Genomic DNA, 115343 nt, shown 5'->3' with positions numbered 1-115343 from the left:
TTAAAATCGTTGTAAATTAAGCCGAATCTGGCTGTAAAACCTTCGGCCCACTCAAAATTATCCATCAATGTCCAGGCCATGTAACCGGTAACATTTACGCCGTCGTTTTTTAGCTTCAAAAGCGCACTGAGATAAAGCTTAAAATATTCAATCCGTTCAGGGTCTTCTACTCTGCCATTAGCTAGCTTGTCGTGATAAGCTGCACCATTTTCAGTAATGATGATATTTTTAACATTTGGATAGGCCGCAAACTGCTTTACGATATTGTAAAAACTATCGGCATTAATTTCCCAGCCCATGGCAGTATGCGGCTTTTTCCGGCTTTTGGCTTTTACTTCCCAAGCCTGGATTACAGGAATAAAAGCATTATATTTTACCACCAGCGGAAAATAATTTTGAAGGCCGATAAAGTCGAAATCAAACTTCATCCGCTCCTGTAGCCGCCATGTACCATATTCGATCTGAAATTTTTCGAGCAAATCCCAGTCAGCGGTTGGAAAACCCATTCCTTGTGCAGGCTCTATAAATAAACGGTTCATTAAACAATCTACGCGTTTTGCGGCAAGGATGTCGTTATCACTTTGTGTATTCGGGATAATTTCTGAGCAGGAATAAGTGGTACCAATATTGGCATTGCTAATTTCTGCACGTAAAATCTTGCCCCCTTCGGCCTGTGCCAGAGCAGTATGCAATACAGCAGGAAAGAAATTGCTTAGGCCCGTTTTACCGGGTGCATGGATGCCGAGCATATAACCTAAAGAGGTATAACCAAAAGGTTCGTTCAATACAATCCAGTTTTTTACCTTGTCGCCATATTCTAAAGCACAGATGCTTACAAAAGCATTAAAAGCGGCATTGATACTGAAGCTGGTCCAACCGCCTTCATCTTCTAAAGCCTGGGGCAAATCCCAGTGATAAAGTGTAATGTAAGGGATAATTCCGTTTGATAGACACTCATCGATTAAATTGTGATAAAACCTGATGCCTTCCTGATTGATTTCTCCCCTGCCTCCGGGCAAAATCCGCGACCATGCAATAGAAAACCTGAAGACTTTAAAACCTAAAAGTTTAACCAGGGCAACATCTTCGGTATAACGGTGGTAAAAATCGCAGGCCGGATCTAATTTGTGGTTCTTTTTTATTTTTCCATTTTTTGCGGTAAAGGTATCCCAAATGGAAGGACCTTTGCCATATTGGGTTGCAGTACCCTCTATCTGGGCGGCAGCAGTAGCTACTCCCCACAAAAAATCCTGACCAAAATTGCTCGCATTGACCATTGTTTACCAATTAATTGCCATAAGTTGCAAGTTTAATATTAACAAATCGTTAAGCAATAACTTTTTAACAGAAAGCGCGCTAAACAGTAATGAAATGACTGTTTTTCGATATTACTATGGCTTAACAACTGTGGTATCCTGCGCAAGCATTGGTACTTTATAATTTCCGGTATCTAGGCTCACTTTCGGTAAAAGTTTTTTTATACTGGCCAAATCTGCTTTATTTACACCAGTTTGGTAGATGTACAAAAATTTTAAATTTTGAAGTTTTTTTAACTGATTAATCCCTTTAGCGGTAATTTTTGTTCCTACTAAACTCAGCGATTGTAACTGATCTAAATCTTTTAACGCTATTAAACCGGCGTCAGTTATTTTGGTATTGTTCAGGTTTAACCTGCTTAAGTTTTTACAATTTTTAATGGCGGTTAATGTTTGATCGTTTACCTTAGCATTTTCTAACTTAAGCCAAAGCAATTGTTTATCGATTGATTTAAGGAGATCCAAAACGTCTTTTCCCATTGATTGCGCATTGACAAAGTTTGCAGAAAGATAATTTGTATTTTGTGCAACCGGAACGATTGTAATACCTGCATCTGCCAATTTTTTCAGCACTTTATCATCAGCAGCAGAAACCTCATCTTTGGGGATATCACTATCTTTTATTTCAGCTCCTGCATTTTCTCCTTTTTGCAAACTGGCCAGTACCGGTTCCATTTCATCATTTTGCGGCAGATCTTTAAATTTCTTTTTAAAATCAGCACCATTATTGATCCACCATTTTAACAACGCAATTTCATTGGTAGTAAGCTGTGGTTTTTCTTTTGGCGCCATGTGGTCTTCATCGCTTAAAGGAAGGAGAATCCGCTTGATCAGTTCACTTTCCTCCGCTTTTCCTTTAACAACTGTATGCCCGTCTTCGCCGCCTTTTAAAATATACTCCTCCTGATCTAACCGTAACCTGCCTTTTTGCTTTTCGCTACCATGGCAGCTGTAACAACGGCTTTTTAATAATGGTTGAATAGCATTTTGATAAATAATAGCTTCTTGCACATTGGGAATTGGCGGGATGGCGGCTCCTCCTTTTGTACTTCCTGATGTAAGCGGAGCAGTTAAATAATCGGCTCCATGGGTTAAAGAACCACCGAGATGGCCAGTAATGGAAATCACCAACACAAGAATTGCTGCAACTGCCCCCAATATACCGTTGGATTTAACCTTTTTATAAATGGCCCATAAAATGATTGATAAAATAGCCACACTAATGCCCATCCATTGGTGATAACTCACCAGGTTACCCTCATAATCACCGCCATTGGCCAAAAGATATCCTGTTATACAGGAAACAACAGCACTTAAAGATCCTAAAAGCAGCATCAACGGGATGGCAAACTTTAAACCGGTAAATTTTGGCTTAAAAGATAAAAGAATACAAATGCAGGCCAATAATAAAATCCCAATCGGCAGGTGGACAAAAACCGGGTGAAAACGGCCAAAAAAATCTAACATTTTACTGATACCTTTTTCTTAACAAGTTCATCATATAAACATTTATTGCCCACTGATCAGCAACAGGTTGGCGGGTGTAAGGCAAAGTTGGCATATAATCAGCCGGACCAAATTCGGTAAGGATGGTCATCCTTTCTCCGTTTTTCTTTTTACGTTCAATTACCTTGTCCCACCAGGCCAGGTGAGCTTCTACTACTTTTGTCCACTCTGGTGCACGAGGATCGTTAACCTGCGGTCCTTCGGGATGCCCTACCCGCGAGTGGATATGATCTGTTTTTTCCAGAATAAAATCGATGGTCTGTTTCTGATCAGACAATAAACTTTCGTGCACATTACACCAATGCGAAATATCCAGCGTAAACCTGAGCTCAGGGCTTTTTTCTGCAAAATTCCTGGCAACCGGTGCCGCGAACATCATCCGGCTGCGATGGGTTTCATGGTAAATCGGTATCCCGGATGATGTTCTTTTAGCTGTTACGTAATCGATAATCTGTTTGTTTTCCTCATAAGTGAAATAATCTTTTCCCGAATGGCAATTGATGTAAACCGGTTTTTGATAACTATTAGCGCAAATGGCATCCAGGCTCTTTTTGAAGGAAGCCAGGTGTTCTGTTATATTTGATTGCGATCCTGCACATAAAAAACCAATCTCCAGTTTATACTTTTTTACAGCATCGAACAGCTCTTTTACCGCTTTATCCTCACCTGGCCACCACACTTCTATCCCTTCGTAACCTTCTTTTTTAGCCGCAGCACAAAATTCGTCCCGTGTACCTTCGAAACCCCAATCGGTTTGCATAAATAACAGTTCGTATCCTGCCTTAGCTTTCATATTTTTAAACGGGTTAGCACTGATATTCTGTATTGGAGCCAGCATGGAAGCCGCCGTAACAACCGCTGTATTTTGTAAAAATTTTCTTCTTGTTTGGTTCATTGGTTCATTTAGCATTTGTTTATTGGTCAATAGTTGATTGGTTCATAGTCCATAGCCAATTGTTAACTATTTCATTGTCAATTGGTTATTGAATATTGATTATTGGTTGATAGTCTGATCGACTTCGGACTTCGGACTTCGCACTAATTAAGCTACAATCTCGGTTATCACTTTCCCTGCTACATCGGTTAACCTGAACGGACGGCCCTGGAAAGGATAGGTAAATTGCTCGTGATCAAAACCAAGCTGGTTTAATATCGTAGCCTGAATATCGAAGGCATCAACTTTTCCGCTAATGGCACTATAGCCTATTTCGTCGGTTTCGCCATGTGTAAAGCCTTTTTTAACACCGCCTCCGGCCATCCAAATGGTAAATGCCTCAGTATGATGATCTCTTCCTTTAAATGGGTTTTGTATCCCGTTCCGGTTTTCCATCATCGGTGTACGGCCAAATTCGCCGCCCCAAACTACGAGGGTTTCTTCTAATAAACCGCGTTGTTTTAAATCAAGCAATAGCGCTGTGATTGGCCTGTCGATGCTTCTGCATTTATTTTTCAAACCTATATTAAGCGAATTGTGCGGGTTATCGCCATGCGCATCCCAGCCCCAATCGAATAACTGAATGTACCGCACGCCTTTTTCTACCAGTTTCCGTGCAAGCAACACATTGTTGGCAAAACAGGCCTTACCGGGCTGTGTGCCATACATTTCGTGGATGTAGGCGGGTTCATCATTAATATTCATTACTTCAGGTGCCGATATCTGCATGCGGTAAGCCATTTCATACTGGGCTATCCGCGACAAAATTTCCGGATCGTTATATTCCTGATATTGCTGCTCGTTGGCTTTGTTAATGGCTTCTATGGAGGCTTTTCTCAAATCACGGTTCATTCCATCAGGATCTTTAATAAACAACACCGGATCGCCTTCGCTCCTGCATTGTACGCCCTGGTAAACCGATGGCAAGAAACCACTTCCCCAAACACTTTTACCGGCATCAGGGAAACTGCCTCCGCTGGTTAACACCACATAACCCGGCAGGTTCTGGTTTTCTGAACCCAAACCATAAGTTACCCAGCTGCCCATACTCGGCCGGCCTAACCGGGGCGAACCCGTGTGTACCAGAAGCTGCGCCGGTGCGTGATTAAACTGATCGGTTTTTACGGCCTTTAAAAAGGTTACATCATCTACCATGGTAGAAAAATGAGGTAAATTATCACTCACCAAAGCACCAGACTGACCGTGTTTGGCAAAAACTGCCTGCGGACCGAGCATTTTAGGCACCCCGGTAATAAAAGCAAACTTTTTACCGGCCAGTAAAGAAGGTGGACAATCCTGTCCATCCATTTTCATTAGTTCGGGTTTAAAATCGAATAGTTCCAGTTGTGAGGGCGCACCAGCCATGTGCAAATAAATTACACTTTTAGCCTTACCAACAAGTGGAGGCGATTTTGGCAATAAAGGATGTGCAGGATCATAGGCGATCCTGGTTTGTTTAGCTGAAAAAAGATTGCCACAGCTCCCCAATAACGATCCCATTGCCAAAGCACCAAGCCCCATGGCACTTTCTTTTAAAAACTGCCGTCTGGAGTGGAGCCTTGCGTTTGCCTCATGCGCTTCTTTAATTAACCGATGTGCATTTAATTCGTCTCTCGTCATAACCTGATCAGATTAATTTTTAGTAACTACTTCATCCAGATTGAGCATGGCATTGGCCACTAACACCATTGCAGCATCTTCCGGTTTATATTTTTTTTGTTTATCGCCCATAAATGCCGAAACACTTGCCGAATTCTTTTTAAACTCCTCAAAAGCCTTGGCGTAAAGGTCTTCAAATACCTTTAATCTGTTTTGAGGAATGCTTTTATATAAAATCATTTCGTAGCCCTTTGCAATTTTGGTTTTACTGGTATTTCCGCCTGTTTTTTCCATACGGAGGGCAAGTTTTCTCGCCAGATCGATATAAACACTATCATTTAGGGTAACCAATGCCTGCAACGGCGTGTTGGTACGAATACGCCGCGGACTGCAAACTACTCTTGAAGCGCCATCAAAAGCGATGGCAGATGGATAAGGGGCTGTGCGTTTCCAATAGGTATAAATTCCCCTGCGATATTGTTCTTCGCCCCCACTGGTTATCCATTTGGCACCGTTATAAGGCGAAAACCAAATCCCTTCAGGCTGCCATGGCATTACCGGCGGACCATACATTTTATTGCTCAACACCCCACAAACGGCTAAACTCTGGTCTCTGATCTGCTCTGCACTTAACCTCACCCTCGAGCCGCGTGCATAAAACTTATTAAAGAGGTCTTTTTCTTTTAATTCATTCGATACTTTACTGTCCTGCCGGTAAGTAGCCATCATAACAAGCTCTTTCAGCATTTTTTTAACACTCCAGTTGTATTTATACATAAACTGGTAAGCCATAAAATCTAAAAGTTCCTGGTGGGATGGCGCCATCCCCTGCGTGCCCATATCTTCGAGGGTCTCAACCAAACCGGCACCGTAAAGCTGCTCCCATAAACGGTTTACCATGGTACGGGATACGAGCGGATTTCTTTTATCGGTAAGCCACATCGCTAAACCCATCCGGTTATCTGGTGCATTTTTAGGCATGGCAAAAGCCAGCGAATTCGGTACCCCTGCTTTTACTTCTTTACCTTTTGACGTCCAGGCACCACGCTCAAATACATAATTTTTACGCTGCATACTTAATGGATTTTCGACCATAATTGGTGTAGTAGGCACCTGCGCATCCATTAAAGTATTAAATGTTTTTTTATAGGTTAAGTACTCTGGCCTGCCTTTTCCGGGAAACTGTCTGGTAAAATAAAACCAATCGAAGTACACCATAAATTCGTCAGGATTTTTTACTGAAGCATTGGTGTATTTCAGGTACACATCTTTTACCCCGGTTTGCTTTGGGAAATCGATTTCCACATTCTGATAGCCACTGGTTTGCGCCAGCTTCCACGATTTTAAAACCGGCCCGTTTGGCGAACCTGAATGTAAACTCATGGTGCCGTTTGCTTTGCTGCAGTTATAACGCATGATCAGCTGATCAACATTTGCGAGGTTAACCATTTTTAATCTCGCTGACGAACTGTTTTTAAAGTACAAGGCAATATTATTATTGCCAATAACCGAATTTACCAATTGATCGGCTGTGGTAGAATTGATGGCAGGCTGACCGGTTTTTAAAAACAATTCAACTTCTGATGCCCTTTCTTTGCCTGCAACATTTTTAACCCAGCTGGTTAACAGGTTAAGCTGATTTTTAAGACTATCGTTGAAATTTTTAAACAGCGGATATTCTTCTGAAACATCTTCATCCCTGGTGTTATTAAAATACGACATGAATTTATAGTATTCGTCGTGTTTAAAGGGATCGTAAGGGTGACTATGGCATTGTACGCATGAAAATGTAGTGCTCATCAAACCTTCCCATGTGGCATTTACACGGTCTAAAACGGCTGCTGTTCTAAATTCTTCGTTATTGGTCCCGCCTTCATCATTGGTAGGGGTATTTCTGCTAAAGGCTGTTGCAATATATTGAGCATCGGTTGGTTTTGGAAACAAATCGCCGGCAATCTGATCAGTAATAAACTGATTGTAAGGCATATCTTTGTTAAAGGCCTTAATTACCCAATCGCGGTAACTCCAGATATTCCGGTTCGGATCGCTCTCATAACCCTTGGTATCAGCATAACGGGCAATATCAAGCCACATAGATGCCCAGCGTTCGCCAAATTTCGGCGAAGCCAATAAACTATCAACCAGTACATTGTAAGCCTGCTGTTCGTTAGTACTGTTGAGGTAAAATTTCGCCAGCTGATCTGAAGGATAGGTACCAATCAGATCCAGGCTTACCCTTCTTAATAAGGTAGCTTTATCAGCCGTTTTAGAAGGTTCGAGTTTATTTTCTTCCAGTTTGGCAAAAATAAACTTATCCAGATCGTTACGGATCCAGTCGTTACTTACATCGGGCACCTCAGTTGGCTTTACACTTACATAGGCCCAGTGGTTACCCCATTTTGCCCCTTGTTTTATCCAGCCACTCAGTATATCAATTTCATCAGTATTTAAGGCAGGGTGCTTATATGGCATCCTTTCTTCAGGATCGTTGGATTTTAAGCGTTTGATAAATTCGCTATCTTCCGGATTTCCGGGGATAATTGCAGGTTTACCACTTTTGGTTTTGGCCAAAGCTTCTTCTCTAAACAACACACTAAAACCACCCTGTTGCTTAACCCCGCCATGGCACGAAATACATTTTTTATTCAGAATAGGTTTTACCTGCGCGTTAAAATCAATCTGTTTTTCTGAAGAAAAAAGTGAAAAGGCAATTAAAGTGATCACAACCAGTGCGAAGCCGGCCGTAAATAACATTTTCTTTTTCAATACCATTGGTTAGAATAAACTTAAATTAATTTTTAGCAGTTTTGTATTTATACACAAAGTTAAACCAAGCTAAACATCTGTCAAAACCATAACGGGAGCAGCTCTTAGCCTAAATTGCTAATTTACAGTTACTGTAAAACCAAAGGTGAATAAAAATATAATAGCCAAAAATGTATTAATTTGTGCAAAAGATGGATTATTTTACTTTTTCTTTAGAAATTAAATATGGAAAAACGTCCGATTAGAGAAAAAAATGATTTCGATTTCCAAAAATCCATTATCATTCCAAAGAATGTACTTTTAAAACAATGCATTGCCAACGGAATAATCAACAATTTATTTGTTACCGATATTGGCTATTACCGTAAGGCACTGAATCACTACGCCCGAAGAAACCATGGAGCTGATCAGCACATTTTAATTTATTGTACCGAAGGCAAGGGAAATGTTGAATTTCAGGGCACGTCTTATCATGTAGAAGCCGGTAACTTCATCATCATCCCTAAAAAAACACCACATATTTATCAGGCTGATCCGATTTTACCATGGACTATTTATTGGTTCCACTTTTCAGGGACCGGTGCCGACAATATTGTGGAGTCATTACAGCAATACAAAGCCTATGCAGGTTTTAACGAAGAACGGAAGATCCTGTTTGATACCATTTATAACCGGCTGGAGAGAGGCTTTAGCAAAGAAAACATCATTTATGCCAATTTATGTTTCCACCACTACATTGCAGAAATTATTTTTACCGATAAACAGACTGACAAAATTATTGAGCCTGATAAAGTAGAAGAAGTTATTGATTTTATGCGGAACAATATTGAAAAAATGCTGAGTTTAAAAGAACTGGCTTTGGCGGTTTACCTATCACCATCTTATTTATCAGCGATCTTTAAAAAGAAAACAGGAACCTCTCCTATCGATTACTTTAACCAGCTCAAAATTCAGAAAACCACCCAATATTTACTGTTCACCAATTTGCGGATCAATGAAATCGCCCAAAAAATCGGCATTAACGATCCTTATTATTTCAGCAGACTTTTTTCGAGCATTATAGGCATTTCGCCAAAACAGTACCGGGATAACAGGTTTAATTAACGTGCAGGCTGTGCAATTTTTAAATTAATTTAGCCTGGCTTTCTTCATTTCTTAGTGCATAAACCCTCATGCAAATAAAGGTAATGAGAAATGTAGGACCATATGTGATTAAGAATTCATCAATTGAAAGGTACATTAATTTTTCCCGAAACCATAGATAAACCAAAAAGATCGCAATTGAAGTCATCATTGCATTGGTTATAATATTAGGTTTATTATAAGTTACTGGTGCGGTGCCGCCAATTTTCCTCATATTAAATAAAAGTGTGCAGAAAGTTAATACAATAAATACAGCAGCATCTTTTATATCCAGGTTAACATTGAAACTGTAATTTGAAGATATAAGTGGCAACAGCCTAAGATAGCCCATCATGATTGCGAAAGTAATCGGTGTGCAAAGCAACAGAGTGGTTAATGTTACTTTTAAAGTATAAGTGAGCGATTGTTTCATATACATTTAATTTAGATTGAGTTTAGCGTTTTTTTAAACCAAGATAAAAATTCTATGGATTTTCTAATTCTATTTTCCTGTGCAGTTTGGAGTTACATCCGATTAATATAAATATCTTTCTACAGTGCTGCTGATACCTCACTAATCCAAAGTCAGCCCAATTTCTTTCAGTAAAATGGCAGCATTAAAAGTTTTGCAGGGTCCTTGTTTAAGCAGATAATCAAATTTCATTTCGCCTTCTGTAATCTGGATATCGAAATGGAAATTACGAACCGTTTCCGGGTGGTCAATAATCAGATCGGCCAGTTGCAGATCATGAGTGGCAAAAAGCGCAGGTGTTTTTTCGGCAATCAGTTTTTCTACAAAAACTTTCGACCCCAGGTATTTATCCCTGCTATTGGTACCACGGAGCATTTCATCAATCAGTACAAGGGTATCTTTGTCTTTTACCACATGATCTAAAATCATTTTCAAACGGTTTAATTCTGCCTTAAATGTAGAAGTGCTTTCGTTTAGCGAATCTTTAATCCGCATGTAAGTATTAATCGAGAAAACAGATAATTCCATACTTTTGGCACAAACCGGTGCACCTGCATAAGCCAATATCATATTAATGCCCAAAGTGCGGAGAAAAGTGCTTTTACCCGCCATGTTAGATCCCGTTACAATATCAACGGTTGGTTTTGCTTTCAGATGAAAATCATTGTTTATCCTTAATTTTTCATTAATAAGCGGATGCCCGATATTGATAGCCGAAAGGGCAAAGTCATCAGTAAGTACCGGAAAAATCCAGTCAGGATGATTATGAGCTGTGGTGGCCAGCGAAATCAGTTCTTCAAAATCTCCCAGGTGATGGAGGGCTGTAACTACATCATTTGAAGACGATTTATACCATTTATCAAGATTAACACAACACCTTAAATCCCATAATAAAATTGCATTCAATATTCCACCAACGATAATATTAAGCCTTGCATCAAAATTTTCGATAATTTTAGACAGGCTTTTAATTTCTTTACTCACCGGAATTTTCGAGTCTAATAAATTCAAGGTGTAAGGGCTCTTCCAGTTTTGATTTTCTGTCCATAAAATAGCGCTTGCATATCCGTTTAACAGGTTAGAACTTCCACCGAAACTATAAAAAACCTTATTGATCTTTGCTCCCAATAATACGTTCCATCCAATGTGGATAATGCAAAGCAGGATTAAAACTTTCCAGAAAACACTGCTTACAAATAATCCCGCCAAAACCAGCGCGATAGACAGGTAAGGGACTAATTTAACGTAAATCCGTAAAAATTTTCCGGCTACAAATTCCAGTTGCGCTCCCAACTGATACTTCAACTGCATTTTAATCTGCTCTATCTTATCCGGATCGTAGCCATGCAGATTAGCCCTGAAACTATAGGTCTCATCTATCTTTTCAATTATTTCTTTTACCGCTTCCTGTCTCTGCAGCATCTTATCGCGTGTAGATTTTTCTCCTAAATTTTTGGCCAAAATATTATTTCCGCTTTTGGTGCTGCAACGGTTAACCAGCGCGAATAATGAGGCATGTCCAAAAATATCAAGATCAGCAGCATAAGGATGCAATTCCGATTCAAAAGCAGTACCCTGGTCGTATCCGTTCACGTTTCCGTTTAAAACATTCCACTCGTTCTGATAAACCCACAAAAGCTGTTTTTTATAATCGATTTCGCGATCGAGCTTACTTTGCCGGCGCACAATAAAGGCAAATGCAATTACAGGCAGCATTAAACCGATCTGAATTAAAGTTCGCAGATTATCATCTGCCGAGCTAACCAGTGCAATAAATAGTAAAATTTCGGCCAGGAATAAACCAATGCGCACAAAAGAAAGCTGATCAATCAGTTTTTTGCTCTGACTGATGGCTGTTGTTACTTCTTTAATTTTCTGATCGTAAGCGGCAATTATTTCTTGTTTTTGTTTTAGCATGATTTATATTCAATATACATTTCCGGAGCTATCAGATGGATAGATTGTATTTTTTGTTACAATTTTCTCTAAGTTTGGAACTCCAAATTCTAAAGATAGGCAAAATATTAAATGAAGATTACCCTGATCGCCATTGGCAAAACTGAAGATAAATATCTAATTGAGGGAATTGATAAATACATCAACCGCCTGAAACATTATATTAACTTTAGTTTTTTAGCCATACCTGATGTAAAAAACGTTAAAAACCTGAGTGAGGCGCAGCAAAAAGCAAAAGAAGCGGAGTTACTGCACAAACAAATTAATAATGGCGATGTTGTGATTTTATTAGATGAAAAAGGAAAAAAATATTCGTCGGTAGAATTTTCCAACTATTTAAATAAACAGATGGTTGGTAGCGTACAGCACCTTATTTTTATTATCGGCGGGCCCTATGGTTTTGACGAAAGTATTTACAAAAGGGCAAATGGTTTAATTTCTCTATCGGATATGACTTTTTCGCACCAAATGATCAGGTTATTTTTTGTTGAGCAGCTTTACCGCGGATTTAGCATTTTAAAAGGAGAACCTTATCATCACGCTTAGGGATGGAAGATGTCAAATGGAAGATGGAGAGTGGGGCTGAAATATGGAAAAACTAGATTAAAATCATCATTAAATAAAAGAAATTATGCTATTAGATAAATATAAACGGGAATACAGGTACAAAAGTGATCAGAACCGCAACAATAAATACTTATGGATCAGCATCATTGCTTCATTGGTAATTGTAGCCTTGCTTTGGTATTTCTTCGATTAAACCCATAAAAAAACACCAGACAGATCTGCCTGGTGTTTTTATTGCAAAGTAAATAAAGCTTAAACGCCTTTTTTACTTGTCATGCTTGCTTTCTTTGCAGGAGCCGAAGTTTTAGTAGTTGCTTTAGCACTTGCTGATGCTTTTGCGCCACCAGCTTTAGTTTTCTTATCTGCTGCTGCTTTTTCTTCTGATAATTTAACTTCTGCTGCTGTTCCTGGAGTTTCCGGAGTTTCTTCAGTAAATAAAGGAAGATCTTTCAACAGGTTATACCAGGTAATGATTTTCTTCATATCCGAAGCATAAACCTTATCCTGATCGTGGCCCGGAGCTACTTCTAAGAAGTAAGCACGTAAATCGCCTTTTAAATCCGGAGTGGATCCCTTTTCAGAAATTTTAGCAAAAATATCTGCCAGTTTAATTTCTTCCTCTTCACCATATACAGTAATGTCTTCTAACGAAGCCAGTTTAGTATTGGTAATGTTGGCTACAATTTTAGTTTTTTGGGCATCTAAACCCTCTAAAATATAACCCACTTTATTTTGTCCAACCAGTTTAAACAAACCTGGTCTGCCGGATACGGCAACAATTCCTCTTAAATTCATATTTTTTTGAGATATGAGATTCGAGATATGAGATATGAGAAATCACTCAAATCAAATAACTAAAGCTCTTTGTTCAATTATTAATGAGATAGGAGCATCAATCAGAGAAAATCAAGTCTCAAATCTAATGTCTCAAATCTCGCATCTATTTTTTAGTCTTCTAAAACCTCTATGTTCAAAATTTTATCGCCCTGGCGGATATCGTCAACAAGATCTACATTCTCAACAACTTTACCAAAACAAGTATGGTTACGGTCTAAATGCGCAGTATTGGCTCTGCTGTGGCAGATAAAAAATTGTGACCCACCGGTGTTACGGCCGGCATGTGCCATTGATAATACGCCTCGGTCATGATATTGGTTTTCTCCGTCAAGTTCGCAATCGATTTTGTAACCCGGTCCACCAGTACCTGCCAAATGTGCTTTAGCCGGATCTTTTGAATTCGGGCATCCACCCTGAACCATAAAATTAGGGATTACACGGTGAAAAGTTACACCATCATAAAAGCCTTCTTTAGCTAATTTTTTAAAGTTTGCAACGGCTTTCGGCGCATCGTTTTCGTAGAATTCTACGGTCATTTCGCCTTTTTCTGTTTTTATTATTGCTTTACTCATATTAATATCGGTACTAATTTTAAATTTTATTTGCCTAAAAAAATTGCTCATTTTTTTTGGTAGAGGGCAAAAATAACAAAATTGTATAACTTATAACATCATTAAATTTTTCTATCCAGTTTAAATGCGGTATTTTAGTGTTTTAAGCATACCGATTTGATAAAGAAATATTATATCCTCCTCTTTTGCCTGCTTTGTTCTTTAGGACTCAGGGCTTCATCGCTCTTAATTTATATGGATGAAGACCAAAAAAACCACCTGAAAGCATACGGAATTGCCTACTGGACCATCAGCAAGCAGCTGGAGGTTGACTGGCTGTTGAATTACCGTGGCGGAAGCTTTTTAATCAAATACAACAAAGCGGTAGAAGATGAATTGAAAATCCGCGGGGTATCTTACGAAGTAATTGCTGATGGTAAAGTAGTGAGTTTACTGAACGAAATCAGCGATCCCTCCGTAAATATGGAAATGGTGAAACTGGAGAAAACACCCAAAATCGCGGTATATTCTCCTAAAAGTAAATTACCGTGGGATGATGCGGTTACTTTGGTGCTTACTTATGCCGAAATTCCTTACGATGTGATTTATGATGACGACATACTTCAGGATAAACTAAGCAAATACGACTGGCTGCATTTGCACCATGAGGATTTTACCGGGCAATACGGGCGTTTCTGGGCCAATTTCAGGTATGCCACCTGGTACCAGGAAGATGTTAAAAACCAGGAAGCTTTAGCAAAACGCATGGGCTATAAAAAAGTATCAGAAATGAAACTGGCGGTGGCCAAACACATTAAAGAGTATTGTGCAGGCGGAGGTTTTCTCTTTGCCATGTGCTCTGGTACGGATAGTTTTGATATTGCGCTGGCTGCTGATGGGGTAGATATCTGTTCACAAATGTTCGACGGCGATCCTGCAGACCCAAATGCGCAGGCTAAACTGGATTTTAACAAAACATTGGCCTTCCAGAATTTTAAGCTGGACAATAATCCGATGAATTATGAATTTTCGGATATTGATGCTACGCAGACGCGTACGCTAAACCAAAGCAACGATTACTTTACCTTATTCGATTTTTCTGCCAAATGGGACCTGGTGCCCACCATGCTTACCCAGGATCATGATAAGGTGATTAAAGGTTTTATGGGCCAAACAACCTCTTTTAGAAAAAGCCTGGTTAAAACCAGTGTAACTGTTCTGGGCGAAAATAAAGGTGCTGCCGAGGTAAGGTATTTGCATGGCGAGATAGGAAAAGGTCAGTTTACTTTTTATGGTGGCCACGATCCGGAAGATTACCAGCACGCGGTTGGCGATCCACCAACAGATTTAAGTTTGCATCCTAATTCGCCGGGTTACCGTTTAATTTTAAATAATGTACTTTTCCCTGCAGCCAAAAAGAAACCGCAAAAAACTTAACTTTTAATATTATCACCATTTTGGCATTATTCCTTTCAGGATTAAAAAAATCTTAATTTTTGCTGATATTCCTGTTAACTATACAGTAAAAATGCTGCATTGGTATCACTATTCATCAATATCACTCCACCAAAAATTCTTAAAAAAGACACTGTAAACCAGCATATTAGATACTTAAATGTAACAGACTTGATACTTTGGCACAGCTTTTGGAATTGAGGCTTGTAATTAACAACAGGTGAGAGCCTGAAATTTTAAAACAAGATTCTTCTAAAAGAAAAATATTATGAAAAAGTTATTATTAAGCGCTTCGGTTATTTTATTGGCAACAGGTGCATTTGCACAAACAAAAATGACTGGTGAAACTGCTCGTTTTGGAATTAAAGCCGGTGTTAACTTATCAAAGTTCCATGCCGGTGGCGATGATGCAGCAGCAAATGCTTTTAACGACAATGCAAAAAACAATGTAGGTTTTAATGTTACAGCATTTGGTGATTTTGGTGTAGGAAATAACTTCTTTATCCAACCAGGTGTTTCGTTACAGAACAAGGGTAACAAATTTGAATCGACAGGTACTTCAACTATTGGAAACAATACCGTTACCACAACTTCATCTGTTAAAACAAATTTAATGGCTATTGAAGTTCCAATTAATGCGGTATTCAGAATCCCTACAGGTGATGCAGGTGCAGTTCAGATCAGTGCCGGTCCTTACATTGGTTTTAACATCTCGGGTAAAGACAAAGGACAAACAACAATCACTACGGTTAACAACAGCAATAATACAAGTGCTACTGTTACCAACTCGAATGACAGGGATTTATCTTTTGGTAGTGCAAGCGACAAAAACTATGGTAGCACAGAATTTGGTGCAAACTTTGGTTTAGCTTACCGTACAAACTCTGGCTTTTTAGTAGGTGCTAACTACGGTTTAGGTTTAACTGATTTAACACCAAAAGACAGACAGGCTAACGCCAACAAATTAACTAACCGTGTGTTAGGTTTCTCAGTTGGTTATTCGTTCTAAGAAAAGCCTTAAAAGTAAAAAACCGTCCCGATGTAAAATCGGGGCGGTTTTTTTATGCCTTAAATTTATTAGTCGTAAAAATTCCAGGTTACGCCAAACTTTAACAATGCATCCTGCATCGGGTACCGGTTTACAGTGTAGTATCCCCGCTGAAATAAACCCTGGTTTACGAAATCGTATTTCACAAATATGTTTGCCCGTTTTAAATTGGCTTTAAAGAAAACATCTACAATTGGTTTTGAGGCAAATGTTATCGGATTGGTTTCATCTATATAAAACTGCGCAGTAGCAGGCGAATACAGGTAATTTGCATATTCAGAATTGTACCTTACATCAAAACCGATGTTTGCTTTTAGTACCTTAAAAAAGGTATTATCGAAATAAATACTGTTATAAGTATAAAAATCAGGAGTTCTTAAGATGGCATTGTTATCGGTTTTCTGGTAGGCGATGTAATTTTCCATTGCAAACCTTCCAAACCTCCATTTTTTAGATACATCTATCCTGATCAGGCTGATATCGGCAGTGGCCTGTTTAGGTAAAATAGCCGTGGTACCATTAGAATGATCGGCTCCGAAATACAGGTAATTACTGGTTAAAATATACCGGGCCCCTGCATTCAGGCCATATTTATCATTGATATAATTGAATGATAAGTTGGCAATTTTAGTGTTTTTAAAATCGTTATTGGTCCACTGGTAGTGGTTGCCATGGTAATAATTAAATATGGTTGCCGGCGATTGGTTCTGTGCGTAAGCACCCAGCTCTATCCGTCCGATTGATTTGCTCAGCAAAATTTTACTTTTAGCTTCGTAGAGGTAATCGCCCGCGTTTTCGCCCTGCAAAATCTGCTCAACATTTAAGTTAAAATCAATATTGGAAGAGAAACGATATCCTGCAGCACCCAAAATGGTTATATTCTGATAAGCAAAACGGCTTCGCTCGTAATTTGTTCCATCCTGTTTAATGCCCAAAAATTCGTGTTTGTAATAATCGTGCCTTACCCCGGCATCAACCTTTAATTCATTTTTAATCAGTGAAGAATTTTTTGGCCTTAAGAAAAAGCTATAAATAAATTCATTTTTAATGTGCTGCACATGGGTAGAATCGTTTGTAAAGGTTGTACTGTTTATCCCTGGAGGCAATACATTGTTCGGATCGGTACCATTTTTATAAAAATCGTAACTGTCGTTATTGTACTCAAAAGTATAGGTAACCTTATTAGTCGGCAAAACAGCATTATTTGCATTTGCCGAAGTATCAATCCGGCCAACGTAATAAGTCTGCTTTAAAAACACGGTATTTTTCTTATACATGTTTCTTGAATCCGTCAGGTTTACAGCCTCACCATCCCTGCTGATGGCGTTATATCCCGGATCGAAGATATTCTGTGCCACAACCGATCCATTCTCGTAACCCCGCATGGTGTTAAAAATTGCAGAGGCCCACATGTTATAACGCTTGCTTGGCGATTGGTACCAGGAGAAAACGGCAACATTTAAATTATCACCGCGTTGCCTTACATAGAAACCCTTGGAATCTCCCCGGTTAAAATTTACGCCAACATTCCAGTTTTTCTTGATGTTCTGGCTGTGTATAGCCCTGAAAAGCTGTTCCTTTTGTCCGGCACTAACAAAGTATAAACTGGTAAAGGGGGTTCTGGCCTGATAGTAAATGATATCTTCAGGCGTTAAGGCGTAATAATCGAGCGAGTGGAAACCTACATCGAAACCGATTCTTTTACTTGGCTCGTACAATAAAGGCCTTGCAGATAAGCCCATGTTTCCGGTGCTGATGGTAGGGTGCATGGGTTGCAAAAGCGGACTATAATTCTGAATGTTAACCGTAGAGGTATCTAAAGGCAACAGTACAATGCTATCTTTACTGAGGCCAAGTTTGGTATAACGGATATACCTTGCAGTAAAAACCACCGAATCTTTTCCGCCATCCAGTTTCTTCCGAACAGAATCGAGCTCTTTGTTGGTACCCACATTTGTTTTTAAATCTTGTGCAAAGGCTTTATTGATGCCGGCAAGCATGAAGACTAAAAAACAGATTTGAACGATTTTACGCATGTTACAATTCAGAAATTAAGCGGGTTAAAATTTCTGTCATCTTCGGTTCGGCCTTTGCCGCAGCGGCTAAAATTTCATCTAAGTTAAAAGGCTGCAGATCTTCAGGGAAACCTTCATCAGTAAGTACAGAAATGGCGAAAACCGGTAAACCGGCATGATTGGCCACAATTACTTCCGGTACGGTACTCATACCCACAGCGTCGGCACCAATTAAACGTAAATATTTATATTCTGCCTTGGTTTCTAAATTCGGACCAGAAACGGCAACATATACGCCTTTATGGCATTTTATATCTACATTTTTTGCAATTTCTAAAGCTTTGGCAATAATATCGCGTTTATAAGGCTGGCTCATATCTGGAAAACGCGGACCTAATTCACTTTCAATGATGCCACGTAAGGGATTATCGGGCTGTAAGTTAATGTGATCTTCAATAATCATTAAATCGCCTTTTTTAAATTCAGGGTTTAATGAGCCTGCTGCATTGGAAACGATCAGGTTTTCGATACCCAAACCTTTCATTACCCTTACCGGAAAGGTAATCTGCTGCATGCTGTATCCTTCGTAATAGTGCAAACGACCCTGCATGGCAATAATTTTCTTACCATTCAGTGTACCAAAAATAAGTTTGCCGCTATGAAATTCTAATGTGGAAATGGGAAAGTTTGGGATATTAGAATACATCAACTGATGTTCTACTTCGATTTCTTTTACCAGGCCACCTAAGCCAGTACCTAAAATAATGCCAATTTCTGGTTTAAAATTTTCGGTTTTGCGTTTTATATATTCAACGGTTTCTTCTATTGCTCTTAACATAATTTAAAATGAGTTCGTCAAAGGTAATCTTATCTTCTTCAAATAATTCAACCTCTATGGGTAAATAATATACAGGTAAATCTAACAGTAAATCTTCAAATCCGGTAGCTCTTAAACGCTTGCTATCCTTTTCTGTTGTGATGATGATTTTTTCTTTTTTAATCCCGGCCAGAAAAGTGTTTTTAAACTTTCTGATATCAGCTTCCTTAAAAGCATAATGATCAGGAAATTCTTCGTGTTTAATGGTTTTGGAATATTTTCCAAGTTCTTCTATTAAAGGTTCCGGATTGGCAATACCGGTTAAAAGGTAAATTTCAAAATCTTTTACCGATTCGAGTTCGCGGGTTTCTTTTCCATATAAATGAACCAGCTTACCATACTTTAAATACGAATGTAATACAGGCTGACTGGTATTGGGCTGAAGCTCATTTATTGAGGCTTGTTGTGCTACGTGTAATAGAGGAACCGGCGATTTGGTAACCAATAATACATCTGCCCGTTTACGCGAAGAAAAAACATCCCTCAAATTACCCGCCGGCAGTAAAAACTGTAAAGTCCCTAATTTTCTGAATTCGAACAGCAGGATATTAAAACCTGCCTGTACCGCACGGTGCTGAAAGGCATCATCGAGGATAATGAGATCATGGTTTTCTTTTAGCTGGTTGATACCTTTTACACGGTCTTCGCACACGGCAACAGTTACGCTGCTAAATTTCTGATGGTACTGTAAAGGTTCATCACCAATGGTTTCGGCGGTTGCAGTGGCATCGGCAAGGATAAATCCCTTCGTTTTGCGGCCATAACCCCTGCTTAAAATCGCGATTTTATGATCGGCAAGCAACCTCACCAGATATTCAACGGTGGGTGTTTTTCCAGATCCGCCAACAGCCAGATTCCCCACGCAGATTACGGGCAGATCAAACTTTACAGAACGCAGCATCCCCCAATCGTATAATTTTTTACGGAGGGTAATCGCCAATCCATATAGCAGTGAAAAAGGGAGCAGTAAAAGACGCAGGTAGTTTAGTAACATATCGTGGTTTCAAAAATACTGATTATTTAAAAAAGAAAGGCATTTGTACCGGCATGCCATTAAAGCAACCCCTGAGCGGAGGAAATGGTTTGGAAAGATGTATAATGGAAGATGGATGATGGAAGATGGGAGATGGAATGATCAATAATCAATTTCAAATGATCAGTAACTAAGTGCACTAATGAACAATGAACCCATAACCTGTTTTCAGTTGGCGATTACCAATCAACAAATGACTAATGAACAATTTAGCCACAGATGCACTGATTTACACTAAATATTTTTTTGCATCATGCTGACCAATGAACTAATGACTAATGAACAATTGAACTAATAAATCAACTATAATTTAAGTTTTTTTATTATCATTGTTATTTATCAAAACATAATTTAATGTCTCCTAGTAAAAGATTAGTTGTTGGCCAGGGCCAGATCAGTGGATATATTTCTATTTTCTTAGCCGTACTGGCACTTTTAGGGATCCTATGTTTTCATTATCCTGAAAAGCTAACCACCCCCGAATTCCGCGAAATATACACCAAAGAAAGCATGGAAGCTTTAATGCTGGGTGGCGTTATTGCCTGTTTCTTTTTTTCTTTGTTGAGTTTAATCCTCAGCAAAAAAATTAAATGGGCCTGGCCGGGTTTTGCATTGGGCGCCTTAGCGGTAATATTAGGCGCATTAAGTGTAGAAGGCAGGGATGTAGCCAAATCGAGCTGGCATTTCGGTTTAGACTGGATGATCTTAGACCTGCTTTTGATGGTCGCTATTTTTGTTCCTTTGGAGTTATTCTTTCCAAAAAATAACGAGCAAACCAAATTTCACGAAGAGTGGCGCACTGATTTAACCTATTTTGTAATCAGCCACCTGTTTATTCAGTTTTTTGGCATTATTACACAAAAACCGGCCGTATTATTTTTTGGCTGGATGGGATTAGATAAAGTACATGCATGGGTACAGGGTTTGCCTTTTATAGTGGCTTTGTTCCTGGCATTCTTTAGTACAGATCTGTTTCAGTATTGGGCACATCGTTTTTTCCATACTCGTGTAGCTTTATGGCGTTTCCATTCGATACACCACTCTACGCAGAATATGGATTGGCTGGCCGGAAGCCGCACCCATTTTATCGATATCTTTTTTACCCGGGCCATGACTTTTATTCCGCTTTACGTTTTAGGTTTCTCATCGACGGTTTTTAACGTGTACATTATTTTCATTGCGATACACGCCGTATTGATCCATGCCAACACCCGCATTAATTTCGGGCCGCTTAAATACATTTTTACTACCCCACAATACCACCACTGGCACCATTGCGAAGACCCGAAATATTACGGACATAATTTTGCCTCTATATTTCCATTTATCGACATGATGTTCGGCACCTATTACTTACCGGGCAAGGAATGGCCGGCCGGAACGGGCGTACACGAGGCAGCCTACCCGAAAGGTTTTGTTAAACAATCTATTTATCCTTTTACCAAAAGTCCGTTTGATACCGATTTAAATATGGAAGAACGGAGCGACAGGTAGTGCTAACGCTCGTTTCTAACGAGCGTTGAATAAATCATCGTTTTAAACGATGTAATCATAAAGCGATTATACATCCTAATCATTAGGAAAGCAATGCCTGCAGTAAAGATCAATGTTAGCCGGGCTTTTTAAGCTAACGCTCGTTTCTAACGAGTGTTGAATAAATCATCGTTTTAAACGATGTAATCATAAAGCGATTATACATCCTAATCATTAGAAAAGCAATGCCTGCAGTAAAGATCAATGTTAGCCGGGCTTGCCGCTAAATCTTTTGTTTTTGAAGGAAAACAAAAGTATATCGCTGCAATCCCGTTTAATTAATACCGGCAGTGCTGCTGTTAAAGGTTTTTAAACCCGGTGAGGCTGTTAATTTTTAAGCTAGCGCTCGTTTCTAACGAGTGTTCAATAACTCATCGTTTTAAACGATGTAATCATAAAGCGATTTCTGCACTCGTTTGGAAACGGGCGCAAACGCGTTAAAGACTTGCAACCGGAACAAACAGAAATTTAAAGTGTTATATTAGCGTTCCATCTCATCTTATGCAGTCCGAAACAGAAATTTTAATTATTGGAGGCGGATTGGCAGGCTTAACTGCTGCACTCCACCTGAATAAGCTCGGGCTAAACGTGATACTGATTGAGCAAGATCCCTATCCCCATCATAAAGTTTGCGGCGAATACATTTCGAACGAAGTACTGCCCTATTTTAAATGGCTCGGCCTCAATATTGAAAGCCTTATGCCTGCTTTAATCAGCGAGCTGCTTTTTACTTCCCTTTCTGGCAAAAGCATACAAACGAAATTACCACTTGGCGGTTTCGGACTTAGCAGGTACACGATAGACCACTACCTCTATACCGAACTTATCAGTAGAAATGTAAAGGTAATCCACGATCGCGTTGTGCAGGTGAATTTCGCTAACGATCAATTTATAGTAGAAACAGCAACCAATAGTTTTACTGCAGCCTATGTTATCGGCGCTTATGGAAAAAGATCAGCAATCGATGTTAAACTAAACCGGAAATTCATCAGCAAGCAATCGCCATATCTGGCTGTAAAGGCACACTATCAGGCAGATTTCCCTAACGATGTGGTTAGCCTGCATAATTTCGAAGGCGGCTATTGCGGGGTTTCCAAAGTAGAAAATAACCGGTTAAACATTTGTTACCTCGCCAATTACGAAAGTTTTAAAAAGCACAAAAACATTCTGGCCTATCAGGAAAATATCCTTTACAAAAACAGTTACCTGAAAGCGATTTTTGAAAAAGCAGAAAATTTATTCGACACGCCTTTAACCATCAGTCAGGTTTCCTTTGAAGCCAAAGAACCGGTATATAACCACATTTTAATGACTGGAGATACCGCCGGACTTATCCATCCACTTTGTGGAAATGGCATGGCGATGGCTATTCACAGTGCCAAAATCGTTTCAACACTATTACATCAAAAAATAAATGGTAAAATCAGCTCCCGCGCCACGCTGGAAAATTATTATACCATGCAATGGAACAGGGAATTTAAAAACCGCTTAAAAATGGGCAGGATTTTATCTTCTTTGCTTAAAAATAATAACCTTGAGCGTTTTACGATGAATACTTTAGGTAAAATGCCCTTTTTGCTCAACCAAATTATTAAACAAACCCACGGAAAACCGATTACCATTACAACATAAATGCCTGTAGATACCACATATAGAAGCAATGCACCCGAAATTATGGACGATTTTGCCATGGAAGGCGAAATATTACGCGATGCACTGGATAAAATAGCCAGCATTAACCAACTCCTGGGCGGCAATAAAGTTACATTAGACGGAGTTAAAAAATTAACCGGCAGCAAACCAAAGGATGAACTGATACGTATTACTGATATTGGCTGCGGAAACGGCGATATGCTGCGCACTTTAGCCGGTTATGCCAAAAGGAAAGGTTTAAATTTTATCTTAAAAGGAATTGATGCCAACAGGTTTACCATCGATCATGCGAAAAGTTTATCCGGAAACTATCCCAATATCACTTACGATTGCAGCGATATTTTTGAAGACCTGGGCAAAGATGAACCCTGCGACATTATGCTTTGCACCTTAACCCTGCATCATTTTAAGGATGAAGAAATTATTGCGCTGCTGGAAAATTTTAAAAGATCGGCCAGATTGGGCATTGTGATTAACGATTTGCAGCGAAGTGCACTGGCTTACCGGCTTTTTAAAGCCTTATGTTATGTGTTCCGTTTAAACGATATGTCGCGCGAGGATGGATTGGTATCAATCCTCCGCGGGTTTAAAAGAGCCGACCTGGTTAAATATGCGAAACAATTACACCTTAAATCGGGTTCGATAAAATGGAAATGGGCTTTCCGCTACCAATGGATAATTAAAACAATATGAGCGTAACCGTAAAAGCAGTAAGCAAAGCCTTGCCCGAATTCTGGCGATCAACAGATGAGATTTTGCCATTCCTCGATGTTTGGTTAAAAGACCAGGACGAACGCTTCGTAAGAAAAGTAAAAAAGATTTTCGAAGGTGCAGCGGTTGATAAACGCTATTCGTTTATGTCGCCCGAAGAAGTTTTTAGTGATTTAAGCTTTGAAGAGCGGAATAAGATTTATGTACGCGAAGGCATCAAACTAGGCGCTAAATGTTTGGGCTCGGCACTCGAAAAAGCAGGCTGGCAGGCGCAGGATCTGGATTACATCATTACGGTGAGCTGTACCGGTATTATGATCCCCTCTCTGGATGCCTACCTGATCAATTTATTAAAACTCCGTCAGGATGTGGTGCGTTTGCCCGTAACCGAAATGGGCTGTGCCGCGGGTGTATCAGGTATGATCTACGCCAAAAACTTTCTGAAAGCAAACCCAGGCAAACGGGCAGCAGTTGTGGCTGTAGAATCGCCAACCGCAACCTTTCAGCTTAACGATTTCTCGATGGCCAATATTGTGAGTGCGGCCATATTTGGCGATGGCGCTGCCTGTGTACTCTTAAGTTCGGACGAAGAAGACAGCGGACCAGAGATCTTAGCCGAAGAAATGTACCATTTTTACGATGCAGAAGAAATGATGGGTTTTCAGCTTACCAACACCGGCTTGCAAATGGTATTGGATATTGCGGTGCCCGAAACCATTGCAGCGCATTTCCCTGATATTATCCATCCCTTTCTGGCCAAAAATAACCTCGAAATTAAAGACATCGACCATTTGATTTTTCACCCGGGAGGGAAAAAAATTATTCAGATTGTAGAAGAATTATTCAGCGAACTCGGTAAAAACATAAACGAAACAAAAGAAGTTTTACGGCTTTACGGAAATATGAGCAGCGCAACAGTTCTTTATGTTTTAGAACGCATGATGGATAAAAATCCCGCACCCGGAGAAAAAGGTTTGATGCTTAGTTTTGGCCCGGGTTTTTCTGCACAAAGAATATTATTGCAATGGTAAGTTCATTCCATCATTCACTCATTCCATCCCTCAATCATTCACACATTCAATCCTTCTTTCATTCCATCATTCAATAATCCATGACAAAACACGAAATATTAGCTAAACTCCCCTATGGCAAATCCTTTCTATTTGTTGATGAGTTATTGCACGTTGACGAAAACGGCGCGAAGGGAGCATTTACTTATGCCGAAAACCTCTTCTTTTATGAAGGCCATTTTAAAAACCATCCGGTTACTCCGGCGGTTATCCTCACCGAAACCATGGCACAGATCGGTTTGGTATGTCTGGGAATTTATTTGTTAAAAGATAACCACACTGAACATCAGCTATCAATTGCGATGACTTCGAACGCCATCGACTTTTTAAAACCGGTTTATCCTGGCGAAAAAGTGGTGGTTACGAGTGAGAAAGTTTATTTCAGGTTTAACAAACTGAATTGCAAAGTAAAAATGGAAAATGAGGGTGGTGAGTTGGTTTGCAAAGGAAATATTTCGGGCATGTTAATTACAAAAAGCAATGGATAACAGGGTTGTAATTACCGGTTTGGGCGTATGCGCGCCGAATGGAACCACGATTCCGGAATTTTCGGATGCGATTAAAAACGGACGTTCGGGCATTCGCCATCAGCCTGACCTGGAAGCGTTAAATTTCTCCTGTCAGATTGCCGGCAAACCCGAATTGAGCGAAGAAAGGATCAGTCAGTATTTTACCCCGCTCGAGCTCCGCAATTTAAACAGCAGCGGTATTGTTTACGGTGTAATTGCAGGATTGGATGCCTGGAAAGATGCAGGTTTACCAATAGAGAATAACGATGAACCCGATTGGAACAGCGGAACTGTTTTCGGAACGGGAACTTCAGGTATCGATAAATTCAGATGGGCCATTAATAAAATTGATGAGCTCGAAATCAAAAAACTGGGAAGCACGGTAGTGATACAGACCATGGCCAGCGGAGTGAGTGCATTTATCAGCGGCAAACTCGGATTGGGCAACCAGGTGAGCACCAATTCATCGGCCTGTGCAACCGGAGCCGAAAGCATTTTACTGGCTTACGAAAGGATTAAATCCGGTCAGGCTACAAGAATGCTGGCGGGGAGCACCAGCGATAGCGGCCCGTACATTTGGGGCGGTTTTGATGCCATGAAGGTTTGCACCTTTAAACACAATCACGAACCGGAAAGCGGCAGCAGGCCAATGAGTACAACCGCAAGTGGTTTTGTGCCGGGAAGCGGTGCAGGTGCACTGGTGTTAGAATCGCTTGAAAGTGCCCTTGCCAGAAATGCCAGAATTTATGGCGAAGTACTGGGTGGGCATGTCAACTCTGGCGGTCAGCGGGGTTCAGGTACGATGACTGCACCTAATCCTGATGCCGTTCAGCGATGTATTAAAGCGGCACTGCAAAGCGCAGGCATACAAGCGGCAGAAATTGATGTGATTAACGGTCACCTTACCGCTACCACCAAAGATGCCCTCGAAATCCAAAACTGGAAAGCAGCATTGCAACTACCTGCAGGTCGTTTTCCCTACATTAACTCATTAAAAGGCATGATCGGGCATTGTATTGCCGCTTCGGGCAGTATAGAATGTGTGGCTTCCATACTCGAATTGGCCGAAGATTTCATTTTCCCGAACATCAACTGTGAAGATTTAAGTGCAGAAATTAAGGAATTAATCCCTGAAAAAAGCATTCCCCAAACCTTAATCCTCGAGCCGGTTAATATCTTAGCTAAAGCCAGTTTCGGGTTTGGCGACATTAACGCCTGCGTAATTTTTAAAAAATACATCTCATGAATAAAGAACAAATTATCGAAGCTTTAAAAACCATCGTTCAGCCTTATAGCGAAGAAACCTCGGCTTTGGCCCATATTGATGAAAATACCGATTTTATCAACGATTTAAAGATCAACTCAGCCAACCTGGTTGATATTATTCTTGATATTGAAGAGAAATTTAATATCGAAATAGACAACGATTCGATGGCAAAAATGCTCAATGTAAAAGCTACAACAGCTATTATAGCATCAAAACTGGAAGCGCGTGACGGGCAATGATATTGTTGATTTAGACCTTGCCAAAACACAGAGCAACTGGCGGCGTAAAAATTACCTCAATAAGATTTTTACTGCTGAAGAACAGCTATTGATTGCATCTGCAGAAAATCCTGATGCGATGGTCTGGCTGTTGTGGAGCATGAAAGAATCGGCCTATAAAATCCATAACCGTAAAACCGGCCTCCGGAATTTTGCTCCTAAAGGTTTAAAGTGTATGATTCATTCGAATACTTATGGCGAAGTAAATATTGATGGCGATACCTATTTCACCAAAAGTAATATCCAGACACCGTTTGTGCATACCATTGCCTCAGCTGTTTACAAGCACCTGGAGGAGATTAAAATCTCGATTTATGGAGCTCCGGATCATCTTTTCGATTATAAAAGTACTAACCCGGCCTGTGTGAGCCATCATGGCAGGTACCTGGCTTTGGTGTATTAATTCCAGAGTTGGCAACTTTATTAGCAGTGTAACCAGAAAGTTGTCAACACTCAGAAACCACCTGTATTGGTGCTGGCCTAACATATAACAAGTATGTTTTTTTAAATTCCACAACAAAAAAAGATGCACTAAAAACTATTTGTAAGTATAAAAAGCCGTTTAATACCACCTTTTTAGAATACTCCCTGGCGGCAAGTCGCCCCACAAAAAACATTCAGATAAAAATTCCTTAAAAAAATAATACTAATTTATAATTTATTAAAAAATCTCTTAAATTAGCTATCGGAATATAATTAATATTACATTTCAGCTCATCCCGATTATTAAATCTAAAGCAATCCCTGGCTTTAGGCAAATCATCCCACAGTAACCGTATTAAAGATGAAACATTTAATAATAAACATATGAGTACATCTAATCAAATTTCACTGGAAATACCCGCAGCGGTAATTGCAAAAGCCCTGAAAGCCTTGCAGGAAAGCAAAGCTGCCCTGGCCCCTTATTTACGTGCCCTTAGCGATGACGAAAAAAAATCGTTGTTTAAAATGGGCGATAAAACCATAGCAACTGTAAAAAAGGTGAAGTCGTATATCGAAACAAATCCGGAATTTGTTCCTGCTTACATGGATAAGGCTGAGTTTTTAAAAGATGAGCAACTTGCCGCACAACTTAGTCCTTTAAGCAGTTTGGCAGAACAACTTGCTTCCGATCTTGATGACACCGTGGTGCTCGCCGGAAGCGATGCAATATCATCGGCATTGCTTTATTATGGACAGGTTAAAGAAGCTTACGCTAAAGGAGTACCTGCTTCTAAGCCAATTTATGAAGATTTAAGCCAAAGATTTGCAAGAAAAGGGTCTAAATCAATTTAAGATTGAACTAAAAGGCACTTAGAACATATTTTACCTTCTAAGTGCCTTTGCATGATAGAGATTAGTATTAAAAAACAAAGAAAACACCATCCGCTTCTTCCTATCGATACCTCCGTCATCATCATTTGAGTATCTTATACCCGTAATTGACACTATTTACCTCAACCGCGAGACTATTAGTCTCAAATTTGAGTCTTTTATACTCACCATCCACACTATTTACCTCAACCACGAGACTATTAGTCTCAAATTTGAGTCTTTTATACTCACCGCCCACACTATTTACCTCAATCACGAGACTATTAGTCTCAAATTTGAGTCTTTTATACTCACCACCCACACTATTTACCTCAACCGCGATACAAATTATCTTTTCATATCCCCTGATCAGGAATTATTCTACTATTTTTTGATTATCATCATCGCTACCGCAGTGAAGAAATTTCAAACCACGCCGTTATTTCTTTACTTCTAGCTTCTGAAGATTAAAATCTTTTGCGATGCTGCGGCCTAAAGATTCAGCTATTTCACCAAAGAGAAGAACAGTTAAAACAATACTCCAGATGATAGATAATGTCTTTTTTTCCATTGTAGTAATTTTTAAAAAATGGTTGATAAGATCAGTTAATTTACTTTTTTAAAGTAAGTAAATATAAGGAATAACAGATTCATACCACCATTCAGATTAGCCGGATTTTAACCACAACTCCTTTAAAATTATCTGTTCAATAATTCCCTTTCCACAAACAAACGTTTGCCCTGTTTTCTTACAGAATTATAGAATTGCCTAGCTCAAAAAGCCTTATCTTTGCTCAAATCATAAAAAATAAAATATGCTTAAAGGATTTTTTAACGTACCCACTCCGGTAAACGAACCTATATTAAATTATGGCCCGGGCAGTAAAGAACGTGCACTTTTAAAAGAAGCACTTGCCGAAGCCCGCGCACAGCAACAGGATATTCCGATGTATATCGGCGGAAAACAGGTTCATACTGCCAAAAAAGGTAAAGTTGTTCCTCCACACGATCACCAACATATTTTAGCCCAGTTCAGCATTGGCGATAAAACACATATTTCACAAGCGATTGATGCAGCTTTGGCGGCAAAACAAGACTGGGAAAACCTGGCCTGGGAACACCGTGCGGCCATTTTCTTAAAAGCTGCCGATCTGATTGCCGGTAAATACCGCTATAAATTAAACGCTGCGACCATGTTGGGTCAAAGTAAAAATGCTTACCAGGCCGAAATTGATGCTGCCTGCGAGCTGATCGATTTCTTACGTTTTAATGTAAGCTACATGGTTGATATTTACAAACAACAACCTCCTGTTTCTCCCCGCGGAAGCTGGAACCGTGTAGAGCAACGCCCTTTAGAAGGTTTTGTTTTCGCCCTTACCCCTTTCAACTTTACTGCAATTGCAGCTAATTTACCGGCATCTGCAGCCATGATGGGTAATGTTGTGGTTTGGAAACCAGCCGATACACAGGTTTATGCTGCCAACCTTTTAATGGAAATTTTCCGCGAAGCAGGTGTACCTGATGGTGTAATCAATCTGGTATATGCCGATGGTCCTGAAACCGGCGAGGTTATTTTTAACCACCCTGATTTTGCAGGTATCCACTTTACAGGATCAACCAAAGTATTCCAGGAAATCTGGAAAACAATCGGAACAAACATCCACAAATACAAATCATATCCACGTATTGTGGGCGAAACCGGAGGAAAAGATTTTATCCTTGTTCACCCCTCAGCACAAACAAAAGCAGCCAGTACCGCTATCGTACGTGGTGCTTTCGAATACCAGGGACAAAAATGTTCTGCGGCCAGCCGTGTGTACATTGCAGAAAGCCTTTGGCCTGAAATTAAAGAGCAAATGTTAGCCGATCTTGCCACTTTTAAAATGGGCGGAACGGAAGATTTCAGCAATTTTATCAACGCCGTTATCGACGAGCGTTCTTTTGATAAACTGGCTAAATACATTGATCAGGCTAAACAGGATCAGGGTGTAGAAATTATTGCCGGTGGTAACTACGATAAATCTAAAGGTTATTTCATAGAACCAACCATTTTAGTGGTTGATGATCCGAAATATACCACCATGAGCGAAGAATTGTTCGGTCCGGTTTTAACCGTGTATGTTTATGCCGATCAGGATTTCGATCAGGTGCTGGAACTAATTGATACTACTTCGCCTTATGCTTTAACCGGTGCTTTAATTGCTCAGGACAGGTATGCGATTGAAAAAGCGAGTCATGCCCTACGTAATTCGGCTGGTAACTTTTACATCAACGATAAATGTACCGGTGCCGTTGTAGGCCAGCAACCATTTGGTGGTGCAAGAGGTTCGGGTACTAATGATAAAGCCGGATCGATGATCAATTTATTGCGCTGGGTTTCTCCACGTACCATTAAAGAGGTTTTCGAATCGCCGACTGATTACCGTTACCCTTTCTTAGCAGAAGATTAATATTTACACATCAGGCCAGGCAATTATTGTCTGGCCTTTTTTATGCCTGACCGAATACCCTTTCTAACCATGAACCACAAATTTTTACTTTCCTTATTAGCTTTTTTAGCAAGCTTTAATTTTTACGCATCCGCACAAAAGAAACCCAACGTTATTATCATCTATGCTGATGATTTAGGTTATGGCGACCTGAGCTGTTATGGCGCAACAAAAATAAAAACCCCTAATATTGATGCGCTGGCCAAAAACGGATTAAGGTTTACCAATGGCCATGCCACGGCTGCTACCTGTACCCCTTCGCGTTATTCGTTAATGACCGGACGATATGCCTGGCGCAAAAAAGGAACCGGCGTTTTACCTGGCGATGCGGCATTGATTGTCCCAACCGATAACACTTCGCTCCCATCCATTTTCCAGCAGGCGGGCTATAAAACCGGTCTCGTGGGTAAGTGGCATTTAGGTTTAGGTACTGCCGTAGAAAAAGACTGGAATAAAGAAGTAAAACCTGGCCCCAAAGAAGTAGGATTCGATTATTCGTTCATTTTTCCGGCCACTGCCGATCGTGTGCCGACTGTTTTTATGGAAAATCAACTGGTGGTGGGTTTAGATGCGAAAGATCCGATTACGGTTGACTACAAAAACCCGATTGGCACCGATCCAACAGGAAAAGATCATCCGGAATTGTTAAAAATGCCTGCGGAAGTAAATCACGGACATAACATGACGATTGTAAACGGCATTGGCCGGATTGGTTACATGCAAGGTGGAAAACTGGCCCGCTGGACCGATGAGGAACTCCCTTTTACTTTTTTAACCAAAGCCAAAAATTTTATTGAAGACCATAAGGAACAGCCATTTTTTCTGTACTATGCCTTAACCGAACCACATGTACCACGTTTACCAGCTACCATGTTTAAAGGCAAAAGTGAACTCGGCTACCGCGGTGATGTAATTTTACAACTCGATTGGGCGGTTGGCGAAATCACCAAACAACTGAAATACTTAGGCCTGGACAAAAACACCATGATTATTTTCAGTAGCGACAATGGTCCGGTAATTATGGATGGATATGAAGATCAGGGTGCTGAAAAATTAAACGGACATAGCCCCGCTGGGCCGTTACGCGGCGGGAAATACAGCATTTTAGAAGGCGGCACCCGCGAACCTTTTATCATTTCGTGGCCGGCAAAAATAAAACCCGGCGTTTCTGATGCCCTGGTATCGCAGATTGATTTTCTGGCATCCTTTGCCGGTTTTTTCAACTTAGAAAGTAAAAATGCGATTGATAGCAAAAACCAATGGAATGCTTTTATTGGAAAAGACCCGAAAGGACGTGATTTTTTTATCGAACAGAGCGGCCAGCTGGCAATAGTTAAAGATCACTGGAAATACATCAGGCCATCAAAAGGAGAAGCATATTATAAACTTACCCATACGGATAGCGGCAACCTGCCAGCTGCCCAATTGTATAATTTAAGCGATGATGTTGGCGAAAAGAATAACCTTGCATCAAAATATCCCGAAAAAATAAAAGAACTGGAAGCTTTGCTGAGCGCAGAAGAAGCAAGGACGAGGTAAGAGAACAATACTTAACAACAATTTCATCAAAGAGTCGTCATTGCGAGAAGGCTTTTTCAGCCGACGAAGCAATCTTTCATACCCGCGAGTCTGGGAACAAAGATTGCTTCGTCGTTCCTCCTCGCAATGACGACTTTTCGCCCTACCCAACCACCAACATCCTCTTATACTCTTTCGGCGTAACCCTTTTGCCTGTTTAAAAAATTATTAAAGTGAAAAAGGTTTTTAAAACCACAAGCATAAGCCGGCTGGTGTAAATCCGAAATAACACTTTCTCCATGATGAAGAGAATATAATGGACTACGATTGGTCATCCGGGATAAAAACCCGCAGATTGCTGCCAAATAAACCAAAACCAATCTGCAACTGTGCTGTTCTATATAAATAGTTAATACCTGAAATTATGGAAAGTACAAAAGATAACAACGAGAATTTAGGCGATAAAAATGCAGATAATTCGGCAGATAAAACCAACATGCCCGATCAGCTGGTTCCGCGCCACCGCAGCAACGATAGCGAAAAGAAAAACACCGTAGAAAGCGATGCCGGTAACCTGGGCAGGAATTTTGGAAGAGGCGATTTTGGCTCTGAAGAAGCCAGGGAAGATGCCGAAAAAGGCAATAAAGGCCATGCAGGCAATATGCCGAACAGCACCGAAAAATAAAAGCCCCCGATGTAAAATCGGGAGCTTCTCCTAACAACTAAAAAATAACACCTGTAGGGTGTTTTATCCTACTTTAAATGCAGGGGCAACATCATCAAGGCAAGTACAGGTTACTTTTAAATCTTTGATGATTCCTGTTTTTAAGCTATAAACCCAGGCATGCACGGCTAATTCCTGTCCGTTGGCCCATGCACTTTGTACAATCGAAGTATTGGTTACATTCGCAGCGCCCTCAATCGCATTTAATTCTACCAGGCGGTCAAAACGTTGATCCGGATCTTTAATGGTAGCCATCTCACGTTCGTGCGTACGGTACACATCCCGGATATTTCTCAACCAGTTGTCGATAATGCCAACCTGTTTATTGCCCAAAGCAGCTTTAACACCACCGCAACCATAATGGCCGCAAACAATAACATGTTTTACTTTTAACACATTAATCGAATAATCGAGTACCGAAAGCAAGTTCATATCCGTATGCACCACCACATTGGCAATGTTTCTGTGTACGAAAATATCGCCTGGCCTGGTATTCGTAATCTGGTTGGCCGGCACTCGGCTGTCAGAACAGCCAATCCATAATACCGGCGGACTCTGCCCTTCTGAAAGTTTATCAAAAAAGGCAGGATCACTGTCTATCGTATCTTTAACCCAGTCTTTATTACCCTGTAATAAGCTCTCGTAGGTTATATCTTTCGTATCTATTGTTTTTGCGCACATAATTATATTTTATTAATGTCTTCTTCTACTTTTATATTCAATTTCGGTACAGAATAATGTTTCTGTATGTTTTCTAAAGTTACGATAATGCCCTTTGTATAAGCATTATGTTTGTAATTGTAAATGGTTTCCAATACATCCGGATCAATGTACCTGGCATTCGAACCATCAATGATTACATTGGTTTCTTTGGGGATATTTGTTAAAACTACCTGTATCGCTGCTTTATTTAAAAAGGAAACCTCTTCTGCCAGTTTAATCCTGATGTTCTTTTTATCCCCTTCGTTCGAGATCCTGTAAAAGAAGGGGTTGCGCATATTCGTCCTCAACAAATAGAAAACCGAAACCAGCATACCAACGGCCACACCTTTTAACAAATCGGTAAACAAAACCGCCACAACGGTAATTACAAACGGAACAAACTGGTCCCAGCCTTTGTGGTACATGTGTTTAAACAAACCAATGCGGGTTAATTTATAACCGGTTACCAATAAAATAGCGGCTAAACAGGATAGCGGAATCATATTGATCAAACCCGGAATAAACAACAGCGATAACAACAGCCAGGTACCGTGAAAAATGGCCGACATTTTGGTTCTCCCACCCGCATTTACATTGGCCGAACTCCGCACAATTACCGATGTCATAGGCAAACCACCAACCATTCCGCTGGTAATGTTACCTATACCCTGTGCAATTAATTCCCTGTTTGTTGGGGTTACCCGCTTAATCGGATCTATTTTATCCACCGCCTCAATACTCAGCAAGGTTTCTAAACTGGCCACAATAGCAATGGTTAAAGCTACAATGTAAACATTTTTATTGGCCAGTTGTGAAAAATCAGGCAGGGTAAATAAGCCCAGAAATTCGCCAAAACCGCTTACCACCGGAATTTTAACCATCTGGTCAGCACGTAGCGGATGATCGGTACCGGCAAACAACAGCGTTCCTAAAACACCCAAAGTTACCACCAGCAAAGGTGCAGGTACCACGGCCAGTTTCGGAAATTTAGGCCAGATAATCAAAATGGCAATCGATAATAAGCTGATAACCACCGCTGCCAAACTAAAATGGCTTAGCGCTGCTGTAATCGCAGAAAAAGTATTTTCGTGATCTTGTTGAAAGAATCCTTCATCACCTGTAAAATCGGTATCAACGCCCAGCGCATGCGGCAACTGTTTTAAAATCAAAATCAGTCCGATGGCTGCAAGCATCCCTTCAATTACGCTCGATGGAAAGTAATTACCAATCGTTCCGGCTTTAACCAGGCCTAAAATCAACTGGAAAACCCCGGCCAGTACCACAGCAAGTAAAAAGGTTTGATAGTTGCCCAAAGAGGTAATGGCACCCAGCACAATAACGGTTAAACCTGCCGCGGGGCCACTTACACTCAGCTGTGAGCCACTAAAAGAAGCAACCACTATTCCGCCTATAATGCCGGTTATTAAACCCGCAAACAATGGTGCACCCGAGGCCAGTGCAATACCCAAACACAATGGCAATGCCACTAAAAACACTACAATACTTGCAGGTAAATCTTTCTTTAAATTCTTTTTAAGAATATATTTCTTCACATCCGAACCTGAAAAGGCCGGGTTAAACTTTTGCATAACGATATAATTATCTGGTAAATTTTAACGAATAAATCGCGGGGGAAATATTAATGGCATACTGAGCATAGCAGAACAAAACCACGTAAAATTTATTAACATGGCAATACTCCATTAAAAAATCAGGTACAAATAATTTACCCCAATAACAAGAACTAGATAAAGTTAGGCGGCGGTGTGGGCACCGTAGGATGATATGGATCTACATATCTTTTGAAGTGTTCGATAAAACTGCTCTTCAAAATGAAGTGACTAGAAGAGAACTCGTAGGAAAAGATAGGATGATTGAGTTCTACAAGTTTAAAATCAGTAAACTTTGCGGTGTCTTTGGCGGTATCCTTCCCGCCGTCATGCTCTAACTCAATCTGCATGATTACGGCGTTCATGATTTCCTTGTCGATACTTGTACAAAAAACCGGTGCACCAGAAATACCCATCTTCGCCATGAAGATGAACATGAATGCGGTGACGATTATATACTTGTATTTCCTTAAAAACATTTGCTGATTCTAATGTCGTTTTAATACTAACGTTTACAAAAATAAACGGATAATTGGTTTTTCAATGCTTTAGGCTGTAAAAAAAATGTAATTTAAGTAAAATGCAGGCAGGCATGATGCAAAAAAAGGTTATTGGTTTGTTTTCGCCTCATTCAAACCTCAAAGGTTTTTAAAACTTTAAAATGTTCTTTAGTTATTCTTAGATGGCTAAGGTGGTTATTTTTTTTGGAAATGAAGGGTTCGGTTTCTATGGCGGCTTCAGTCCCGCTATCGCTTTACTCCGTTGCACTTCGTGTTCGCTCCTATCGGGTTTATTAACAAGGGCAGTGGCGCCATCGCATTATTCAAACCCCGCATCCTAAACAGCACTTGCGCTCGTTTCTAACGAGTGCTCGAATAGCTAAGCGATTTTATCGTTTTAAACGATAAACCATTCAACGCCCGTTAAAAACTGTTTGTTTCCAATACAAAATCATTCACTCCTGACTATTTTCTTATCCCCTTAGCCTTGCATTACCGCCAGTAATTTTTAATTTTAAAATCTCATAGCTTCAGCAATGGATAAAAAAATAGCATTACTTAAAGATAAAATCAACCAGGCCAATCTTGGCGGCGGTCAGGCCCGTATTGATAGTCAGCATAAAAAAGGTAAACTTACTGCCCGCGAGCGCATCCATTTTTTAATGGACGAAGGCAGTTTCGAAGAAATCGGCATGTTGGTTACCCACCGCAGCACCGATTTCGGCATGGAACGTGAAAAATACCTAGGTGATGGTGTGGTAACCGGTTACGGAACCATTAACGGGCGCTTAACCTATGTTTTCTCTCAGGATTTTACCGTATTTGGTGGCTCCTTATCCGAAACCCATGCCGAAAAAATCTGCAAGTTAATGGATATGGCCATGAAAAATGGTGCACCGCTAATCGGCTTAAACGATAGTGGTGGTGCACGTATTCAGGAAGGTGTGGTTTCTTTAGGTGGTTACGCCGATATTTTCTATAAAAACGTACAGGCATCAGGTGTTATTCCGCAGCTATCGGCCATTATGGGTCCATGTGCCGGTGGAGCGGTATATTCTCCCGCCATTACCGATTTTATCCTGATGGTAGAAAATACCTCTTACATGTTTGTTACCGGTCCTAATGTGGTAAAAACGGTAACACACGAAGAAGTAACTTCAGAAGAATTGGGCGGTGCCAGCACTCATGCTACAAAATCGGGTGTCACCCATTTTGCCTGTGCCAACGAAATCGATGCCATTAACCATGTAAAAAAATTACTGAGCTATATGCCTCAGAACTGTGAGGAAATTGCCGGTCATTTACCTTACGAAGCTGCCGACGAAAACCGTCCGGAGCTGAATACTTTTATGCCCGAAAACGCTTCACAACCTTACGATATCCGCGAAGTAATTAGCACAGTGACAGATACCGATAGCTTTTTAGAAGTACATGCTGCTTTTGCAGAAAATATTGTGGTAGGCTTTGCCCGTTTAGCAGGCAGAAGCATTGGCATTGTAGCCAATCAGCCCGCTTATCTGGCAGGTGTTTTAGATAGCAATTCTTCGAATAAAGCCGCTCGTTTTGTCCGCTTTTGCGATTGTTTTAACATTCCTTTACTCGTATTTGAAGATGTTCCCGGCTTTTTGCCCGGTACTGATCAGGAGTGGAACGGCATTATTACCAACGGGGCAAAATTATTATATGCCTTTAGCGAAGCTACGGTGCCACGCATTACCGTGATTACCCGAAAAGCCTATGGTGGCGCCTACGATGTAATGAACAGTAAACACATTGGTGCAGATATGAACTATGCCTGGCCAAGTGCCGAAATTGCGGTAATGGGTGCCAAGGGTGCGGCAGAAATCATTTTTAAAAGAGAAATTACCTCAGCAGAAAACCCCGAAGAAAAATGGCTGGAGAAAGAAAAACTCTATTCTGATATCTTTGCTAATCCTTACCGTGCAGCAGAACGCGGCTTTGTTGATGAAGTAATCGAACCTGCCCAAACCCGTATAAAGTTGATAAAAGCTTTCAGGATGTTAGAAAATAAGGTAGTAAATAACCCCCGAAAGAAACATGGAAATATACCTTTGTAATGATGGAAAATGGATGAGGTAAGATGGATAATGGACTAATTTCCCTTCACCCATTTTACATATTTACATTATACTTCATGGAAGATGGATGAGATAAGATGGATAATGGACTAATTCCCATCACCCATTTTACATATTTACATTATACGTCATGGAAGATGGATGAGGTAAGATGGATAATGGACTAATTTTCCATCACCCATTTTACATATTTATGTTACACTTAACGGAAGATGGATAAAGTAAGATGGTAAATGGACTAATTCCACCCTCATCCATTTTACATTATACATCTTACATATTAACACCATCATCCGTTTTACATACTTACATCTTATATTTCTAATTACATTTTACATCATCCTACATGTTAAAAAAAGCAGACATCTTGCTCATGGCTTTTTGCACAGGCCTCATTGTTGCAAATATTTACTACTGCCAGCCATTGGTAATCTTAATTGCTAAAGATTTTAATCTTACAGAAACCGATGCAGGAAAAATTACCTACCTCACGCAAATTGGTTACGCTTTAGGACTTTTTCTTTTAGTGCCGCTCGGTGATATGTTTGAGCGTAAAAAGCAAATCCTCATTATAACCGGTCTGGCTATTTTTGCCTTGCTGGTGGCAGCTCTCTCACATACCTTTTTCATATTGGAAGTAGCTTCCATCCTGATCGGAACCTGTTCCATCGTACCTCAATTAATTTTGCCTTTGGCAGCCAATTTAAGCACCGATGAAAACCGTGGGGCAAATATTGGTATGATTATGAGCGGTTTACTGGTTGGTATTTTAGCCTCGCGTGCAGTAAGCGGAAGCATTGGCTTCTGGCTGGGCTGGAGAGCGGTTTATTATATTGCTGCCGCAATTTGCGGATTACTAATTTTCCTGATGGCTAAACGTTTTCCGCAAAGTTACCCTGCATTTAAGGGCACCTACAAAGAACTGATGCGCTCGATGTTCAGCTACATCAAAACCCAGCCTGCATTAAGGGAAACATCAATCATTAACTTTTTGGCCTTTGCCATTATCAGTGCATTCTGGACCACCATGGTGCTATTTCTCGCCAATCCGCCATTTAATTTTCAAACTTTACAAATCGGATTATTTGGCATAGCAGGCGCTGCAGGTGCACTTGCCGCACCACTGGTTGGGAAACTAAGCGATGGCAACAATCCACGGAAAAACCTGATGATCGGCTTTATCCTGCAGATCGTTAGTATCGCTTTATTCTATTTTACAGGCGATCATCTATTCCTGTTTGTAATCGGCATTGTATTAATCGATATCGGTCAGCAGGCCATCCATGTAACCAACCAAACCCGCATTTATACGTTAATACCCGAAGCAAGAAACCGGCTGAATACTATTTTTATGTCGGTAAGCTTTATCGGTGCCAGTTGTGGCTCTGCACTGGGTTTGTGGCTTTGGGGTCAGGGTGGCTGGGCATTGTTTTGCTACGGCATGACGGCGATCATCGTTCTCAATATTTTAATTTATCAGTTTTACGGAAGAAAAAAACAAATAACTAACCAATAAAATTTTATGAAATCTAAAAACGTAATCAAAACATTTTCAATACTGTTTATTTGCCTGGCCATTTGGGGTAAGGCCAAGGCGCAGGACAGTACGAAGGTAGAACAGCCAACCGAAGTAAAATCGCTGAATAAAATACGACTTAACCTCCTGTCGCTTCATTACGAAAGGGAACAAAAAATCGGAAAATTAACTACTGTGTATGTGGGTGCAGGTGTAGCCGGAACCTTTTTAATTGAATACAATTACAATTACATTAACGGAGGTGACACCAAAACCTATTTTGATCTTTCGCCAAATGTTTATGCCGGCATCAGGAAATATTACAATTTCGAAAACAGGGTAAAAAAAGGAAAAAAAACCATTAATAATTCTTCTAATTATTTTGGTCTTGATGTGGCCAGCTATTTTTCACCTTTGATAAAAGGAGGTAATATGGATCAATACAATCTGGTAAATTTTGAAATCGGAATTACCCCGCAATGGGGCATCCAGCGTAGTATCGGTAAAAAAACAAATTTCGAACTTTCATTAGGCCCAACCATGCGCATCAATAAATATGAAACCTATTATGGTGTTGACGGAAGAATAGGTTTTAGCTTTTTGCTTTAATTATGGTTCAGATTGAACAAATATTTCCTTCATTAACCTGGCGGATCAGGCACGAAACGATGTACCCTGACGAGCCTTTCGACATTGTAAAACTGAAAGATGATTTTGATGGTATCCATTTTGGATTATACCTCGAGCATAGGTTAACCGGTGTAGTTTCGCTCTTTCATGAGGGTGATGTGTACCAGTTCAGGAAACTGGCTATTCTGCCTTCAGCGCAAAAACTCGGCTTAGGTTCGCAGCTGATGGATTATATCCTTGATTTTTGTAAAATTCAAAAAGCGACAAAACTATGGTGCAATGCCCGTATAAATGCTAAAGAATTTTATTATAAATTTGGCTTCCACGAAACCGATAAAACCTTTTTCAAAGATGGGCACGATTTTGTGGTTATGGAAAAAGAATTATCAAGTTAAGTTAAAAATGAGTATGATGTCTCAAATCTGAATACTCAAATCACATATCTATTAAAATGGCTAAGAAAAAAGACGACGAAAAAAAGAAACACACAGCTGTAGTAACCAAAAAATCGTTACAGTTTCTTGAAGAATACATTAACAACCCTGCTCCTACAGGTTATGAGTGGGAAGGACAAAAACTTTGGTTAAACTATTTGAAACCTTATATCGATGAACATTTTATCGATAATTATGGTACGGCTGTTGGTGTAATTAACCCAAAAGCTGCTTTTAAAGTGGTTATTGAAGCCCATGCTGATGAAATTTCGTGGTATGTAAACTACATCACCAGCGACGGGTTGATTTATGTGATCCGTAACGGTGGCTCAGATCATCAGATTGCCCCTTCAAAACGGGTTAACATCCACACCGAAAAAGGATTGGTTAAAGCGGTATTCGGCTGGCCGGCTATCCATACCCGTCATGGCGAAAAAGAACAGGCACCAGAGTTAAAAAACATCTTTTTAGATTGTGGCTGCACTTCAAAAGAAGAGGTAGAAAAGCTGGGTATCCATGTAGGCTGTGTAATTACCTACGAAGACGAATTTATGGTTTTAAACGACCGTTATTATGTTGGTCGTGCATTGGATAACCGCGTAGGTGGTTTTATGATTGCCGAGGTTGCCCGTTTATTAAAAGAAAACAAGAAAAAACTTCCGTTCGGATTGTATATTGTGAACTCGGTACAGGAAGAAATCGGGTTACGCGGTGCAGAAATGATTGCCCAACGCATTAAACCCAATGTGGCTATCATTACCGATGTAACGCACGATACCACTACCCCGATGATCAATAAAAATGTTCAGGGCGATTTAGCTTCAGGTAAAGGACCAGTGGTTTCTTACGCACCGGCTGTGCAAACCAACCTGAATAAATTACTGATCAAAACAGCTGAGAAAAACAACATTCCGTTCCAGCGCCAGGCCTCATCACGTTCTACCGGAACGGATACCGATGCTTTTGCCTACTCAAACGGCGGCGTACCTTCAGCATTAATTTCTTTACCATTGCGCTACATGCATACTACGGTAGAAATGGTACACAAAGAAGATGTTGATAATGTAATCAGCCTGATTTATGAAAGCTTGCTGAACATTACCGACGGGCAGGATTTCAGGGAATTTAAATAATGGAAAAAGTTAATTATCAAAAAATTATCATCAGAACTTTACTCAAGTTTCTGTTGATGGTTTTTATTATTTTCACGATAAACTCCTGGCCCAGTATTAAGCAAAGTTTTAGTGGCAACACACCTCCATTAAATTACTGGCTCGATCATAGTTTCAAGATTAGTAATATTATTCTGATTTTAGGTTTTACCGCCTATTTCTATTATAAAGATTTAACCGATCAGAAAGAACTGATCGAAAAAGCGAATAAACAGGATTAAATAAAAGACCGTCTTCTCGACTGGAGCGCAGCGCAATAGAGAGATCTATCTAGACAGATTTCTCGACTACGTTGTGCTTCGCTCGAAAGGACGAAATCACGAGAACGGCCAATGCGCCAGCAAACCTGACTTCTTTTTTTAAAATAAAATTCGTCATCTCGACTGGAACGCAGTGGAATGGAGAGATCTATCTCGAGATACGCTCAAAATGACGATTCTTCGCGGCCTTTCAATTCGCTAAAATCTTCTGTCATTCATTTTTACACAATAGATTGGAAGCCATAATAACTGTTGATGAAGAAAGCTATCTAAGCAGATTTCTCGACTACGCTGCGCTTCGCTCGAAATGACGAAATTACGAGCACGGCCAATGCGCCAGTAAACTTGACTTCTTTTAAAAAACAAAATTCGTCATCTCGACTGGAACGCAGTGGAATGGAGAGATCTATCTCGAGATAGATTTAGCTTTGCCGAGCACTTCCGTGGTTCTCGACTGCGCTTCGCTCGAAATTACGAAATAACAAGAACGGCCAATGCGCCAGTAAACTTGACTTTTTTTAAAAATAAAATTCGTCATCTTCACTGGAACGCAGTGGAATGGTAAAAACCTGTTTTCTTTTTTTAAGATCCTATTAACAATTACCCGACAATCATTTCAGAACATTTCACACTTTATTTGTTTAATCAATTATGAAGAAGATTGTGCTCATTCGCCACGGACAAAGTGTTTGGAACCTCGAAAACCGTTTTACGGGCTGGACTGATGTAGATTTATCAGAAAACGGATATTTAGAAGCCAAAAAAGCCGGCGAAATTTTAAAAAAGCACGATTACAATTTTGATATTGCTTTTACTTCTTTACTAAAAAGAGCCATTAAAACCCTCCATATTATTTTAGAAGATCTTGATCATCTTTGGATACCCGAACATAAAAGCTGGCATTTAAACGAACGTTTTTACGGCGCCTTGCAAGGCTTAAATAAAGCGGAAACGGCCGAAAAATATGGTACAGACCAGGTTTATAGATGGAGAAGGGATCCTGATGAAGAACCGCCGCAGATTAGCAAAGAGGACGAACGTTATCCGGGCAACGATCTTCGCTATCAACTTTTAAAACCCGAAGAGCTCCCTTTAACCGAAAATTTAAGCGATACCATTGCAAGGGTTTTGCCTTACTGGAACGAAAGTATAGTGCCGGCAATAAGCAGGAATGAAAAAGTAATTATTTCTGCCCATGGCAATAGTTTAAGGGCGTTGATTAAATACATCGATAACTTATCAAACGAAGAAGTAACTGCACTCGAAATCCCAACGGGTGTTCCCCTGGTTTACGAACTGGATGATGACCTAAAAAAAATAAGGCATTATTATCTCGAATAAGCCTAATTAGCACTGCGTTTATCAGGATTAAACCACTAAAACTTTAGGGATTACGTTTATGTTATTTATACCCGAAATTATATCTACATTGTTTTTATAATTTAACAACGTCAGATATCCTTATTATGAGATCAAACAAAAGAAGCGTCGATCTCTCAATTATCTGTAATGATCATTGGGATGTAGTATTCGACCATGTTGGTATGGGTTTTTGGGAATTAAGTGTAGCCACAGGCATACTTCGCTCAACCCAATCGTTTAAAAAAAACTTTGGTTACCCGCCAGATGGGGTTTTAAGTTATGAAACCGTTTTAGGTTTAATCCTTGCTGAAGATCTGGACCATGTTCAGGATGAAATTGAGCATACGGTGACCAGAGAAAAAAACAGTTATGATGTGCTATACCGGATTCGCCGCCCGGATGGAGAAATCCGATGGATTAAAGCCGACGGAATATTATCTCAACAGGACGGCGAATCGCTAAAATTAATCGGAACAACTTTAGATGTTACGGATTTAAAAAAAACACTGCTATAATTACAAATCATTCAGCTCTATCCATACAGGTCCGTGGTCGCTTGTTTTTTCCCATCCCCTAACCTGCTTGTCTACTCCTGCCGATTTCAAGCGATCGCTTACCTGAGGACTGAGCAAAAAGTGATCAATCCGTAAACCTGCGTTTCTGCCATAGGCATTGCGGAAATAATCCCAAAAAGTGTATATAGTTTCTTCAGGATATAGCTTTCTAATGGCATCTGTCCATCCCTGTGCAAGTAAATTTTTAAAAGCCTCCCGTGTTTCCGGGCGGAACAAGGCGTCTTCAACCCATCTTTCAGGTTTATAGGCATCCAACTCTGTCGGAATCACATTATAATCGCCTGCTAAAACCACAGGTAAATTTTGTGCCAGCAAATCTGCTGTATGGGCTGCAAAACGCTCAAACCACTGTAATTTATAATCGAACTTGGGCCCTGGTGCAGGATTTCCATTCGGGAGGTACAAACAGCCAATTACCACTCCGTTTACCAACGCCTGAATGTACCTGCTTTGGAGGTCTTCCGGATCGCCTTCTAAACCACGCTTTAATTCTTTTATTTCTAAGTTTCGGGCAAGGATAGCCACTCCGTTCCAGCTTTTCTGACCATGCCAGATGGCATTATAGCCTGCATCTTTAATGGCCTGCTCAGGGAATTTTTCCTGCGGAGCCTTTAATTCCTGTAAACACACTACATCCGGTTGGGTTTCTGCCAGCCAGCGTAATAAAACAGGTAAGCGTCCATTCACGCCGTTTACATTATAAGTAGCTATTTTCATTTTATAAATCTCCGCAATAAAAGCCGAAAAAGGAAGATTGTTGCGTTTTTGATTTTAAAACCATTCAATCCGGCCCATAATGAGCCATATTTTGAACAAATTATTAAGATAATTCAAAATTTGGAATTATCTTGCGGCTCATTAAGCGTAACCGTTCAAACATCCATGTTCAAAGCAGTTTTAAACATCCCTTCTGCCGAACCAAAAGACATTCGCTGGTTTTATGATCAGTATGCCCCCATGCTGCTTGGCTATATCAATGGCATTGTGCAAGATCATCAAAAATCAGAAGATCACCTGGTTTCCATCCTTACTTCCTTTGTTAAGGATGTTGTTTTACAGGAAAAAAGCCGGTTAAATATCTGGCTGGAATTGCGCCAGTATGCACAAAGCAAATTAACTTTGTTTACGGCAAACGATCATCAGTTAAAAGCTAACCAGTTTGTAAACCAGGGGAAGTTAGATTTGTTAGATGATTTACAGCAGCAAATATTTTGTTCGGTATATTATCATGGAAAATCAATTTCCGATCTGGCAGCAAAAATGAACAGTGATGAAAACGAAATCCGCAATCAGTTAAAATTATCAATCGATAAAATGAGGAGGGCAAGTGGAAATTAATAAAATCATCGAAAGCGGTTTAATGGAAACCTATGTAATGGGGATTGCAACCAAAGAAGAGGTACAGAAAGTTTTATCGCTTAAGGAAGAGTATCCTGCATTTAAAGATGCCTTAAAGCAGCTCGAATATGACATGGAAGTGCTTGCGCAAAGCATGAGCATTGAGCCACCTGCCGGCACATTGGCTAAAATTGAGCACGAGATTAATGAAATCCAACGCCGCAACCAGGCCATACAAACAGCCCCTGAGCCTGAATACAAGCATGATAAAAACAATCAGGAAAGCAAGCAGGAAAAATATATAGAGGTAGAATCAGAATCTAACCAAATGCGCGTAAATAAAGCCTGGAAGTGGGTATTTATTGCCGTTTTTGTGCTGGGTAAGGTATTTTTAGCCAGTGCCATTTATTTTTACCTGGAGAACCGGCAGGCACAGGAACAGCTTAAAGAATTAAAAATAGAGCTAAAACAAAAGATGAGGTAAATTTGTGCTGATGATGCCAATAAACTTACCTTTTTAAAACCAATACTAAACTGAAATGTTTAGTTGTTAAGATTCATTCATGTTTGAGCGCATGTTTGAGTTTAGATATAGGGATAGGCTATTAGTCTGTCCCTTTTTTATAATTACCCCACATTTTTGCGTGCTAATAAATGGTTCACCTTTTCAATAAGGTGTGCAATATCAAAAGGTTTTTCGATTACATCATCCGGAATGCAGCCTAAATTGTTGAGGTCGATATTAAGGGCAGACAGTAAGAGCACTGGTATATGTGCTGTTTTTGGATTTTCTTTTAGCCTGTTACAGAGTTCGCGGCCATCGGCATCTCCCATGCGGATATCCATCAAAATGATATCCGGAGAAAAAGCCAGTATGGACTGTTCCAAATTATCGGTTTTTACAACACCCTGTACTAAGTCCTGCTCAAAAATTAAATTAACAATATCATGGATGCTTTCATCATCATCTACGATAAATATTTTCTTAACCTGTATGCTCATTAGAGAGCAAAGCTAAGTTAAGTTACTTAATCAGCGTACCGTATTTATACTTGATTTTATTCCTGATCTGTGTGACCGGTTTTTAGGCGGCTAAACCATCTTTATAGTTTTTAAGCATCTTTTTAAGCAGCCCCCTTGCAACATGTATTTTAGTTTTAACCGTGCCCAGAGGAATATCGAGTTCGGCAGCAATTTCGTGGTATTTGTACCCTTCAAAATAACGGCAGAAACAAAAGCGGCAATCTTCAGGTAAAAGGTTTAAAGAACGCTGAATATCTTCCATCATAAATTTGGCCGATCCGCCGTTGGCTGAGGCACTTGGCACCAGTTGAACAGAGGTGAGGTCATCTTCCTGCTGGATCATTTCATTCTTGCGCTTTACTTTGTAATAATGGTTAAGGAAAGTGTTTTTTAAGATTGTAAAAAGCCAGGCCCTAACGTTACTGCCCATTTCAAATTTAGCCGAAAACCTGAACGCTTTCATAAACGTATCCTGCACCAAATCTGCAGCATCATCTTCATCACGGGTATAGGCTAAAGCGCGGTCGAAAAGCGGCTGTTTATATTGGTAAATGTCGCAATTGAAATTTAATGTTTCCATATTCAGTTAGGGTTGATCTATGTATTCAACAACATACCATCATCCAATGTTATTTGTAGAAATACCCGATTTTTTACGGTTTATTTAAAACCATACAAAAAGGCCCTGAAAACAGCAAAAAATATCAGGAAACGTAACCATTCCGCATGGCAAAACGAACCAGCGAAGCGGAGTTTTTTGTACCGGTTTTATTGATTAAGGCTTCCCTTTGGCTCTCTACGGTACGCCTGCTCAGGTATAATTTATCGGCAATTTCCTGATTGGTTAAGCCATCGGCTATGAGGGTTAGTACATTGATTTCGCGTTCAGAAAAGTTAATTTCAGTGCTTGTTTTTTGCGATAACATATTCAATTCGGTATTAAAACGTTCTAATATCGCAATGCATAAATTGGAAGAAAGATAGCGTTTTCCTTTCATTACATGTTGCAGGCAAAACAACAATTCGTCTTCTTCAATGTCTTTTGAGAGGTAAGCAAAAGCCCCTGAAATAAAGGCGTTTGAAGCATATTTTTCGTCATCTAAAATAGAGAGCACTACAACTTTTGTATCGTACCCACCTGTTTTAATTTTGCTGATCAAACCAATCCCGTCAAGATTTGGCATTACAATATCTGATAAAACAATATCAGCATTTATTCCTTTTTCGAGAAGTTCTAAAACACCTAAACCATCAGATACTTCTGCTACAACTTTAATTCCTTCGTGTTTTTCTATCAGTACTTTTAGTGAGGTCCGGATGATATTGTGATCGTCCGCAAGAATAATGTTAATCATAATCCAAATATAACTTACGGTATTTTAAAATTAAAAACGGCTACTTAGGCAGCTCGATATAGAAGGTAGTTCCGACACCGGTTTTACTCTTAAACCAGATTTTTCCTTGATGTAAATCAACAATTGCTTTGATAATGCCCATTCCGAAACCGCCAGATTCTTCGCCCTTTAAACCAGGTCTTAAGGTTTCCGGCAGGTGGTCAAAAAGTCCGGGTTGTAACTCTTCCGGGATTCCGATTCCATTGTCGGTTACGGTAATCAGCACGGTGTTTTCCAATTCTTCGGCATGCAGGCCAATGTAACCATTATCATCGGTAAACTTAAGTGCATTGGAAATTAAGTTATTAATCACCTGAAGAAACTTCATGCTATCTAAATGCAGGTAAATCTGTTCTGCTGAACTGGTAAACTTAATGTTTTTCACTTTACCTAATTTAGACCGTTTGTAAAAACGGACTACATCTCTAAGTTCCCATACCAGATCGGCCCTTTCTTTACCAATTTCTATCACCGATGATTTTAAGAACTCACGGTTAATCATGCTTCTTACGAGGAGTAAATTACGCTCGCACATGTCTTTTATAAAAGAGAGCGAATTCATCATCTGCTCATCGCCTGTTTGTGCAATGCTGCGTTCCATTGATGAGGCTGTTAATTTCATCATGCCCAGGGGCTCTTTTAAATCGTGAGCCAGTACTTCCAGCGTGATATTTTTACGGGCATTAATCTGTTCGATATGGATTTTGTTATGCCGTGCTACCGTGGTATCTTCTACTGTACCAACTAAACGCCTGTCAGTTTTATCCTGAACGCCAAAAACAATAATCCGCACATATTTCTCCCTGCCTGCAAATAACAAACGGAATTCGTATTTTTTTTCCTTCCCATCTTCCAGGCACTCCTCGTAACAAGATATTACATGTGCTAAATCCTCAGGATGTACCTTTTCTAAAAGTATTTGTGAATGATCAAAAATTTGATCGGGTTCTAATTCCCAAATGTCGGCAAAGGACTTGTTCAGGTATAAAAACTTTTGCTGCAGGGGTTCAAAAATAAAATATCCATCCGCAGACAAATCGCCTAGTGTACAAAAAAGCTCATTATTTAATTCGACCATGATTTTATCTTTGATAATTTTCGATAGGAAGGGCTACCTAAACCCTATGATGCAATCAAATCACAAACATCAAATACTTAAAAAAGTTTTTGCTTTAAAAAATCTGGTAGAATTACTGCGAAATCTACCCTTTTTGACCAGATTTAATAAATTTATGGAGATATTAACATTTTCCACATGATGTGTAAAATTATTTTGCAAAATAAAACCAACTATTGCCTAAATTGTTAAATATAAAGGAAAGACAAAAAGTCCTGTGAGCGGGAGATCCGCGGAGGGCAGGCACACCATAAAAAAGATGCAAATCTTTTATCAATAGCCATCATTAAGGTGGCTATTTTATTTTGCGGCCAGCCTATTTCAAAATCACTTTCTTTCCTGTTTTAGCCGAAACTTTTGCAGCCTCTAAAATTTTCACTACAATTAAATTATTGTTTAAAGAGGACAGGTCGTTCTCAGGATTGATTTCGCCTTTTAAAATGGCAGATAAATAGTTTAAATGGTTTGCATAGGCAGGCTCCAAAGTTTTAGCAGGATAAACCTTGTAACCTTCTTTACCATTGAGTTTCGATCGTAATTCTTTTTCATTAACTGCCTGGATATAGCCGGTTGCACCAAACACTTCCATATCTTTTATACTGAAAGGCCAGTTCCATGAGGCTTCTACAATTCCTGTAGCGTTAGGGTATTCCAATAAAATGGTTGCATCGTCATCTACATTTGGATAAACGTCTTTTTTAATCTGATGGGTGATGGCCATTACAGAAATGGGTGCCTTGCCATCCATTAACCAGGTCATTAAATTGGCACCGTAACAGCCAAAATCGACCAGTGCACCGGCCCCATTCTTATCGGGATCCGTAAGCCAGCTTAAAAATTCTTTACTCACACTAATTTCCTTTGGTCCCTGGTGCCCATCATGTACAATTATTTTTCTTAACGCACCTATGCTATTACTTTCCTTTACATTTTTATAAATTTCCTGATTACTCGGATACCAGGTGGTTTCGTAATTGGTTAGTATATGTACATTATATTGTTTAGCCAGGGCTGCCATTCGTTCTGCCTGCTTAACCGATATGGCCAAAGGTTTTTCTACCATAACTGATATACCCAGTGGAGCCGCAGCCTCTACCACCGCTAAATGATCGCTAATGGCATTGTAAGCGAGCACCACATCCGGTTTCTTTTTCTTTAATAAATCACTCAGGTTATGATAAAATATGCTATCGGGTATTTTATAACGCGTTTTGAACCGGGTAACCAGTTCAGGATTACTTTCTGCAATGCCAATAATGTTAACTTCGGCTTTTTGGTAGCTGTTCATGATCAGATACACATGATCGTGGTTTAAACCGGCAATGGCCACATTTAATTTTTGCTGCGCATAAACGGTAGCAAAAGAGATTAAAAAGCAAATAATAAAGCTGCCGGCACTTAAAAAATATTTAACCTTGTTATTAATGGCCATAATGCTATTTTTAAATTGATGTATGCCAAATTAGAAATTTATAAAAGGCCTGCCGCCAACACTTAAAAATATTACAAAGTGAAGGATCAGAACATATTGAACAATTTTGCATTAAATCTTATCTTCATCATAAAAAATATGGCACAGAATAAAACCACTGAAAACGATTTAAGCGTAACCGATTTTCTGAATACCATAACCGACGGGAACAAACGGAAAGATTGTTTTATTCTGTTGGATATTATTGCTGAAACCACAGGATTTAAAGCGAAAATGTGGGGACATGCCATTGTTGGTTTTGGCAGCTATCATTATAAATACGAAAGCGGCAGAGAAGGCGATGCACCTTTGGCCGGTTTTTCGCCACGTAAAGATGCCATCTCGCTATATTTATCTCCTGAATTTAAAAACCGTGAAGAACTGTTATCAAGATTCGGAAAACATAAAAGCGCCAAAGCCTGTGTTTATATAAAAAAATTGAGCGATATAGATGTGGAGGTATTAAAGGAAATGGTGAGTAACTCTGTAGCACAGATTAAGGAAATGTATCCTTAAGGATGGAAGATGTAAAATGGATGATGGAATAGGCTCAACCGCCGTCATTTCGAGCAGAGTGCAGCGAAGTCGAGAAATCTAGCGAAACAAATCTACTTACTGGTCTTAGTGTCGCGCTAAGACCCGCAATTATTTTTTTTTACAATTATTTAATGGCCACGGATGCACAGATTAGCACGGAATAGTCCTTTAAGTTATTAAATTCTAAACCTTTGCTTCCTTTGAGCCTACACCCGCACTTCTTTGCGGTTCGATTACCATGTAAATAAGAAGTTACGCTACAATAAGTTAAATTTTGCAATATTTGATCAGTCCTTATTTCGAACAAAAAACTGGAAATGATAAAAAAATTACACCTCTATTTATTAATAGCGGGCGCTTGTGCATCGCTTAATGCGACAGCCCAGGATGCCATCAGCTATCAAACCCCACCGAAAGAAATCGCCGATCTGTTACTTGCCAAGCCAACACCTGGTGTAAGTATTGATGGTAAAGCTGAATGGATCTTATTCAGCGAACGTAACTCCTATCCTTCAGTAGAAGAGTTAGCTATGCCCGAATACCGGATTGCAGGCTTAAGGTTAAACCCGAATAATTATTCGCCCAGCAGGCAAACCTATATCAATAATTTCAGTCTTAAAAATATTAAATCCAACCAGAGTTTTCAGGTTGCTGGTTTGCCAACTCCATTATTTGCAGGCAACATCAGCTGGAACCCTTCTGAAAACAAAATCGCCTTTACCCATACCACACCAAAAGGAGTAGATCTTTACATCATCGATCTGGCAACCAAAAAAGCAACTAAAGCCAATAAAGCGTTTTTAAACGTAGTTTTGGGCAGCGGCCTTACCTGGTTAAACGACAATACCATTATTTACCGTACCGTAACCAAACTGGCAAGCGCAGCGCCTACAAAACCATTGATGCCTAAGGGTCCAACCATCCAGCAAAATTTAGGTAAAGCTGCACCAAGTGTTACCTATCAGGATTTAATTAAATCGCCTTTTGATGAACAGTTATTCGAGTTTTTTGCGACCTCACAATTGGTTAAAAATACCGCTGGTGTAGAAACCCCAATCGGTAAACCGGCCATTTATGGTTCAACGAGTTTATCGCCCGATAAAAATTATATGATGGTAGAAACCATCCGTAAGCCTTTTTCTTACCTCATGTCGGCTTATGGTTTTCCGTCAACAGTAAGCATTACCGATTTAACGGGCAAAACCATTAAAGTTATTGCCGAACTGCCCTCATCAGAAGGTACACCATCAGGTTATGACAATACTCAAAATGTAGCTCGTGGTTTCGATTGGCGCGACGACGAACCGGCCACACTGGTTTGGAGCAAACCGTTAGATAGCGGCTTGATTAAAAAAGATGTTCCATTTCACGATGCTGTTTATGCCCTGAGCGCACCTTTCACCGGAACAGAGAAAGAATTATTTAAAACACAAACACGTTACCGTGGCGTACAATGGGGCGATGCCAGCCTGGCATTAATTTCAGAAGGTTTACGTAGTAAACAAACCAGTAAAGTAAGCCGTTACAACCCAACCACAGGTGCTGTAGAAGAATTATATAGCCGCAACCAAACCGATGCTTATGGCAACCCGGGCTCACCGGTTACCGTTAAAAATAAATACGGTCGTCAGGTAATTAAAACGGTTGATAACGGCACGAAGCTGTTAATGAATAACTTTGTAGGTTCATCAGAAAAAGGAGATTTACCTTTTCTTGCTAAATTCGATTTAACCACCAAAAAGAATGAAATTATCTGGCGCAGTGCAGAGGGTACTTTCGAATATGTAAGTGATGTGATCAACCCTGATAAACTGGTTTTAATTACCCGTAAAGAAAGCCAGAAACTGGCTCCGAATTATTTTATCAAAAATTTGATGCTGCGTATTGCCGATCAGCCGATTACCAGCTTCACCAATCCATACCCATCTTTAGAAGGCATTACCAAAGAAAAAATTTCTTATAAGCGTGCTGATGGAGTAGATTTAACTGGTGACCTGTATTTACCAAAAGGATACAATAAAGAAAAAGACGGACCGCTGCCAGCTTTAATATGGGCATACCCGCGCGAATTTAATTCTGCTGCAGATGCTGCACAGATCCGCGGATCGAAAGATAAGTTTACCACCATTAGCTGGGCCTCTCCTATTTTTTGGGTAACCCGTGGTTATGCCGTTTTAGACAATGCCGAAATGCCAATTGTAGCTAAAGATGGTAAAAAACCAAACGATACTTTTGTAGATCAATTACAGTTAAATGCCGAAGCAGCAATTAATAAACTATCTGATTTAGGCGTTGGCGATAAAAAACGTATGGCAGTTGGCGGCCACAGTTACGGTGCATTTATGACAGCGAATTTATTGGCGCATACCAATCTTTTTGCTGCGGGTATTGCGCGTAGCGGTGCTTACAACCGTACCTTAACGCCTTTTGGTTTCCAGAATGAAGAACGTACTTACTGGCAGGTGCCTCAATTGTATTACGAAATGAGCCCGTTTAGCTATGCAGATAAAATTAAAACACCAATATTATTGATCCACGGCGATTCTGATGATAACCCCGGCACTTTCCCTATCAATAGCGAACGCTTGTTCAATGCTATAAAAGGAGCAGGCGGAACCACCCGTTTTGTATTTTTACCTTACGAAGCACACAGCTACCGTGGTAAAGAAAACCTGTTGCACATGCTTTGGGAGCAAGACCAGTGGTTAGAAAAATATGTAAAAAACAAAAAATAATTTCTCTCTACCTTTATCGATTAAAGTGCTTCTATATGGAGCACTTTTTTTGTTAACAACCTTTCTATTGGATTACGCTAGTCATTTCAAACTGACACATCATCCATTCTTTGCCTTTATCCCCTATTTAGCCTGATTACCTTATCCGCTCCTTTCTCCTCTCCCCTGTACTCCATGCTATTCACTTTTTACCCTATGCACATTTCCGCATTTAAACCTTACATTTATTCCATTAAACTGAACATTACCTTTACTTATTTGTTAAGCCAATATGGACTACATAGACTATTATAAAATCCTCGATTTAAAGAAAGATGCAACAACTGAGGATATTAAAAAAGCTTATAGAAAACTAGCCAGAAAACACCATCCTGATCTCAACCCGGATAATGAGGAAGCCAACAAGAAATTTCAGCAGATTAATGAAGCTAACGAGGTTTTAAGTGATCCGGAGAAAAGGAAGAAGTACGATAAATATGGTAAAGACTGGCAGCACGCCGATCAGTTAGATGCCCAGCAACAGCAGCAAAGGCAATACCAATCGCAAGGTGGAGGTTATGGTGGTGGCAGCAGTTATTCAGGAGGTTTTGGAGGAGATGATTTTTCTGATTTCTTTTCCTCCATGTTTGGAGGTGGTGGTGGCAGAAGCAGCCGTAATTCACCTTTCAAAGGTCAGGATTATAATGCCGATTTGCAGCTCAACCTGCTCGATGCCTATACCACACATAAACAAACTTTAACCGTAAATGGCAAACAGGTACGTATCACTATCCCGGCAGGGGTAGAAAACGGCCAAAAAATTAAACTTCCGGGCTATGGTGCACCGGGCGTTAACAATGGTCCTCCGGGCGATCTTTTTATCAAATTCAACATCACCGACGATCCTAAATTCAGGCGGAAAGGAAACGACATCTACATTCAGGAAGAAATAGATGTGTACACTGCGGTTTTAGGTGGAGAAAAAATTGTAGAAACACTTAACGGCAAGGTAAAACTAAAAGTACCTGAAGGTACACAACCAGATGCCACCCTGCGCTTAAAAGGCAAAGGTTTTCCTGTGTATAAAAAAGAAAACCAGTTCGGCGATCTTTACATCAAATGGCAGGTAAAACTACCCACCAACTTAAACCCTGAGCAAAAGGAACTATTCGAAAAACTTTCCAAATTCTAACCATTATGGAAACCAATTTAATATCAGTAGAAGATATCTGTGCTTATCATCATGTGGAAATTAATTTTATCCAGTCTCTCGAAGATTTTGGACTAATTCGTACAACGATTAAAAAGCAGTCGGTTTTTTTACCTGTTGATGAGTTGTCTAAACTGGAGCAGTATCTCCGCCTGGCGCAAGACCTCGAAATCAATTTAGAGGGGATTCATGCTGTTTCCCATTTGCTAAATCAATTGCAGCATATGCAGGAAAAAATAACCACACTTCAGAACGAATTAAATTATTATAAGCAACTCAATCAGCACTAATAAACAACCGTTTGTGCAATATTTTGCATCAAAAGTGGTAATAAAAACACTACCTTTTTAAGATATCTTTCTTAAATTGGCAGTCTAATTTTAAAAAATGAGCGATCTTTCTTCAAAATTCATCGAAAAAATAAAATCATCCTATGCCCCAACGGGCTCGTACATTTATTTAGGCGCCGGAATTTTAGACGGACAGATTTACAGCGAAGCCGAAGTTAATTTATCACTAAAAATGATGAACAGGCACGGCCTGATTGCCGGAGCAACCGGAACAGGTAAAACGCGCACGCTACAATTACTGGCAGAACAACTTTCGGATGCAGGAGTTCCTGTTTTTATGTTAGATGTTAAAGGCGATCTGTCTGGTTTAAACCAGCCCGGTGCGGTTAACCCTAAAATAGAGGAACGGGCTCAACAGCTTAATAAGCCCTTTACTCCAACCGGTTTTCCAATCGAGGTTTATTCACTTTCCGGTAAAATGGGTGCCCAGATGCGCGCAACAGTTCTCGAGTTTGGTCCTACTCTTTTATCGAAAATTTTAGATTTAAACGATACACAGGCAGGTGTAATGGCGGTAATATTTAAATATGCCGACGATAACAAAATGCCCATCATTGATTTAAATGATTTAAAAAAACTGATTTCCTATTTATCAGAGGGTGCAGGTGCTGCCGAAATTAAAAGCAGTTATGGCAGTATTTCAACAGCTACATCGGGTACCATGTTAAGAAAAATCGTTGCAATAGAACAGCAGGGATTAGGCGGTATGTTTGGCGAAAAATCATTCGATATTGAAGATCTTTTCGAACGGGTTGATGGTAAAGGAACCATTAGTTTATTAAACATTGCCGATGTTCAGAACCAGCCCGTATTATATTCTACATTTTTACTCAGCTTACTGGCCGAGTTATTTAATACCATGCCGGAGGTTGGCGACTTAGATAAGCCAAAACTGGTATTTTTCTTTGATGAAGCACATTTATTATTTAAAAACTCATCAAAAGCATTTTTAGAACAGATAGAAACCATTATCAGGTTAATCCGCTCAAAAGGTATTGGCGTATTCTTTTGTACACAGGCTCCCAGCGATGTCCCTGAAAGTGTTTTAGGTCAGTTGGGTAACCGCGTACAGCATGCATTAAGGGCATTTACCCCAAATGATGTAGATGCGCTGAAAAAGACGGTTAATACTTATCCAAAATCAGATTTTTACGAGATTGATAAAATATTAACCTCATTAGGAACCGGACAGGCTTTGGTTACCGTACTGAATGAGAAGGGTATTCCAACGGAAGTATCGGCAACCCTGCTAACCCCGCCAAGGGCTGTTATGGGACCACTTACTGCTGCAGATTTCGAGCAGCTGGTTCACGCCAGTCCGATGTACACGAAATATAAAGATGCCATTGATCCGGAAAGCGCGTACGAAATTTTAACCAAACGCATTAACGATCAAACTGCGGCAGCCGAACAACAAAAACAAGAAGCAGAAGCCCAAAAGCAGTCCGAACAGGAAAGCAAACCAAAGCCGGGTGAAAAAAGTCTGGTTGAACAGGTTATGGGTGCAACCATCACCCGCCAGATCGGTAAAGAAATTGTCCGTGGTATTTTCGGTATGTTAACCGGAAAAAAAACACGGTCGAAAACCGGCGGAGGATTGTTTGGCTTCTAAAAAAGATTAATTAACCCAATAAAAAACGCAAATTATTAATTTCGCAATATAAACCCGGCATGATTAAATAGATATTTTAATCATATCAGGTCGTCCCACAAATAAATAACAATAAATGAAACCCACCCTATTAATATTGGCTGCAGGTATGGCAAGCCGTTACGGAAGTATGAAACAGATTGATGGTTTTGGCCCTAATGGCGAAACCATTATCGATTATTCGATATATGATGCCATAAATGCAGGCTTTGGTAAAGTTGTATTTATCATTAAAGAAGAGTTTGTAGATAACTTTAAAGCTATTTTTGAGCCTAAACTTGCAGGCAGAATTGAAACTGACTACGTTTTTCAGAATTTCGATTTAAAACAGTTCGGTATCGAAGAAGAAATTTACAGAGAAAAGCCCTGGGGTACTGCCCATGCAATCCTTTCGGGCAGGAATGTAATTAAAGAACCATTCTGCGTAATTAACGCAGATGATTATTATGGTTACGATGCCTTTAAAAAAATGGTTGATTTCTTAACCACAGAAGTAAGCGACAGTAATTATTCAATCATTGGTTACGAAATCGGCAAAACATTATCTGAGTTTGGTGCTGTTTCGCGTGGTGTTTGTAAAGTAGATGCATCAGGTAACCTGGAAGAAATTGTAGAACGCACTAAGGTTTATCCAAAAGATGGCAGTATTTTTTACGAAGAAAATGGTGAAGAATTTCCTTTAGCTTACGAAACACCGGTTTCGATGAATTTCTGGGGCTTTACACCAGCAGTTTTCAAAATTACAGAAGAAATGTTCAGGGATTTTGCAGAAGCAAATAAAGACAAGCCAAAAGCTGAATTTTTTATTCCGCTAATCGGCGAAAACCTGGTAAAAAGAAATATTGCAACCTTTAAAGTAGTACCAACGCCTAACAAATGGTTCGGTGTAACTTATAAGGAAGATAAACCATATGTTCAGGATAGTATTGACCAATTAGTGAAGAACGGAACATATCCGGAAAAACTATGGAACTAAATTTAGATTCCGAAGTTTTAAAAGCCTACGGATATACTAAAGAAAATACAAAAATTACACAAATAGGTACGGGTTTAATTAACCGTACTTATTTGCTTTCGCCCCAAAGCGAAGAACGGAAATACATCCTTCAAAACATCAATACTTCCGTTTTTCAATCACCACAGGCCATTGCCAATAACCTTCGTGCAATTGCAGATTACCTCACCGTTAATTATCCCGAATACCTTTTTATAAAACCTGTTTCTACGATTAACAGCGAAGAAATGGCACATATCTGCAACGAATACTGGCGGATGCTTCCTTTTGTGCCCAATACCATCTCTTTGGATGTGCTTGCTGATCCTAAACAAGCCTATGAAGCTGCCAGGCAATTTGGTAAGCTGAGCAGACTGCTGAATCAATTTGATGCGAAAACACTTCAGCCAACCATCCCGGGTTTTCATGATTTAGATTTAAGGTATGAGCAATTTATGGAAGCCTTAAACCAGGCATCAGAACCTGAAAAAGAGCAGGCGAGTACACAAATCAGAGATGCATTAAGCCATAAGTACATTTTAGATTATTTTAACTCATATGCACATCGCACCGATTTCCCTGACCGTGTAATGCACCATGATACGAAAATCAGCAATGTGTTATTGGATAGCAAAACGTACGAAGGCATCTGCATAATTGATCTGGATACGATTATGCCCGGCAAATTTATTTCCGATCTGGGCGATATGATGCGTACCTACCTCTGTGCTTTCTCCGAAAATGAAACCGATCTGAATAAGATCAAAATTCGTTTGCCTTATTTCGAAGCAATGATAAAAGGTTATTTATCTGAAATGAAAAGTATTTTAACGGAAACAGAAAAGGAGCTTATCTTATTTTCGGGCAAATACATGATTTACATGCAGGCCTTACGCTTTTTAACTGATTTTTTAAGCGGAAACAAGTATTACCCGACAAGTTATCCTGCACAAAACTTAGATCGTGTTAAAAACCAGTTTAAATTGCTTTACGAATTAGCTGTAAACGAAAAAGAATTACAGGATATTATTGAAGAGCATTTGGTTTAGATTTTAAGCCTGACTGTAGCGTCCCGCTACGAAGTACAATATTAAAAATAAACCTACTGCATTATTGACCATATAAACATCTAAGGATCATATAAGTGCTTTTTCAAACCTGCGAGTTTTATAGCATAAGCCCCACACTTAAACCCGACAGCAGCAAAAATCCTTTTTGTTTGCAGCGACCCTGAATATCATGTCATGCTGAGGTACGAAGCAACCGTAAACGATGAAAAAGATGCTTCGTACTCAGCAATGACAGAAGTTAAAAAAGATTGTAGCGAATGGCGGGGCTGCTGTTTCCGAAAAGCACAGAACCCTTCATTTCCTGATTATTTCACCATTTAAGACATTTAAGAAACATATAAGTACTCTTTACAAAATGCGGGGGTTTTTATACCATAACCCCCACTCAATAAACCGACAGCAGCAAAAATCCTTTTTGTTTGCAGCCCCCCTGAATATCCTGTCATGCTGAGGCACGAAGCAACCCTAAGCGATGAAAAAGATGCTTCGTAGCTCAGCATGACAGAAGTTAAAAAAGATTGTAGCGAATGGCGGGGCTGCAGTTTCCGAAAAGTACGGAACCCTTCATTTCCTTATTATTTCACCATTTAAGACATTTAAGAAACATATAAGTACTTTGTACAACATGCGGGATTTTTATACCACAAGCCCTGCACTCTAAACCCGACAGCAGCGATTCCGATCCTTCATCGGAAGTAGCGAATGGCGGGGCTGCTGTTTCCTAAAAGTACGGAACCCTTCATTTCCAAAATCTTTTGAACCATATAAGACATAGGAGAACATATAAGCCCTTTTTGAGCCCCGCGAGGTTTAGCCCACAAAAAAAGCGCTCCTGAAATTAATCAGGAACGCTTTCTATTTTATCCTCCCAAGACTCTCGACTCAGGACTGAAGACTCAAGACCTATTTATCTTCTTTCACTTCTTCAAAATCAACATCGGTAACGTTATCGCCACCACCCTGAGGCTGACCATCAGCTTGTGGTTGTTCGCCACCTTGAGGCTGACCGCCATCTTTATACATTTCCTCAGATGCTGCGTTCCATGCATTTTGCAATTCAGCTTGTGCTGCATCGATATCTGCAAAGTTACGAGAACCGTGAGCTGCTTTTAATTTCTCTAAACCAGCTTCGATTGGTGCTTTTTTATCAGCAGATAATTTATCACCAAACTCTTTCAACTGTTTTTCAGTAGAGAAGATCAATGCATCAGCACCGTTGATTTTATCAGCTTCTTCTTTTTGCTTAGCATCATCTGCAGCATTAGCTTCAGCTTCTTCTTTCATTTTTTTGATCTCAGCATCAGTTAAACCTGAAGATGCTTCGATACGGATTTTTTGCTCTTTACCGGTAGCTTTATCTTTTGCACTTACGTGTAAGATACCGTTGGCATCAATATCAAATGATACTTCTACCTGAGGCACACCACGAGGTGCTGGTGGAATACCATCTAAAATGAAACGGCCAATTGTACGGTTCTGACCGGCCATAGGGCGCTCACCTTGTAAAATGTGGATCTCTACCGAAGGCTGGTTATCAGCTGCAGTTGAGAAAGTCTCCGATTTTTTGGTTGGGATAGTAGTGTTAGACTCGATTAATTTAGTCATTACACCACCCATAGTTTCGATACCTAATGATAGAGGAGTAACGTCTAATAACAATACATCTTTTACATCACCGGTTAACACACCACCTTGAATAGCAGCACCAATAGCCACAACCTCATCAGGGTTAACACCTTTACTTGGCTCTTTACCAAAGAAAGCTTTAACCGCCTCCTGAATAGCAGGGATACGGGTTGAACCACCTACCAAAATAATTTCGTCGATATCGCTTGTGCTTAAACCAGCATTTTTCAAAGCAGATTTACAAGGATCGATAGTACGTTTAATTAAGCTATCAGCCAATTGCTCAAATTTAGCACGAGATAATGTGCGTACCAAGTGTTTAGGGCCGCTGGCATCAGCAGTAATATATGGTAAGTTAATTTCAGTAGAAGTTGTGCTAGATAACTCAATTTTAGCTTTCTCAGCAGCTTCTTTTAAACGTTGTAACGCCATTGGATCTTTTGCAAGGTCCATGTTGTTTTCCGCTTTGAATTCTGAAGTTAACCAATCGATAATAATGTGGTCAAAGTCATCACCACCTAAGTGTGTATCACCGTCAGTAGATTTTACTTCGAAAACTCCATCACCTAACTCTAACACAGATACGTCGTGTGTACCACCACCACAGTCAAACACAACAATTTTCATGTCTTTGTGTGCTTTATCTAAACCATAAGCCAAAGCAGCTGCAGTAGGTTCGTTAATGATACGTTTTACAGATAAACCTGCAATTTCACCAGCTTCTTTAGTAGCCTGACGTTGTGCATCGTTAAAGTAAGCAGGTACAGTAATAACCGCTTCTGTAACTTCCTGACCCAGGAAATCTTCAGCAGTTTTTTTCATTTTTTGTAAAATCATCGCAGAAATCTCTTGTGGAGTATATTTTCTGTCGTCGATTTCTACACGAGGTGTATTGTTATCACCTTTAACTACTTTATAAGGTACACGTCCAGCTTCTTTCGCACTTTCGTCGTAGCTGCTACCCATAAAGCGTTTAATCGAATATATCGTTTTAGTTGGGTTGGTTATAGCCTGACGTTTAGCAGGCTCGCCAACCTTGCGCTCACCGTTTTCTGCAAAAGCAACAATAGACGGTGTAGTACGTTTACCCTCACTGTTTGCGATAACTACAGGCTCATTGCCCTCCATTACGCTCACGCAAGAGTTTGTTGTTCCTAAGTCTATTCCAATAATTTTTCCCATTGTATTTTTAATTTCTCTTTTTAAAGTATTATAATTTCTACTCCTGTTAAACAATGCTTGTGCCAATTGGTTTTTGGCAGAAAATATGGGTAAAAGACTGTTAAAATGTAAAAAAAGAGACTGGTATCTACTGACAGCATGACAGAGAATGATGGGAAATGGAAGATGTAGGATGGAAGATGTGGAATGGAAGATGGATAAGGGGCAAGACCAAAGGTGAAAGCTTAATCAAGACTGAAGTTTCAAGAGTGACTACTTAAAAGTGATTGAAAATGAAAGTTCGAATCTTGTCGGGAGCAGCAGCCCCGCTATCCGCTTTACTTCGTTGCACTCGTGTTCGCTCCTATCGGGTTTATGTACAAGGGCAGGTGCAAAAAATAACCACAAAGTTTACTATATTTAAATTACAATCCATCTGTGCAATCATTTAAATCAGTGTAATCCCTATTATATGCAATTAGCAGCTCAAATCGCAATCGGCTTAGTAGCCTTCATTCACCTCTATATCCTTTGGCTGGAAATGTTCGCATGGACCACCAGGGCACCAAAAGTTTTTAAAACCATCCCGAAAGATTTATTTGTGCCAACTAAAACTCTGGCAGCAAACCAGGGCTTATATAATGGATTTTTAGCAGCGGGTTTAATCTGGTCGTTATGTATAAGCGATCATCAATGGAAATTTTATGTAGCGATATTCTTTTTAACCTGTGTAATTATCGCCGGAATTTATGGCGCCGCAACGGCCAGTAAGAAAATTCTTTATGTACAATCAATACCGGCATTGGTAGCCTTGATTTTATTGCACTTATAAACAACGCTATTGGTTGGTATCATACCGGCTAAGTCAATCCCCTTCTATTGGTCGGTGCCGCACCGACCAAGATGCTTCCCAACATTAGTTATTTATGCTAAAAATATCCGCTCTTCTCATCTTATTTACACTCTTCGGGTTTAAACCCATTGAGAACAACAAAATAAATACCGATAAAATTAATGAAGCCCTAACTTTCTGCAAGAAAAACAACATGGACACTTCCATCGCCATTATGGTTGATATGAGTATCCACTCGGGCAAAAACAGGATTTTTGTTTACGATTTTAAACAAAAAAAGATCACCATCGAAGGTTTATGTGCCCATGGCGTTGGCGGTGGAAGTACTCCAACCAAGCCGGTTTTCAGCAATAAAGAAGGAAGTTATTGCACTTCATTGGGTAAATACAAAGTTAAAGGCCGCGCATACAGCAATTGGGGCATTCATGTCCACTATAAAATGTATGGTTTAGAGGAAACAAACAGTAATGCTTTTAAACGGATTGTGGTTTTACATTCTTACACGCCAGTTCCGGCCCAGGAAATTTATCCGCAAACTTTATTCGGACAAAGTGCCGGCTGCCCTGTTTTATCAGATGCTACCATGAGGAAAATAGATGCGCTGCTAAAAACGAAGAAAAAACCGGTATTGCTTTGGATTTATGTTTAATTAATGGAAAGGAAAGTAAAAAAAAGTAATCGTCATTTTGACTAAAGCGCATTCCCGAAAATTCGGTAGAGAAATCTATGGATTAACAAACTCAAAGATTTCTCCACTGCGGTCGAAATGACGACCTTTCGCGGGCATCTAATCAAGACAACTCCAGCAATCTTTCCAAATGATGGTAACCAATTCCGAAATATTCCTTGCTAGCTTTTATTTTCTGCAGTATCTCCTCTTTCCGCTCTGCGCCATGCCCTTTGCTCTTTATCCCTACTACAAGCACATTCTTAGGCGTATGCGCATCAGAAATAAATTCAAATACTTTTGTTTTATAGCCGAAATATTCTAAAATTAAAGCACGGATACCATCGGTAACCATTTCGGCCTGGCGTTCTAAAAAGATGCCATATTTGGTTAAAAACGAAACATCATTTTTTACTTTGTTTTGCTCAATTTCCCTGCGGATTTGCTTGTGACAACAAGGTGCAACCACAATCAGTTCGGCATTGGCTTTAATTCCTTTAAAAATGGCATCATCAGTTGCCGTATCGCAGGCGTGAAGGGCAATTAGCAGGTTTACATCATCAGCATTATAATCTTCAATCGTACCCTGTACAAAATTGAGTTGGGCAAAAGAAGATTTTTCTGCAACCTGGTTACAAAGATCAACCATATCCTGGCGATATTCGACTCCCACCACTTCGCTTTCCAGCTTTAAAACCGAATGCAGGTAATCGTACAGTGCAAAAGTTAAATAACCTTTCCCCGAACCCATATCTGCAACCTTTTTTATCGTTCCTGCCGGTAATTCTTTAATTAAGGAACTTAAAATTTCAATGTAATGGTTAATCTGGCGGAATTTATCCTGCGCATTTTTAAAAACCTTTCCATCCGCATCGGTAATTTTTAATTCGGTTAAGTACGATTTCGAATCAGGCTTAATTAATCTGGTTTTTTCTTTATCGTGGCCGGCAGACGGGACTTCTTTAGCCGATGCTGTGGTTTCCCTCAAAACCACTTTACCATTATTCAGTTCTTCTAAAATCAGGTCTTTTTCTGTGGTAAACAGAGTGCCGATTTTAAATCCTTTTTCCAGGTAATCAGCAATCAAATCTACAGCTTCATTAATGGCATAGTTTTTTACCACATCGCGGGTTTTATAGCGATAGGTAAAAGCCAGCTTATCATCCCGTTTAATCACCACTTTACGGATAAGTATTTGCTTTAATGCTTCCTCTGCACCTTTATAATTACCTAAAGAAATTTTCACGAAAGTTGCGGCATCCACACATTCTTTTAAAGCTTTAGTAAACTGTTTAATATATTCTGACACGCCCATTGATAATTTTGAACTGCAAAGATAATCAAGTTTATCCGGAGCTGAACATGTGTGGAATAATGTAACAATAGAGCGACCATACAGCGAATGATGGAAGATGTAAAAGGGAAAATGGAATGAATTTCTGCTAGAAAACCATTATCAAAGCATTAAATAAATGAATGACGTAATACGATTTAGAAATGCGTAGTGATATTATTATCTATATTGATTACAAAATAGACAAACGTTTTTTTTTCAAAAAATTAAACTTTAGATTAGGGTATTTAAACAGCTAACCAAAACACATGAGTGACTTTCAGATAAAAAAATCGCCTACCGTATATGATGCCATTATTGTTGGTTCAGGTGCAGGTGGCGGAATGGCAGCCTACGTTCTGGCACATGCAGGACAAAAGGTTTTATTGCTCGAGGCTGGTCAAAATTTCGATCCGCGATTAGATTCACATCAATTAAAATGGCCCTGGGAATCGCCCCGCCGTGGCGCAGGTACCGTTCGTCCGTTTGGAGATTTTGATGCTTCTTACGGTGGCTGGGAATTAGAAGGCGAGCCTTATACCCAGAAAAATAAAAGTGAATTCGAATGGTTCCGTTCGCGCATGCTTGGTGGCCGTACCAATCACTGGGGCAGGATTTCTTTGCGTATGGGTCCGGATGATTTTAAACCCAAAGATGGTTTAACCGATGCCTGGCCTATTACTTACGCGGATGTAAAACCCTTTTACGATAAAGTAGACCGCATGATCGGCATTTATGGAACGGCTGAAGGGATTGAAAGCGAGCCGGATGGCATTTTCATGAAACCCCCAAAACCAAGGTTAAACGAACTTTTCATTAAAAAAGGTGCAGAAAAAGCGGGTGTAAAAGTAATTACCGGCCGTGGATCTGTTCTTACCGAAGCTTTGCCAAATAATAACGACCGTGCACCTTGTTTCTATTGCGGCCAGTGCGGAAGAAGTTGTAAAGTGTATGGCGATTTTTCAGCTTCCTCATGCCTGGTAAACCCGGCAGTAAAAACCGGAAACCTTACTGTAATTACCGATGCCATGGTGCGTGAAGTAATTACCGATAAAGATGGCTCAGCAAAAGGCGTTTCTTATGTAAACCGTAAAGATCTTCAAGAATACCAGGTAAATGGTAAACTGGTTATTTTAGGTGCCAGTGCCTGCGAATCTGCCCGTATATTACTCAATTCAAAATCTGCATCGCATCCAAACGGCCTGGCCAATAGCAGCGGTGTGGTTGGAAAATATTTACACGACTCTACCGGGGCAAGTGTTTCCGGCTTTCTTCCACAATTAATGGATAGAAAACGCTATAATGAAGATGGCGTTGGTAGTGTGCACATTTATTCACCCTGGTGGTTAGATAACCGTAAACTCAACTTTCCACGTGGTTACCACATCGAATATTGGGGCGGAATGGGCATGCCGGCTTATGGTTTTGGTGGTGGAGTCGCTGAAATGAACGGGATGGTACCTGGCCGGGATGGCAAAATGAAAGAAGCGGGAGGTTACGGAAAATCGTTAAAAGATGATTACCGCCGTTTCTACGGAACCGGAGTTGGAATGGCTGGCCGTGGTACGGCAATTGCCAGAGAAAGTAATTATTGCGAAATTGACCCCAACACAGTAGATAAATATGGTATTCCGGTTTTAAGATTTAATTATAAGTGGGATAAGGATGAAATTCTACAGGCGAAACACATGCAGGAAACCTTTCTTTCAATTATGAAGGAAATGGGCGCCGTGGTTACTTCAGAAATTCAGGGTGCAGATACCAATTACGGTTTACTAAACCCGGGCAAAATCATTCACGAGGTAGGAACCATCCGCATGGGCGACGATCCTAAAAAATCGGCACTGAATAAATATTGCCAGGCACATGACTGTAAAAACCTTTTCGTAGTTGATGCAGGTCCATTTGTTCAACAGGGAGATAAAAATGCCACCTGGACAATTTTAGCCCTTTCGATGCGTACTGCCGAATATATTTTAGCTCAAAAGAAAAAACAAAACATTTAAGAATTACCAACTATGAACAGACGTGATTCCATAAAAGCATTAGGTTTAACAGCCATTAGTACAACTGTACTTTTGGATGCCTGTAAACAACCTGAAAAAAAAACAGAAGCCGCTGCACCTGAAGAAACCGCGAAAGAGGCTGGTAGGGAACAATGGGAAATAGACCGCGACAAAAGCCTGAAATCGGAAACTTTTTTCACCAAACATGAAATGGCCACCATAACGGTTTTGGCCGATATCATTATCCCTAAAGATGAGGTTTCGGGCAGTGCATCTGATGCTAAAGTACCCGAGTTTATCGAGTTTATTGTGAAAGATATTCCCGAACATAAAGTACCCATGCGTGGCGGCCTGAAATGGCTGGATGTGTATAGCTTTAATAAATTCCAGAAACCATTTGTTGAAGCTTCTGCCGACCAGCAGATTTCGATCGTAAATGAAATTGCCTATCCTAAAAAAGCCCGGCCGGAAATGCAGGCAGGAGTAACTTTTTTCAATAGAATGAGAAATTTAACGGCATCGGGTTTTTACACCACAGAAATCGGAGTTAAAGACATTGGTTATGTGGGTAATGCCCCAAACCAATGGGCAGGTGTTCCTGCTGATGTACTGAAACAATACGGCATGGAAAATGTGAAGATATAGTTATAAAGGTCAAGTTTTTTAAACTTGACCTTTTTTATTTATTGATGTAGTTCGTGGGGACACAAACCACGGCGCATGGAAAATGTGAAGGTATAATGCAAAAAATCGTCATTGCGAGGCACGAAGCAATCCTACAACTATCGCTACCTTTTAGCGCATTAAGATTGCTTCGTGCCTCGCAATAACGAAAACTTATATAAACTATTCCACTATCAAAATCAAACCTTTTCCTTTTTCTACAGGAACAGATTTTCCCTCAGGATAATTTCCTGCAGTCTGGAATTTCTCAATTGCCGGAGCAGTAATTTTAACTTTCGATGCATCTAAGCCCAATTTAGCCCAATCAAAGGTTAAATTAACCTTAGTATCCCCTTCTGCCCAACTCGCCAAAGCAATCATTGTTTTTCCCTGTTTTTTGTAAACTGTAGCCAACACTTTCGGATTATCCGTTTTAACCGGACAGTTTTCGCTCCAGTAACCCATCATTTCTGAACCTTTAATGCCGAAATTATCCCAGGCTTTCCACAGTGGTTTCGGGTCGCTCTTATCCGACCAGCCTAAACGACTCGTCATGCCATAAATCATGCCACGCCAGGGGTTTCCGTCATCCTGCAACATCTCGCCCATTAATCCGAAAGGAATACCACTTACTTCTGTTAAAAAGAAATCAGGATTATTTTTTTGGTAATCGAAATACTCACCAAACCATAAACGGTTTAAATAAGGAAAATGCTCCAGGTATAAAATGGCGCTGTTGTTAAAACCATCACTCTTATTGTATTGGTTTGCAGAGTGCAGATCGATAATGCCCGGATGGTTATTCTGTGTCAATACACGTTTAATACGTTTCATGGTTACGCGATCGAAGGCTACGTCATCTAGATACACCCCATCTATCCCAACGTTATTTACCAACCAGTTCATGCCTTCTACATAATAATTATGCCAGCGGTTCATTCCGCTGTTAATCACAGCTGCATCTTTAATTTCGGGCACAAACCAGGCAGCAATATAATTGGAATCTAAATGTTCCTGTAACCAGCTAAAACCACCGCCTTTACCAGGAGAATATACCTCGGTACCCAAACTCCGTAAGGCAGGCCACTCATATGCATGGTTAGATAACTCACGAACGGTATTGTAAATTTTTACTTTTAAACCTTTCGAATGGGCATTATCGATATAGTTCTTCATCTTTTTCCATTCAATGAAAGGATAATTGATCCATGGATTGATTGGTGTGGCATGGTGAATGTTTACTACTGTTGCACCGGTAGATTTAATCGAATCCAAATCGCCATATTTATGATAAAAGCGGTTATCCCATTGAAAATCGGTATTGATTAAATGGAAAGGCGTAATCAATAAATTGAAATTATAATAAAGCACATCGCCCTTTTTCATGCTTCTGGCACCTGTAAAATTATCGGCCAGCATCGAACTGCCTTTTACATTGATCTGGATACCACCTTTATCAACATTACCCCAAGATTTTGGCAATAATAATGGTTTCTGAAGATAAAAATTGGTATTCAATGGGCGAACATAGTTCTCATCTCTCAAATTGTAATACAGACCCGCATTCACGTTTCCGATCCATACCGCATCCTGATTTTTATTGGCTACATCCCACTTCCATTTTACGGTATCAGGTCTAACGCCACCTTTTTCGCCCAATCCCATTAAATATTTAGTAGAGCCTTTATCAAAAGGAATATGAAAATCAACATTACTGAATTCCACATCTTTTAACGCTGTAACCTTAACTACATAATGCACGTAACCATCAAACTCTAAAGCACCTTCCAGATCCATTTTCAGGTTTTCAGAAGTATTTGTCGCCGACCATTTTACCGTTCCGGCTTCTTTACTGGTAATCTGGAAATTGTTGGGAACAAATTTTTCCTGTGTTTTTGGGGTATTGTAAAAATGAAAGTGGATCGGTTCTGCCAGAATATTATTTGGTTTTTCACTGTAACCGGTCATCTCTGCATTAAAGAACGTTTGGATTTGTTTAGGGAAACCATCAGTATTAATCTCGAACTTTCTACCCAAAAGGGAGATTACATTTCCTTCAACCGTTAGTGGTGTATAAGGAGCTACCACAGTATTTGCCTGTGCCAAAGTAGAATTTAACCAGGTTAAACGGGTCTGCTTGTTTGGTGTTCCAACCCCTGCATCGGCTAAAACTTCGTTGGTAACGGTAATCTTCGCATCAATCACTTTAGCTTTTTCGTTTGCTTTAACCGTAAATTTACCTGCGTAGATACCTGCAGATGTAGCCTTAGGAACATTTACAGTAATCCACAATGGTTGTATTTTACCTGCTGTTACATTTACGGTCTCCACCAATGGTTTATTATCGTAACTCGTTCCATTGGTGTTTAAGCAATTGATGTATTTTGAAGATATTACTTTTCCTGTTGTCGTTTTCAAATCACCGAAGCTCACTTCAACATTCTTTAAATCCTTTAATGCATACACGCCTAGTTGAAAGGCATAATTTTCGCCTTTGCTTGCTGTTCCGTTAAATGAATTGCTTGCGCCTTTCTGTACCCAACGATAAGGCAGATCGTTTTGCATTTTGACCGGAAACATTCTATCCTCAGGAAATACGATAAATGCTTCTGAAGAATATTTTGCCTTAATTAAAGCGGTTTCTTTAGCTGTGGCGATGATTTCCATCGGATAAAAGGAATTGAAAGCATCGATAGACTGAATCTCTACCACTGAAGCGTTAACCTTAACCTGCTTTACAGTAGCTAACCAGGCCTGATCTGCTTGTTTAGGTTTGATATACACACCTTTTGGATAATTGCTCCTGCCTTCGTTTTTGTAAGCCAGATAGTACACGTAATACTTGCCTGGGCCAGCGGTTTCGAAATAAACATCTGCACTTTCTCTGGTTAGTTTATCTGTACCAACAACCGAAATGGTTTTACCGCTAGCATCCTGAACAATGATTCCCTTTAATTCAGGATGTTCATCTCTTCTGCGCCAATCGATTTTTGCATGGGCAATTTTGCCGCTACCTGCAAACTGGAGCACAACCCTGTGGTTACCCAACGAATCAGGATTCCAGGCGTTGTTGCCATTGGTATATTTTAGTATTTGTGCATGAAGGGATAGTTGCCCCAACAGACAGAGCAATAGAAAAAGCCTAAATTTCATTATCAATTTGTTTTAGGCTAATTTATGTATAGCAGATTGAATTAAAGCTATGTAATGAAAAAATGAGACAAACGTTTGCCTTGGTTTGGTTTTAATAGTTCATTAGTCAATAGTTTATTGTTTTAAGGTATTGTCATTCTGAGCGCAGCGAAGAATCCCTGACCTATTGATGCAGAAATTTGAGTGCCCACAAATTGTTGTAGCTACGGTTTACTTATGGATTCAGTGTTCTATTGCTTAGAGATTCTTCACTGCGTTCAGAATGACAGAAAACAAAAAAGTCCTGCTCTTTCGAACAGGACTTTTCGTATGCTTAAGGTGAATAAAATTATTCTCCTTTTGGTTCTTCAGTAGCAGGAGCTTCTTCAGCAGGAGCAACTTCTTCGGCAACTTCAGCTTTTGCTTCAGCAACTTTAGGTGCAGCAGCAGCTTTACTTCTACCACGACGAGTTGTTTTCTTCTCTTCTTTAACTTCTACATCTTTACCGTAAACTGTATTGTAATCTACCAATTCAATTAAAGCCATCTCAGCGTTATCACCCTGACGATTGTTTAATTTAATGATACGAGTGTAACCACCTGGACGGTTTGCAACTTTCTCAGCAATTTCGCGGAATAAGATTGTTACTACTTCTTTATCTTGTAAGTAAGCAAATACGGTACGACGTGAGTGAGTAGTATCATTTTTTGATTTAGTAATAATAGGCTCAACATAAGTACGTAAAGCTTTAGCTTTAGCTAAAGTTGTTGTAATTCTTTTGTGCAAAATAAGTGATGAAGCCATGTTAGCTAACATCGCCTTTCTGTGGCTTGCGGTTCTACCTAAGTGGTTTACTTTTTTACCGTGTCTCATTGTTTTTTAATTGAGTGCATACCGTCTCTTTGCAATTAAGCTGAGGGAATTATGCACTGTGAAAAATTATTTATTTTAGTTGAGGTTTTAGAAAGGAAGACTCACGACTCCGAACTAATGACTCATGACTAATCTTACTCTTCGTCTAATTTAAATTTAGACAGGTTCATACCAAATGATAAACCTTTTGATTTTACTAATTCCTGGATCTCTGTTAAAGATTTTTTACCGAAGTTTCTGAATTTTAACATATCAGCAACATCGTAAGAAACTAAATCAGCCAAAGTACGGATATCAGCAGCTTTTAAGCAGTTTAATGCCCTAACTGAAAGGTCCATATCCACTAATTCAGTTTTAAGGATTTTACGCATGTGTAAAATTTCCTCATCAACTTCTTTAGTTTCTTCTTTAGCCTGAGATTCTAATACTAAATTCTCATCCGAGAATAACATAAAGTGTTGGATAAGGATCTTAGCCGCTTCTTTTAATGCTTCTTCAGGATGAATTGAACCGTCAGTAGAGATATCTAAAACCAATTTTTCATAATCCGTTTTTTGCTCAACACGAAAGTTTTCGATCGTGTATTTTACATTTTTCATTGGAGTATAAATCGAATCGATTGCGATTACACCTACAACAGCATCAGCAACTTTATTTTCTTCAGCAGGTACATAACCACGTCCTTTATTGATGGTTAATTCCACTTCCAAAGTAACAGATTTATCCATGTTGCAAATTACATGCTCAGGGTTTAAAACTGTAAAGTTGTTAGAGAATTTAGTGATATCACCAGCTTTAAACTGGTCCTGACCATTAACGATGATGAAAACTTTTTCAGAATCACCTGAATCACCAGTTTTCTTAAAACGAACTTGTTTTAAGTTTAAGATGATGTCGGTTAAATCTTCTACAACACCTTTCATGGTAGAAAACTCGTGAGAAACGCCTGAAAAACGAATAGTAGTAATAGCATAACCTTCTAATGAAGAAAGTAATATTCTTCTTAAGGCATTACCAATTGTTACACCGAAACCGGGCTCTAAAGGACGAAATTCAAATGTGCCATCGAAATCAGTTGATTTCTGCATGATCACTTTGTCTGGTTTCTGAAATGCTAAAATTGCCATTTATATTTTTTTAAATTCGTTATTGAATATATAGTAACAAGAAAAAAGTTAATTACCCTTTTGAGGTAATTAACTGTCTTATTTATTACTTTGAGTATAACTCGATGATTAAGTTTTCCTTGATGTTTTCAGGAATCTCATCACGTTGAGGGTAAGTTAAGAATTTACCGGTTAATTCACCAGCATTCCACTCTAACCATGCGAACTTGTTAATTGTTCTGCCTGCAACTGAGTTACTAATTGATTCTAAAGATTTAGATTTTTCACGAACAGCAACCACATCACCAGCTTTTAACTGATATGAAGGGATATTTACAACTTCACCATTCACGGTTACGTGTTTATGGCTAACTAACTGGCGTGCACCAGAACGGGTTGTTGCAATACCTAAACGGTAAACTGTATTATCTAAACGTGCTTCTAATAATTGAAGTAAGTTATCACCGGTGATACCTGCACGTGAAGATGCTTTTTTAAACAAATTACTGAACTGTTTTTCTAACACACCATAAGTGTATTTTACTTTTTGTTTTTCCATTAACTGGATAGCATATTCAGATTGTTTTCCTCTTCTTTTTGATGAGCCATGTTGCCCAGGAGGATAATTTTTTCTGTCTAACACCTTATCAGGACCGAAGATTGGTTCTCTGAACTTACGGGCGATTTTTGATTTTGGGCCTGTATATCTTGCCATTTTTTTCTGTTTTTAAAGTATCATCCAGCCTGTAACTGGAGATTCTTAGCTTTAAAATTAATTAAACTCTTCTCTTTTTAGGAGGACGACATCCGTTGTGAGGAAGTGGAGTAATATCTTTGATAGATGTTACTTCGATACCTGCTACTTGCAAAGTTCTGATTGCAGATTCACGACCTGAACCCGGACCTTTTACAAATACTTCAACTTTACGTAAACCTAAATCAAACGCAACTTTACCGCAATCTGAAGCTGCCTGACCGGCTGCATACGGAGTGTTCTTTTTAGAACCTTTAAAGCCCATTTTACCAGCAGATGACCATGAAATAGTCTGTCCGTTGTTGTTTGTTAAGGTAACGATGATGTTGTTGAAGGTAGCATTGATATGCGCCTGACCAACAGGCTCAATTACAACGATACGTTTTTTTGTTACTTTTTTACTCTTAGCCATTTTATCTTTTAGATTTTAGATATGAGACTTGAGATATGAGAATTTCTCTACCCCGATACTCAGTATCCTACTTTTTATCTTTTGTTCCAGATCTGAGCAGATTTTAAAGACATGGTTCTCATATCTAAAATCTCACCTCTCCTATCTATCTATTACTTAGTAGCTTTTTTCTTGTTAGCAACTGTTTTTCTCTTACCCTTACGAGTACGTGAGTTGTTTTTAGTACGCTGACCACGAGAAGGTAAACCTTTTCTGTGACGTAAACCGCGGTAACAACCGATATCCATTAAACGTTTGATGTTTAACTGAACTTCAGAGCGTAAAGCACCTTCTACTTTAATCTCATCGTTGATCATTGTACGGATTGCTGATAACTCATCATCAGACCAGTCTTGTACTTTTTTGTTCAAATCGATACCTGCAGTAGTTAAAATACGTTGTGCAGTTGTTCTGCCAATTCCGTAGATGTAGGTTAAACCGATCTCTCCTCTTTTGTTTCTTGGTAAATCAATACCTGAAATCCTTGCCATATTTATTTATGTTTTTACGTAATTCCGAACGGCGGGCCACCGTTGTGCGGTTGATTACAATATTCTTAATTACCCCTGACGTTGCTTGTATTTAGGATTTTTCTTGTTGATTACGTAAAGTTTACCTTTACGGCGAATAATCTTACAATCAGCGCTACGTTTTTTAATTGATGATCTAACTTTCATTTTATTTGTATCTATAAGTAATGCGTCCTTTTGTTAAATCATAAGGAGACATTTCCAATTTAACTTTATCCCCAGGAAGAATTTTGATGTAGTGCATCCTCATCTTACCTGAAATGTGCGCAATAATCTCATGCCCGTTCTCGAGTTCTACTCTGAACATCGCATTAGATAATGCTTCTCTTATTACTCCGTCTTGTTCAATTGAGGCTTGTTTAGCCATATTTTATTGATTGTTACTTAATTAGCTGCTTCTAAACAGGGTTGCAAAATTAAATAAAAAATTTTAATTATTTATTTTTTTTGTTGTAAAACTTCTTCTATTATAGAAAACGTTGATAAAACCTCTCCTTTGCCCTTTTTTACGGCTACTGTGTGTTCAAAATGTGCCGATGGCTTATTGTCTTTACTCGTTACTGTCCACCCATCCTTATGGAATTTAACACCGGCAACGCCTGCATTAATCATGGGTTCTATTGCAATTACCATTCCTTCTTCAAGTTTTGGTCCTGCACCACGCTTTCCATAATTCGGAACTTCTGGTTTCTCATGAAGCTTTACGCCAACACCATGTCCTACAAGTTCTCTTACTACGCCAAATCCATTAGTTTCTGCATGGTTTTGAACAGCGAAGCCAACATCACCGATACGCATACCGGCAACTGCTTTCTCTATTCCCAATTCCAGGCAACGTTTGGTAACCTCAACCAGTTTCTGTTTTTCGGCATCAATTTCCCCGATCGAGAAAGTATAAGCCGAATCGCCAAAATAGTTGTTCTTGATTACGCCACAATCAACTGAAATCAGATCCCCTTCTTGAATCACATACTCACCTGGAAAACCATGAACAACCTGTTCATTTGGTGAAATACATAAAGAATAAGGGAAACCGTTATAGTTTAGAAATGCAGGGATTGCTCCGTTGTCACTTATAAACTCGTATGCCAGTTTATCTAATTGGATAGTAGTCATGCCTGCCTTTATCACTTTAGCCACTTCAGCCAAAGTTTTCGAAACAAGCATGGAACTTTCTCTTATCAACTCGATCTCCTCAAGAGATTTGTAATAGATTTTAGACATTCAGTTAAAGTTTTGAATGAATGAATTTTGAGTGAGTAAAATGCATAAATCAGCTTTTTACTTATTCAATCATTCAAAATTCAATAATTCCATTTCTTACAACGCTGCGTTGCTACTTGCAGCAGGAACACCTGTTCTGCCTGTAACCCTACCCGTTTTCATTAAACCATCGTAGTGGCGCATCAATAAATAGCTTTCGATCTGTTGTAAAGTATCCAATACAACACCAACCAAAATCAATAAAGAAGTACCACCAAAGAAGTGTGCAAACTCTTGTTTAATACCAAACTTAACCGCTAACGAAGGAAGGATAGCAATGATCGCTAAGAATACTGCGCCCGGGAAAGTGATTTTAGAAATTACATCATCAATAAAAGTTGATGTTGCAAAACCTGGTTTAACACCTGGAATGAAACCACCGTTTTTCTTCATATCATCGCTCATTTGAGTTGGATTAACTGTAATGGCAGTATAGAAGAAAGTAAATGCAATAATTAAAATAGCGAACGTTAAGCTATAAGCCAACGAAGTTGTGTTACTGAACTGGATTAACCATGAACCCTGTAAAGAAGGAACAAACTGCATTAAAGCACCTGGAATGAACATTAACGCCTGAGCAAAAATAATCGGCATAACACCTGCAGCATTCACTTTTAAAGGAATGTACTGACGAACACCACCAAACTGGCGGTTACCAACAATTTTCTTAGCGTATTGTACAGGCACTTTACGTACACCCTGAACAATTAAAATGGTAAACATTACCACAGCAAATAATGCAACGATCTCTAAAACCAAAGCAACCGGGCCTCCACCTTCACTGGCAGAACCTACACGGGCACTAAACTCCTGAGAAATTGCAACTGGTAAACGGGCAATAATACCAACCATAATGATTAGTGATGTACCGTTACCAATACCTTTATCCGTAATTTTTTCACCTAACCACATTACAAATAATGTACCTGCCGTTAATACAAACGTAGATAATACTAAAAATAAAGTGTTTGGCAATAAAATAGCTTCTGCAGGAACCTGCGTTTTAACGTAACCAACAGATTGAACGATTGTGATCGCTACCGTTAGGTAACGGGTAATCTGGTTCATTTTCTTTCTACCACTTTCGCCCTCTTTCTGCATTTTTTGGAAAGAAGGAACAGCAATACCCAATAGTTGCACCACGATAGACGCAGAGATATAAGGCATTACCCCCAATGCTAAGATAGACACACGAGAGAAAGATCCTCCGGCAAACATATCCAGTAAGCCTAAAAGTCCCGATTTTTCATTATTGCCTAAAGCAGTTGGATCTACACCTGGTAAAACCACGTGAGATACGAAACGGTATACCAAAAGAATTAAGAGCGTAAACAATATACGCTCTTTTAATTCCTGAATTTTCCAGATATTACTTAAAGTAGTAAATAGCTTCTTCATTTAATAATTACAATTTTACAATAGAACCACCTGCAGCTTCAATAGCTTTTTGTGCGGTTGCAGAGAACGCATGTGCTGTAATTTCTAGCTTTGCTTTAACTTCGCCACGACCTAAAATTTTAACCAAGTCGTTTTTAGAAGCTAAACCATGTGCTTGTAAAGCAGCAAAATCGATAGTTGTTAAGTTGTGTTTTTCAGCTAAAGCTTGTAAAACATCTAAGTTTACACCAATGTACTCAGTACGGTTGATTGGTTTGAAACCAACTTTAGGCACACGACGTTGTAAAGGCATTTGACCACCTTCGAAACCGATTTTGGTTTTGTGACCTGAACGAGAACCCGCACCTTTGTGACCACGGGTTGAAGTACCGCCACGACCAGAACCTGTACCACGACCAATTCTTTTGCTGTTTTTTGTAGAACCTACTGCAGGTTTTAAATTACTTAAATTCATTTTTTTGAATTTGTGTTGCCCTTCGCTTTCACTAAACAGGTACAACGATAAATAAATAATGACTGAATTTTGAATGATTGAATGTTTTGCAATATGCACATTCTTTCACTCAAAATTCATTCATTTGATAATTCTCTTAAATTGCTTCGATTGCTACCAAGTGGTTCACTTTGCGAACCATACCTATAATTTGTGGTGTAGCTTCAACCTCAACACTTTGGTTCATTTTTGATAAACCCAAAGCCTGAACGGTTCTTTTTTGGCGCTCGCTTCTGTCGATAACGCTTTTTACTTGTGTTATTTTGATCTTAGCCATGATTTTATCCGTTAAATACTTTGTTTAAATCAATACCACGGGTTTGAGCTACTGTATAAGCATCGCGCATTTTAGTTAACGCATCAACAGTTGCTTTTACCACGTTGTGTGGGTTAGATGATCCTTTAGATTTTGCCAGTACGTTATGTACACCAGCACTCTCTAATACGGCACGCATCGCACCACCTGCAATTACTCCGGTACCTACTGCAGCTGGTTTGATCAATACAAAACCACCTGAGAATTTACCGATTTGCTCGTGAGGAACGGTACCGTTTAAAATTGGAACCTTTACCAAGTTCTTTTTAGCATCATCCACACCTTTTGCAATTGCTTCAGTTACCTCTTTCGCTTTACCTAAACCGAAACCAACAACACCGTTTTCATCACCTACAACAACAATTGCTGAGAAGCTGAAAGTACGGCCACCTTTGGTTACTTTGGCAACACGTTGTATACTAACCAAACGATCCTTTAATTCGATATCGGTGGTTTTTACTCTTTTTATATTAATAGTTGACATCTTACTTTTTCTTCAGATTAAAATACTAAACCAGCTTCGCGGGCACCCTCTGCCAACGATTTTACACGACCGTGGTATAAATAGCCGTTTCTATCGAAAACAACTTCTTTAACACCTGCAGCGATTGCTTTTTCGGCAACTAATTTGCCTACAGCTACTGATTGGTCGCTCTTGTTTCCAGTACCAGAAAAATCTTTCGATAATGATGATGCTGATGCTATTGTTGTACCGGTTACATCGTTAATTACCTGCGCATAAATCCCTTTATTGCTTCTATATACAGATAACCTTGGACGTTCTTCCGAACCGGTAAGTCTTTTTCTGATCCCTTTTTTAATACGATCTCTTCTTGATAATTTTTTACCTGCCATGATTACTATTTTTTAGATGCTGATTTACCTGCTTTTCTTCTTAACACTTCACCTACAAACTTGATACCTTTACCCTTATATGGCTCTGGTGCACGTAACGAACGGATTTTCGCTGCTACCTGACCGATCAATTGTTTGTCAATACTTTCTAAAATAATTTTAGGCGTCTGACCTTTTTCTGAAGATGTAGTTACTTTAATCTCTTCTGGTAACTGGAATACATAATGGTGAGAATAACCTAGAACCAGATCTAATGTATTACCTGTGTTTGTAGCACGGTAACCAACACCTACTAATTCCTGGGTTAATTTATAACCTTCTGTAACACCAACAACCATGTTGTTAAGCAATGAGCGATATAAACCGTGTAATGCTTTGTGTTTCTTTTGTTCTGAAGGACGTTGAACTGTTAAAATTCCGTCTTCCTGACTTACAGTGATATCTGTATCAACTGCTTGTGTTAATTCACCTTTAGGACCTTTTACAGTTACTACGTTATCATTTGATACGGTAATTGTAACACCTGCAGGGATTGTAATTGGGGCTTTTCCTATTCTTGACATTGTGCTGTTCTCCTAAATATTAATAAACGTGACACAATACCTCACCACCAATGTTTAATTTGGCTGCTTCTTTATCGGTCATTACACCTTTAGAAGTAGATAAGATTGCGATACCTAAACCGTTTAATACTCTTGGCATATTTTCAACACCAGCATAGTTTCTCAAACCTGGTTTACTTACTCGCACTAAAGTACGAATAGCAGGAACTTTAGTAATCGGATTGTATTTCAAAGCGATTTTAATGATGCCTTGAACTGTAGTATCTTCAAACTTGTAGTTCGCGATGTAACCTTTGTCGAAAAGAACTTTAGTAATTTCTTTTTTAAGGTTTGATGCAGGAATTTCTACAACACGGTGGTTGGCCTTAATGGCATTCCTTACTCTTGTTAAATAATCTGCTATTGGATCTGTATTCATTTTTTATTGTTTTTGATAGTGGTTTCCTTCTGCTACCCAGCTGTGGGACCTGCTACCGGTTAAAATTCTTTTAAAAGCAAAAAGACTAAAGCACAAAGACTAAAGCGACATGCATCGCTTTAGACTTTGAGCTTTCAGCTTTAAGCTATATTACCAAGATGCTTTTTTAACACCTGGTATTTTACCGTCTAATGCCATCTGGCGGAACGTTACCCTTGAAATACCAAAGGTACGCATATATCCACGAGGACGACCAGTTAATTTACAACGGTTGTGTAAACGTACCGGAGATGAGTTTTTAGGTAATTTATCTAAACCCTCGAAATCTCCTGCAGCTTTTAATACTGCACGTTTTTCAGCGTATCTAGCTACCAATTTTTGGCGCTTAACTTCGCGTGCTTTTACACCTTCTTTTGCCATTATTCTGCTGTTTTTTGATTTTTAAATGGTAATCCGAATTGTTTCAATAACTCAAGAGCCTCAACGTCAGATTTTGCCGAAGTTACGAAAGTTATATCCATCCCTAAAATTTTATTGATTTTATCTATATTAATCTCAGGAAAGATGATTTGTTCAGTAACGCCTAATGTATAGTTACCTTTTCCATCAAAACCTTTATCGTTAATACCTTTGAAATCGCGGATACGTGGCAAAGCTACAGAGATCAAACGATCTAAGAACTCATACATGTTGTTATCGCGTAAAGTAACGCGTACACCTACCGGCATACCTTTACGTAATTTAAAGTTAGAGATATCTTTCTTAGAGTTAGCCGGAACCGCTTGCTGACCAGTAATGGTAGTCAGCTCAACGATAGTGGTATCCATAATCTTTTTATCTGTAACAGAAAAACGACCAACACCCTGATTGATACAGATTTTTTCCAATTTAGGAACCTGCATTACAGTTTTGTACTGAAATTTCTCTTTTAGTGCATTTACAACTTCTTCTTTGTATTTGCTTTTTAATCTTGGTGTAGCCATTATTTAATCTCCTCTCCTGAAATTTTAGCAACTCTAACTAATTTACCATCTGCGTTAAGTTTACGACCAACGCGGGTAGTTTTACCAGATTTTGGATCAACCAACATCAAGTTAGAAATGTGAAGAGCAGCTTCTTTTTTAATAATACCACCGTTAGGATTAGCAGCATTTGGTTTAGTATGTTTAGATACTAAGTTAACGCCTTCTACAATGGCTCTGTTTTTATCTATTTGTACTGAAAGTACTTTTCCTTGTTGACCTTTTGAATCGCCAGCAATTACTTTAACTAAATCTCCAGTGCGGATTTTAAGTTTTGATGGTGTATTTACTTTGTTTCCCATTTTATAATACCTCCGGTGCTAATGATACAATTTTCATGAATTGTTTTTCACGTAGTTCTCTCGCAACCGGGCCAAAGATACGTGTACCTCTTGGCTCATCCTGTGCGTTCAATAATACAGCTGCATTATCGTCAAAACGGATATAAGAACCATCTTTACGACGAATTTCTTTTTTAGTTCTTACAACAACTGCTTTAGAAACTGTACCTTTTTTAATGTTACCAGAAGGTAACGCGCTTTTTACGGTAACAACTACTTTATCACCAATTGAAGCATAACGTTTGCCGGTTCCACCTAGCACGCGAATTACCAATACTTCTTTTGCGCCGCTGTTATCAGCAACGTTTAATCTCGATTCCTGTTGTACCATCTTATTTAGCTCTTTCTAAAATTTGTACCAATCTCCAGTTCTTGTTTTTACTCAAAGGACGAGTTTCCATAATCAATACGGTATCACCGATACCGCATTCGTTTTTCTCGTCGTGAGCCATAAATTTGGTAGTTTTCTTTACGAACTTACCATAAATCGGGTGTTTTACTTTACGCTCAACGCTCACTACAACAGATTTATCCATCTTGTTGCTTACCACTAACCCCGTTCTTGTTTTTCTTAATTGTCTTTCCATGACTCTCGAATTATTTAGTTTCAGTAGCTGACTCAGTGTTTTTCACTTTAGTCAACTCAGTGTTTAAACGGGCTATGTCTTTCCTTACTTTTGCAATGCGCGAAGGATTTTCGATAGCTGAAATAGTGTGTGCGAACTTTAATTTTGACAAGTTCTCTTTTTCTTCCGCAATCTTAGCTACTAATTCTTCTTTTGAAAGCCCTGTGATTTCTGAATTTTTCATTTTTATTTTTCTTTTACGTTGAGTGTAGCGGTTATAATAAACAAGTATTTACAACATTCATCTCAACACCTTTACTATGCTTCTACGTAATCTCTACGTACTACGAATTTGGTTTGGATTGGTAATTTTTGTGCGGCTAAACGTAATGCTTCTTTAGCAACTTCTAAAGGCACACCTTCAGCTTCGAAAATTACACGTCCAGGTCTTACAACTGCTACCCAATATTCAGGAGCACCTTTACCTTTACCCATACGTACCTCAGCAGGTTTTTTAGTTACTGGTTTGTCCGGGAATATCCTGATCCATACTTGCCCTTCACGTTTCATGAAACGAGTTACGGCAATACGGGCAGCCTCTATCTGACGACTTGTGATCCAAGTAGCTTCTAGAGATTTGATACCGAAAGATCCGAATGCTAATTCAGCTCCACGAGAAGCTAAACCCTTCATTCTGCCTTTTTGCATCTTCCTGAACTTCGTTCTTTTTGGCTGTAACATTTTATTTTGTTCTAATCGTTAAACGATGTTAATAAATCAATTATTTACGAGGACCTCTGTTAGCGCCTGCGCCACCACCTCTGTTTGGACCACCCTGACCCGGACCACGACCGCCCTGGTTTCCACCACGTCTGTCGTTACCACCGCCACGGTTATCTCTTCCACCACCTCTGTTATCTCTTCCGCCGAAAGCTGGTTTATCTGATGCGCCTTTTGGACCGTTGTTTGTTGCACCAATGTTTGGAGACAAATCACGTTTTCCATAAACCTCACCTTTACAGATCCACACTTTAACACCTATTTTACCATAAGTAGTTAAGGCTTCAGCTAAAGCATAATCAATATCAGCACGGAATGTATGTAAAGGCACTCTTCCTTCTTTGTACTGCTCGGTACGTGCCATCTCAGCACCACCTAAACGACCAGAAGTCATGATTTTGATACCTTCAGCACCCATACGCATGGTTGATGCGATAGAAGATTTCATTGCTCTACGGAATGAGATCCTTGCTTCTAATTGTTTTGCAACACCTTCTGCAACTAACTGTGCATCAAGTTCCGGGCGTTTAATTTCGAAGATGTTAATCTGAATTTCCTTTTTAGTCAATTTCTTTAACTCTTCTTTGATTTTATCAACCTCAGCTCCTGCTTTACCGATTACGATACCTGGACGGGCTGTGTGGATAGTTACAGTGATACGTTTTAACGTACGTTCAATAACTACTTTTGCAACACCACCTTTAGCGATACGGGCAGAAAGGTATTTTCTTATTTTCTCATCTTCAACTAATTTATCGGAGTAGTTGTTGCCACCGAACCAGTTAGAATCCCATCCTTTGATAATTCCTAACCTGGCACCTATTGGATTTGCTTTTTGTCCCATTTCCTAATTAGTTTTGAGTTGTTTCTGTGTTTTTACTATCTACAATCAGCGTTACGTGGTTAGAACGTTTACGAATTCTATATCCACGGCCTTGAGGAGCCGGACGTAAGCGTTTTAACTGACGGCCTCCATCAACCATAATTGTTTTAACAAAAAGTTGACTTTCTTCAGGGCGGGCACCATCATTTTTAGCTTCCCAGTTTTTGATAGCAGATAATAATAATTTTTCAACTCTTATTGCTGCTTCTTTATTGGTAAACTTTAAAATGCTTAATGCTTTTTCTACACGTTCACCTCTGATAAGATCTACAACCAAACGCATCTTACGTGGTGAGGTTGGACAATTGTTTAATTTTGCTATTGCTTCCATTGTCTAATTATTTTTTCTTTTCAGCGTGTCCTCTGAATGTTCTGGTTGGAGCAAATTCTCCCAACTTGTGACCAACCATGTTTTCTGTTACGTACACAGGGATAAATTTATTTCCGTTGTGTACTGCAAATGTATGATTCACGAAATCTGGTGATATCATTGATCTGCGAGACCAAGTTTTGATTACAGACTTTTTGCCTGAATCATTCATAGAGTTTACTTTTTTCTCTACGTTATGGTCAATATAAGGTCCTTTTTTTATCGAACGAGCCATTATTTCTTCCTTCTCTCTATGATGTAACGATTAGAATATTTTTTAAGTTCTCTGGTTTTGTAGCCTTTAGCTAACACACCGTTCCTTGAACGTGGGTGACCACCTGATGATCTACCTTCACCACCACCCATTGGGTGATCGACAGGGTTCATCGCTACCGGTCTTGTTCTCGGACGACGGCCCAACCAACGTTTACGACCAGCTTTACCTAATACTTCGTTTGCGTGATCTGAGTTAGATACAGCACCGATAGTAGCAAGACAAGAAGTCAGGATTAAACGGGTTTCGCCTGAAGGCATTTTTAAAGTAGCATATTTACCATCGCGGGCAGCTAATTGTGCGTAAGCACCTGCACTACGAGCTAATTGTGCTCCTTTTCCAGGGTGGATCTCCACGTTGTGGATGATAGAACCTAATGGAATCTTCGATAAAGTTAAAGTGTTACCTACTTCAGGTGCTGCTTTATCGCCCGATAATAATACCGAACCAACTTGCAATCCTTCTGGAGCAATAATATAACGCTTCTCGCCATCTGCATAGTGTAATAATGCGATGCGGGCAGTACGGTTTGGATCGTATTCAACAGTAGCTACTGTTGCAGGAATATCGAATTTATCGCGTTTGAAATCGATTAAACGATATGATTTTTTGTGACCACCGCCCATGTAGCGCATAGTCATTTTACCTGTATTGTTACGTCCACCAGACTTTTTTGATGATACAACCAATGATTTTTCGGGCTTGGTTGCTGTAATCTCCGCAAAACTAGCACCAACTCTGAAGCGGGTACCTGGAGTAACTGGTTTAAATTTTCTTAAGCCCATAGTTATAATGAATTATTAAATTAAAGGGTTGCGTAATAATCTATTGTTTCGCCGTCTTTTAACGTTACGATTGCTTTTTTGTATTTAGGGCTACGGCCTGATACAAAACCTGCTTTAGTGTAACGTGATTTAGCTTTTCCATCAACAACCATTGTGTTAACTGCAACGATGGTTACACCGTACAATTTCTCAATAGCAGCTTTGATCTGGATTTTATTAGCCTTGTGGCTAACGCTAAAAGTGAAACGGTTAGATTTCTCAGTTAAAGCTGAAGCTTTTTCGGTTAATATTGGTTTTTTTAAAATTTCCATATTATTTGGCAAATGCCTCCTCCAAAGTTTTAACAGAATCAGCAGTTAACACAAGTACACCAGCGTTTAATACATCATAAGTATTTAAATCTGCTGCCGAGATTACTTTAGTTTTCTGAACGTTTCTGCTTGATAAATAGATATTATTATTTTGCGCAGGTAAAACCAGTAAAGTTTTTTGAGTACCTACGTTTAACGCAGCCAATAAACTTGTATAGTTTTTAGTTTTAGCTGTATCGAAGTTGAAATCTTCTAAAACTACCACGTTGTTATCTTTTGCTTTATAAGCTAAAGCTGATTTACGTGCTAATGATTTTAATTTCTTGTTCAATTTAAAGCTATAATCACGTGGCTGAGGACCAAAAACACGACCACCACCATTGAATAACGGAGATTTAATGCTTCCGGCACGTGCACCACCTGTACCTTTTTGTTTGTATAGTTTACGGGTAGAACCTGCAATCTCATTACGTTGTTTAGATTTGTGAGTACCCTGACGTTGGTTAGCCAAATACTGTTTTACATCTAAATAAATCGCGTGGTCGTTAGGCTCGATACCAAATACCGATTCAGGAAGTTGCACCTTGGCACCTGTTTCTTTACCTGAAATGTTTAATACTTTAACTTCCATCTGATTACTTGTCTAAGATTACGTAAGAACCTTTAGCTCCTGGAATGGAACCACTAACTACTAATAAGTTTTGATCAGCATAAACTTTCAAAACCTGTAAGTTCTGAATTTTTACCCTGTCTCCACCTGTTCTTCCTGCCATGCGCATTCCTTTGAATACACGTGAAGGGAAAGATGACGCTCCCAATGAACCTGGGGCACGTAAACGGTTATGCTGACCGTGAGTCTGCATACCAACACCGGCGAATCCGTGGCGTTTTACAACACCTTGAAAACCTTTACCTTTTGAGGTACCTACAACATCAACAAAATCGCCTTCTGCGAATGAATCAACAGTTACAACATCACCTAAATTAAGTGCAGTTGTAAATGAATCAAATTCTACCAGCTTGCGTTTCGGAGTTGTGTTTGCTTTCGCGAAATGGCCTTTCAATGGTTGAGTTGTGTTTTTCTCTTTTTTCTCATCGTAACCCAACTGGATTGATGAATAACCATCTACTTCTTCGGTTTTTACCTGTGTAACTACACAAGGTCCAGCCTCGATTACCGTACAAGGAATGTTTCTTCCTTCGGCATCAAAGATACTGGTCATTCCTACTTTTTTTCCAATAATTCCTGACATTTTATCTTTTAATTTTAACACCCATCGAAGCAGTAGGGCTTCGTTCAAGGTGGTTGTACATCCCCCGAAAGGGACGGCAAAGATAGGCAAGAAATATTAATTTTCAAATAGTTAGCCAAATATTTTTTCAAATAAATTGCTGATATGATGGGATTTAACTAAAAAAGAGATGTTAATGTGCTAAACCACCATTTAAACTGATGGTTATGATGGTTAAAATGATGATTCCGATCAGTACATAAAGGTAGTCACGCTCTATTAAAAAGCTAAAAATAGCGAAAACAATACGTGCAATCGGGGTAAAAATGAGCATCAGGATACCAAATTGAACAATGGCATCACCTTTAAAAGTTAATACACCTTTAAATATAGCAGCTATGGAAGAAAACTTGTTAAGTTCGGGTTTAAAAACCTTATAATCGATAACGGCACCCTGATGGTGAACCAAAAAAATTGCCCCGCCAATTAATACGATACCCATCGAAATGATAACACCGGCACGCAAAAGCGTACCCAGAATTAACTGGATATCTTTATCATTGATATTTTCTTTACCTGCCTTATCCATTATAATCCGCTTATTCCTTTATAAATCATCTGCAAGGCCAGAAATACCACCACTACAGCAAATACCATTTTTAGTTTATCGGTTTTGGTACGCAATAAAACTTTTGAGCCTAAAGAAGCGCCTGTTAAAACACCAATACAAACCGGCATGGCAATACCAGGGTCAATCTGCCCGCGGTGTAAATAAACTACCGCACTTGCTGCAGCGGTAACCCCCATCATAAAATTGCTGGTGGTGGTTGATACCTTAAATGGCAAACGCATAATGTTATCCATCGCAATTACTTTTAAGGCTCCGCTGCCAATACCTAACAGTCCGGATAATGTCCCGGCAAATAACATCATTAAAAACCCTCCCGGAACATGTTTTACAGCATAAGCGTGATCTGTACCTTTATCAGGAAAAGATCCGTTTAGTTTAAAAAATCTGGCCCATTTATCGGTATCGTCTAAAGTGGTGTGGTCTACCTTTTTCTTTAAGGTCATGATGGCCGAAAAAATCAGGATGCAGCCAAAAAGAATGGCAATGTAATTTGCATTAAGATATACCGCTACTATGGCACCGCAAACCGCCCCTATGGTGGTCGCGATTTCTAAAAACATCCCGATGCGGATATTGGTAATGCCTTCTTTTACATAGGCAGCTGCCGAACCTGAAGAGGTAGCAATAACCGAAACAATAGATGCACCGATGGCGTAATGAATATCTACCCCCAAAGCCAGAGTAAGCAATGGGATGATAATTACCCCACCACCTAAACCGGTTAGCGAACCCAATAATCCGGCTAAGAAAGCACCTAATAAAACGATAATGGTAAACAGCAATACCGACATGCGGGCAAATATAATGCACTGTTTTTGGGGAAACGAAGGATTAAAGGAATAAAATAAAGTCTATATGTTATATGGATGATGTAAGATGGGAGGTGGAAAACGGATGATCTGAAGGGATAATGTAACAGGTGAGATGGAAAATGGATGAGGGAAAATGATCGACCGAATATCAACCATCGTCCATCCTACATTCTCCCTCATTCATTTTCCATTTTCCATCACTTTCCCAGTCTCTTAATCATCTCGGCACTTAAATCCCTGCCATCATTTAAACGATTGGCAAAAAACGATTTCGCCGCTTCAAAATGTTCTTTATAACCTTTTAAATCGCCGTATCCAATAATCGAAGCCCATTCGTGCACGGCAGTATGAAACTCCAAATCGTCGCCACGGATAGATTTATCATATAAAGCGGTGCTGATCGATTCTTCTAACATCGCTTCATTTTTGAAAAGATACTCGGCAATACCCAACCTTAGTTTAAAGGGCGGCGTTTGGCAGATCAGGTTATCGTATGGGTTTACGCCCATTTTATACCAGGCATAAACCATGCTTAACAAACTTAAATGCGAATTGGGTTTCTGTTTATGGCTGGCATCCGACAGGCTGAATTCTTTCATGATGTTATCGTCTAACAACAGAAGCGAACGGCTTTCATGGAAAACAAAATCGCGGGCAGCATAAATTTTTTCTCTAAACTCAGTCTCGTTTTCGCAGATCATCAGTTTAAACAGTTCTGATTCGGCCTGTGCATAGTACTTTACCTGTTTTTGTGCATAAGGATTTAGAATGGCCAAACCGGCATAGATGTGCGATTTATAGCTAAAAATCCTGAGCGTAGTTAAAATTTTAACATTATCGATTCCCCCTGCGTATGCCGGATTGTCCCATGGAAAGAAACCTGCATTTTTCCAGGCCGATCCCATGCTTTCGAAACCCATGTGCGTAACCGCCTGTGTATCGGCCACAATACGATCATGTTCCCGGTAATCGTCCATTTCAATAATGTTCGATTTTAAAGATTTATAGATTTCCAGGGCCTGTGCATAAACAGCATCAGTTGCACGGTGGCGCACCACCACCAGCGTTTGCCCTTCCGGACTAAAAGCAGGCCCATGCAAAGAGTGGCAGGTTACAATCTGGGTATCCTCAGGAAGGTGTTTTTCAAAAGCAGCGATTTCAGGGTGTTTAACAGAGGTTTGTCCGGCTACTATGGCACCATATTTAGTAGATCGGGCAAAAACAGCCACCACCTCATCAATTTTTTCGGCTTCAACGCAATAGATAATAAAGTCTGATTTACGCGCAACCTCATGGCCATCAATCAAAACTTCGATTCCCTTTGGTTCCAGTTCGTTTTTTAAATCAGCAAAACGCAAAGGCATATCTGCCCCACATACCTTATAACCAGCATTTACAAACGACAGGGCATACAATTTGCCCATATCACCTAAACCAATAATTCCTATTTGCATGCAACAAATGTAACCTATCGTAAATTATTTTATAATAAAACTTAGATAAAATTGTTATTTAGAGGTTAAACCAAAGGCAATTTTATTTATTTTAATAAAAGCTTAATTAAAATATATTAAGCAGGAAATGGATAAAAATGTAGTTTTACAATCTAACACCTATATTAAACTATGCAGAAAATTAAACACACCCTATTGTTTTTAGCCGCTTTGCTATTTGTAAATTTCGCATTTGCACAAACAAAACAAGACACCACAAAGAATACTGATCCTTCTTTAAACGGGCAGTATAACTTCATGTTATCGAAATCTAAAAGCTTGTATGGCGCAAGACTGATCAACCCAATCCGGTTATCGGCCTTATGGAAAAGTGTTACAGATACATTGAAAAAAGAACGCAAACAACTGCAGGAAGCACGCCAGGAGATTAAAGCGCAGGCAGGCAATATTTCGAGCTTAAAGGGCGAAGTATCCGGAAAAGAAAGCTCTTTGGCCAATGCCACTGCCGCAGTTAACGATATTAAATTTTTAGGAATTTCTTTCGATAAGGGTACTTACAATACTATTGTTTGGGCCATTATTATTGTATTGGCAATAGGGCTTGCCTTTGTGATTTTTCAATCGGGCAAATTAAGGCATGAGGCTAAATACAGGACTGAACTTTACCAGGAAGTGGCCGATGAGTTTCAGGCACACAAGGTAAAAGCAAAAGATAAAGAAATGAAACTGGCCCGTGAGTTGCAGGATGAGCGGAATAAATGGGACGAAGGCCGGGGGAGATAGACAAAGCTTAATGATTGAATTTTGAATGATTGAATTTTGAATGATTGAATTTTGAATGACTGAATAATTGAATAATTGAATTTTGAATGATTGAATGATTGAATGATTTAGCGTTATTCGGTCATTCAAAATTCAATCATTTTCTCATTCCAAAGTAAGGGCCAAAGGTAATTTGCCAAAGGCTTTTAAAATACTTATTATTTTAGTTGTAAAGCAGGGCTTGTGGTGCTTCGGTTCTGCTAGCCCCGCCATTCGCTATAGTCCCGATGAAACCTGTGAAACAAGCAAGCACACCTTAAAAAACAAAAAACAGTGCTTAAATCGGGAGCTGCCGCTACTGTCGGGTTTATTACACCCAAAGCAGCACCATTTGTCCACCTAAATCCGATCAAAACAGAAGCGGAACTTTTTTACTAAAAGTTACTGCGAAATTCCCCAAAATAATTTTATCAAACGAGTTGTCAACTTTCTGGTAAAATGGCTATTGAAAATTGACAACCCGATTTACTCAAAGGGAAATTGCCTTCTTAATTCTTAATACTGTATTTCAAGCCCAGCTCGAACTCCCCGTTACTATAATTTAGCATTTTTGAAGTATTGGTGGTGTACTGGAACAGCAGTGAAAACTGGTTTTTATAATTGGTGCCAAAGCCGCCTGTAAAACTGTTTGTACTGTGATATACGCCATTGAGCATTAGTTTATTATCTAAAATCTGCAGATTTACTCCTGCATCGAAAATACCATCATAATTTTGCACGCCTCTGTACACCAGTTTTGGCTCTATACTATTAATCAGTTTATCTGTTGTAAATTTATAACCTGCAGCAATAAAATAGGTAGAACGGTCAACCACATTCCTCAGTACATCTCTTTTAAAAAAACGTTTAAGATTAGGGAGGGCTGCTTGCAGCGTTAGCTTCTCCGTACGGTAAGCGGCACCAAAATCGCCATCTAAATAGAGTTTCCGATCATTAAAGCTATTCAGTACATCATCATCCAAATCGCCTTTTACTTTATTAAAATCTACTGATTCGTTCATAATTCCGGCAGATAAACCAAAATCCAGAAAGTTAGTCCCGCCATTTAATGGTAAATGATAGGCGTAGGTTACGGTTGCCCTTGTGCGATTAATGGCACCTGCAGTTTCATTATAAAAAAGCAGACCTAAACCAACCTTATTGCTGGCTAAACCATAATCGCCGGTAAGATACTGGATTTTTGGAGCCCCCTCTACCCCTGCCCACTGCGTTTTAAAGGCTGCATTCAGGTTTAGTCCTCTTTCTAATCCTGCCATTGCCGGATTGGCCAAAAACTGGTTCTGGTAATAAATACTTCCCATGGGGTTCAGCTGGGCAAATGCTGGTGTAATCAATAAAAACAACAGCGCTATGATATAATATCTCATTTCTCTCCCTGTTATTTTTTATATAAAATTGATATAAAACCCTTAACAGATCCATCGGTGCCCAGATCGAGCATGTAATAGTAAGTATCTTCCATTAATGGTTTTCCGTTAAAATAGCCATCCCAGTTGTTCTGGTAATTCATGGCAGAATAGATCAGTCTTCCCCCCCTATCAAAAATAGTGAGTTTGTTATCGGGATATTTTTCTAAACCTTTAACTACAAAAAAATCGTTTTTACCATCGCCGTTGGGGGTAAGGATATTGTTTATAACCGCAACATCTGCTGTGGTTTGTATAATCAGGAAGGGCTGTAAAAAACCCTGGGTTAATGTGGTACTGCTGGCCTGAAAAGTTTGGATTACTGCCATTTCCCCTATACTAAAATCGTACAGCTGATTATTGATTTTACCATAGGCACTGGCCGAATTAAATATATAAGGTACATTCTGCGCTTTTAGTGTGTTTCCGAAAAACATCAGCAACAAGAATATAAACGGATAGTATATTTTTCTCATCGCATTTAGTTTAAAGAGATCCATGCAGCACCATCACTTTGAATGGTAAAGGTTTTATTTCCTGTAATGGTGGTTAAACTCGAATCATCGTTTAATAGCACCGGATTATTCACGGTTACATCACCAGATGATAAAGCTTTAATAATCACATAAACCCTCCCTTTACAAGTACTGGCTGCCGGAAGGTTAAGTGTTACAGTTGCGCCGGCATTTTTAATCCTAACAGTATAATGACTGGCATCAAGTGTTAAAGTGCCTGCAGCAGTAAATGTTAAAATACTGGCAGAAACGGAACCGTTTATATTTAAGGTACTGGCATTTGCCGGTGCATAAGCGGTAGCAGTTGCTGCAGCTGTTCCGTTAAGTGTTAACGAACCGCCGTTTGTAGTAAAATTACCTGCTATTAAAGGATAAATAGTGTTGTTGTTGGCTACAACCAGCGTATTATTTGCATTTGTGCTGTTGCTGCCCGCATTACTTCCAATAAAAATATTGCCTGCCCCGTTATTTTTTGATCCTGCATTATAACCTATTGCCGTATTATTATCGCCGTTGCTCGCTTCGAGTGCCAAACTACCTACTGCCGTATTGGCAACGCCCGTTCCGTTGGCCATTAAAGTGTGTGTACCTAACGCGGTATTGTTAGAGCCAACCGTATTGGCCGATAATGCCTGCGAGCCAAAACCACTGTTGTTGATACCGCTAAAACTGCGTTGCAATACCTGATAGCCAAATGCACTGCTCTCATAACCTGAGATATTTACCGATAATGCTTCCCTTCCGAATGCACTGTTGTAGAAGCCTGAAACGTTTGCGGTTAGTGTTTTATAGCCATAAGAAATATTGGTTTCTGCAGAATTGCCTAAGCGCCCCGATTTTAATCCGTTAACCAAAAAATTGATGGCTACATCATCGGTATTGCCCAGAAAATTGTTATTCTGATCTATATTTCCGGTATTCCCCCTTAATGCCCATGCATTCGCATTGGCAAATAATGTTCTGCTGATTAGTTCTGGCTTTCCGCTTGTGGCATTGGTAATATACACCTTATTTGCATCGCTCACGCCGCTGGTTGTTAATTTAGCAAGGGTAACCGAGGCATCAGCCAATTTTGGTGTAGTTACCGAGCCATCTGCAAGCTGAAGCGTATTTACTGCAGCATCGTCGATATTAATGTTCTTAACTTCTTTGTTTCCGATTTTAATTGAGGTTACTGCCGCATCAGCCAGTTTTGGTGTGGTTACCGAGCCATCTGCAAGCTGAAGTGTATTCACAGCCACATCGTCTATATTAATATTTTTAATTTCTTTATTCCCGATTTTGATTGAAGTTACTGCTCCATCAGCCAGTTTTGGCGTAGTTACCGATTTATCAGCAAGTTGAAGCGTATTTACAGCAGAATCGGCTATGTTCACATTTTTAACTTCTTTATTCCCGATTTTTACTGAGGTTACTGCTCCATCAGCCAGTTTTGGCGTAGTTACCGAGCCATCAGCTAATTGAAGCGTATTTACTGCAGCATCATCTATATTAATATTCTTAATTTCTTTGCTTCCGATTTTTACCGACGTAACTGCTGCATTTGCCAGTTTGGGTGTGGTTACAGCGCCATCTGCAAGTTTAATGGTACTTACGGCTCCTGCATTAATATCAATTACCACATCTTTTAACAATGCGGTGGAACCATTGGCAGTGATGCTTAAATCGGTTGAGGTCAGAGCTTTGGCACCTGACAACTGGCTAACATCCAATGTTACCGGTTTCCACGCCGTTCCATCAAATAAAAGCACCTGGTTATTGGCTGGTGCCGTTGCACTTAATGTTTTTCCCTGAAGATTAGCTATAGTTGGGTTTGGATAATTTCCGGTTAAATCGCCTCCGGCAGTTCCGGTAGATGGACCAACGGGTCCGATATCCCCTTTGTCTCCCTTATCGCCTTTTACCCCTGGTATTCCCTGCAAACCTTGTAATCCGGTAGCACCCGTTGCACCGGTATCTCCTTTTACACCTTGCGGACCTGTAGCTCCAACTGCGCCCTGTGCACCAGTAGCCCCTGTTAAACCAATTGGTCCCTGGGCACCGGTTGCTCCAGCAATACCCTGCGGGCCTTGCGGACCAACAGCACCAGCCACACCTTGTGCACCTGCCGGGCCTGTAGCACCAGGATCGCCCTTTGGTCCGATTGGTCCGTTGGCGGCATACAATGCATAGGGAACACTTAACAATTGTGCCGTTCCGGCCAGCGTAAAGTTGCTACCGTTATCAGGATCGATTTCTACTTTTACGAATTTTAGTCCACTTGCCCAGGTCACCCCTCCAATTGTACCGGTTACAGAATTTGCCCCCGTTGATCCGATTGCGACTGCATAAAGACCTAAAGTATTGGTTACGACGTTTCTCACTTCCGAATATTGCGTAGTACCCGTTGCTGATGCATCCAGAATACTGATTCGTAGAGATATACTTTTATTTGCCAGCGGAGTACCATTGGTATTTCTGGCTGCTCCTTGATAGTTAAATTGCTGTGGAGCCTGTGCTTTAACAGCCATTGCCAAGCCCATACTCAGCATTGCGATCAGTAAAAATTTTTTCATGAATAGGGATGAGATCTTAAGTGCCTGGCTGCAAAAAATAAGAAGCCGAACGACCAAATCTAATAATTAGTATAAGTACAGTACCCCGCTTTACACGAAAGACTTATCTGAAATATACAAAATACTGAAAATCAGATTTATATATAAAAATGTTATTCATAATTTTACACGAACAGTCCGTTTAGAAGCTTGTAAAAATGATTTTAGCGAATAAAAGAAGGGCAAAAAACCCATAGCCGTTTTAAAACGGTTATGTTTCTGAAGGGAAAGATATTCCTTTAATATTCCGGTATAAATCTACCGCGTAGAGGTCTGTCATTCCCGAAACAAAATCTAATACACTCTGTGTAATGGAATAAATATCGGTTAAATCGGTATGGTACTGTTTTGGGATCAGCTTTACCAGTTTCCTGTAATAATGCGTATTGTTATGGATTAATGCAGGTACAAATTCTTCTAATAAACCTGCCATTATTTTATAACCAGCTACTTCTTTTTGTATTACCGAAGAGAAGTTGTAAATGCGTTCTACTGAAATTTTTTCGACGGCTTTCCAGGCCGAAATGTATGGCTCAGGCAGTAAATCGGTTAAACTTTGATTTAATTCGCCTTTTAACAATTCTACCTGCTTTTCGAAAAAGATAGCTGCGCACTGGTTGGTCAGGGTATTAATGGCTTTTGCCCTTAATAGCCCAATTTTGGCATCATCATCTTCATAATCGTTTTTCAAACGCTCCTCGATTGTGGCAGAGTTGGCAAATGGCAGGAGGTAATTTTTTACTTCTTCGTACGACAGGATCTTTAGGCGGTGTGCATCTTCCAGATCGATTATGCTATAACAAATATCATCTGCAGCTTCAACCAGGTACACCAAAGGATGACGTTTATAAATCAGGTATTCGCTTTCTTCCTGCTCTAAATGAAGTTCTGTAGCGATTTTTTTAAACGTTTCTTCTTCCGACTGGAAGAAACCATATTTTTTGCGGTGCAAAAAGCCCTTTTGTTTACCTGCAATGGATGCACAGGGGTATTTAGCTATCGAAGCCAGGGTTGAGTAGGTTAAAGCATAGGCATCATTGCCTTTTCCTTTTAACGGATGGGTAAGAATGCGGATGGCATTTGCATTTCCTTCGAAGTTGATTAAATCGTGCCACTGCGATTCATTCATGTCTTTTTGGTAAACACGGCCATCGCCATCGGTAAAATACCTCGAAATGGCTGCTTCACCCGAATGGCCAAAAGCAGGGTTACCCAAATCATGCGCCAATGCTGCAGCCGCAACAATGTTACCCACTTCGTTAATTAAAGGCACTTCCTTAATCAGTTCAGGGTTGTGCGTATTTACGCTGTTAAGGAAAATGTTAGCCATGGAGCGGGCTACACTTGCCACTTCTAAACTATGAGTAAGACGGTTGTGCACAAAAACACTTCCCGGCAAAGGGAAAACCTGTGTTTTATTCTGCAATCTTCTAAACGGGGATGAAAAAATTAAGCGGTCGTAATCACGTTGAAAATCAGAACGTGCCCTATCGGTACTGGCACCATACTGTTCTTGTCCGTACCTTTTATTTGACAGTAAATATTTCCACTCCATGCGTTCGATTAATTTTGGGCGAAGTTAATGATTCAGGGGTACTAAATAAAAGATTCGCTTTTAAAACCTTTGCTTTTTTTAGTGTATCATTTATTTTAATGCTATAAAAGGGTAATCAAAGCAGTCCACCCGGTTTGATGGCTGGCGCCCAAACCTTTTCCGTTTTCACCGTTAAAGTATTCGTAATATAAAATGTAGTCTTTAAAATGTTCGTCGTGATTTAACTTGGGATAACCTCCAAATACCGCACGCTCACCTTTATCATTTTTGAGGAATAAATTTTTCATCCTTTTGCTCAATAAATCTGCAATTTCATTTAATGAAAAATATTCGCTTGATCCTGTTGGATATTCTACCCTAAAATCGTCTGTATAATATTCGTGAAAGTGTTTTAAGGCATCAACCAATAAATAGTTTAAAGGCATCCAGATTGGTCCGCGCCAATTGCTGTTGCCACCAAACATGCCTGTATCGCTTTCTGCAGGAATGTATTTTACAGAATAATCACTTCCATTTAACCAATAACTATACGGATGCGTTTCATAAATTTTGGAAACTGACCGGATACCATAATCAGAAAGGAACTCGGTAGTATCCAGCATTCTGCGTAAAAGCATTTTCATCCTGTGGCCGCGCAAAAGTGAAAACAAGTGTTTATCATTTCCGCTTGTATCTGCCCAATGACTCACCAGCTGCACCAAATCAGGCCGCTGAAGCATAAAAGCCTCCAGGTGAGATCTCAGTTTTGGCAAGTCTTTCCAATCTTTATCGCTAAAAACAATTACCGCGAACATGGGGATTAAACCAACAAGAGAGCGGAGGCGTAACCGATCCCAGTTTCCATCGGGATTACGTAATAAATCGTAGTAAAAACCATCATGATCATCCCATAAACCAACGTGATGATCGCCCATATTATCAATTGATCCGGCAATGAATAAGAAATGTTCTGCAAATTTAATCGCCATATCTTCGTATAATGGATTATATAGAGCAAGTTCTATACTTATTTGAAGCATATTCAGAGCATACATGGCCATCCAGCTGGTGCCATCTGCCTGCTCTAAAAAACCACCACCGGGCACAGGCTCACTTCGGTTAAACACCCCAATGTTATCAAGCCCCAGAAAGCCGCCTTCAAAAATATTATTCCCCTCGCTATCCTTTTGGTTTACCCACCACGTAAAATTGAGGAGCAAACGCTGAAACACCTCTTCTAAAAACTTTAAATCACCAGTTCCTTTTATTTTCTTATCTACCAGGTACACCTTATAAGAAGCCAATGCATGTACGGGTGGATTTGCATCTGTAAAATCCCATTCGTATGCGGGTAATTGTCCGTTAGGATGGATATAACTGTTGTTTAACAACAATCGCAATTGCTGTTTGGCAAAATCCGGATCTACAGGTGCAAGCGCTATGCAATGAAAAGCAAGGTCCCAGGCTGCAAACCAGGGATACTCCCATTTATCAGGCATTAGAATAATATCATTGGCCATAAAGTGGCTCCAATGGTAATTTCTGCCACATGTTCTTTCATTTGCAGGTTTAGGTAAGCCGGCATCGCCCTTTAACCAGGTATTTACATCATAATTATAATACTGCTTATTCCATAAAATACCTGCCCAGGCTTGTCGTTGCAGCATTTTTTCTTCATCACTACTATTTGCAGCATATTTATCAGCATAAAACTCATTGGCTTCCTTCTTACGATCTTCAAAAATCTGATCGTAATCTTCAAACGGAGCTTTTAACTGGATACTGCTTAATCTTAATTTTATGCTGATACTTTGTTTTGCAGGGATAAGCTTTGTATAGTGAACCGCAACTTTGGTTCCTGTTTTGGCAGGGTTTACCGCCTTTTTATTTCCATTTATCAGGTAGTCGTTTATGCCATCTTTGACGAAATCTGATGCATTGGCCGATTGATACAAACGTTCATTATTGGTTTCGTTGTCGGTAAATAAAAATTCGGGCCCGCCATCTGTATAGCAATATAATTTACCTTGCTTTTCTGAATGCAAAAGCAATTTATCTTTTCCAATACTGCTAATTGCGGGTTTAGCAGTAGCACCATTCCAGCTCCAGTTGTTACGGTACCATAATTGTGGTAGAATATGAAGCCCGGAATCTTCGTTACTTCTGTTAAAAATGGTGTAGTTAATGAGCAGATCATCCACATCATTCTTTGCATAACTGATAAAAACATCAAAATATTTATCTTCATCAAATATGCCTGTATCCATCAATTCAAATTCGGGTTCTTGCCTGGATCGTTTGGCATTTTCTTCTACAAGCCTGGAGTAAGGGAAAGCAGACTGCGGATATTTATACAACATTTGCATGTAGGTATGCATGGGGGTATTATCCAGATAATAATAAAGCTCCTTAACATCCTCTCCATGATTTCCCTCTCCGTTATTCAAACCAAAAAGCCTTTCTTTTAAAATAGCATCCTTTCCGTTCCACAAAGCTAATCCTACACAAAGCAGCTGCTGGTCATCACTTATACCTGCTATTCCTTCTTCGCCCCACCTAAAAGCTTTGCTCCTTGCCGTATCGTGCGTGGTAAAATCCCAGGCATTTCCATCAGGGCTATAATCTTCCCTCACGGTTCCCCACTGGCGCTCGGTAACGTACGGCCCCCACTTAAGCCATGCTTTTTGATTGGCGTATTGTTGATTAATCCGGTCCTGCTCTGCCTTGCTCATATTTAAAATTAACTAATGGTGCATTTGCTAAACTTACTTATTACCAGCTTGCTTTCAGCTTATCAATATCGGGTTAAATATCAACGATTAAAATAAATATATTCTAAGGCTTAAGTCATGAAATCGGCAATAAAATACAAACCTTTTGGTTTCAGAAACGTTGTTTAAGTGAAATTTAATCTTATTTCTATGAAAACGAGCATCTATAATAAGGAAGAACATACCGAAGGTTATGTAGGGCAGGGTAACCAGCAGGAAGAAAAATCGGATATACAAAAAGCTTACGAAGCCGGTAATGATGTAAACGAGGTAACTGCTTACGGAAAAGAACCAAGTGAATTGATTAAAGGAAACCCAGCTGCAAAAGATGGCTTTGATAATTCGGGTACACAAGGTAAAGATTCACTTAGTGATGATACATACAACAGTGCGGACAAGCATCCTACTGTAAAAAGTGCAGAAAGCCATACCGGAAGTTCATCTGATGATTTTAAAAGCAAATCGGGCCTTAATGAAACAGATGAAGACCATGCGTTAAATACAGGAATATAATTTTTATGGGATTATTAAAATATGCCATTTTAGGCGCAGCAGCAGTTTACGGATTTAAATATGCTACTAAGAAAAGAACTACAGATGGAAAATCGTTAGTTGATGATTTTAAAGAAAAAGCTCCTGAATATGTTGATCAAGTTAAAAACTATGGAGAACGGATCAGGCAGGATTATTCGCAGACTAGTGAATTATACTGACAGCTTGAGACAAACCAGAAAGACATTAACAATTGACATATATCAATAAATATATGGTGATTGCTTTTGTAAATTGGTTATAAATCGTTGAAATTTGCGCCGCTGTAGGATTCGCGACAAAGATTAACTAAAATCAGAGACTAAACGATTTGAGGGCAATTGCCCCTTGATTAACGCATTTCAGTTGTGGAATCCTAATTAATTTCCATCTGCCGGAAAAATGCATCAATATTATTAGGGGATTATTCTATATGAATATTCCCTTTTAAATCATTCATTTACTGATCTTTCCCACTGATGCCTTTATCTGCATCTTTATTTCTGTTCCCAATATCCTCATTCTGACTTAAATTAGAATTTTTAAGCTCTTTATTAACATCATGAGCAGCACCATCAGTTTTCGCTAAATGCGTTTCGTTTGGCTCATTCTTCCGCCTAAAATCAGTACGTTTATGCCCGTAGGTAGCCTCTCCATTGTCCCAGTCTATTTCCTCATCACGATCAATACCCAGTTGTGGATCTATTTCCTTTTTCTTATTCTCATCATTCATTTCCATAGTCGCATTATTTTCAGGTAATTCTATTCTTAACAACAACTGAAAAGATGAAAATGTTTAAGAGATAAGCGATTACTATTTAACCCCTTTACTCTGGTCTATTTTGGTATCGCTATCGAGGTCATCCTTGCTTGATCCATTCTCTTCACGGTGCTTAGGTGGTTTTTCCATTCTGCTTTCTTCCAGTTCAGAGAAATCGCTACCTTTCTGATTGGCTACCTCTCCGTGTGAAGATGGTTTCTTTTTCTGTTCTTCTTCCGGGCTGGCAAAATCCTGTCCCTCTACAGGCAGTTCTTCGTGTTGATTTTCGTCTTTATTCATAACAATTAAACCGAACTCACCCGCTTTTGTTTGAAAATGGCCGGGCATAAAAAAAGGCCGCAATTTTCATCGCGACCTTTTTTGTTTTTTTTAAAAATCAATTAAACTTTGATTTCAACTTCAACACCGCTAGGTAATTCAAGTTTCATTAAAGCATCAACTGTTTTAGAGTTAGAGCTATAAATATCCAATAAACGTTTGTAAGCGCACAATTGGAACTGCTCTCTGGCTTTTTTGTTTACGTGTGGAGAACGTAATACAGTAAAGATTTTTTTCTCTGTTGGAAGTGGAATCGGACCACTAACCACTGCACCCGTAGGTTTAACAGTTTTTACGATTTTCTCAGCAGATTTATCTACCAAGTTGTAATCGTAAGATTTTAATTTAATTCTGATTCTTTGGCTCATCTTATTTTTAATTATGGCTTCCTGTTAGAGCTATTAACAACAGAAACCGGATTTATCATTTTTAGTAGCAAGTATTTTTGTATCGAGAATCAAGACTTAATGCAGGTCTTGATACTTAATACTTTTATCTTGATACTAGTTAGTCTTCAGATTTTACTCTTCCTTTAGACTTAGCAATTACTTCGTCTTGTACGTTTTTAGGCGCTGGCTCGTAGTGATCAAATTCCATTGTAGAAGTTGCACGACCTGAAGTGATGGTACGTAACTGAGTTACATAACCGAACATTTCTGAAAGTGGAACCAATGCTTTGATTACCTGAGAACCATTACGGGTATCCATACCTTGTAACTGGCCACGACGACGGTTCATATCACCGATAACATCACCCATGTTTTCTTCAGGGGTTAAGATTTCGATTTTCATGATTGGCTCCATCAATGATGGTCTACATTTAGGTAAAGCCTCACGATATGCCATACGGGCAGCAAGCTCGAATGATAAAGCATCTGAATCGACTGCGTGGAATGAACCATCAATCAAACGTACTTTCATATCAGGAAGCGGATAACCAGCTAATACACCGTTCGCCATTGCAGAAGCAAATCCTTTCTCAACTGAAGGGATAAATTCACGAGGAATTGAACCACCTACAATTTCGTTTACGAACTGTAAACCGCCTTTTTCGAAGTCTGCATCAATTGGAGAGATTACCACTTTAATATCAGCAAATTTACCACGACCACCTGATTGTTTTTTGTAAACTTCACGGTGTTCTGCTGTACCGAAAATAGCTTCTTTGTAAGCTACCTGTGGTGCACCCTGGTTAACTTCTACTTTAAACTCACGTTTTAAACGGTCGATTAAGATATCTAAGTGAAGCTCACCCATACCAGAGATAACTGTCTGACCAGTTTCCTGATCTGTCTGAACCCTGAACGTAGGATCTTCTTCAGCCAGTTTAGATAAGCCCATACCTAATTTATCAACGTCAGCCTGAGTTTTAGGCTCAATAGCTAAACCGATAACCGGCTCAGGGAATACCATCGATTCAAGAACGATAGGGTTTTTCTCATCACATAGTGTATCACCAGTTTTGATATCTTTAAATCCAACTACCGCAGCAATATCACCAGCAGCCACATTAGGAACCGGGTTTTGCTTGTTTGCGTGCATCTGGAAGATACGCGAAATACGCTCTTTACTTTCTGAACGGGTATTGTAAACGTAAGAACCGGCTTCTAAGTTACCTGAGTAAACGCGGATAAAGCATAAACGGCCTACGAATGGGTCAGTTGCAATTTTAAATGCTAAAGCTGCAAATGGCTCTTCAATGCTTGGTTTTAATAAAACTTCAGCACCTGTATCAGGATTAGTACCAACAACACCTTCAGAATCTAAAGGCGAAGGCAATAATTCCATCACGTAATCCAACATGGTTTGAACACCTTTGTTTTTGAAAGATGAACCACAAACCATAGGAACGATTTTAGCATCTAACACAGCTGCACGTAAAGCGTCTAAAACTTCACGCTCAGTGATGGTATCTGGTGCTTCGAAGAATTTCTCCATCAAAGACTCATCATAATCAGCAACTGATTCTAATAATTTTTCTCTCCACTCAGCAACCTCATCAATCATATCATCAGGAATTGGCACTTCAGTAAACGTCATACCTTTATCATGCTCGTTCCAAACGATACCACGGTTGTTGATCAAATCAACCACACCTTTAAACTGATCTTCAGAACCGATAGGTAATTGCAAAGGAACTGCATTACTACCCAACATATCTTTAACCTGTTTAACAACTTTTAAGAAATCTGCACCTGAACGGTCCATTTTGTTAACGAAACCGATACGGGCAACGTTATAGTTGTTTGCTAAACGCCAGTTGGTTTCTGATTGAGGCTCAACACCATCAACAGCAGAGAACAAGAACACCAAACCATCCAATACACGTAACGAGCGGTTTACCTCTACGGTAAAATCCACGTGTCCCGGTGTATCGATAATGTTCATGTGATAGTTCTGGTTTCTGTATTTCCAGTTAACCGTAGTTGCTGCAGAAGTAATGGTAATACCACGCTCTTGCTCTTGTGCCATCCAGTCCATTGTTGCAGCACCTTCGTGCACTTCACCAATTTTATGACTTACACCAGCATAATAAAGAATACGCTCGGTTGTTGTGGTTTTACCCGCATCAATGTGAGCCGCGATTCCAATATTTCTTGTAAATTTTAAATCTCTTGCCATTGTATTTAATTAGAGAATGATTGAATTAGAGAATGAGCGAATGGTTAAAAAAACATTCATTCATTCAAAATCCAATCATTCAAACATTTTTATTATTAGAATCTGAAGTGAGAGAACGCTTTGTTAGCCTCAGCCATTTTGTGCGTATCTTCTTTCTTTTTAACAGCAGCGCCTTCACCTTTAGCGGCAGCTACGATTTCACCAGCTAATTTCTCTTTCATCGTTTTTTCACCACGACGACGAGCATATAAAATTAACCATTTCATACCTAAAGCTGTTTTACGCTCTGGTCTAACCTCAGTTGGAACCTGGAAGTTAGCACCACCAACACGACGAGATTTAACCTCTACAGCTGGCATAATGTTAGTTAATGCACGTTTAAATACCTCTAAACCGTTTTCACCTGCTTTTTTCTCAGCAATTTCAACAGCATCGTAAAAGATTGAATAAGCGATAGATTTTTTTCCATCGTACATCATGTTATTTACAAAACGGGTTACCTGAACATCATTGAATTTTGGATCAGGAAGAATAATTCTCTTTTTTGGTTTTGACTTTCTCATTTCTTATTTCCTCCCGATTATTTCTTTTTACCTTTAGTTGGCGCCGCAGCTACTTGACCTGGTTTAGGACGTTTAGTACCGTATTTAGAACGACGTTGGTTACGACCAGCTACACCTGATGTATCTAATGCACCACGGATAATGTGGTAACGTACACCTGGTAAATCTTTAACACGACCACCACGGATCAATACGATAGAGTGCTCCTGTAAGTTGTGACCTTCTCCAGGAATGTATGCATTCACCTCTTTACCGTTCGTTAAACGAACACGGGCTACTTTACGCATTGCTGAGTTTGGTTTTTTAGGGGTAGTGGTGTACACACGTGTACATACACCTCTTCGCTGTGGACAGCTGTCCAACGCTGGAGACTTACTCTTGAACTCCAGTGCTACTCTACCTTTTCTAACTAATTGTTGAATGGTTGGCATTGTGCTTTTTTATGTTTTTTATTTAAAAAATTTACCGCTCCCCCGGCATCTTCACAGATAGCCCATAAAACGGACTGCAAAAGTAGAACAATTCTTTTTAAAAATCAAGGGGTTAGCGTAAAAAGTTTGGAGGCAGGAGTTTTTAGTTTCGAGTTGGGAATTAAGAGGTTATAAATGAGTTGGCAACTGATAGTTTTCAGCTGGCAGCTTTTAATTTGCCGGGAGTACGAAATAAATTCGTCACCTCTACTGGAAAGCAGCGGAGAGATCTACCTCGAGATAGATTTACTACGCTGAGCACTTACGTGGTTCTTGATTACGCTGCGCTCCGCTTGAAATAACGGTAACTTTTAAAGGGTTACATATTTAGAATCACTTTAACTACATTCTTTAAATTAGTATGCACTGATGAGGCTCTCTGCAGGGATATGAAGTACTTCATGAAGTTTACGTATCATGGCGAGGCTTAATTTGCGTTTGCCGCTCAATATTTCAGATTGACGGCTCCGTGCTCCCAGAATTTTAGAAAGTTCGCTTGGGCTTTTGCCCAATTGCTCTAACCTGAACTTAATAGCTTCAACCGGTGATGGGGGTAAAATCGGGTAATGAGTTTCCTCGTAATGCTCTATTAATAAGGTAAGTAAATCAAGTTCGTCGGCAAGCTTCGTATTTAACTCAATATCTTTCTGCATCAGCGAATAGGCTTTTTCTAAAGCCAATTCATATTCCTCTTCGGTTTTAATTACTTTTAACATATTTAACCTCCTCAACTTTAATTTTATCATATTCTGCATGTGTACCAACCCATACAATAAAAACGATCTTCAATTTAAACTCAACGTCTATTATTAACCTGTAATGATTACCTTTAATATTAAAAACAAATCGCTTTCCTGTGATCACATCAGCAGTGGCATAAAATTGAACGATATCTCCAGGTTTATCCCAGTTTTGTTCCAACACTTCACCATACCAAGCTGATAACCCTGCCTTTGCAGCAGCATGTTTTTGATAGAAATTAACGAGTGTCTTTTTTGCGATAATGCGCATAACTAAATCAATATAGCAAATATATTACCAAAATGGTAACAAAACAAATTAATTACCTCAATTACAATCCTTAAAACTATCTTTAAGCACTTTTAGTTTAGCTACCGCCGCTTCTAGTTCTTTCGGTGCTTTACCGTACTCGTAGGTAATTTTATATTGTTTGCCATCGGCATTGATTGAAATCCATTCGGCCCCGCCATCGGCACAATCAGGGCACCCGATTACTTCTGGCAGGTTCGAAATCTTATTGATGTTGAGTTCGCTTTTAATGGCATCTATATCTGCTTCCGAAATTGTTTTACTACAGGTTTTGGTATCGGCTGGCTGGGCATTTTTCGATTTGGAAAAGGTAAGTTTTAAGTCGCTGATCACTAAACTGCTGGAGCAATAGCCCACACACATGCCAAAAGATGAACCGTAGGTAATGTTGTTCAGGTTTTTGATGCTGCCTTTTTTACAGCCCGAAAAAGATAATGTTAATATAATGGTGAAAATAAATAGTAGCGTTTTCTTCATAGATAACAGGATAAAATACCACTCAAAGATATTGTTTATCAGTTAATAAACTATACAAAAGAGGCTTTAAACAAGGAAAGCGATCTTAAATAAGATCGCTTTCTTTGAATTTACCATAATTTTAAAGTTTTACATATCCTTCAAAATTAGCGAGGCAAGGGTAACTGGCACCTTCGAGCAAAGTAATTTTGACATAACGGATTGGAGCTGTTGGCGAAACGGCAAATTTTTGCTCATTAACCGTGGTCGGATTAAAATTCCGGTTATCGCCCAATTGGGTAAAAGTTGTACCATCTACACTTCCCGAAATAGAAAATTTGCTAAAACCCTGTTTCGGGTCGGTATGGGCGTTAAGGCCGATGTAAGAAAGTAAACTCGCCTTTTTCATATCAACAATAATCCAATGCGGGTATGGATGTAACACATCGTAATCGACCTGCCAAAACGAGGGAACTTGTGAATCATCAGGTATCGGGCTTTTGGTAGATATAGGATCTACAATCATTGAGGCCAGGTTCAATTCATCGCCCGGAAAATTTACTTCGCTCGAAGCTGTTGCCGTCCACCCTGTTTTGCTCAATGCAATATCGGTAAGCGGTTTTCTTTCCTGCAAACCTGTTACGCTAAATTCTGCTAAAAAAGTAATATTACCCTTTTGCGTTGCAGCTTTTTCTAAAGCGGTTAACTTAAGGTAACGCACATTCCTTGCCGGCGATAAGGTAAATGCCTGTTCGGTATAAGTGGCAGGATTAAACGCAAGCTCGCCAATAGCGGTAAAACTGGTTCCATCATTACTGCCCTCCAGTCTGAATTTGGTAAAACCTTTCGGGTCGCCCTGTTTCGTAGTTAAACCGATTTTTGTTACTATGGTCTGTTTTTTCATATCGATTAATAACCAATGTGGAAATGCAGCTGTAGCATTCGAACTCCAAAAGGTATCCGTATTACCATCTAAAACAGTTGCCGGAAGGTTAGCTGTTTCCTGACTGGAGGCTGTAGCACTCCAGCCTGTACGGTCTAACACAACCTCTTCTAAATTGGAAGTCAGCTCGGCACTCTTCTCCTTTTTACAACTTATTGCCAAACCTGCAAAAAGAAGGTAAATGACATATATTTTTATATTTTTCATCTCTTTAATTTTGATTTCAATGGTGATAAAGCCATGATTGTTACCATAAATGCACTAAGGATTTTGCGTTAGGTTTTTGTTATTGTCTATCTCGTATTGCGGAACATAAAAAATAACACGGGCATCAGTTGGCAAAATGGTTTGCGTAATGTTGGTATTGGGAGTGTTATTTAAGGCATGGGTACCCGGATAGTTTCTTGTCATCGGTCTGTTGTTCCTGAACAAATCGTAAGCGCGCTGTCCTTCAAAAGCAAATTCGAGTCTGCGTTCTTCCAAAACTACATCCAAAGCTGTTTTATTTTCTGCAGCAATGCCTGCAAGCGTTAAAACCGGGATTCCTGCTCTCGTTCTGATCAGGTTTACATCATCAAGTGCCAGTTGCGCATTGCCCAGTTTGGCATTGGCTTCAGCTTTGTTTAAATACATTTCGGCCAAACGCAGGTAAACCGGCGAACTTAAATTTGCAATTCCTTCCTGCAAATTATATTTGGTTACATAATACATCGGCACATTTGGCGCAATCTTGGTATTTACCTGCAACACACCGTTAATTTTGTAAGGAGCAATAAAACTGTGCCTTAAATCTGCAGGATTTTTATCCAGCTCTGCCACATATTGCTGAGAAGCATAAATTTCGCCGTAACCGGTATTACCCTGGGCTCCCGGGGTAGATAAAGCACCTGGCGTACCGCTATAATACATGGAGCCGATGGCGCCAAAATCCTGATCTTCTGTTTTGGTATAACGGATGGCAAAAATAGTTTCCGAATTGGCTTCAGGTGTTTTAGTAAAATAACTGGCATAATCGGCTCCCTGAAGTAATTTATAACGACCGGAAGCAATTACCAGATCAGCATATTTTATCGCATTAGCATTATCGCCCATATTTAAATAAATACGTGACAGCAAAGCATAGGCAACTTCTTTAGAAGCAAAAATGTCTGCTTTTGCTACAGTCATTAAATCGGCTGCTTTTAATAAATCGGCAATGGCAGCAGCATATACTTCTTTAACTGTATTTCTTGCCGGAGTGCCCGCGGGTACACCCTCCTTTAAAATGGGAACACCGGGGTTTTCGCCGTTACCCTGTGTATATGGTCTTCCAAAAACGCGAACCAGGTTAAACTCCATCATTCCTTTCAGGTAAAGATTTTCACCTTTAAGCTGCTTTAAATCCGCACTCGAATTATCCGGAATAGCTGCTATAATCTTATTTGCAGCAACTATAACGTAATAAGCCTGTTTCCAAAAGTTAGCGCCGTGTGTTCCTGTAGGAATGTGGGTATAACGGTAGCACCTTGAAAGATCATCAGAAGATGGTTGTCCCTGGGCCACATTATCCCCCTGAAATTCTGTTAAAAAATGAGCACTGCGCACATAGGTCGCATTCCGCAATACCGCATAAGTACCAATTGTTGCAGTCTCGATATCACCAGGATTTGTCAATGCAGATTCGTCATCTATGGCTGTTGATGGTTTTACTTCCTTTTTACATCTACTTACACTAAAAATCAGTGCAAGTGCAACTATATATATTTTAATTTGATTCGCTTTCATTTTTTCCTCTCCTATAAACTAATGTTTACACCAAACAATATTTTTTTGCTGATCGGGTATCTAAAACTAGAACTACCCGGAATAACATTGGGATCATTATCATCTGGTGCAAGTACAACCTCAGGATCTATACCCGAAAACTTGGTCCCTGTCCATAAATTATCTCCGCTAACAAAAATTCTGGCACTACTTATTTTAATTTTACTTAACCAGCTGGCTGGAATCTGATAACCGAGCGTAATGTTGCGCAAGCGGATATAACTTCCATCTTCCAGGTAACGCGATGATTGCTGATTGGAATCGTGGTTACCACCTAACACCGGTTTTGGGTGTGTAGCAATATCTCCAACTTTTTCCCATCTGCTCCATCCCGATTTTAATACCATGGCATTATAGCTTTCGTACAAGCCATCGTTATCAAAATAAGCACGGCTATTGTTGTACACCTCGTTACCGTAAACAAAATTGAAAAATGCACTCAGTGAAACACCTTTATAGCTAAAGGTATTGGTAAAACCACCGGTAAATTTTGGCGAGGCCGATGTACCTGTATATTGGCGGGTTGCCTGTGAGTAGGTGTTGGTTACCGCAATATGGTTTACCCCGTCTGCATCAGTAATCACTTTTTCCCATAGCGGATCGCCATTATTCGGATCTACACCTGCCCATATCGGCATTTTGTAATCGTAAATATCGTGCCCTACGGCTTTAGGTTGCGAACCACCCGGTGTAATGGCATCTTTTCCCTCTGTTAAGCCTAAAATTGTATTGCGGTTAAAGGCCATATTTAAATTGGTTTCCCATTTAAATTCTCCGGTAAAATTTTTAGTGGTTAAATTGAACTCCAGACCTCTGTTTTTTAAAGCTCCAACGTTTTGAAAAATATAACCGTAACCATCGGTTGATGGCAATGGAACTTTAAACAATAAAGCATTTGAGCGTTTATCATATAAATCAACTGTTAAATCTATCCTGTTCCAAAAACCGATATCAAAACCAATGTTAGCCGTTTTTTGCTTTTCCCAGGTTAAATCAGGATTGCCTTTCTGATCAGGCCTTGCCCCTGGCAAACCACCATAACTGGCCGATGCATCGATGGCATATAATCCTAATGAAGGATAATCGCCAATTTCGGCATTACCTGTTGTACCATAACTGGCTCTTAACTTTAAGAAACTAATTGGTTTAACGTCTTTCAAAAATGTTTCATTACTTAAAATCCATGATGCTCCTAACTGATAAAAGTCGCCCCCACTTTTATTCAAACCAAAACGTGATGAGTTTTCGTGTACAAAAGATGCTATTGCAAAATATTTACCTGCATAGTTATAATCAACCTGGCTTAAATATTTACTAAAATTATACTCGTTGGTTCCACCCGATGGATTGCTGATAATATCGGTTGCAGTAGACATTACCGGCCGGCCGGCCGGAAGGTTTTTCCCGTTTGAGTAAGCGTCATCATAGTACGATTTTTCAGCTTCGCCAACTGCCAGTACGGTTAAATGGTTTTCGCCAAAGCTGTTTTCATATTTCAGTCTGTTAGAGCTTAACAACCTGTTTTTGTAGGTGGTAGAATTGTAAAGCGAGCCATTGGTTGCTCCGCCCTCTTTGGTTCTTTTATCGTAATAATCTACAGCAAACGTGTTGTAAAAAGTGGTTCTGTTATAACTGGAGAAAGTTAAGTTTTTTACAATGTTATAATCTAAATTCACATCAGCACTTAAATTCAGGCTTCTTTGGTAAGAAAGATTGTACTGCGTAGAATGAAGAAAGTTTTCTACATCACGGCCTTTCCAAGTTGGTGTAATCCGCGGATCAACCGGCGTACCATCGGCATTGTAAGCAGGGTCGAAAGGAAGGTTTAAATATCCATCGCCCAAAGAATTACTGTTGGCGTAATTATTTCTTGTAAAAACTCCATTTAGCAATAAACTTAATTTTAGTTTTTTAGTTAACTGGCTATTCAGGTTTGCACGCAGGTTATATGCATTTTTGTCATTATTAACCACTGTTCCCTGCTCCCTGTAAAAATTACCCGCAACATAATACCGTGTTTTTTCGGTACCTCCTGAAGCAGATACAGTATAGTTTTGGGTCATACCGTTCCGCGTTGCCAGATCCCACCAGTTGGTATCATTTTTTAAAACTGATGGATCTGGATTGGAAAATGTTTTTTGATAATCATACAATTGCTGACTGTTCATCAATTTAAAATTACCGGTTGAAGGAGAGTTAAAACCTACCGTTGAACTGAATTCTATTTTAGCTTCGCCTGCTTTACCTGTTTTGGTGGTAACGATAATTACCCCGCTCCCTGCACGCGACCCATACAAACCAGTTGCAGCAGCATCTTTTAAAATGGTAATCGATTCTACATCATTCGGGCTATAGGTAGCACCTTCGGTACCGTAAGCGCCGAGAATATTTCCATCAACCACCAACAAAGGTGCTGTACCACCATTGATACTACCAATACCTCTTATTGTCATTTTAGGTGCAGAAGTTGGATCGCCAGAGCCAGAAGAAACCACTACGCCAGGGGCTTTACCCTGGATCATGGAAATTACATCGTTAGATGCTACACCTTTTAACTTTTCGGCAGAAATTATTGAAACGGAACTCGACAATTCGCCCTGCTTTTTTGATGAGTAACCCACTACAACCACATCGCTCAGGTTGTTATTTTCTTCTTCGAGGCTAATGTTGATTGTAGTTTTGCCCTGCACAGGAATTTCCTGTGTTTTATAACCTACAGATTTAATGATCAAAATGCCATCGGCAGGCACAGTGATTGCAAAATTACCAGCTCCATCGGTAGAAGTGCCTATAGCCGGATTGGATTTTAATGTAATAGTTGCCCCGGGAACCGGACCAGATTTATCGGTTATTTTTCCTTTAATGGTAATATCGGCAAAATGGTTTGGGGCCATTGCCCTGGGATTAAGGGTTGTGTAGTGGTTTACATCGGCAAAAGCTTTACTTTCGTTAAGCCATAATAAGCCAACTGCACCAAAAATCAGTAAAGATTTGATCTTCATGTTAATGTTGTTTTAAGTTAGTTGATAGGATGTGGCGAGATAATTCAGATTTCTTCTTTTTAAATCATAGGCTAACTATCTTTTTTATGCATAAGAATTTTAGGATGTTTGTTGCTCGCTCGTTGAAAAAAGAAGGGCGTATTGAAGCGGGTTAACCTTCATATTTTCTCTTTCCAAACCTAATTTAGGCGATTTAAAACGCACAAAAACTTCAAACACCACGCAAACGTTTGATTATAAATAAAGAAATAGGGCGATTTTATAGCTCTTACCGGGTGGCAATAGAAACTTGATACAGGAACATCCTTTTAATATTATTGAAACTGTTTTTTCGAATCAATAATTCAGGAAATCTGTATAAGAAAACAGATGAATACCATTTGCTAAAAAAACTAACAAACGTTTGCGTTAAGATTTTTTACCTAAAAGAAATAAAAATACCCCTAAAATCAACTTTGAAGAATAAAAAGAAGGGGAAATGAATTAGTGCCCGGGATTAGCAATAAGTATTTGTGGATGTTGGTTTATTTTTGAAATAATATTTGAAAAAACCTTGTCCCTACTTTCAGCCGGACTTTCGATATGGGTTTTGATAATGAGATCTGCATGTATTGCAGGCTCGAACCTGGCACTAACGCCTGTAAAATTTTTAATCAGGTTTAAGCCGGCATTTTTGTATAAACCTTTCACATCTCTTTTTTGGCAGATGGCCAGCGGACAATCTAAAAAAACTTCAAAGTACTGTTCTCCGATAATTTCGGCAGCCAATGCCCGGTGTTCTACCAATGGCGTAATAAAAGAACAAATGGTAATGATATTACTTTTTAACATCACTTTGGCAATTTCTGCGGCCCGCCTGATGTTTTCTGCCCGATCTGATTCGCTAAAACCCAGGTCTTTATTAATGCCCGTACGAAGTACATCGCCATCTAATGTCACTGTAAAATAACCTTCACCTTCCAGCTTTTCTTTTAACAAGGTAGAAATGGTTGTTTTCCCAGAACCCGACAGGCCAAAAAGCCAGATTACGATTCCGTTTTGACTGAGGCCATCAAAGCCTTTTTTAGATTCGGTTTGGAGAGACATTGCATTAACCGGGATTATTTAGCGAAATAAAAAATTAAATATACAAGGCTAAATTTATAATTAGCACCTAATATATTCAAAAATAGAAAAAGCCCTTAAATTATTTTCTGATTGAAATGTTAAGGGCTTTTCCAGTTTACGATTTGCAGTTCACCGTTAATTAACCGTACTACGCGGATTACTTCTTTCGTTATTTGCCCCTACTTTGGTTAATTTGTAATTTAAAGAAAGGTAGAAGTAACGGGTAATGTTGTTGTAACGCACATCTTCTATCCGGCTGCTGTTTACAATCCTATCGATGCTGGTATTCTGGTTTAAAATATCAAAACCTTTTAAGCTCAGGGTTACCCTTCTTTTCATCAAATATTTATTGATCCCGGCATTAAGCAAAAAATAATTGTTGTTAAATCCATCGGCACGGCCTGCAGAACCAATGTGGTTTACATCAGCCTCTACCCTTAAATCTTTTATAAATTCGTAACTGAGGTTCAGGGTGTTTTCCAAACTGAAATATTTGTTGTTGATAGCCGACTCAGCCTTGTTGTTTACCTTTGTATAACCCACATAAGCAAAAATGCCGGCATTAAATTTATCATCTATATCGTAACTCCAGTTAATATTCGGACCGATTTCGAACCTGTTGGTTATGTTTTTAGCACCGCTGATTAAGTTTGTTCTGTGTTCCGTAAAAAAATTCGCACCATAATTCATTCTTAAACCTTTAAGTTTCGATGGCATTCCGAAATAGGTTCCGGCACGCAGGTAATAGTTGCCATTTACGTTAATGGGTTTAACCGTTTGGATACCATTATTATAGGTAATATCATTCCCGGTATCGTCAAAAGCCAGGTTATAGAGGAAATATCCATTCCAATAATGGTTATTATCCGGACTGAAAGTATTGAAGTTTACCGATAAACGGTGATTTTTTCTTGCTTCAAGATCAGGGTTACCAATTCTTTGATATAGCGGATTGGTATTGTTCTGTACGGGTTGGAGATCCGTAACCGAAGGTAAATTAACACTCGCCCGGTAATTAATGGCAATGGTTTGGTTGGCCTTATTCTTAAAATTAACCGTTAAACGCGGCAATAAATTATAATACGATTTTTCGATATTGCCAATATTTGCGCCAACATTATTAAATACATTGGCATTTAACAAACTCTCCTGTGCATTTAACCCGAAGTTATAAGTCCAGTCTTTTCCGGTGTAAATAAAACCCAAACCAGCAACTTGCTGGGTATTACGGTTATCAAAAGTATTGGTTAAGGAGGGCACAATGGTTTCGTAACGATCGGTAGTGGGGTTATAATCAAAAGTGATCTGCTGCGCATCAACAATGCTACGCGTATAACCATAAGCCAGGTTGGCGCTCCATTTTTGATTTAACTGCCTGGCATAATTTCCGTTTATGGTATAGGTTTTTGAAGCATTTTCCTGATTGGCCTGTTGGTTGATATTAGTAACGGTAGTGCCGCCATTAATATATTGATTAAGCAGCGATTGATTTAACCAGTCAGAATTAAAGGTATTTTGTGTACCATTTAAACGAAGCGAAAATGAACCTTTTTTATTGGACAATCGCCTCAGCACGGTAAACTCACCAAATAACGATGGAGTGAAATTATGCTGGTTATAATACTGGGTTCCATCATTTGCTTTACCCGTAGCATCAAAATTAGCATTAAAAGTACGGTTGTTAATGTTGGTGGTACTATTCAAAATTACATTCGGGCGGAAAACCATATCTGTTAACGAATCGGGATGATATTCTGCCTTAAAATTGAAACGGTGTGCCTGGTTATCGCTGTTGCGGTCGGTATTATCCAAAGTACGCAAGATATCACCCGAGCTTAAATCCTGGATATTGGATAATTTATTGCCCAAACCGGAAGAGAAATAAGTAAAATAACTGCCGCTAATGGCTAGTTTATTGTTTTTGCCCCAGGAGTTGCTGTAATTTACCCCACCACTATGCGTAGTGTACAAACCAATGGCATTGTTATCAAAAACACCGCTGCCGCCAATGGTGGTTTTACCATTATTGCTATTAATCGAGAAACTTCCGCCTGCCGGTGGAGCAAAAATATTACCGATATTGCCCCCGCTGAAACTGCTCAGGTCATCGTAACCAAAACTGGCATCGTTCGTATTGTTGCTCATGCCCAAAACGGCAAATTGCAGGTTCTTATTAAAATGGTTAGCACTTAAATAACTTCCATATTTATCGGTTGTTCCACCGGCAAGGTTAGCATTACCAAACCAGCCTTTTTTCTTGTCTTCTTTAATGGTGAGGTTCAATACTTTTTCGCGCTGGCCATCATCAATTCCTGTGGCTTTCGCTTCCTGCGTTTTGCTGTCAATCAATTGTACTTTTGCAATGGCATCGGCAGGCAGGTTTTTGGTTGCGGTTTTTGGGTCGGTACCAAAAAAGTCTTTACCATCAACAGTTAAGCGGGTAACCTTTTGTCCCTGCACCAAAATACTCCCGTCTTTATCAACCGTTACACCCGGGAGTTTCTTTAAGAGATCTTCTACCGCAGCATTTGGTCTGGTTTTATAGGCATTGGCATTAAATTCCAGCGTATCTTTTTTTACCGTTGCTGTGGCATAACGACCACTTACCGCAACATCTTTTAAAGAGATGGCGTCTTCTTCCAATTTTAAAGTGCCAAGGTTGATCGCCTTTCCGCTCACACTGATGTTTTTGGTGATGGAGTTATATCCCATTGCCGAAATTCTGATTTTATAATCGCCATTGGTCACTGTACTAAAAGAAAATTCCCCGGCTTTATTGGTTACCACCCCTACTTTTTTGGTTGAATCGGCTTTATTCGATAAAATAATTCCTACATATTCAATAGGCTGATCTGTTTTTCTATCAATAATTTTTCCATTTATATTACCCGCCTGTTGTGCGAAGACTTTCGTAGATAATACGCACAGCAATATCCATAAATAGGTTTTCATACTTAAAATTGTCTTTTTTGTTGGTTTGTTTGATTAACCTTTTTTTAAGGTTTCAACTATAAGACACCAAAAAGTGGAAAGTGTGACAAAAAAATATACTTTTTTTCAGAAGTTTAGAAGCCGGAGAAACCTGGAACTTAAAAATTCTACCAAGCTTTGTTGCAAAAGAATTAGCTAGCGAAAAACTATCTGAACATACTCAGCAGATTTCTCCACTTCGCTCGAAATGATTGTTATGATAAAAACAAATTTTAAGCGGCAATATTAAAGTTATTTTTATAGCTCTCCTGGTTTTTAATAACAGCAGCAATTCTTAGCGCTATTTTGTTTCTAACGGCATTAATTACGCTCA

The 115343-nt window shown here is 39.4% G+C and carries 118 protein-coding genes (1 of these 118 running past the window's edge); 42 read left to right on the top strand and 76 right to left on the bottom strand.

Translation table 11 applies throughout. The annotated features are described in order from the left end of the window. The 5 genes from ABD769_RS18235 to ABD769_RS18215 form a co-directional block, all read right to left on the bottom strand. Window positions 1-1277, bottom strand: the 5' portion of a protein-coding gene (locus ABD769_RS18235; protein ID WP_344852800.1) for a GH1 family beta-glucosidase. It extends 61 nt beyond the left edge of the window; the window shows 1277 of its 1338 coding nt (coding positions 1-1277); its start codon is at window positions 1275-1277; its stop codon lies beyond the left edge, outside the window. A gap of 114 nt (window positions 1278-1391) precedes the next feature. After that, window positions 1392-2783, bottom strand: coding sequence for a c-type cytochrome domain-containing protein (locus ABD769_RS18230; RefSeq protein ID WP_344852799.1), 1392 nt, complete (start codon window positions 2781-2783; stop codon window positions 1392-1394). A 1-nt stretch (window position 2784) separates the two neighbouring features. Then, window positions 2785-3717 (bottom strand): sugar phosphate isomerase/epimerase family protein, encoded by a 933-nt coding sequence (locus tag ABD769_RS18225; protein ID WP_344852798.1) that lies wholly within the window; start codon window positions 3715-3717, stop codon window positions 2785-2787. A gap of 147 nt (window positions 3718-3864) precedes the next feature. Next, window positions 3865-5376 (bottom strand): DUF1501 domain-containing protein, encoded by a 1512-nt coding sequence (locus ABD769_RS18220; RefSeq protein WP_344852797.1) that lies wholly within the window; start codon window positions 5374-5376, stop codon window positions 3865-3867. Window positions 5377-5388: 12 nt separating this feature from the next. After that, on the bottom strand, window positions 5389-8121 hold the full coding sequence (locus tag ABD769_RS18215; protein WP_344852796.1) for a DUF1553 domain-containing protein: 2733 nt from the start codon (window positions 8119-8121) through the stop codon (window positions 5389-5391). Window positions 8122-8346: 225 nt separating this feature from the next. Here ABD769_RS18215 and ABD769_RS18210 point away from each other — a divergent pair, with 225 nt between their 5' ends. Beyond that, window positions 8347-9225, top strand: coding sequence for an AraC family transcriptional regulator (locus ABD769_RS18210; RefSeq protein WP_344852795.1), 879 nt, complete (start codon window positions 8347-8349; stop codon window positions 9223-9225). Between the two features lie 19 nt (window positions 9226-9244). On the opposite strand, the gene ABD769_RS18205 is transcribed toward ABD769_RS18210, so the two are convergent. Together ABD769_RS18205 and ABD769_RS18200 are read right to left on the bottom strand one after the other, a co-directional pair. Further along, window positions 9245-9676 (bottom strand): hypothetical protein, encoded by a 432-nt coding sequence (locus tag ABD769_RS18205; RefSeq protein WP_344852794.1) that lies wholly within the window; start codon window positions 9674-9676, stop codon window positions 9245-9247. Window positions 9677-9817: 141 nt separating this feature from the next. Beyond that, window positions 9818-11632 carry a MutS-related protein gene (locus tag ABD769_RS18200; protein ID WP_344852793.1) on the bottom strand — a complete coding sequence of 605 codons (1815 nt, stop codon included), beginning with the start codon at window positions 11630-11632 and terminating at the stop codon, window positions 9818-9820. A gap of 111 nt (window positions 11633-11743) precedes the next feature. Between ABD769_RS18200 and rlmH the strand changes: the two genes are divergently transcribed. Both rlmH and ABD769_RS18190 read left to right on the top strand, forming a co-directional pair. Next, window positions 11744-12217 carry a 23S rRNA (pseudouridine(1915)-N(3))-methyltransferase RlmH gene (gene rlmH / locus ABD769_RS18195; RefSeq protein ID WP_025145144.1) on the top strand — a complete coding sequence of 158 codons (474 nt, stop codon included), beginning with the start codon at window positions 11744-11746 and terminating at the stop codon, window positions 12215-12217. Between the two features lie 85 nt (window positions 12218-12302). Continuing rightward, complete coding sequence (locus tag ABD769_RS18190) at window positions 12303-12431, top strand: hypothetical protein (RefSeq protein ID WP_255497459.1); 129 nt, start codon at window positions 12303-12305, stop codon at window positions 12429-12431. A 59-nt stretch (window positions 12432-12490) separates the two neighbouring features. Here the strand turns inward: ABD769_RS18190 and ABD769_RS18185 are convergent, their stop codons facing one another. Further along, window positions 12491-13033 (bottom strand): DUF5606 family protein, encoded by a 543-nt coding sequence (locus tag ABD769_RS18185; RefSeq protein ID WP_344852792.1) that lies wholly within the window; start codon window positions 13031-13033, stop codon window positions 12491-12493. A gap of 152 nt (window positions 13034-13185) precedes the next feature. Then, the gene (locus ABD769_RS18180; RefSeq protein WP_344852791.1) at window positions 13186-13647 is read right to left on the bottom strand and encodes a peptidylprolyl isomerase; all 462 of its coding nucleotides are present in this window, start codon (window positions 13645-13647) and stop codon (window positions 13186-13188) included. 234 nt (window positions 13648-13881) lie between these two features. Between ABD769_RS18180 and ABD769_RS18175 the strand changes: the two genes are divergently transcribed. Further along, a complete protein-coding gene (locus tag ABD769_RS18175; protein ID WP_344852790.1) occupies window positions 13882-15063 on the top strand; it encodes an asparagine synthetase B in 1182 nt (393 codons plus the stop codon). 286 nt (window positions 15064-15349) lie between these two features. Beyond that, window positions 15350-16090: an outer membrane beta-barrel protein gene (locus ABD769_RS18170; protein ID WP_344852789.1), complete on the top strand. Its 741-nt coding sequence runs from the start codon at window positions 15350-15352 to the stop codon at window positions 16088-16090. 68 nt (window positions 16091-16158) lie between these two features. Here ABD769_RS18170 and ABD769_RS18165 read toward each other — a convergent pair whose 3' ends face one another. Genes ABD769_RS18165 through lpxK form a run of 3 tightly spaced genes read right to left on the bottom strand, consistent with a single transcriptional unit; the run spans window position 16159 to window position 20015 of the window. Then, window positions 16159-18165 carry a putative porin gene (locus tag ABD769_RS18165; RefSeq protein ID WP_344852788.1) on the bottom strand — a complete coding sequence of 669 codons (2007 nt, stop codon included), beginning with the start codon at window positions 18163-18165 and terminating at the stop codon, window positions 16159-16161. A 1-nt stretch (window position 18166) separates the two neighbouring features. Beyond that, window positions 18167-18982: a purine-nucleoside phosphorylase gene (locus ABD769_RS18160; RefSeq protein ID WP_187591642.1), complete on the bottom strand. Its 816-nt coding sequence runs from the start codon at window positions 18980-18982 to the stop codon at window positions 18167-18169. After that, on the bottom strand, window positions 18954-20015 hold the full coding sequence (gene lpxK, locus ABD769_RS18155; protein WP_344852787.1) for a tetraacyldisaccharide 4'-kinase: 1062 nt from the start codon (window positions 20013-20015) through the stop codon (window positions 18954-18956). The genes ABD769_RS18160 and lpxK overlap by 29 nt, the downstream gene beginning before the upstream one ends. A gap of 393 nt (window positions 20016-20408) precedes the next feature. Between lpxK and ABD769_RS18150 the strand changes: the two genes are divergently transcribed. From ABD769_RS18150 to ABD769_RS18110, 9 genes are all read left to right on the top strand, one after another. After that, the gene (locus tag ABD769_RS18150) at window positions 20409-21548 is read left to right on the top strand and encodes a sterol desaturase family protein (RefSeq protein WP_344852786.1); all 1140 of its coding nucleotides are present in this window, start codon (window positions 20409-20411) and stop codon (window positions 21546-21548) included. A 540-nt stretch (window positions 21549-22088) separates the two neighbouring features. Further along, window positions 22089-23219, top strand: a complete 1131-nt coding sequence (locus ABD769_RS18145) for an NAD(P)/FAD-dependent oxidoreductase (protein WP_344852785.1) — start codon at window positions 22089-22091, stop codon at window positions 23217-23219. Beyond that, window positions 23220-23933 carry a methyltransferase domain-containing protein gene (locus tag ABD769_RS18140; RefSeq protein WP_344852784.1) on the top strand — a complete coding sequence of 238 codons (714 nt, stop codon included), beginning with the start codon at window positions 23220-23222 and terminating at the stop codon, window positions 23931-23933. Then, on the top strand, window positions 23930-24982 hold the full coding sequence (locus tag ABD769_RS18135) for a type III polyketide synthase (protein WP_344852783.1): 1053 nt from the start codon (window positions 23930-23932) through the stop codon (window positions 24980-24982). The genes ABD769_RS18140 and ABD769_RS18135 overlap by 4 nt, the downstream gene beginning before the upstream one ends. An 80-nt stretch (window positions 24983-25062) precedes the next feature. Beyond that, entirely contained in the window at window positions 25063-25509 is a 447-nt protein-coding gene (locus ABD769_RS18130; RefSeq protein ID WP_344852782.1) for a 3-hydroxyacyl-ACP dehydratase FabZ family protein, read from the top strand. Beyond that, window positions 25502-26776, top strand: coding sequence for a beta-ketoacyl-[acyl-carrier-protein] synthase family protein (locus tag ABD769_RS18125; RefSeq protein WP_344852781.1), 1275 nt, complete (start codon window positions 25502-25504; stop codon window positions 26774-26776). The genes ABD769_RS18130 and ABD769_RS18125 overlap by 8 nt, the downstream gene beginning before the upstream one ends. Beyond that, window positions 26773-27036, top strand: a complete 264-nt coding sequence (locus tag ABD769_RS18120; protein ID WP_344852780.1) for an acyl carrier protein — start codon at window positions 26773-26775, stop codon at window positions 27034-27036. Before ABD769_RS18125 ends, ABD769_RS18120 begins: the two co-directional genes overlap by 4 nt. Beyond that, entirely contained in the window at window positions 27023-27478 is a 456-nt protein-coding gene (locus ABD769_RS18115; protein WP_344852779.1) for a 4'-phosphopantetheinyl transferase family protein, read from the top strand. Before ABD769_RS18120 ends, ABD769_RS18115 begins: the two co-directional genes overlap by 14 nt. A gap of 404 nt (window positions 27479-27882) precedes the next feature. After that, window positions 27883-28350, top strand: coding sequence for a hypothetical protein (locus ABD769_RS18110; RefSeq protein WP_344852778.1), 468 nt, complete (start codon window positions 27883-27885; stop codon window positions 28348-28350). Between the two features lie 457 nt (window positions 28351-28807). On the opposite strand, the gene ABD769_RS18105 is transcribed toward ABD769_RS18110, so the two are convergent. Next, window positions 28808-28939 (bottom strand): hypothetical protein, encoded by a 132-nt coding sequence (locus ABD769_RS18105; RefSeq protein WP_344852777.1) that lies wholly within the window; start codon window positions 28937-28939, stop codon window positions 28808-28810. Window positions 28940-29183: 244 nt separating this feature from the next. Between ABD769_RS18105 and pruA the strand changes: the two genes are divergently transcribed. From pruA to ABD769_RS18090, 3 genes are all read left to right on the top strand, one after another. Then, window positions 29184-30818, top strand: a complete 1635-nt coding sequence (gene pruA / locus ABD769_RS18100; protein WP_344852776.1) for an L-glutamate gamma-semialdehyde dehydrogenase — start codon at window positions 29184-29186, stop codon at window positions 30816-30818. A gap of 69 nt (window positions 30819-30887) precedes the next feature. Further along, window positions 30888-32396 carry a sulfatase family protein gene (locus ABD769_RS18095; protein ID WP_344852775.1) on the top strand — a complete coding sequence of 503 codons (1509 nt, stop codon included), beginning with the start codon at window positions 30888-30890 and terminating at the stop codon, window positions 32394-32396. Between the two features lie 403 nt (window positions 32397-32799). Further along, entirely contained in the window at window positions 32800-33060 is a 261-nt protein-coding gene (locus tag ABD769_RS18090) for a hypothetical protein (protein WP_344852774.1), read from the top strand. Between the two features lie 63 nt (window positions 33061-33123). Here ABD769_RS18090 and can read toward each other — a convergent pair whose 3' ends face one another. The 3 genes from can to ABD769_RS18075 all read right to left on the bottom strand — a co-directional run bounded on the left by can (window position 33124) and on the right by ABD769_RS18075 (window position 35890). Further along, the gene (gene can, locus ABD769_RS18085) at window positions 33124-33780 is read right to left on the bottom strand and encodes a carbonate dehydratase (RefSeq protein WP_344852773.1); all 657 of its coding nucleotides are present in this window, start codon (window positions 33778-33780) and stop codon (window positions 33124-33126) included. A 2-nt stretch (window positions 33781-33782) separates the two neighbouring features. Beyond that, window positions 33783-35390 (bottom strand): SulP family inorganic anion transporter, encoded by a 1608-nt coding sequence (locus ABD769_RS18080; protein WP_344852772.1) that lies wholly within the window; start codon window positions 35388-35390, stop codon window positions 33783-33785. Window positions 35391-35545: 155 nt separating this feature from the next. Then, window positions 35546-35890 carry a hypothetical protein gene (locus tag ABD769_RS18075; protein WP_344852771.1) on the bottom strand — a complete coding sequence of 115 codons (345 nt, stop codon included), beginning with the start codon at window positions 35888-35890 and terminating at the stop codon, window positions 35546-35548. 557 nt (window positions 35891-36447) lie between these two features. On the opposite strand from ABD769_RS18075, the gene ABD769_RS18070 reads away from it, so the two are divergent. From ABD769_RS18070 to ABD769_RS18035, 8 genes are all read left to right on the top strand, one after another. Then, a complete protein-coding gene (locus ABD769_RS18070) occupies window positions 36448-37989 on the top strand; it encodes an acyl-CoA carboxylase subunit beta (protein ID WP_344852770.1) in 1542 nt (513 codons plus the stop codon). 367 nt (window positions 37990-38356) lie between these two features. Next, window positions 38357-39526, top strand: coding sequence for an MFS transporter (locus tag ABD769_RS18065; RefSeq protein WP_344852769.1), 1170 nt, complete (start codon window positions 38357-38359; stop codon window positions 39524-39526). A 6-nt stretch (window positions 39527-39532) separates the two neighbouring features. Next, on the top strand, window positions 39533-40135 hold the full coding sequence (locus ABD769_RS18060; RefSeq protein WP_344852768.1) for a hypothetical protein: 603 nt from the start codon (window positions 39533-39535) through the stop codon (window positions 40133-40135). Between the two features lie 2 nt (window positions 40136-40137). Beyond that, window positions 40138-40551, top strand: a complete 414-nt coding sequence (locus ABD769_RS18055; RefSeq protein WP_344852767.1) for a GNAT family N-acetyltransferase — start codon at window positions 40138-40140, stop codon at window positions 40549-40551. 56 nt (window positions 40552-40607) lie between these two features. After that, window positions 40608-41723 (top strand): M42 family metallopeptidase, encoded by a 1116-nt coding sequence (locus tag ABD769_RS18050; RefSeq protein ID WP_344852766.1) that lies wholly within the window; start codon window positions 40608-40610, stop codon window positions 41721-41723. Continuing rightward, window positions 41723-41983, top strand: a complete 261-nt coding sequence (locus tag ABD769_RS18045) for a hypothetical protein (protein WP_344852765.1) — start codon at window positions 41723-41725, stop codon at window positions 41981-41983. The genes ABD769_RS18050 and ABD769_RS18045 overlap by 1 nt, the downstream gene beginning before the upstream one ends. 690 nt (window positions 41984-42673) lie before the next feature. Continuing rightward, the gene (gene gpmA / locus ABD769_RS18040; RefSeq protein WP_344852764.1) at window positions 42674-43363 is read left to right on the top strand and encodes a 2,3-diphosphoglycerate-dependent phosphoglycerate mutase; all 690 of its coding nucleotides are present in this window, start codon (window positions 42674-42676) and stop codon (window positions 43361-43363) included. Between the two features lie 125 nt (window positions 43364-43488). Next, window positions 43489-43899, top strand: coding sequence for a PAS domain-containing protein (locus tag ABD769_RS18035; RefSeq protein WP_344852763.1), 411 nt, complete (start codon window positions 43489-43491; stop codon window positions 43897-43899). Here the strand turns inward: ABD769_RS18035 and xth are convergent, their stop codons facing one another. Next, window positions 43900-44676: an exodeoxyribonuclease III gene (xth, locus tag ABD769_RS18030; protein WP_344852762.1), complete on the bottom strand. Its 777-nt coding sequence runs from the start codon at window positions 44674-44676 to the stop codon at window positions 43900-43902. Between the two features lie 165 nt (window positions 44677-44841). Between xth and ABD769_RS18025 the strand changes: the two genes are divergently transcribed. Together ABD769_RS18025 and ABD769_RS18020 are read left to right on the top strand one after the other, a co-directional pair. Further along, entirely contained in the window at window positions 44842-45297 is a 456-nt protein-coding gene (locus ABD769_RS18025) for a hypothetical protein (protein WP_344852761.1), read from the top strand. After that, window positions 45287-45781 carry a hypothetical protein gene (locus ABD769_RS18020; protein WP_344852760.1) on the top strand — a complete coding sequence of 165 codons (495 nt, stop codon included), beginning with the start codon at window positions 45287-45289 and terminating at the stop codon, window positions 45779-45781. Before ABD769_RS18025 ends, ABD769_RS18020 begins: the two co-directional genes overlap by 11 nt. Window positions 45782-45924: 143 nt before the next feature. Here the strand turns inward: ABD769_RS18020 and ABD769_RS18015 are convergent, their stop codons facing one another. The 5 genes from ABD769_RS18015 to ABD769_RS17995 all read right to left on the bottom strand — a co-directional run bounded on the left by ABD769_RS18015 (window position 45925) and on the right by ABD769_RS17995 (window position 50263). Next, window positions 45925-46299, bottom strand: coding sequence for a response regulator (locus ABD769_RS18015; protein ID WP_344852759.1), 375 nt, complete (start codon window positions 46297-46299; stop codon window positions 45925-45927). Window positions 46300-46381: 82 nt separating this feature from the next. After that, the gene (locus ABD769_RS18010) at window positions 46382-46900 is read right to left on the bottom strand and encodes an RNA polymerase sigma factor (protein WP_344852757.1); all 519 of its coding nucleotides are present in this window, start codon (window positions 46898-46900) and stop codon (window positions 46382-46384) included. 124 nt (window positions 46901-47024) lie between these two features. Next, window positions 47025-47675 (bottom strand): response regulator, encoded by a 651-nt coding sequence (locus tag ABD769_RS18005; protein ID WP_344852756.1) that lies wholly within the window; start codon window positions 47673-47675, stop codon window positions 47025-47027. A 40-nt stretch (window positions 47676-47715) separates the two neighbouring features. Further along, window positions 47716-48792: a PAS domain-containing sensor histidine kinase gene (locus ABD769_RS18000; RefSeq protein ID WP_344852755.1), complete on the bottom strand. Its 1077-nt coding sequence runs from the start codon at window positions 48790-48792 to the stop codon at window positions 47716-47718. Between the two features lie 355 nt (window positions 48793-49147). Further along, entirely contained in the window at window positions 49148-50263 is a 1116-nt protein-coding gene (locus ABD769_RS17995) for a Gfo/Idh/MocA family protein (RefSeq protein WP_344852754.1), read from the bottom strand. Window positions 50264-50401: 138 nt separating this feature from the next. On the opposite strand from ABD769_RS17995, the gene ABD769_RS17990 reads away from it, so the two are divergent. The 8 genes from ABD769_RS17990 to ABD769_RS17955 all read left to right on the top strand — a co-directional run bounded on the left by ABD769_RS17990 (window position 50402) and on the right by ABD769_RS17955 (window position 59149). Beyond that, window positions 50402-50818 carry a DUF1801 domain-containing protein gene (locus tag ABD769_RS17990; protein WP_344852753.1) on the top strand — a complete coding sequence of 139 codons (417 nt, stop codon included), beginning with the start codon at window positions 50402-50404 and terminating at the stop codon, window positions 50816-50818. A 338-nt stretch (window positions 50819-51156) separates the two neighbouring features. After that, the gene (locus ABD769_RS17985; protein WP_344852752.1) at window positions 51157-53574 is read left to right on the top strand and encodes an alpha/beta hydrolase family protein; all 2418 of its coding nucleotides are present in this window, start codon (window positions 51157-51159) and stop codon (window positions 53572-53574) included. 271 nt (window positions 53575-53845) lie between these two features. Then, entirely contained in the window at window positions 53846-54745 is a 900-nt protein-coding gene (locus tag ABD769_RS17980; protein WP_344852751.1) for a DnaJ C-terminal domain-containing protein, read from the top strand. A 5-nt stretch (window positions 54746-54750) separates the two neighbouring features. Next, window positions 54751-55053 carry a chaperone modulator CbpM gene (locus ABD769_RS17975; protein ID WP_344852750.1) on the top strand — a complete coding sequence of 101 codons (303 nt, stop codon included), beginning with the start codon at window positions 54751-54753 and terminating at the stop codon, window positions 55051-55053. Window positions 55054-55150: 97 nt separating this feature from the next. Continuing rightward, window positions 55151-56725, top strand: a complete 1575-nt coding sequence (locus ABD769_RS17970) for a helicase HerA-like domain-containing protein (protein WP_344852749.1) — start codon at window positions 55151-55153, stop codon at window positions 56723-56725. A gap of 115 nt (window positions 56726-56840) precedes the next feature. Further along, window positions 56841-57740, top strand: coding sequence for a nucleotidyltransferase family protein (locus tag ABD769_RS17965; protein WP_344852748.1), 900 nt, complete (start codon window positions 56841-56843; stop codon window positions 57738-57740). Beyond that, a complete protein-coding gene (locus tag ABD769_RS17960; protein WP_344852747.1) occupies window positions 57731-58807 on the top strand; it encodes a phosphotransferase enzyme family protein in 1077 nt (358 codons plus the stop codon). The genes ABD769_RS17965 and ABD769_RS17960 overlap by 10 nt, the downstream gene beginning before the upstream one ends. A gap of 195 nt (window positions 58808-59002) precedes the next feature. Beyond that, a complete protein-coding gene (locus tag ABD769_RS17955) occupies window positions 59003-59149 on the top strand; it encodes a hypothetical protein (protein ID WP_344852746.1) in 147 nt (48 codons plus the stop codon). Between the two features lie 582 nt (window positions 59150-59731). On the opposite strand, the gene dnaK is transcribed toward ABD769_RS17955, so the two are convergent. Then, window positions 59732-61636 carry a molecular chaperone DnaK gene (gene dnaK / locus ABD769_RS17950; RefSeq protein ID WP_344852745.1) on the bottom strand — a complete coding sequence of 635 codons (1905 nt, stop codon included), beginning with the start codon at window positions 61634-61636 and terminating at the stop codon, window positions 59732-59734. A gap of 451 nt (window positions 61637-62087) precedes the next feature. Here dnaK and ABD769_RS17945 point away from each other — a divergent pair, with 451 nt between their 5' ends. Then, a complete protein-coding gene (locus ABD769_RS17945; protein ID WP_344852744.1) occupies window positions 62088-62447 on the top strand; it encodes a DUF1304 domain-containing protein in 360 nt (119 codons plus the stop codon). A 94-nt stretch (window positions 62448-62541) separates the two neighbouring features. Then, window positions 62542-63117 carry a murein L,D-transpeptidase catalytic domain-containing protein gene (locus tag ABD769_RS17940; protein ID WP_344852743.1) on the top strand — a complete coding sequence of 192 codons (576 nt, stop codon included), beginning with the start codon at window positions 62542-62544 and terminating at the stop codon, window positions 63115-63117. Between the two features lie 142 nt (window positions 63118-63259). Here the strand turns inward: ABD769_RS17940 and ABD769_RS17935 are convergent, their stop codons facing one another. Further along, entirely contained in the window at window positions 63260-64450 is a 1191-nt protein-coding gene (locus tag ABD769_RS17935) for a class I SAM-dependent methyltransferase (protein WP_344852742.1), read from the bottom strand. Between the two features lie 287 nt (window positions 64451-64737). Between ABD769_RS17935 and ABD769_RS17930 the strand changes: the two genes are divergently transcribed. Beyond that, window positions 64738-66474: a GMC family oxidoreductase gene (locus ABD769_RS17930; protein ID WP_344852741.1), complete on the top strand. Its 1737-nt coding sequence runs from the start codon at window positions 64738-64740 to the stop codon at window positions 66472-66474. A 12-nt stretch (window positions 66475-66486) separates the two neighbouring features. Beyond that, window positions 66487-67119 (top strand): gluconate 2-dehydrogenase subunit 3 family protein, encoded by a 633-nt coding sequence (locus ABD769_RS17925; protein WP_344852740.1) that lies wholly within the window; start codon window positions 66487-66489, stop codon window positions 67117-67119. 201 nt (window positions 67120-67320) lie between these two features. Here ABD769_RS17925 and ABD769_RS17920 read toward each other — a convergent pair whose 3' ends face one another. The 33 genes from ABD769_RS17920 to ABD769_RS17760 all read right to left on the bottom strand — a co-directional run bounded on the left by ABD769_RS17920 (window position 67321) and on the right by ABD769_RS17760 (window position 88751). Continuing rightward, the gene (locus tag ABD769_RS17920; protein WP_344852739.1) at window positions 67321-70290 is read right to left on the bottom strand and encodes a glycoside hydrolase domain-containing protein; all 2970 of its coding nucleotides are present in this window, start codon (window positions 70288-70290) and stop codon (window positions 67321-67323) included. 328 nt (window positions 70291-70618) lie between these two features. Next, window positions 70619-71143 (bottom strand): 50S ribosomal protein L17, encoded by a 525-nt coding sequence (gene rplQ, locus ABD769_RS17915; protein WP_344852738.1) that lies wholly within the window; start codon window positions 71141-71143, stop codon window positions 70619-70621. Between the two features lie 134 nt (window positions 71144-71277). Next, window positions 71278-72270, bottom strand: a complete 993-nt coding sequence (locus ABD769_RS17910) for a DNA-directed RNA polymerase subunit alpha (protein WP_025145205.1) — start codon at window positions 72268-72270, stop codon at window positions 71278-71280. 85 nt (window positions 72271-72355) lie between these two features. Then, window positions 72356-72964: a 30S ribosomal protein S4 gene (gene rpsD / locus ABD769_RS17905; protein ID WP_025145206.1), complete on the bottom strand. Its 609-nt coding sequence runs from the start codon at window positions 72962-72964 to the stop codon at window positions 72356-72358. A 61-nt stretch (window positions 72965-73025) separates the two neighbouring features. Further along, window positions 73026-73415 carry a 30S ribosomal protein S11 gene (gene rpsK, locus ABD769_RS17900; protein ID WP_010599885.1) on the bottom strand — a complete coding sequence of 130 codons (390 nt, stop codon included), beginning with the start codon at window positions 73413-73415 and terminating at the stop codon, window positions 73026-73028. Between the two features lie 152 nt (window positions 73416-73567). Further along, window positions 73568-73945, bottom strand: a complete 378-nt coding sequence (gene rpsM / locus ABD769_RS17895) for a 30S ribosomal protein S13 (protein ID WP_010599886.1) — start codon at window positions 73943-73945, stop codon at window positions 73568-73570. A 69-nt stretch (window positions 73946-74014) separates the two neighbouring features. Continuing rightward, window positions 74015-74131, bottom strand: a complete 117-nt coding sequence (gene rpmJ / locus ABD769_RS17890) for a 50S ribosomal protein L36 (RefSeq protein WP_010599887.1) — start codon at window positions 74129-74131, stop codon at window positions 74015-74017. A gap of 1 nt (window position 74132) precedes the next feature. Further along, window positions 74133-74351, bottom strand: coding sequence for a translation initiation factor IF-1 (gene infA, locus ABD769_RS17885; RefSeq protein ID WP_010599888.1), 219 nt, complete (start codon window positions 74349-74351; stop codon window positions 74133-74135). Window positions 74352-74422: 71 nt separating this feature from the next. Beyond that, the gene (map, locus tag ABD769_RS17880; RefSeq protein ID WP_344852736.1) at window positions 74423-75208 is read right to left on the bottom strand and encodes a type I methionyl aminopeptidase; all 786 of its coding nucleotides are present in this window, start codon (window positions 75206-75208) and stop codon (window positions 74423-74425) included. Between the two features lie 96 nt (window positions 75209-75304). After that, complete coding sequence (gene secY / locus ABD769_RS17875) at window positions 75305-76645, bottom strand: preprotein translocase subunit SecY (protein ID WP_025145209.1); 1341 nt, start codon at window positions 76643-76645, stop codon at window positions 75305-75307. Window positions 76646-76652: 7 nt separating this feature from the next. Continuing rightward, window positions 76653-77099, bottom strand: a complete 447-nt coding sequence (rplO, locus tag ABD769_RS17870; protein ID WP_344852735.1) for a 50S ribosomal protein L15 — start codon at window positions 77097-77099, stop codon at window positions 76653-76655. A 136-nt stretch (window positions 77100-77235) separates the two neighbouring features. Then, window positions 77236-77415, bottom strand: coding sequence for a 50S ribosomal protein L30 (gene rpmD, locus ABD769_RS17865; RefSeq protein ID WP_010599892.1), 180 nt, complete (start codon window positions 77413-77415; stop codon window positions 77236-77238). Window positions 77416-77419: 4 nt separating this feature from the next. Next, complete coding sequence (rpsE, locus tag ABD769_RS17860) at window positions 77420-77938, bottom strand: 30S ribosomal protein S5 (RefSeq protein WP_010599893.1); 519 nt, start codon at window positions 77936-77938, stop codon at window positions 77420-77422. A gap of 17 nt (window positions 77939-77955) precedes the next feature. Further along, a complete protein-coding gene (rplR, locus tag ABD769_RS17855) occupies window positions 77956-78309 on the bottom strand; it encodes a 50S ribosomal protein L18 (RefSeq protein WP_025145211.1) in 354 nt (117 codons plus the stop codon). A gap of 5 nt (window positions 78310-78314) precedes the next feature. Beyond that, entirely contained in the window at window positions 78315-78872 is a 558-nt protein-coding gene (rplF, locus tag ABD769_RS17850; RefSeq protein ID WP_344852734.1) for a 50S ribosomal protein L6, read from the bottom strand. 19 nt (window positions 78873-78891) lie between these two features. After that, window positions 78892-79290: a 30S ribosomal protein S8 gene (gene rpsH, locus ABD769_RS17845; protein WP_025145213.1), complete on the bottom strand. Its 399-nt coding sequence runs from the start codon at window positions 79288-79290 to the stop codon at window positions 78892-78894. A 150-nt stretch (window positions 79291-79440) separates the two neighbouring features. Continuing rightward, window positions 79441-79710: a 30S ribosomal protein S14 gene (gene rpsN / locus ABD769_RS17840; RefSeq protein ID WP_025145214.1), complete on the bottom strand. Its 270-nt coding sequence runs from the start codon at window positions 79708-79710 to the stop codon at window positions 79441-79443. Then, complete coding sequence (gene rplE / locus ABD769_RS17835) at window positions 79710-80276, bottom strand: 50S ribosomal protein L5 (protein WP_086547740.1); 567 nt, start codon at window positions 80274-80276, stop codon at window positions 79710-79712. Before rplE ends, rpsN begins: the two co-directional genes overlap by 1 nt. Then, window positions 80273-80614: a 50S ribosomal protein L24 gene (gene rplX / locus ABD769_RS17830; RefSeq protein ID WP_109929319.1), complete on the bottom strand. Its 342-nt coding sequence runs from the start codon at window positions 80612-80614 to the stop codon at window positions 80273-80275. The genes rplE and rplX overlap by 4 nt, the downstream gene beginning before the upstream one ends. A gap of 1 nt (window position 80615) precedes the next feature. Next, window positions 80616-80984 (bottom strand): 50S ribosomal protein L14, encoded by a 369-nt coding sequence (gene rplN, locus ABD769_RS17825; protein WP_010599900.1) that lies wholly within the window; start codon window positions 80982-80984, stop codon window positions 80616-80618. A gap of 1 nt (window position 80985) precedes the next feature. Continuing rightward, entirely contained in the window at window positions 80986-81240 is a 255-nt protein-coding gene (gene rpsQ, locus ABD769_RS17820) for a 30S ribosomal protein S17 (protein WP_010599901.1), read from the bottom strand. Window positions 81241-81250: 10 nt separating this feature from the next. Continuing rightward, complete coding sequence (rpmC, locus tag ABD769_RS17815) at window positions 81251-81463, bottom strand: 50S ribosomal protein L29 (RefSeq protein ID WP_025145217.1); 213 nt, start codon at window positions 81461-81463, stop codon at window positions 81251-81253. 74 nt (window positions 81464-81537) lie between these two features. Then, the gene (gene rplP, locus ABD769_RS17810) at window positions 81538-81960 is read right to left on the bottom strand and encodes a 50S ribosomal protein L16 (protein ID WP_010599903.1); all 423 of its coding nucleotides are present in this window, start codon (window positions 81958-81960) and stop codon (window positions 81538-81540) included. A gap of 40 nt (window positions 81961-82000) precedes the next feature. Then, the gene (gene rpsC / locus ABD769_RS17805; protein WP_344852733.1) at window positions 82001-82843 is read right to left on the bottom strand and encodes a 30S ribosomal protein S3; all 843 of its coding nucleotides are present in this window, start codon (window positions 82841-82843) and stop codon (window positions 82001-82003) included. Between the two features lie 7 nt (window positions 82844-82850). Beyond that, window positions 82851-83213, bottom strand: a complete 363-nt coding sequence (gene rplV / locus ABD769_RS17800; protein WP_316827382.1) for a 50S ribosomal protein L22 — start codon at window positions 83211-83213, stop codon at window positions 82851-82853. 7 nt (window positions 83214-83220) lie between these two features. Then, the gene (gene rpsS / locus ABD769_RS17795) at window positions 83221-83487 is read right to left on the bottom strand and encodes a 30S ribosomal protein S19 (protein WP_010599906.1); all 267 of its coding nucleotides are present in this window, start codon (window positions 83485-83487) and stop codon (window positions 83221-83223) included. Next, the gene (gene rplB, locus ABD769_RS17790; protein WP_025145220.1) at window positions 83487-84311 is read right to left on the bottom strand and encodes a 50S ribosomal protein L2; all 825 of its coding nucleotides are present in this window, start codon (window positions 84309-84311) and stop codon (window positions 83487-83489) included. Before rplB ends, rpsS begins: the two co-directional genes overlap by 1 nt. Window positions 84312-84331: 20 nt before the next feature. After that, window positions 84332-84622, bottom strand: a complete 291-nt coding sequence (rplW, locus tag ABD769_RS17785) for a 50S ribosomal protein L23 (RefSeq protein ID WP_187591699.1) — start codon at window positions 84620-84622, stop codon at window positions 84332-84334. Between the two features lies 1 nt (window position 84623). Continuing rightward, window positions 84624-85253 (bottom strand): 50S ribosomal protein L4, encoded by a 630-nt coding sequence (gene rplD, locus ABD769_RS17780; protein ID WP_113951794.1) that lies wholly within the window; start codon window positions 85251-85253, stop codon window positions 84624-84626. A gap of 4 nt (window positions 85254-85257) precedes the next feature. Next, a complete protein-coding gene (gene rplC / locus ABD769_RS17775) occupies window positions 85258-85875 on the bottom strand; it encodes a 50S ribosomal protein L3 (protein WP_344852732.1) in 618 nt (205 codons plus the stop codon). Window positions 85876-86047: 172 nt separating this feature from the next. After that, window positions 86048-86443: a DUF1634 domain-containing protein gene (locus ABD769_RS17770; RefSeq protein ID WP_344852731.1), complete on the bottom strand. Its 396-nt coding sequence runs from the start codon at window positions 86441-86443 to the stop codon at window positions 86048-86050. Further along, window positions 86443-87276, bottom strand: coding sequence for a sulfite exporter TauE/SafE family protein (locus ABD769_RS17765; RefSeq protein ID WP_344852730.1), 834 nt, complete (start codon window positions 87274-87276; stop codon window positions 86443-86445). Before ABD769_RS17765 ends, ABD769_RS17770 begins: the two co-directional genes overlap by 1 nt. Before the next feature lie 218 nt (window positions 87277-87494). After that, complete coding sequence (locus ABD769_RS17760; protein ID WP_344852729.1) at window positions 87495-88751, bottom strand: NAD(P)-binding domain-containing protein; 1257 nt, start codon at window positions 88749-88751, stop codon at window positions 87495-87497. A 171-nt stretch (window positions 88752-88922) separates the two neighbouring features. Here ABD769_RS17760 and ABD769_RS17755 point away from each other — a divergent pair, with 171 nt between their 5' ends. After that, on the top strand, window positions 88923-89534 hold the full coding sequence (locus ABD769_RS17755) for a hypothetical protein (protein ID WP_344852727.1): 612 nt from the start codon (window positions 88923-88925) through the stop codon (window positions 89532-89534). Between the two features lie 527 nt (window positions 89535-90061). Here ABD769_RS17755 and ABD769_RS17750 read toward each other — a convergent pair. The 5 genes from ABD769_RS17750 to ABD769_RS17730 all read right to left on the bottom strand — a co-directional run bounded on the left by ABD769_RS17750 (window position 90062) and on the right by ABD769_RS17730 (window position 98354). Continuing rightward, window positions 90062-90940 carry a PorP/SprF family type IX secretion system membrane protein gene (locus ABD769_RS17750; RefSeq protein ID WP_344852726.1) on the bottom strand — a complete coding sequence of 293 codons (879 nt, stop codon included), beginning with the start codon at window positions 90938-90940 and terminating at the stop codon, window positions 90062-90064. Between the two features lie 11 nt (window positions 90941-90951). Beyond that, entirely contained in the window at window positions 90952-91455 is a 504-nt protein-coding gene (locus ABD769_RS17745; RefSeq protein WP_344852725.1) for a T9SS type B sorting domain-containing protein, read from the bottom strand. Window positions 91456-91460: 5 nt separating this feature from the next. Further along, a complete protein-coding gene (locus ABD769_RS17740) occupies window positions 91461-94049 on the bottom strand; it encodes a hypothetical protein (RefSeq protein WP_344852724.1) in 2589 nt (862 codons plus the stop codon). 250 nt (window positions 94050-94299) lie between these two features. Then, window positions 94300-95643 (bottom strand): dGTP triphosphohydrolase, encoded by a 1344-nt coding sequence (gene dgt / locus ABD769_RS17735; RefSeq protein ID WP_344852723.1) that lies wholly within the window; start codon window positions 95641-95643, stop codon window positions 94300-94302. A gap of 101 nt (window positions 95644-95744) precedes the next feature. Next, window positions 95745-98354: an MGH1-like glycoside hydrolase domain-containing protein gene (locus ABD769_RS17730; protein ID WP_344852722.1), complete on the bottom strand. Its 2610-nt coding sequence runs from the start codon at window positions 98352-98354 to the stop codon at window positions 95745-95747. A 189-nt stretch (window positions 98355-98543) separates the two neighbouring features. Here ABD769_RS17730 and ABD769_RS17725 point away from each other — a divergent pair, with 189 nt between their 5' ends. Continuing rightward, on the top strand, window positions 98544-98906 hold the full coding sequence (locus ABD769_RS17725; RefSeq protein ID WP_344852721.1) for a hypothetical protein: 363 nt from the start codon (window positions 98544-98546) through the stop codon (window positions 98904-98906). Between the two features lie 5 nt (window positions 98907-98911). Then, window positions 98912-99106, top strand: a complete 195-nt coding sequence (locus ABD769_RS17720) for a YtxH domain-containing protein (RefSeq protein ID WP_344852720.1) — start codon at window positions 98912-98914, stop codon at window positions 99104-99106. Window positions 99107-99384: 278 nt separating this feature from the next. On the opposite strand, the gene ABD769_RS17715 is transcribed toward ABD769_RS17720, so the two are convergent. The 14 genes from ABD769_RS17715 to ABD769_RS17650 all read right to left on the bottom strand — a co-directional run bounded on the left by ABD769_RS17715 (window position 99385) and on the right by ABD769_RS17650 (window position 114991). After that, entirely contained in the window at window positions 99385-99663 is a 279-nt protein-coding gene (locus ABD769_RS17715; protein WP_344852719.1) for a hypothetical protein, read from the bottom strand. Window positions 99664-99738: 75 nt separating this feature from the next. After that, window positions 99739-99984 (bottom strand): hypothetical protein, encoded by a 246-nt coding sequence (locus ABD769_RS17710; protein ID WP_344852718.1) that lies wholly within the window; start codon window positions 99982-99984, stop codon window positions 99739-99741. Window positions 99985-100085: 101 nt separating this feature from the next. Then, complete coding sequence (gene rpsJ, locus ABD769_RS17705) at window positions 100086-100391, bottom strand: 30S ribosomal protein S10 (RefSeq protein ID WP_008244591.1); 306 nt, start codon at window positions 100389-100391, stop codon at window positions 100086-100088. A gap of 139 nt (window positions 100392-100530) precedes the next feature. After that, on the bottom strand, window positions 100531-102645 hold the full coding sequence (gene fusA / locus ABD769_RS17700; RefSeq protein WP_344852717.1) for an elongation factor G: 2115 nt from the start codon (window positions 102643-102645) through the stop codon (window positions 100531-100533). Between the two features lie 95 nt (window positions 102646-102740). After that, window positions 102741-103208, bottom strand: coding sequence for a 30S ribosomal protein S7 (rpsG, locus tag ABD769_RS17695; RefSeq protein WP_025145241.1), 468 nt, complete (start codon window positions 103206-103208; stop codon window positions 102741-102743). 17 nt (window positions 103209-103225) lie between these two features. Next, on the bottom strand, window positions 103226-103639 hold the full coding sequence (gene rpsL, locus ABD769_RS17690; protein ID WP_008244597.1) for a 30S ribosomal protein S12: 414 nt from the start codon (window positions 103637-103639) through the stop codon (window positions 103226-103228). A 395-nt stretch (window positions 103640-104034) separates the two neighbouring features. After that, window positions 104035-104394: a helix-turn-helix domain-containing protein gene (locus ABD769_RS17685; RefSeq protein WP_344852716.1), complete on the bottom strand. Its 360-nt coding sequence runs from the start codon at window positions 104392-104394 to the stop codon at window positions 104035-104037. Then, window positions 104378-104689, bottom strand: a complete 312-nt coding sequence (locus ABD769_RS17680; RefSeq protein ID WP_344852715.1) for a type II toxin-antitoxin system HigB family toxin — start codon at window positions 104687-104689, stop codon at window positions 104378-104380. The genes ABD769_RS17685 and ABD769_RS17680 overlap by 17 nt, the downstream gene beginning before the upstream one ends. Window positions 104690-104746: 57 nt before the next feature. Next, window positions 104747-105205: a hypothetical protein gene (locus ABD769_RS17675; protein WP_344852714.1), complete on the bottom strand. Its 459-nt coding sequence runs from the start codon at window positions 105203-105205 to the stop codon at window positions 104747-104749. Window positions 105206-105326: 121 nt separating this feature from the next. Next, a complete protein-coding gene (locus tag ABD769_RS17670) occupies window positions 105327-106334 on the bottom strand; it encodes a discoidin domain-containing protein (RefSeq protein ID WP_344852713.1) in 1008 nt (335 codons plus the stop codon). Between the two features lie 54 nt (window positions 106335-106388). Continuing rightward, complete coding sequence (locus tag ABD769_RS17665; RefSeq protein ID WP_344852712.1) at window positions 106389-107891, bottom strand: RagB/SusD family nutrient uptake outer membrane protein; 1503 nt, start codon at window positions 107889-107891, stop codon at window positions 106389-106391. Window positions 107892-107902: 11 nt separating this feature from the next. Continuing rightward, window positions 107903-110932, bottom strand: coding sequence for a SusC/RagA family TonB-linked outer membrane protein (locus tag ABD769_RS17660; protein WP_344852711.1), 3030 nt, complete (start codon window positions 110930-110932; stop codon window positions 107903-107905). Window positions 110933-111415: 483 nt separating this feature from the next. After that, a complete protein-coding gene (gene cysC, locus ABD769_RS17655; protein WP_344852710.1) occupies window positions 111416-112018 on the bottom strand; it encodes an adenylyl-sulfate kinase in 603 nt (200 codons plus the stop codon). A gap of 156 nt (window positions 112019-112174) precedes the next feature. Beyond that, complete coding sequence (locus ABD769_RS17650; protein WP_344852709.1) at window positions 112175-114991, bottom strand: TonB-dependent receptor; 2817 nt, start codon at window positions 114989-114991, stop codon at window positions 112175-112177. Between the last annotated feature and the right edge of the window lie 352 nt (window positions 114992-115343).

This window comes from Pedobacter jeongneungensis (assembly GCF_039538295.1).
GTDB lineage: Bacteria > Bacteroidota > Bacteroidia > Sphingobacteriales > Sphingobacteriaceae > Pedobacter > Pedobacter jeongneungensis.
Note: the sequence above shows the minus strand (reverse complement) of the source record. Positions and strands in the feature narration are given on the sequence as shown.

Coding starts and splice junctions, on each gene's coding strand:
- ABD769_RS18055 (WP_344852767.1), top strand. CDS start 40,138: ATGGTTCAGATTGAACAAATATTTCCTTCATTAACCTGGCGGATCAGG.
- rpsH (WP_025145213.1), bottom strand. CDS start 79,290: ATGAATACAGATCCAATAGCAGATTATTTAACAAGAGTAAGGAATGCC.
- rpsN (WP_025145214.1), bottom strand. CDS start 79,710: ATGGCAAAAGAAGGTGTAAAAGCACGCGAAGTTAAGCGCCAAAAATTG.
- rpsC (WP_344852733.1), bottom strand. CDS start 82,843: ATGGGACAAAAAGCAAATCCAATAGGTGCCAGGTTAGGAATTATCAAA.
- rplD (WP_113951794.1), bottom strand. CDS start 85,253: ATGGAAGTTAAAGTATTAAACATTTCAGGTAAAGAAACAGGTGCCAAG.
- rplC (WP_344852732.1), bottom strand. CDS start 85,875: ATGTCAGGAATTATTGGAAAAAAAGTAGGAATGACCAGTATCTTTGAT.
- ABD769_RS18065 (WP_344852769.1), top strand. CDS start 38,357: ATGTTAAAAAAAGCAGACATCTTGCTCATGGCTTTTTGCACAGGCCTC.
- ABD769_RS18095 (WP_344852775.1), top strand. CDS start 30,888: ATGAACCACAAATTTTTACTTTCCTTATTAGCTTTTTTAGCAAGCTTT.
- secY (WP_025145209.1), bottom strand. CDS start 76,645: ATGAAGAAGCTATTTACTACTTTAAGTAATATCTGGAAAATTCAGGAA.
- rpmC (WP_025145217.1), bottom strand. CDS start 81,463: ATGAAAAATTCAGAAATCACAGGGCTTTCAAAAGAAGAATTAGTAGCT.
- rplP (WP_010599903.1), bottom strand. CDS start 81,960: ATGTTACAGCCAAAAAGAACGAAGTTCAGGAAGATGCAAAAAGGCAGA.
- ABD769_RS18015 (WP_344852759.1), bottom strand. CDS start 46,299: ATGAGCATACAGGTTAAGAAAATATTTATCGTAGATGATGATGAAAGC.
- ABD769_RS17955 (WP_344852746.1), top strand. CDS start 59,003: ATGCTGAGGTACGAAGCAACCGTAAACGATGAAAAAGATGCTTCGTAC.
- ABD769_RS17990 (WP_344852753.1), top strand. CDS start 50,402: ATGGCACAGAATAAAACCACTGAAAACGATTTAAGCGTAACCGATTTT.
- ABD769_RS18180 (WP_344852791.1), bottom strand. CDS start 13,647: ATGAGTAAAGCAATAATAAAAACAGAAAAAGGCGAAATGACCGTAGAA.
- rplN (WP_010599900.1), bottom strand. CDS start 80,984: ATGGTACAACAGGAATCGAGATTAAACGTTGCTGATAACAGCGGCGCA.
- ABD769_RS18175 (WP_344852790.1), top strand. CDS start 13,882: ATGGATGAAGACCAAAAAAACCACCTGAAAGCATACGGAATTGCCTAC.
- ABD769_RS17985 (WP_344852752.1), top strand. CDS start 51,157: ATGATAAAAAAATTACACCTCTATTTATTAATAGCGGGCGCTTGTGCA.
- rpmD (WP_010599892.1), bottom strand. CDS start 77,415: ATGGCTAAGATCAAAATAACACAAGTAAAAAGCGTTATCGACAGAAGC.
- ABD769_RS17715 (WP_344852719.1), bottom strand. CDS start 99,663: ATGGAAATGAATGATGAGAATAAGAAAAAGGAAATAGATCCACAACTG.
- lpxK (WP_344852787.1), bottom strand. CDS start 20,015: ATGTTACTAAACTACCTGCGTCTTTTACTGCTCCCTTTTTCACTGCTA.
- ABD769_RS18025 (WP_344852761.1), top strand. CDS start 44,842: ATGTTCAAAGCAGTTTTAAACATCCCTTCTGCCGAACCAAAAGACATT.
- ABD769_RS18210 (WP_344852795.1), top strand. CDS start 8,347: ATGGAAAAACGTCCGATTAGAGAAAAAAATGATTTCGATTTCCAAAAA.
- ABD769_RS17945 (WP_344852744.1), top strand. CDS start 62,088: ATGCAATTAGCAGCTCAAATCGCAATCGGCTTAGTAGCCTTCATTCAC.
- ABD769_RS18160 (WP_187591642.1), bottom strand. CDS start 18,982: ATGTTAAGAGCAATAGAAGAAACCGTTGAATATATAAAACGCAAAACC.
- rpsL (WP_008244597.1), bottom strand. CDS start 103,639: ATGCCAACCATTCAACAATTAGTTAGAAAAGGTAGAGTAGCACTGGAG.
- rpsQ (WP_010599901.1), bottom strand. CDS start 81,240: ATGGAAAGACAATTAAGAAAAACAAGAACGGGGTTAGTGGTAAGCAAC.
- ABD769_RS17665 (WP_344852712.1), bottom strand. CDS start 107,891: ATGAAAGCGAATCAAATTAAAATATATATAGTTGCACTTGCACTGATT.
- ABD769_RS17975 (WP_344852750.1), top strand. CDS start 54,751: ATGGAAACCAATTTAATATCAGTAGAAGATATCTGTGCTTATCATCAT.
- ABD769_RS18105 (WP_344852777.1), bottom strand. CDS start 28,939: ATGGAAAAAAAGACATTATCTATCATCTGGAGTATTGTTTTAACTGTT.
- ABD769_RS18225 (WP_344852798.1), bottom strand. CDS start 3,717: ATGAACCAAACAAGAAGAAAATTTTTACAAAATACAGCGGTTGTTACG.
- ABD769_RS18145 (WP_344852785.1), top strand. CDS start 22,089: ATGCAGTCCGAAACAGAAATTTTAATTATTGGAGGCGGATTGGCAGGC.
- ABD769_RS17935 (WP_344852742.1), bottom strand. CDS start 64,450: ATGGGCGTGTCAGAATATATTAAACAGTTTACTAAAGCTTTAAAAGAA.
- ABD769_RS18035 (WP_344852763.1), top strand. CDS start 43,489: ATGAGATCAAACAAAAGAAGCGTCGATCTCTCAATTATCTGTAATGAT.
- rplW (WP_187591699.1), bottom strand. CDS start 84,622: ATGGAAATTTTAAAAAAACCAATATTAACCGAAAAAGCTTCAGCTTTA.
- xth (WP_344852762.1), bottom strand. CDS start 44,676: ATGAAAATAGCTACTTATAATGTAAACGGCGTGAATGGACGCTTACCT.
- rpsE (WP_010599893.1), bottom strand. CDS start 77,938: ATGTCAACTATTAATATAAAAAGAGTAAAAACCACCGATATCGAATTA.
- ABD769_RS17670 (WP_344852713.1), bottom strand. CDS start 106,334: ATGAAAAATATAAAAATATATGTCATTTACCTTCTTTTTGCAGGTTTG.
- ABD769_RS18090 (WP_344852774.1), top strand. CDS start 32,800: ATGGAAAGTACAAAAGATAACAACGAGAATTTAGGCGATAAAAATGCA.
- dgt (WP_344852723.1), bottom strand. CDS start 95,643: ATGGAGTGGAAATATTTACTGTCAAATAAAAGGTACGGACAAGAACAG.
- ABD769_RS17680 (WP_344852715.1), bottom strand. CDS start 104,689: ATGCGCATTATCGCAAAAAAGACACTCGTTAATTTCTATCAAAAACAT.
- ABD769_RS17745 (WP_344852725.1), bottom strand. CDS start 91,455: ATGAGAAAAATATACTATCCGTTTATATTCTTGTTGCTGATGTTTTTC.
- ABD769_RS18120 (WP_344852780.1), top strand. CDS start 26,773: ATGAATAAAGAACAAATTATCGAAGCTTTAAAAACCATCGTTCAGCCT.
- rplB (WP_025145220.1), bottom strand. CDS start 84,311: ATGGGCTTAAGAAAATTTAAACCAGTTACTCCAGGTACCCGCTTCAGA.
- ABD769_RS18205 (WP_344852794.1), bottom strand. CDS start 9,676: ATGAAACAATCGCTCACTTATACTTTAAAAGTAACATTAACCACTCTG.
- ABD769_RS17965 (WP_344852748.1), top strand. CDS start 56,841: ATGAAACCCACCCTATTAATATTGGCTGCAGGTATGGCAAGCCGTTAC.
- ABD769_RS17930 (WP_344852741.1), top strand. CDS start 64,738: ATGAGTGACTTTCAGATAAAAAAATCGCCTACCGTATATGATGCCATT.
- rpsS (WP_010599906.1), bottom strand. CDS start 83,487: ATGGCTCGTTCGATAAAAAAAGGACCTTATATTGACCATAACGTAGAG.
- ABD769_RS17940 (WP_344852743.1), top strand. CDS start 62,542: ATGCTAAAAATATCCGCTCTTCTCATCTTATTTACACTCTTCGGGTTT.
- ABD769_RS17755 (WP_344852727.1), top strand. CDS start 88,923: ATGCAGAAAATTAAACACACCCTATTGTTTTTAGCCGCTTTGCTATTT.
- ABD769_RS18125 (WP_344852781.1), top strand. CDS start 25,502: ATGGATAACAGGGTTGTAATTACCGGTTTGGGCGTATGCGCGCCGAAT.
- ABD769_RS18150 (WP_344852786.1), top strand. CDS start 20,409: ATGTCTCCTAGTAAAAGATTAGTTGTTGGCCAGGGCCAGATCAGTGGA.
- ABD769_RS17750 (WP_344852726.1), bottom strand. CDS start 90,940: ATGAGATATTATATCATAGCGCTGTTGTTTTTATTGATTACACCAGCA.
- ABD769_RS18230 (WP_344852799.1), bottom strand. CDS start 2,783: ATGTTAGATTTTTTTGGCCGTTTTCACCCGGTTTTTGTCCACCTGCCG.
- ABD769_RS17910 (WP_025145205.1), bottom strand. CDS start 72,270: ATGGCAATTTTAGCATTTCAGAAACCAGACAAAGTGATCATGCAGAAA.
- ABD769_RS17675 (WP_344852714.1), bottom strand. CDS start 105,205: ATGAAGAAAACGCTACTATTTATTTTCACCATTATATTAACATTATCT.
- pruA (WP_344852776.1), top strand. CDS start 29,184: ATGCTTAAAGGATTTTTTAACGTACCCACTCCGGTAAACGAACCTATA.
- ABD769_RS18050 (WP_344852766.1), top strand. CDS start 40,608: ATGGCTAAGAAAAAAGACGACGAAAAAAAGAAACACACAGCTGTAGTA.
- ABD769_RS17925 (WP_344852740.1), top strand. CDS start 66,487: ATGAACAGACGTGATTCCATAAAAGCATTAGGTTTAACAGCCATTAGT.
- ABD769_RS17970 (WP_344852749.1), top strand. CDS start 55,151: ATGAGCGATCTTTCTTCAAAATTCATCGAAAAAATAAAATCATCCTAT.
- ABD769_RS18000 (WP_344852755.1), bottom strand. CDS start 48,792: ATGGTCGAATTAAATAATGAGCTTTTTTGTACACTAGGCGATTTGTCT.
- ABD769_RS18185 (WP_344852792.1), bottom strand. CDS start 13,033: ATGAATTTAAGAGGAATTGTTGCCGTATCCGGCAGACCAGGTTTGTTT.
- map (WP_344852736.1), bottom strand. CDS start 75,208: ATGTCTAAAATCTATTACAAATCTCTTGAGGAGATCGAGTTGATAAGA.
- ABD769_RS17720 (WP_344852720.1), top strand. CDS start 98,912: ATGGGATTATTAAAATATGCCATTTTAGGCGCAGCAGCAGTTTACGGA.
- rpsD (WP_025145206.1), bottom strand. CDS start 72,964: ATGGCAAGATATACAGGCCCAAAATCAAAAATCGCCCGTAAGTTCAGA.
- ABD769_RS18130 (WP_344852782.1), top strand. CDS start 25,063: ATGACAAAACACGAAATATTAGCTAAACTCCCCTATGGCAAATCCTTT.
- dnaK (WP_344852745.1), bottom strand. CDS start 61,636: ATGGGAAAAATTATTGGAATAGACTTAGGAACAACAAACTCTTGCGTG.
- ABD769_RS18220 (WP_344852797.1), bottom strand. CDS start 5,376: ATGACGAGAGACGAATTAAATGCACATCGGTTAATTAAAGAAGCGCAT.
- rplQ (WP_344852738.1), bottom strand. CDS start 71,143: ATGAGACACGGTAAAAAAGTAAACCACTTAGGTAGAACCGCAAGCCAC.
- rpmJ (WP_010599887.1), bottom strand. CDS start 74,131: ATGAAAGTTAGATCATCAATTAAAAAACGTAGCGCTGATTGTAAGATT.
- ABD769_RS18070 (WP_344852770.1), top strand. CDS start 36,448: ATGGATAAAAAAATAGCATTACTTAAAGATAAAATCAACCAGGCCAAT.
- ABD769_RS17650 (WP_344852709.1), bottom strand. CDS start 114,991: ATGAAAACCTATTTATGGATATTGCTGTGCGTATTATCTACGAAAGTC.
- ABD769_RS18170 (WP_344852789.1), top strand. CDS start 15,350: ATGAAAAAGTTATTATTAAGCGCTTCGGTTATTTTATTGGCAACAGGT.
- ABD769_RS17710 (WP_344852718.1), bottom strand. CDS start 99,984: ATGAATAAAGACGAAAATCAACACGAAGAACTGCCTGTAGAGGGACAG.
- ABD769_RS17995 (WP_344852754.1), bottom strand. CDS start 50,263: ATGGCCATTAATAACAAGGTTAAATATTTTTTAAGTGCCGGCAGCTTT.
- rplX (WP_109929319.1), bottom strand. CDS start 80,614: ATGGGAAACAAAGTAAATACACCATCAAAACTTAAAATCCGCACTGGA.
- ABD769_RS18190 (WP_255497459.1), top strand. CDS start 12,303: ATGCTATTAGATAAATATAAACGGGAATACAGGTACAAAAGTGATCAG.
- ABD769_RS17725 (WP_344852721.1), top strand. CDS start 98,544: ATGAAAACGAGCATCTATAATAAGGAAGAACATACCGAAGGTTATGTA.
- ABD769_RS17760 (WP_344852729.1), bottom strand. CDS start 88,751: ATGCAAATAGGAATTATTGGTTTAGGTGATATGGGCAAATTGTATGCC.
- ABD769_RS18005 (WP_344852756.1), bottom strand. CDS start 47,675: ATGATTAACATTATTCTTGCGGACGATCACAATATCATCCGGACCTCA.
- rplV (WP_316827382.1), bottom strand. CDS start 83,213: ATGGAAGCAATAGCAAAATTAAACAATTGTCCAACCTCACCACGTAAG.
- can (WP_344852773.1), bottom strand. CDS start 33,780: ATGTGCGCAAAAACAATAGATACGAAAGATATAACCTACGAGAGCTTA.
- ABD769_RS17685 (WP_344852716.1), bottom strand. CDS start 104,394: ATGTTAAAAGTAATTAAAACCGAAGAGGAATATGAATTGGCTTTAGAA.
- rpsK (WP_010599885.1), bottom strand. CDS start 73,415: ATGGCTAAGAGTAAAAAAGTAACAAAAAAACGTATCGTTGTAATTGAG.
- rpsJ (WP_008244591.1), bottom strand. CDS start 100,391: ATGAGCCAAAGAATCAGAATTAAATTAAAATCTTACGATTACAACTTG.
- ABD769_RS18060 (WP_344852768.1), top strand. CDS start 39,533: ATGAAATCTAAAAACGTAATCAAAACATTTTCAATACTGTTTATTTGC.
- ABD769_RS18045 (WP_344852765.1), top strand. CDS start 41,723: ATGGAAAAAGTTAATTATCAAAAAATTATCATCAGAACTTTACTCAAG.
- ABD769_RS18165 (WP_344852788.1), bottom strand. CDS start 18,165: ATGCGTAAAATCGTTCAAATCTGTTTTTTAGTCTTCATGCTTGCCGGC.
- ABD769_RS18075 (WP_344852771.1), bottom strand. CDS start 35,890: ATGTTTTTAAGGAAATACAAGTATATAATCGTCACCGCATTCATGTTC.
- rplO (WP_344852735.1), bottom strand. CDS start 77,099: ATGAATTTAAGTAATTTAAAACCTGCAGTAGGTTCTACAAAAAACAGC.
- rpsM (WP_010599886.1), bottom strand. CDS start 73,945: ATGGCAAGGATTTCAGGTATTGATTTACCAAGAAACAAAAGAGGAGAG.
- fusA (WP_344852717.1), bottom strand. CDS start 102,645: ATGGCAAGAGATTTAAAATTTACAAGAAATATTGGAATCGCGGCTCAC.
- cysC (WP_344852710.1), bottom strand. CDS start 112,018: ATGTCTCTCCAAACCGAATCTAAAAAAGGCTTTGATGGCCTCAGTCAA.
- ABD769_RS18135 (WP_344852783.1), top strand. CDS start 23,930: ATGAGCGTAACCGTAAAAGCAGTAAGCAAAGCCTTGCCCGAATTCTGG.
- rpsG (WP_025145241.1), bottom strand. CDS start 103,208: ATGAGAAAGTCAAAACCAAAAAAGAGAATTATTCTTCCTGATCCAAAA.
- gpmA (WP_344852764.1), top strand. CDS start 42,674: ATGAAGAAGATTGTGCTCATTCGCCACGGACAAAGTGTTTGGAACCTC.
- ABD769_RS18110 (WP_344852778.1), top strand. CDS start 27,883: ATGAGTACATCTAATCAAATTTCACTGGAAATACCCGCAGCGGTAATT.
- ABD769_RS17770 (WP_344852731.1), bottom strand. CDS start 86,443: ATGGATAAGGCAGGTAAAGAAAATATCAATGATAAAGATATCCAGTTA.
- rplF (WP_344852734.1), bottom strand. CDS start 78,872: ATGTCAAGAATAGGAAAAGCCCCAATTACAATCCCTGCAGGTGTTACA.
- ABD769_RS17740 (WP_344852724.1), bottom strand. CDS start 94,049: ATGAAAAAATTTTTACTGATCGCAATGCTGAGTATGGGCTTGGCAATG.
- ABD769_RS17730 (WP_344852722.1), bottom strand. CDS start 98,354: ATGAGCAAGGCAGAGCAGGACCGGATTAATCAACAATACGCCAATCAA.
- ABD769_RS17960 (WP_344852747.1), top strand. CDS start 57,731: ATGGAACTAAATTTAGATTCCGAAGTTTTAAAAGCCTACGGATATACT.
- ABD769_RS18200 (WP_344852793.1), bottom strand. CDS start 11,632: ATGCTAAAACAAAAACAAGAAATAATTGCCGCTTACGATCAGAAAATT.
- ABD769_RS18080 (WP_344852772.1), bottom strand. CDS start 35,390: ATGCAAAAGTTTAACCCGGCCTTTTCAGGTTCGGATGTGAAGAAATAT.
- ABD769_RS17765 (WP_344852730.1), bottom strand. CDS start 87,276: ATGTCGGTATTGCTGTTTACCATTATCGTTTTATTAGGTGCTTTCTTA.
- ABD769_RS17660 (WP_344852711.1), bottom strand. CDS start 110,932: ATGAAGATCAAATCTTTACTGATTTTTGGTGCAGTTGGCTTATTATGG.
- ABD769_RS18140 (WP_344852784.1), top strand. CDS start 23,220: ATGCCTGTAGATACCACATATAGAAGCAATGCACCCGAAATTATGGAC.
- rplR (WP_025145211.1), bottom strand. CDS start 78,309: ATGGCAGGTAAAAAATTATCAAGAAGAGATCGTATTAAAAAAGGGATC.
- ABD769_RS18010 (WP_344852757.1), bottom strand. CDS start 46,900: ATGGAAACATTAAATTTCAATTGCGACATTTACCAATATAAACAGCCG.
- ABD769_RS17980 (WP_344852751.1), top strand. CDS start 53,846: ATGGACTACATAGACTATTATAAAATCCTCGATTTAAAGAAAGATGCA.
- rlmH (WP_025145144.1), top strand. CDS start 11,744: ATGAAGATTACCCTGATCGCCATTGGCAAAACTGAAGATAAATATCTA.
- ABD769_RS17920 (WP_344852739.1), bottom strand. CDS start 70,290: ATGAAATTTAGGCTTTTTCTATTGCTCTGTCTGTTGGGGCAACTATCC.
- infA (WP_010599888.1), bottom strand. CDS start 74,351: ATGGCTAAACAAGCCTCAATTGAACAAGACGGAGTAATAAGAGAAGCA.